The organism is Rhizorhabdus wittichii (assembly GCF_017607425.1).
Taxonomy (GTDB): Bacteria; Pseudomonadota; Alphaproteobacteria; order Sphingomonadales; family Sphingomonadaceae; genus Rhizorhabdus; species Rhizorhabdus wittichii.
In genome coordinates this window covers 1344081-1456199 of record NZ_CP059319.1, presented here as the reverse complement: position 1 = coordinate 1456199, position 112119 = coordinate 1344081, and the positions used below count along the sequence as shown (strand labels likewise).

Here is a 112119-nt window from a genome sequence, read left to right as displayed (position 1 = left end):
GCAGCACCGACGCCTGCCGGTCGGCCTTCAGGTCGACGCGCGCGACCAGCCGGTCGCCGAGCAGGAAGGGCAGGACATAATAGCCGTAGCGGCGCTTCTCGGCGGGGGTGTAGATCTCGATCCGGTAGTGGAAGCCGAACAGCCGTTCGGTGCGGTCGCGCTCCCAGATCAGCGGATCGAACGGAACGAGCAGCGCGCGGGCGTCCACCCGGCGCGGATGGCGGGCGTCGCGGTGCAGCCAGGCGGGCCGGCGCCAGCCCGCGACCGAGGCGGGCAGCAACACCCCTTCCTCTGCCAGCTCGGCGATCGCGGCCCTGGTGTCGGCGACGCCGGTCCGGAAATAATCGCGCAGGTCGGTCTCGGTGGCGATGCCGAGCGCGGCGGCCGCGCGGGCGATCAGCGCGCGATGCGCCGCCGCCTTGTCCGGGGTGGGCAAAGCGAGGATGGCGGGCGGGATCACCCGCTCGGTCAGGTCGTAGACCCGCTCGAACCCGCCGCGCCGCGTGGCAGTGGTGATATGCCCGGCCCAGAACAGCCATTCGAGCTTGCGCTTGCTGTCGCCCCATTCCCACCAGCCGCTGCGGCTCTTGCCGTCGTCGAAGTCGGAGACGGCGAGGGGGCCTTCGGCGCGGATGCGGTCGAGCACCGCGTCGACCTCGCCGCGCTTCTCCCGCGCATAGACGCGCAGCGACGACCAGCCGCGCTCGCCGCGATCGGCCTCGGCCATGCGCCAGCGCAGCAGCGGGTGGAGGTCGAGCGGCAGCAGCGACGCCTCATGCGCCCAATATTCGAACATGCGCCGCTTCGATCGCCGGCCCCAGGCCGCCTCGTCGAGCGCGGCGCGGTCATAATGGCCGAGCCGCGAGAAGGCGGGGAGGTAATGGGCGCGCGACAGGACGTTGACGCTGTCGATCTGGTGGAGCCCCAGCCGGTCGAGCGTGCGGCGCAGATGGAGGGTGCCGGGCGCCGGCGGCCGGGCCGCGCCGAACCCTTGCGCGGCGAGCGCGATGCGGCGCGCCTGGGCGGGCGACAGCGTCGCGGTCAACGCCGCTCCATCCGCCGCGCCGCCCAGGCATAGTCCTCGGCGGCCTTGCGATCCCTGGCGTCCTTGAAGGCGACCTCGGGATCGGGCGCGGCGCCAAGCGCATGGAGCAGGATCCACAGCGCGAAGCGCCGGCCGGACTCGCGTTCGGTGCCGAACGCGATCGCGACCCGCTGGCGGCCGTCCTCGATCGCCGCCTCGTCGAGCGCGTCGAGGTCGTCGGTGCCGAAATAGTGGAGGAGGAGCGCGTCGAGATCCATGCGCCGAGCGATGCCGTGGGGCCTGCGCGAAGGCAAGCCCTCGATCGCCATTCGTATATCCCCCCATTGACCTTCCGGCCCCGAAGGCGGTGAGATCGGATTTGCGCCGCTGGAACGATTTTCGCGGATCGGCAATTCGTCTGGCGCATTATGCTCCGAAAGGAGGGAGCGCGACCGATGCTTGAACATCTTCCCCGCTGGCTGGGAGCCATGCTGCGCAATGTCCGCGCGGGCCATTCGAAGCTGGTGATCGCCCAGCCCGAGCTGGAGATCGGCGATACGGTGATCGACCTGAGCAGCCCGGCCTTCGCGTCGGGCGCGCGGCTGCCGGTGCGCTTCACCGCGGACGGCGAGGGCGTGTCGCCGCCGCTGCTGTGGGGAGAGGTTCCGCCGGGCACCGCCAGCCTCGCGCTGATCGTCGAGGATCCCGACGCCCCGGCGCTCCAGCCGCTGGTCCATGCGCTCGTCTGGAACATCCCGCCCGACGAACGGCACCTGCCCGAGGGAGCGATCGTCGCCGACGGCGACGGCGCATCCGCAGGGCCCGACGTCGGCCGCAACAGCCTGTTCGAAGGCTGGCTGCCGCCTGATCCGCCGAGCGGACATGGCAGCCACGACTATGTCTTCCAGCTCTTCGCGCTCAGCGAAACGATCGAGGTCGGTCCCAATCCCGGCCGGTCGGGGCTGGTGCGCGGGTTGCAGGGGCGGGTGCTCGGCGCCGGCATGCTGGTCGGCACCTATTCGCGCGGCGAGGAGGCTCCGCTCGGCGGGCCGGGCGTCGCGGGCGCGTCGCCGGCCTGAAGGTTCAACCCGCCGCCGCCTGTGTGGATGGATCGCGATGGCGATAGGAGCGTTCGCGGGTGGCGTAATAGAGGTTGAGCTTCTCCCACGCCTCCTCCGCCGTTTCGACGAAGCGGAACAGGTTGAGGTCGTTCTCGCCGATCACGCCTTCCTCGACCAGCGCCTCGAAATCGAGGACCCGGCGCCAGAAGTCCTGGCCGAACAGGAAGATCGGCAATTGCGCCATCTTGCCGGTCTGGACCAGGGTGAGCAGCTCGAACAGCTCGTCGAACGTGCCGAAGCCGCCGGGGAAGGCGGCGACCGCGCGGGCGCGCAGCAGGAAGTGCATCTTCCTCAGCGCGAAATAATGGAACTGGAAGCTCAGATGCGGCGTCACATAGGCGTTCGGCGTCTGCTCGAACGGCAGGACGATGTTGAGGCCGATCGATTCCGCGCCGACGTCGTGCGCGCCGCGATTGGCGGCTTCCATGATCGACGGGCCGCCGCCCGAGCAGACGACGAACTGGCGCTTGCCGTCGGCGTCGAGCGGGCACTGGCTGGCGGTCTGGGCCAGCTTGCGCGCCTCGTCATAATAGCGGCTCTTGGCCTGCAGCCGCTCGGCGATCCGCCGCTGCTTGGGGGTGACCGCCGACTTGACCAGCGCCTCGGCCTTGCCCGGCTCGGGGATGCGGGCCGAACCGTACATCACGAAGGTCGATCCGATGTTCGCTTCCTCGAGCAGCAGCTCGGGTTTCAGCAGCTCCAGCTGGAAGCGCACCGGGCGCAGGTCGTCGCGCAGCAGGAAGTCGGTGTCCTGGAAGGCGAGCTTATACGCGCTGTCGGTGGTCTGCGGGGTTTCGGTGGCGGTCTTGGCGACCGCCGCATCCTCCTTGGCCCGGGGGAAGACGCGCTTGGGTACTTTTCTGTGTGCCATATCTCTCTGTTACAGATAGTCGGCTTTCGCCGATATTACAGGGGCGGGCAGGCGCGGATGTCTATCGGCAATAGGGACCGCTGCCCATATCGAAATGGAAATGGTCGTGGTGGAGCGCGTTGGCGTCGGGCCCGAGCACGACCGAGAAGCGCCCGCACGCGGCCTTGTGGAGCGCGCGGAGGAATCCGCGTATCTGCTGGTCGTCGCCGTTCCAGCCGTCCTTGACGCTGATCCGCCGACCGTCGCGGAGGCGGAAGGCGGCGATGTCGATGGCATTGGCGCGGCCATGTTCGGACAGGCGGTTGCCGGCCTGGTTGTTGACCGGCCGGCAGGCGAAGCTGCCGAAGCTCTCGATCCGGACGACGTCGGAACCCAGCCAGCGCTGCGCCAGGGTCGGCACGTCCTGTCGCACCCAGCGGACGAAGGGCAGGGCGGCTCCGCATTTGACCGCGCCGAGATTGGTCACCGGAATGCCGACCGCGACCAGCTTGATCGCGGAGGTGGCCGAACAGCCATTGTCGAAGCGGCGGTCGGGCAGCGCCTCGACCTGCGCGCCCTCGGCCCGCAGCGCCGCGACGCACTGGCGGAAACGCTCGGGCGTCTCGACCGGTGGCGTCCAGCCGCGGCGCGGCGCGCGCGGCGAGGGGATGCACCCGGCCAGCGCGACCAGGACGACGAGAAGGCCGGGCAGGAGCCGGTGGCGGCGAAGGGGGGAGCGGCGGCGATGGCCGGCGGGGACGAAGGACGACACACCGCCACCATAGTCAGCCGCGTTCATATTTCCAGTTGAGACGCTTGCCCTCCTCGAGCTGGGCGATCGTCGTGTCGAGTCGCTTCCGGCGCGTCTCCTCGCGCTTCGCCCCGGTGATCCACTCGACATATTCGCGCCGCTGTCCCGGTGGAAAGCCTTCGAAGGTCGCGGCGGCGCGCGGCGAGGCGCCGAGCGCGGCGATCAGGTCGGCGGGCGGCTCGACCGGCGGCCTGGCATGCTTGAGCGGGCGGGGCGCCTTCTCGCCGCTTTCGATCAGCCGGGCCGCCCGCGCGATCATGTCGCCGAGCAGGGCGGGATCGGGCAGGTCGGCGATGGCGGCGATCCGCCCGAACTGGCCCATGGCGTCCTTCTCCGGCGCCTGCTCGCCGGTCACGCGCCGGTTCTGCCAGAAGCCGAAGGCGACATGCGCCTTGAAGGCGGCCATGCTGCAAAGAATGGCGCCGTCGAGCACGAAATGGGGGAAGCCCCATTTGATCGTCTCCTCGGCTTCGGGGCAGCTTTTTCCAACCAGATCACGGAGATGGGCAAGAACCGGCCGGGCAAAGGGCGCGGCTCGATCAATATAGGCGTCGATGCGGGGATCGCTCTTCATCGATCGATGCTGTCCCAAGCTGGTCCGAAATCGAGACGAAACAGTCCGAAAGTCGGAAGAGTTTACGTTTCAACCCTTTCCCTTGGAATACATATCGCGCACAGTGCGACGCTGAAAGGGCGCCTGTGGCGTCTGATCGGGGTGGGAATATGAATGGATTTTCCGGCGGGCTGGGCCTTGGGCTCGGCGCCGCCCTGATGCTGTTGTCCACAACCGCCGATGCCGCGGACCCGCCGTCGCGGGCGAACGCGATCGCGGCGGCCGATGCGGCGGCGGGGCTGCCCGCCGCGCAGGACCCCGGCGTGCCGGTCTGCGCGACGCCGCCGGAATCGGGTCGCAAGCTGGCCGGCGACATGGAGCTCGGCTCCGAAGGGCACAGCATCGAGCTGCAGAACAGCGGGATGCGTGACGCGCTCGTCAAGATCCGCCACGCCGATAGCGGCCGGCTCGCCGCCAGCTTCTTCCTGCGGCGGCAGGAGGCGATGTCGATCGAGGGCGTGCCCGACGGTCGCTACCTGATCCAATATGCGTTCGGCCCGGCGCTTGCGCCCGATTGCAAGTCCTTCACCCGGATCCTCAAGGCCAACCAGATGCCCGAGGCCGACGACATGATCACGCAGGTGATCGACGACGACGAGCATACCGAGGTGAAGCGGTCGAGCGTCTCCTACGACATCTCGGTCAGCGAGAGCGCCAATGTGAAGCCGGTCGCGATCGACGCGGCGGCGTTCAACGCGGAATGAACATGCAGGGCCCGATCGGCTATCCGCCGCCCACATTGGTGCGGAAGCGGTCGGGCCTGCGCATGCGCCTGGCGGTGGTGCTGGCGACGGTCGCGCTGGCCGCGGGCGGCTATGGCGTCGCCCGGTTGTTCCTGTCCGCGCCGAAGGCCGCGCCCGCGCCGTCGGAGGCGAGGCCCGCCGCGGTGACGGCGTCGGCCGACACGCCCGCCGCCGCGATGCCCGACGCGGCGGCGGCGGTCGTCGTCGAGGCGCCGGCCGATGCCCCGGCCGTCGACACGCCGGTCGATGCCCGCCGTGCCAACGCCTGGTATTATGTCTCCCGGCTGGGCGATGGCCCCGGCGCGATCTACAGCCGGACGGGCGGGCAGTGGAGCTATGCGCTCGCCTGCACCAGCGCCACGCGGACGATCGAGATCATCGCCATCGGCACCGGATCGCCCGGCGGTTTCGACCGGCAGGCGATCAGCGTCGGCAAGGTCACGCTGATGATGGATGCCAGCTATTCGCTCGACGGCGGCGGCACGATCAGCACCACGTTGCCGGCAAGCCATGCCTTTTTCGATGCGCTCGACGGATCGGCGCCGATGACGATCCAGCTCCACGCGACCCGCAAGGCGGTGGTGCCGGTCGGCCCCGCCGTCGTTCGTCTGATCCGCGACTGCCGCGGTCGCAGATAGGACAAAAGCGAGGCCGCCCAGGGGTTTCCTTCGCCGTCCCGATCCGCCATGGACGGGGGATGGCTTTCCGATCGACCGATATCCGACCGTTCGCCCTGCTGGTCCTGCTGGCGCTCGGCGGCTGTGCCGCGACCACCTCCGCGCCGCCCGCGCCGGTGCCGCCCCCCGCGCCGCCGGCCGCTCCCGCGCCCGTCGCGCATGCCGGCGACTGGCGCGACTGGCCGATCGCGCCGGGGACATGGCGCTATGTTCCGGGCACGCCGGTGTCGGCGGCGCGCTATGGCGACGGACAGGCGTCGCAGCTCGTCGTGCAGTGCGACGCGGCGAAGCGGCAGGTGACGATCATGCGCGCGGGGACCAGCGCGCAGATCGAGATCCTCGCCTCGACCCGCAGCGCGCGCTTCCCCGCCGGCCACGTCACCGATCGCGGCGCGGCGATGAGCGCGGTCATCCTGAGCGCGAACGATGCTTTCCTGGACGTGATGGCGTTCAGCCGGGGGCGGATCGCGGTGCGCTCGCCGGGGCTTCCCGACCTGGCGGTCCCGGCCTGGGCCGAACCGGCGCGAGCCATCGAGGATTGCCGAAAATAGAAGATATTACAAGGCTTGTTCGCAGCGCGGCGATGACCCATGTTCGAGTCCTCGGCAACATTGCGAAAGGAGGTGATCCGATGTCTCATGGTTCAGCATGGAGGTCGGTTCTGTCCGTTCGGGGAACGCGTTTCTAAGAGGCGCCATGGTTCTCCGGGCCGGCACTCCGGCCGCTGACCATGTTAGGGGTTGCCGGGGCTTCGGCCTCGGCAACTCTTTTCATTTCCGGGTTTCGCGCGTCGCCCGGGCCGCGATCCGCGCCTGCCACAGGATCAGCAGCGGCACGACCACCAGTTCCATGACCAGCCCCAGCCGGTGCGGCAGGCTCGGCGCACCGACCGCCGCCCAGCTCAGCAGGCGCGCGAGCCCGCCCATCACCACCATCGCGCCGAGCAGGCGGAAGCGCGGCCCCTGGCGCTCGATCGCCGGGATGGTCGAGACGAACGCCATGCCCAGCATCAGGAAGAGGCCCGAGAGATAGCGGAAATGGCTGTCGAGATCGGCCGTCACCACGCCGGGCCGCAGCATCGCCGCGCCGCGCAGGACGCCGTCGATCCCCGTCAGGATCGGCACCAGGCAGGCGACCGCGACGACGCCTTGCAACAGGGTGCGTTCGCGGATCATTCGCGCTCCAGCAGCTCGTCCTGGACGCGGGTGGCGTGGACCGCGATGCGGATCTCGTAGAGGAACATGCCGAGGCCGGCGATCAGCAGCAGCATCGCCAGCACGAAGATGATCGCGATCGGCTGCGCCAGCGCCAGGTCGAACAGCACTGCCGTGAACAGCCCGGCGATGACGATGCAGATCAGCACCGCGCTGATCGTGCAGAGGATCAGCGCGCGGTTGGCGTAGCGCATCCGCTCGTCGATCCAGCGGAGCTGCTGCACCTGATAGGGGTGGCTGGGATCGTTCTTCGCCGTGAAGTGCTGCTCGATCCAGCGCGACCGGTCGACGACGCGGGCGAGCCGCCCGGTCAGCATGTTGAGCATCGCGCCGATCGCGGTGAGCAGGAAGCAGGGGGCCATCGCGAGCTGGATGGTGTGCGCGATGTCGTTGAGTGCGAAGCTGTCTCCCATCGGCGATGGATGGGTCAAGCGCCGGTCGCGGTCAAACGGAAAAGGGAGGCGGTGGCCGCCTCCCTTCCCTTGTCGTGCGACGATGGCGCGGCGGGGTCAGCCGGCGGTCTTGGAACCGACGTTGACGCCCATCGACTGGAGGTAACGCTTCACGTTGCGCGCCGCCTGCCGGATGCGCTGCTCGTTCTCGACCATCGCGATGCGGACATAGCCTTCGCCGTCCTCGCCATAGCCGACGCCCGGCGCGACCGCGACGCCGGCATGGGTGAGGAGCTGCTTCGAGAATTCGAGACTGCCGAGATGCGCGACCGCCGGCGGCAGCGGCGCCCAGCAGAACATCGACGCGCGCGACGGCGGGATGTCCCATCCGGCGCGGGCGAAGCTCTCGACCAGCACGTCGCGGCGCTTCTTGTAGAGCTCGCGGTTCTTCTCGACGATGTCCTGCGGCCCGTTGATCGCCGCGACCGCCGCCGCCTGGATCGGCGTGAAGGCACCATAATCGAGATAGGACTTCACCCGGGTCAGCGCAGAGATGAGCTGCTTGTTGCCCACCGCGAAGCCCATCCGCCAGCCGGCCATGCTGTAGGTCTTCGACATCGAGGTGAACTCGACGGCGACGTCCTTGCCGCCCGGCACCTGCAGGATCGAAGGCGTCGGAACGCCGTCATAATAGAGTTCCGAATAGGCGAGGTCGGACAGCACCCAGATATTGTGCTCCTTCGCCCAGGCGACGAGCCGTTCGTAGAAGGCGAGGTCGACCACCTCGGCGGTCGGGTTCGACGGATAGCCGACGACCAGCACCGACGGCTTCGGCACGGTGAACTTCACCGCGCGGTCGAGCGCCTCCCAATAGCGCTCGTCGGGCGTCGTCGGCACCGAGCGGATCGTGGCCCCGGCGATGATGAAGCCGAAGGTGTGGATCGGATAGCTCGGGTTCGGCGCCAGCACGACGTCGCCGGGCGCGGTGATCGCCTGGGCGAGGTTGGCCAGGCCCTCCTTCGAGCCGAGCGTCACGACGACCTCGCTCTCGGGATCGAGATCGACCCCGAAGCGGCGCTGATAATAGCCGGCCTGCGCCTTGCGGAGCCCCGGAATGCCCTTCGACGCCGAATAGCCGTGGGCGTCGGGCTTGCGGGCGACCTCGCACAGCTTGTCGATGACGTGCGGCGGCGGCGGCAGGTCGGGATTGCCCATGCCCAGGTCGATGATGTCCTCGCCCCGCGCTCGCGCCGCTGCCCGCATCGCGTTGACTTCGGCGATGACATAAGGCGGCAGGCGCTTGATGCGGTAAAATTCCTCGGACATTTGACTTCCTTTGGGTTTCGGACTTGGCGAGCGGGGATCGATCCCCCATGGTCGCCGACGCGACCTATACAGATTCTGCGCGCCGATTGCAGGCGCATCGTGAAAAAAGCTTGGGCAGGAGCTTGGCATGGCGGACATGGGCGAAGAGCGCGGCGCACCCGGAGACGGGGAGGCGTTCGAGTTGCCGTCGTTGGAAGAGGTCCAGCACTGGACCGGGGTGATCGGCCAGGCGCAGCAGATGCTGATGGAGCATATGGCCGAGGCGATGGCCCAGGCCCCCGCAGACCTGTCGCTGCCGCCGCTGCCGTCGATTCCGGCGCCGGTCTTCCCCGATCCCGAGAAGCTGGCCGACCAGCAGAGCGAGCTGATGAAGGCCAGCCTCGGCCTGTTCGGCCAGTTGATGGAGGAAGGGGCGGGGAAGGAGGCCGCGCGCGACCGGCGCTTCAAGGCGGCGCAGTGGCGCGAGACGCCGCTGTTCGGGGTCATCGCCGACGCCTATCTGCTGCTGTGCGATGCCTGGCTGAAGGGCGTCGATGCGCTCGAAGGATTGCCGCCCAAGCAGCGCGAGCAGCTCAAATTCGCCACCCGCATCGTTGCCGACGCGATGTCGCCGGCCAATTTCGCGCTGACCAACCCGCAGGTGCTGGAGCGCATCTTCGAGACGCGCGGCGAGAACCTGCTGCGTGGGCTCGATCATATGCTGGCCGACATCGGCAAGGGCAAGCTGACCCACAGCGACACCGAGGCGTTCGAGCTCGGCCGCAACATCGCCGCGACGCCGGGCAAGGTGATCCATGAGACGCCGCTCTACCAGCTCATCCACTACGCGCCCGTCACCGACACGGTGATGGAGGTGCCGCTGCTGATCTTCCCGCCGTGGATCAACCGCTTCTACATCCTCGACCTCAATCCCAAGAACAGCTTCATCCGCTGGGCGGTCGCCCAGGGCTTCTCGGTGTTCGTCGTCTCGTGGAAGTCGGCCGACGAGAGCATGGCCGACGTGACGATGGACGACTATGTCGTGCGCGGGCAGGTCGACGCGATCGATACGGTCCGCGCGCTGCTGGGCGTCGATCATGTCCACACCGTCGGCTATTGCGTCGCGGGGACGGCGCTGGCGATGACGCTCGCCTATCTCGCCGCGCGGGGCGAGGCGGACAAGGTGAGGAGCGCGACCTTCTTCACCGCGCAGGTCGATTTCAGCGAGGCGGGCGAGCTCAACCTGTTCGTCGACGACGATCAGCTCAAGCTGATCGATGCGCTGACCCAGGGGAGCGGGGTGCTGGACGGCCGCTTCATGGCGGCGACCTTCAACCTGCTGCGCGGACGTGACCTGATCTGGCACTATGTCGTGCAGAATTATCTGCTGGGCGAGGACTATCCCGCCTTCGACCTGCTCTACTGGAACGGCGACGTCACCAACCTGCCCGGCAAGTGGCACCGCGCCTATCTGGAGAATCTCTACCGCGACAATCTGCTGGTCCAGCCGGGCGCGCTGTCGGTCGACGGCGTGCCGATCGACCTGCGGCGGATCGAGACGCCGGCCTATGTCCAGGCCGGGCGCGAGGACCATATCGCCCCGTCGCGCAGCGTGTGGAAGATCACCGGGCAAGTGGCCGGGCCGCTGCGGTTCGTGCTGGCGGGGTCCGGGCACATCGCCGGGGTGGTCAACCCGCCCGAGGCTGGCAAATATCAATATTGGACCTGCGACGTGCCGGTCGAGACGCTCGAAGCGTTCCAGGCTGCGGCGAGCGAGACCAAGGGAAGCTGGTGGCCCGACTGGCAGGCCTGGGCGCGCGCGCTGGCGCCGGCCGAGGTCGCGGCGGAGGGTGCGCGGCGGCCCGGCGAGGGCTCCTTGCCGGCGATCGAGGATGCTCCGGGCCGCTACGTGCGGACGCCCTGATTCGCATCTGCGAAATATTTTGACGTCATTCTGGAACCGTCCGGGCATCCGGACGTTGGCTGGGCGCGTCTGGAATCCCGGATTTCAGCCAGAAAATTGCAGTGCTGTTACGATTATGTTGCACTGCACAATACATCTTGCATCAGCTCAAAAAATGCGTATTGTGCATCGCAACATCAAAGACGGAATTCGATTCGATGGCGGACAAGCTTCCCGGCAAGGACAAAGCGGCATCGGCGGCCAAGGCGGATGCCAAGGCGCCCATGCAGGCCAAGCCCGTCGTGGCGAAGGCCGCGGCCCCCAAGCCGGCTGATCCCAAGCCTGCTCCCGTGGCGGCCGAGGTCGTCGCCAAGCCGGCGCCGGTCGCTCCGGCCGCCAAGGTCGAACCCGTCGCGGTGAAGGCGCAGCCGGCGAAGGCCGTCGCGCCGGAAAAGCCGGCGGTGGCTCCCGTCGCAAAGACTGTTTCGCCGTCGGTCGTCAAGGTTGCGACGCCCGCGGTCAAGCCCGCCCCGGCAGCGTCACAGCCGGAAACGAAGGGAGTGCGCGTCATGGCCACCACCGTTCCACCCCAGCCCAAGGCTGCTGCTGAAAAGGTCAATATCATGATTTCCGATTTCAACGATCGTGCGAAGGCTGCGTTCGAGAAGACTGCCAAGGCCGGCGAAGAGCTGGGCGAGTTCACCAAGGGCAATTTCGAGGCGTTCGCGACCTCGGCGAAGACCGCCGCCAAGGGTGCCGAGTCGCTCGGCCAGGAACTGGCCGACTATGGCAAGAAGAGCTTCGAGAGCGCTTCCGCCACGATCAAGAGCCTGGCCGCGGTGAAGACCCCGACCGAGCTGTTCCAGATCCAGAGCGACTATGCCAAGTCGGCGTTCGACAGCGCCGTCGCGGAAGCGTCGAAGCTGAGCGAAGCCTGGCTGAAGCTGGCCGGCGAGGTCGTCCAGCCGATCTCGAGCCGCTACGCGCTTGCCGCCGAGAAGTTCAAGTCCACGGCGCTCTGATTTCCCTTTCGTCGCGATTTGACGGCCGCTTCCCTCGGGAGGCGGCCGTTTTCGTTGCGGGTTGCATTGCGTCGCCGATCGGGCGAAGCGGTCGCCAGCCTCTTGCCGAAGAGGCCCGGCGTGCCATATTCTCTCCATGTCCCCCATTTGTGTGAGTCCCGCGCCGATCATGAGCCATTCCGCCTTCACCACTGCCCCGACCGGCATGGCCACGCGCAAGGATGGCGATGACAACGGCACCGGCCTTGGCCTCGCCACGCGCACCCGGACGCGGACCAAGAAGCCGTCGCCCTACAAGGTGCTGATGCTCAACGACGACTATACGCCGATGGAGTTCGTCGTCCTGTGCCTGCAGCGCTTCTTCCGGATGAACCTGGAGGATGCGACCCGGGTGATGCTCCACGTCCACCAGAAGGGCGTCGGCGTGTGCGGGGTGTTCAGCTACGAGGTCGCCGAGACCAAGGTGAGCCAGGTCGTCGACTTCGCCCGCCAGAACCAGCACCCGCTGCAATGCACGCTTGAAAAAGCGTAGGAGGACTCCCGCCTTCTCACTGACCGTCATTCCCGCTTTCGCGGGAATGACGGAAAAGGGATGGGCGTGAACGGCTCGACCTATTTTTCCACGACATCTGGGATGCGGCTGGCCACCAGTTCGCGGGCCTTGCGTTCGATCGACCAGAGCAGCCGCTTGTCCTTCGGGTCCCAGGCGATCGCCTGGCCGTTGGTCGGGATCGGGATGGTCGCGACGTGGCGCAGGATCGATCCGGCCTCGGGCAGCGCCACGACATAGAGTTCGGGCCGGTCGTGGCCGGTGACGTAGAGGCGGCCGTCCGCGCCCCAGGCGCCACCGGACGAACTGTAGGGCGCCATCCGGTCGAGCACTTCGGGCGGGAACAGCCAGGCGCCCTGCTCGGCGAAATTGCGGTCGAAGCGGACGAGGGTGGTCAGGCGGTGGTCGCGTCCCGGCTCGCCGCCCTTGCCGTCATAATTGGCGAAGCAGGCCCACCAGCTTCCCCCGTGCCAGTCGAGCCAGGTGAGCGAGCCCCGGCCGGGGCCGAGGCTGCGGCTGGCGACATGCTTCATCGCGCGGGTGTCGAACCATTCGATCGAGCTCGCCATCGGCACGTCGGGGTAGTTGGACGCCGCGCAGATGAGCCGGTCCTTCAGGGCGATGCAGGCGTTCATATGCTTGAACGCGGCCTTGTCGCCCTGCCAGCGGGCGATCATCCGTCCGCTCGCCGGATCGATCTTGCTGATCGCCGCATTGTCGACCGCATAGAGGTGGCGGCCGTCGGACACCGCGCCCTGGCGGGCGTCCTCGGCCGGCACCCGCCGCACTTCGGTCGCGGCCGGCAGGGCCAGCGCCGTTGCAAGGAGCACCGCCAGCATCAGGATGCCGCCGACGCGCCGTCTGGCGTGAGAAGCGGTTTGCCATCGGCCGATCGCGTCACGGAACATTCCCCTTCTTGCATCGGTGGCGGATGGAGTGATTTCGAGGCGGACCTTATCATCGGCGGGCCCGGAAATCACGGTGGACAAAGGGAAAACAGACCCGATCGGGTTCAACCTGAACCGGATCGGGGCTAGACCTTGATCGTTTCAGGCTGAATCAGCCTGAAACGTGAATCAAGGTCTCAACTATTTGAATAGAGCCTGATTCACGCCATCGGTGGAAGCGCAAAGCGCTTCCACCTCAGACGATCAGGCTCTAGGCGCGACGCATGACTCCACGGTTCCCATCGGGTGACGTTTTCATGGCGGCCATCCTGCCGCTTGAGGCGGAGCGGACTCCCCGATAAACGCGGTTCATGGATCGCATCACGATAAGGGGCGGCAACCGCCTCAAGGGCCGCCTGCCGATATCAGGGGCCAAGAACGCGGCGCTGACGCTGCTGCCCTGCTCGCTCCTCACGGCGGAGCGGCTGACTCTCACCAATCTGCCGCGTCTCGCCGACGTCGACAGCTTCGGCCATCTGCTCAACGAGCTGGGCGTCTCGACGACGATGAGCCGCGGCAATGGCGAGACCATCGGCCGAAAGCTCACCATGTCGGCGGGCACGATCGCCTCGACCGTCGCGCCCTACGACATCGTCCGCAAGATGCGCGCGTCGATCCTCGTGCTCGGCCCGCTGGTCGCGCGGGCAGGGGAGGCGACGGTCTCGCTGCCGGGCGGCTGCGCGATCGGCAACCGTCCGATCGACCTGCACCTCAAGGCGCTCGAGGCGCTGGGCGCGGAGATCGAGCTGGCGGCCGGCTATGTGAAGGCGATCGCCCCGTCGGGCGGGCTGCGCGGCGGACGGATCAGCTTCCCGGTCGTGTCGGTCGGGGCCACCGAGAACGCGCTGATGGCCGCCGTCCTCGCCCAGGGCGAGACGGTGATGGAGAATGCCGCGCGCGAGCCCGAGATCGTCGATCTCGCCCGCTGCCTCGTCGCGATGGGCGCCGAGATCGACGGCATCGGCACCGACCGCCTCGTCGTCCAGGGCAAGACGAGCCTGCACGGCGCCGAATATGAGGTGATGCCCGACCGGATCGAGGCGGGCAGCTATGCCTGCGCCGCGGCGATCACCGGCGGCGAGATCGATCTGGTCGGCGCCCGGACCGACGATATGGAGGCGATCCTGCAGGGCCTGCGCACCGCCGGTGTCGGGATCGAGCCGTTCGACGGCGGCATCCGCGTGACCGCGAACGGCAAGCTGCGCCCGCTGACGCTCTCGACCGCGCCGTTCCCGGCCTTCCCGACCGACATGCAGGCGCAGTTCATGGCGATGCTGGCGATGGCGGACGGAACCAGCGTGCTGACCGAGACGATCTTCGAGAACCGCTACATGCACGTTCCCGAACTGACCCGCATGGGCGCGGACATCCAGGTCCATGGCCGCACCGCGATCGTCAAGGGCGTCGACCGCATCGTCGGGGCCGACGTGATGGCGACCGACCTGCGCGCCTCGATGAGCCTGGTGCTCGCCGGCCTCGTCGCCGAGGGCGAGACGCGAGTCCACCGGGTCTATCATCTCGATCGCGGCTATGAGCGGCTCGAGGAGAAGCTGTCGGCGGTGGGCGCGGACATCGAGCGCGAAAGCGACGGCTGAGGAACAGGACCCGTCAGGCGCGCTCGACCTCGTCGGGCTGCGCCTCGCAGGTCTTGCCGGTCTCGCCGGTCGCCATGATCTGGTTGTAGAGCTCGGCCTGGCGCGACCGGAGCTTCCCGCCCAGCGCGTCGAGGTCGATCCTGCCTTTCTCACCGGCCGCGCGGGCGTCCTCGAACAGATCCTCGTCTTCCTCGTCGATATGGTGGACGGTCTCCTCGCCCAGGACGTGGACCTTCGAGGCGAACAGCTCTTCGGTGCCGTCGAGCTGCTCCAGTTCGGCGATGATGCGCTTGCCTGACTGATGCTCGACGATGCCCTCGTTGACTTCGTCGTCGCCGATCACGGGCTTGAGCGCGGGGTAGAGGATCTCCTCCTCGATCGCCATGTGCACGGTCAGCCGCATGCACAGTTCGCGCGCGATGGCGACGAGGCGGTCGGGACGGGCCTTCTCCGCCTCGTCGAACAGGGTGCGGAAGACGTGATGCTCCTCCTTGAGCAGGCTGATCGCCAGCGGATCGTCCTTGGCGATCCGGTGCTTCCCCTGTGCGTTGCGCGAACCATATTTGCCCGGCACGGTCGGCCTCCTTTGCGAAGAAATTCCATTGCGGATCAACGGGCCGGGGCCGTTCGATGTTCCCGCCGACATGGTTAATCCATAACGGACCAATCGCCTGCTGACAGCCATGGGAGGGGCGCTAGTTCTAGCTGGACATGGCACGCGGGGGCGAGCGTACGGGTTGAAGCGGCGTGCTGGAGGGCGCGAATGGCATATTGGGGCTCGGCTCCGATCATCTTGGTTTCCGCCGATACGGAGGAGGGGATGGCGGCGGCGTCGAGAAGCGTGGAGGCCGCCGGCGGGCGGATCGCGGCATCGGTCGATATCGATACGGCGACGGACCGGCTCGACAGCCAGGTCGCGATCGACCTCGTCTGGGTCGACGTCGCCGTCGATCATGGTCCGGCCCTCGACCGGCTGCTCGAGCGGCTGGCCGTCGGCGCGGCGCGCGGCGACTTCGCGGCGATGGTCGTGATCCCGTCGGAGCTGGTCGACATCGTCGCCTCGCAGATCGGCGGCAGCGCCGTCAGCATCCTGGTCGGCCGCAACGCACGCGCGCTGGATGCGGCGCTGGCCGATCGGCTGGCCCGCGCGGCGCCGCAACTTCGCGAGGATGGCGGCGACGAGGCAATCCGGCGCCACGACTTTCCGATGGAGAGCTTCGACCAGCCGCACCGGCCCATCCCGCTGCTGCGCGAAGGCGGCGATGACGGGGAGGGGCGCGGCTATGAGCCGCCGCCGCGTCCGGCCGTCGTCGATGCCGGCATGATCCGCGACATCATCCGCGGGCGCCGCCTGCGCGACGAGCTGTTCGGCGCGGGCCTGTTCGCCGATCCGGCCTGAGACATGTTGCTCGACCTGATGGCGGCGCGGATCGAGCGGCGCCCGGTCGCGGTATCGAGCCTGTGCATCGCCGCGGCGGTGCCGGCGACGACGGCGCTGCGCTGGATCAAGCAGCTCACCGAAGCCGATCTGCTCCGCCGGGTCGCCGATCCCGACGACGGCCGGCGCGTGTTCATCGAGCTGACCGACCATGCCGCGGCGGCGATGGAGGCCTATTTCGCGGCGATGCCGGCCGGCGCGCGAGGCTGACCGGCCGGCCCGGAGGGATCAGCCGATCGCGCGAAGCGCCTGTTCGAAATCGGCGATCAGGTCGTCCGGGTCCTCGATGCCGATCGAGATGCGGACGAGGTTGTCGCCGATGTCGAGCGCGCGCTTGCGCTCCTCGGGCACCGACAGGTGGGTCATGCCGGCGGGATGGCTGGCCAGCGTCTCGGTCCCGCCCAGGCTGACCGCCAGCTTGGCGATCCTGAGCGCGTCGAGGAAGGCGAAGGCCTCCCGCTCGCCGCCCTTCAGGTAGAGCGAGAAGGTCGATCCCGCGCCGTCGCAATGCCGCTGGTAGATGTCGGCCTGGCGCGATCCGGGCTGGAGGAAGCCGAGATAGCCGACCCGGTCGACCTGCGGCTGGCCGCGCAGCCATTCGCAGACCTTGGCGGCGTTCTCGCCCGCGCGGCTCATCCGGAGTTCGAGCGTCTCCAGCGAGCGCAGCAGCATCCAGGCGGTGTTGGGATCGGTGATCGTGCCGATCGTGTTGCGCATCGCGCGGACCGGATCGAGCAGCGCCTTGGCGCCGACCACGCCGCCGGCGACCAGGTCGCTGTGCCCGCCGGCATATTTGGTCAGCGAATAGACCACCAGTTCGGCGCCGTGGCGCAGCGGCTTCGACCAGAGCGGGCCGAGGAAGGTGTTGTCGATCGCGATCGGCGGCTTCTCGTCCTCGCCGGCGAACAGCCGGTCGCGCACGTCGCGGACCGCCTGCACGTCGACCAGCGCGTTGGTCGGATTGGCGGGGCTTTCCAGATAGATCAGCGCGACCCGCCCCTTCGCCTTGGCCGCCGCGATCACCGTCTCGATCTCCTCCGGCGTCGCGCCGGCCGGGAAGTCGAGCCACGACACGCCGAACCGGCCGAGGATGCGGGCGATCAGCGTCTCGGTGGCGGCATAGAGCGGCGCCGAATGGACGATCACGTCGCCGGGGCGGACCAGGCTGAGCAGCAGCGTCGCGATCGCCGACATGCCGCTGGAGAAGCTCAGCGCGTCCTCCGCATCCTCCCAGATGCCGAGCCGGTCCTCCAATATCTCCTGGTCCGGGCCGTTGAAGCGCGAATAGACCAGGCCCTCGGCCCCGCCCGGCCGCTTGCCGGTGACGCCCTCGAAATGGCGCTTGCCGGCGGCGGCGTTCTCGAAGACGAAGGTCGAGGTCAGGAAGATCGGCGGCTTGAGCGCGCCTTCCGAAAGCATCGGGTCATAGCCGTGGCCCATCATCAGGGTCGAAGGCTTGAGCTTGTGGCCGCCGATCTCGAGGACCTCGGGCTTGGGGCGCCGGCGCGGCGTCGTGCCGCTCAGCGTATGTTCGGTGTTTTTGGGCATGGATGTCCTGCGCATATCTTTTCGTGATGGCAGGAGGATGCGCCTTGCCCGCTCCGCTGACAAGCGGGAGGGGCCTGGGGCGAGGCGGGGTCAGGCGAGCGGCCGGAGCAACTGGATGGCGACCGCCAGCCACGGCGCATCGATGATCTGCTGGCGCGATCCCTGGCCCGGGGGCAGGATCTGCAGGCGGTGGCCGTCATGGTCGATCAGCCGGCCGAAGACGAAGCGCCCGCCCGCGCGCGGCGCCAGCACGTCGCGGTTGAGCGCCTGGCCGAACGAGCGCGGGTCGAGCCGCTCCAGCCAGATCATGTCGCCGGTGCGATATTCGCCGACGCTGGTTTCGACGAGCATGGTCAGCCCGCTGTAGGACGGCCGGGGCAGGGCGGCGATCTGCGGCTGGCGCGGCGCGGCGGCGCCGTCGGGACCGAGCAGGGCGAGGATGTCGAGCGTGGCCTGTTCGGGAACGCGGACCAGTTCGGCGGCCTCGACGCCGAGCGCTGCGGCGATGCGGTTGAGCCAGCGGATCGAGACGGTCCGCACCCCGGTTTCGAGCCGGCCGATCGTCTGCGCCGTCGTCGGCGGGACACAGCGGTCCGCCACGTCCTGCAGCGTCATTCCCTTGGCGCGCCGTACTTCGCGGATGCAGCTCTTCATCGGCTCCCTGACCAACCGGGCTGGTTAAGCGGTGGCTGCATAGCGAAGCGCGCCGACCCGGTACAGCGGCGGGCCGGAAGAAAGCCGAAGAAAGTCGAAGAAACTGGCAATTCGCGGGAGGCCCGCCTATTTCCCCCGCCTGTTTCCGGCGCGAACGGAGGATCGATGGCGAAGATCGGTTGGGGCAAGATATTGGCGGGCGTGGCCACCGCCGCCGCGGCCGGCGCGGCCTATGTCTATTTCAAGCAGCGCGCGGCGCGGGCGCCGATATACGAGACGCTGGCGAGCGAGGGCGGGTTCGAGATCCGCCGCTATCCGGCCCTGCTCGTCCTCGAAACCGCCCAATATGGCACGCGCGACCGCGCGCTCGGCAATGGCTTCGGCCTGCTCGCCGACTATATGTTCGGCGAAGGCCGCGACGGCGAGGAGATACCGATCGCCATGCCGGTGCTGGCGGAGGCGCTGCCCGGCGACGCCTGGCGCATCCGCTTCCTGCTGCCGCAGGGCATCGACCGCGACGGGCTCGATCTGCCGGGGCCGGGGATATCGATCGCCGAGATCCCGGCGCGCGAGGTCGCCGTCATCGCGGTCCCCGGCAAGCCGACCGACCGCTTGTTCGCGGCGAAGGCGGGCGAACTCGGCCGCTGGATCGCGGCGCAGGGGCGGAAGCCGGCGGGCGAGGTCGAGCATGCCTATTATAATTCGCCGCTCAAGCCGGGCACGACTCTGCCCAACGAGCTGTTCGTTCCGCTCGCAGCCTAGGCAGAATGGCATCGGACTGTGGCGGAAAAGCCACAGGCGCGAACAGTCGTGAAAATTTTTCCGTTGATCGCAACCCTTTCAACCAAAGCTCGTTTAGCGGCTGTCTGGGGGATCCGATGCGGTTCCGGAATGGAATGGATACCGTTTCCGGATCGGTTCGTCGCAGAAACGGATGCGCTTGCGCGTATCCGGGTGATTGGGTTAGGTGAACGCAGTTCCATTGGGAACCTGTTGGAAAGGGGAATGATATGCGCAAGCTTGCCATCCTGGCGGCCCTAGCATCTACCGCGCTCGCAGCGCCGTCCTTTGCTCGTGACAACGCCTGGTACGTTGGTGTCGAAGGCGGTGGTCTGTTGCAGGAGGACATGAAGTTCGACGTCGGTCCGTCGACGCTGTCGCCGGGCGGCCGTGCAACGGTCGACTCCAAGACCGGTTTCGACGTCGACGGCATCGTCGGCTATGATTTCGGCATGTTCCGCCTTGAAGGCGAAGTCGGTTACAAGCGTGACCGCGTGAACAGCTTCACGACCAGCGCGTCGCGCACCCCCGCCGCCGTCGGTGGCGCCGGTGCTCCGGCCGGGACCTATCCGGACGCTTCGGGCAAGAACAGCGCCCTCAGCTTCATGGTCAACGGCCTGCTCGACTTCGGTGGCGAGGAAGGCTTCTCGGGTTACATCGGCGGTGGTGCCGGTATCGCCCGCGTCAAGTTCGCCGGCTACAACGTGTCGGGCGACGACTTCCTGAATGACTCGGACTCGAAGTTCGCCTGGCAGGCGATCGCCGGCGTCCGTTATCCGGTGTCGACCAACGTCGACGTCGGCCTGAAGTATCGCTACTTCAACGTCAAGGACGCGAAGGTATTCGACCGCCTCGGCGCCGAATATGAGGGCACGTGGCGTTCGCACAGCCTGCTGCTGAGCCCGTCTACAACTTCGGTGAGCCGGCTGCTCCGCCGCCGCCGCCTCCGCCCCGCCGCCGCCTCTCCGCCCCCGCCCGCCTCCGCCGCCGCCTCCGCCGGTGGTCAGAGACTCCGGGTCCGTTCATCGTGTTCTTCGACTGGGATAAGTCGGACATCACCGCGGAAGCCGCGTCGATCCTCGACAATGCGGCCAATGCCTATGCGACGACCGGCCAGGCGCGGGTCCAGCTTGCCGGCCACGCCGACAAGTCGGGTAGCGACCAGTACAATGTCGGCCTCTCGCAGCGTCGTGCCGACGCGGTGAAGGCTTACCTCGCTGGCAAGGGCGTGCCGGACTCGGCGATCACGACCGAAGCGTTCGGTGAGAGCCGTCCGCTCGTCGACACCGCCGATGGCGTCCGCGAGCCGCAGAACCGTCGCGTCGAAATCACCTTCGGCGCCGGCATGTAAGCGGCAGTGTCATCGATCCGTCGATGACGCGCAGAATTGGGGTCGGCCTTCGGGCCGGCCCTTTTTCTTTGTCCTCAACACTTTATTCGCTGGCGGGGATGCGGCATTGTCGGCATCCGTTGGGGGCTGCCGATGAAGGAGATATACATGTCCCGCACTCGTTCGCTTTCGATGGGCCTTCTCGCCGCCCTGCCGATCCTGCTCGCCGCGCCCGCCGCGGCGCTGGCGCATGATCATGGCCATGGCGGCGGCGGAGCGATGGCCGACCTGATCGACGGCCAGGGCCAGACCAAGGGCAAGGCGACGATCCGCCAGGGCAAGGACGGCATCGAGGTCGACGTCAAGGCGGTCGGCCTGCCGGCCGGCGTCCACGCCGTCCACGTCCACACCACCGGCACCTGCACCGGCCCCGACTTCACCAGCGCGGGCGGGCATTGGAACCCTGGCAAGAAGCAGCACGGCCATGACAATCCGGCCGGCGCGCATATGGGCGACATGCCGAACATGACGGTCGGCGCCGACGGCACCGGCGAACTCCGGACCGTGATCAAGGGCGGGATGCTGACCGGCGGCGCCGCGCCGCTGCTCGACGCGGACGGCGCCGCCGTCGTCGTCCATGCCGCGGCCGACGACTATAAGACCGATCCGACCGGCAATGCCGGCGGTCGTCTCGCCTGCGGCGTGATCAAGGCCGAATGATCGAGAGCCGGCCGCCGCGCATCCTGTTCGTCTGTCTGGGGAACATCTGTCGCTCCCCCCTGGCGGAGGCGGCGATGCGCGCGGCGGCCGAGCGCGAGGACATCCCGGTCGAGGTCGATTCCGCCGGCACCGGCGACTGGCATGTCGGCAAGGCGCCCGATCGCCGCGCGATCGCGACCGCGCGGCGCCATGGCCTCGACATTAGCGGGTTGCGCGCCCGCCAGGTCGGCGTCGACGACTTCCGCGCCTTCGACCGGCTGGTCGCGCTCGACCGCAGCAACCTCGACGCGCTCCGCGCTCTAGCCCCCGATGACGGACGGGCGGAGCTGTCGCTGTTGCTCGACCATGTCGCGGGCCGCGAGGGAGAGGATGTCGCCGATCCCTATTTCGGCGAGGACGAGGGCTTCGAACAGGCCTGGCGCGACATCGGCGCCGGGGTCGACGGCTTGCTTGCCGAGATCGGCTGTCAGCCGAGCCTGTAGCGCGCGATCGCCGAATAGCTGGCGCCCGAAGCGCCGAGATGGCTCTCATAGAGCAGGAAATGATCGAAGCGCCCCTCGACAGGGGCCGGCCAGAGGCTGTCCATCGGCAGCGTCCCCGAGGGGGCCTGGCCGCGCGCGAAGCGGGCGAGGGTGATGTGCGGCACGAACGCCCGCTCCTCGGGTGCGATCCCCGCCCGGACGAGCGCTGCCGTCACCGCCGCATGGAGCGATTTCACCGGCTGGTGCGGGGTCACGCCCGCCCAGATATTGTCGATCCGGCCGCGCCGGTCGAAGCAGCCGACCCCGTCGAGCCGCAGCGCGAAGGCCGGGTGCGACACCGCGCCGAGCGCCGCGGCGATGTCCTCCGCGACATGGCGGTCGACCTCGCCGACGAAGCGGAGGGTGAGGTGGAGCTGCGCGTCGTCCTGCCAGCGCGCGCCGGGGATGTCGCCCATCGCGGCGAGCAGCGCCTCGCGCATCGGAAGCGGCGGACGCAGGGCTATGAACAGGCGGTGCATGCCCCCGATTGTCGCTCCATGTGACGGTAACGCAAGACCGTTCAGGCCGCTTTAAGGCGCGATATGCTTGAAAAACCAAGTCGTTCCGCCGATATTGCGCGGAGCGCGGCATTTCGCCGCATCATTGGAGAGTGTTCACACCATGGCAAACTGGTCCGACCCCCGGGTAAATGCCGCGCCCGCCGCGACACGAGCGGGTGTGGCTGACGCAGCCTTTGACGCCGGTCTGCGGTCCTACATGCTCTCGATCTACAATTACATGGCGTCGGGCGTCCTGCTGACGGGCATCGTCGCGCTGCTCTTCGCCGAATCCGGCCTGGCCGCGCAGCTTTTCGTCACGCCGCTCCGCTGGCTGATCGTCCTCGCGCCGCTGGCCTTCATCATGGTGCTGAGCTTCGGCATCAACAAGCTGTCGACCACGGCGGCGCAGGGCCTGTTCTGGGCCTTCGCGGCGGTGATGGGCCTGTCGATGTCGTCGCTGTTCCTGGCCTATACCGGCTCGTCGATCGCGATCACCTTCTTCGCGACCGCGACCGCCTTCGCCGCGCTCAGCCTGTGGGGCTACACCACCAAGAAGGACCTGTCGGGCTTCGGCACCTTCCTGATCATGGGCGTCGTCGGCCTGCTGGTGGCCTCGCTGCTCAACATCTTCTTCAAGTCGCCGGCGCTGAACCTGGCGATCAGCGCCATTGGCGTGCTGCTGTTCGCGGGCCTGACCGCCTATGACACGCAGAAGATCAAGAGCATGTACTTCTACGTCGCCGGCACCGATTTCGCCGGCAAGGCGGTGGTGATGGGTGCGCTCACCCTCTACCTCGACTTCGTCAACATGTTCACCTTCCTGCTGCAGTTCATGGGCGATCGCCGCTGATCCTGACGCAGGTCGGATGACCGAAAGGCCCGGTGGCGACACCGGGCCTTTTTCTTTGCCCGCTTCGCGTTATGGTCCCGGCGATTGGGGGGACGGATGGACTATCTCGGCCTGCGCTTCGACCAGCTCGACGAGGACGCGGTGGTCGCCCGGCTGCGGGCGCGGATGGCGGATGCGCCCTTCGCCTATCTCGTCACCCCCAATGTCGACCATGTCGTGCGGCTGTCGCGGCTGCCCGACGATGCCGGGGAATGGCGCGCCTATCGGCGGGCCGGCTGGCTGCTGTGCGACAGCCGCATCCTGGCGCTGCTCGCCTCCTTCCGAGGCGTCCGCCTGTCGGTTGTGCCCGGCAGCGACCTGACCGCCCGGCTGTTCCGCGACCTTGCCGCGCCGGGGGACCGGATCGCCCTGATCGGCGGGCGGGAGGGCGACCTCGCGCTGCTGGCGCGGCTGCGTCCCGATATCGCCTTCGTCCAGCACGTTCCGCCGATGGGCCTGCGCGACGATCCCGCCGCGCGCGCCGCTGCCGCTCGCTTCGCCATCGACAGCGGCGCGCGCTTCATCCTGATCGCGACCGGATCGCCGCAGCAAGAGCTGATCGCCGCCGAGATGCTCGACCAACCCGATGCGCAGGGCACCGCGCTCTGCATCGGCGCGTCGATCGACTTCCTGGTCGGGCGTGAGAAGCGCGCGCCGCGCTGGATGCGGCGGCTGGCGCTCGAATGGCTCCATCGGCTGCTGTCCGATCCGGCCCGGTTGTGGCGCCGCTACCTGGTCGAAGGACCGCGCATCCTGTGGCTCGCCTGGCGGTTCAGGCGCCCGTCGTCTTCCGATAGGCGGGACGGTCCCTGATCCGCTCGACATAGGCGGCGATGCGGGGATGGTCGGCGATGCCGGGCGCTCCGAACATCGACGCCCAGGCGAGCTCCGCGCCGACATAGACGTCGGCGGCGCTGAACCGATCGCCCAATATCCAGGGACCGGGATCGAGCATCGTGTCGAGCGCGCCCAGCACGTCGGCATAGCTGCCATAGCCCGCGGTCGAGCGCGGCGCCTCGGGCCGCTTCAACATCGTGTCGAGCAGTGCCGGCTCGAACGCCCCGGCAGCGAAGAACAGCCAGCGCAGCCAGGTGCCGCGGCGCGGATCGTCGATGGCGGGCGCCAGCCCCTTCTCGGGAAAGGCATCGGCCAGATAGGCGATGATCGCGCCGGTCTCGGTCACCGTCACGCCGCGATGGACGATCGCCGGCACCTTGCCCATCGGATTGATCGCGAGATAGTCGGCCTGCCGGTTCTCGCCCTTCTCGAAGTCGACGACCGCCAGGCGATAGGGGACGCCGAGCTCCTCCAGCATGAAATGGACCATCTGCGCGCGCGAGCGCGGGTTGCCGTAGAGGACCAGCTCGTCGTTCATGCCAGCTTCTCCCGCAGGAAGGTGATGGTCCGGTCCCAGGCGAGCGTTGCGGCCGCCTCATCGTAGCGCGCCGCCGACGTGTCGTTGTGGAAGGCATGCTGGGTGCCGGGATAGTCGAACCGGCGGACGTCGACATGCGCGGCCTGGAGCGCCTGCACCCAGGGCGCGGCGCCCGCGTTCACCCGGTCGTCGCTGCCCGCATAGTGGAGCAGCATGGCGGCCTTCACCTTCGCGGCGTCGGCGGGCGGCGGGGGCGGGCCGTAGAAGGCGACGGCGGCCTTCAGCGCGGGGCCTGCGGCGACCGCCAGCCGATCGGCCATCGCGCCGCCCCAGCAGAAGCCGACCACCCCGACCTTGCCGCTCAGCAGCTTGTGCGCGGCGAGCCAGTCGATCGTCGCCACCCCGTCGGCGGTGGCGGCGGGAATGTCGAGCGCGGCGATCATCGCGCGCGCCTTGTCCTCGTCGGCGGGGGTGCCGCCCTGCGGCGACAGGAAGTCGAGCGCGACGCCGACGAAGCCGGCGACCGCCAGCCGCCGGGCGACGTCCCTGGTATAGGGCTGCAACCCGCGATTCTCATGGACGACGAGGACGGCGGGCGGCTTCTTCGCATGCTTCTTCGGGATCGCCATATAGCCGAACAGCTGATGGCCGTTGGCGCCCGGCCAATGGACCATCCGCGCGGTCAGCCGCTTATCGTCCTCGGCGATGATCGCGGCGGCGGCGGGATCGGCGGCGATCGTGGCGACCAGCACCTGCGCGGCGGCGGCACCGCCGGCCAGGCGGGTCATGTCGGCCATGAAGGCGCGGCGATCCTGCGCGCCATGGGTGAAGCGGTCGTAGAGCGCGATCGCGCGGGCCTTCAGATCCTCGTCGTCCATGCTGTCGGCCCTTTCATCCTATTGTCCGGCCGGCGGCGTGGCCGGCGGCGGGGGAGGGGTGACCACCGGTGGCGGCACCGCGACGGTGGGCGCCGCGACCGGCACGGCCGGGGCTTCCCTGGCCGCTTCAACGGCCGGGCGGGCTTCCGGTTTCGGCGCGTGGACCACGGCGCCGCCATCCTTGGGCATGCCGGCCGCGTCGCCGGTCGTCGCGTCGATCGCGGTGATCTGGTCGGATCGGTCGACGGGCAGGGCGACGTCGTCGATGCTGGTGGCGATCTGCGGGCCGCCGCTGTCCTCCTCGACCACGGGAGGCTTGTCCTTCCCGCAGCCGGGCAGCGCGATCAGCAGCGCGGCGATCAGAAGCGGACGGCGCATCGGTTCATATCCCATGATAGTCGCGAAACCAGTCGACGAAGCGGGGAACGCCGTCGCTGATGTCGGTGGTCGGGCGGAAGCCCAGGTCGCGCTCGATCGCGCCGATGTCGGCGAAGGTCTCGCGCACGTCGCCGGGCTGCATCGGCTTCATCTCGCGGATCGCCGGGCGGCCGCACGCCGCCTCGATCAGGTCGATCAGCCGGGTCAGCTCCTCCGACCGATGATTGCCGATATTGTAGACGGCGTGGGGCGAGACGCTGCCGCCCGCCTTGGCCTGCCCGTCGTCGGCCGGCGGATGGTCGAGCGCCGCGACGACGCCGGTGACGATGTCGTCGATATAGGTGAAGTCGCGCCGCATCTCGCCGCCGTTGAACACCTGGATCGGCCGCCCCCGCAGGATCGCGTCGGTGAACAGCCACAGCGCCATGTCGGGACGTCCCCAGGGGCCATAGACGGTGAAGAAGCGCAGGCCGGTCTGCGGCAGGCGATAGAGATGGGCGTAGGTCTCGCTCATCAGTTCGTCCGCCTTCTTGGTGGCGGCGTAGAGTGACAGCGGGTGATCGACCCGGTCCTCGACCCGGAAGGGCAGCGTCTCGTTGCCGCCATAGACCGAGGAGGAGGAGGCGTAGACGAGATGCCCGGCCCGGCACTCGCGCGCCAGCTCGAGGATGTTGAGGTGGCCGACGAGGTTGCTCTGCGCATAGGCGCGCGGATTCTCGATCGAGTAGCGGACCCCGGCCTGCGCGCCGAGATGGATGATCCGGTCGATCTCCAGCCCCGCGAGCGCCGCCTCCAGCGCCGCATGATCGGCGAAGTCGCACGGGATGAAGCGATAGCGGTCGCCGCCCTCGGTCGCGACCCTGGCGACCCGGTCGCGCTTGAGCTGGACCGGGTAATAATCGTTGAGATTGTCGATCCCGACGACGCTGTCCCCGCGGGCGAGCAGGCGCAGCGAACAATGCATGCCGATGAAGCCGGCGGCGCCGGTTATGAGAATCGCCATGCCCCGACCTTAAGGCTTCGATAGCGGCAGGAAAACCGATCTTCGAGGCTTCCCATTGCCGCATCGATCCCTATAAGGACGCCTCGCCGGCCATGCTGGGGCGTCGCCAAGTGGTAAGGCAGCGGCTTTTGGTGCCGCCATTCGCAGGTTCGAATCCTGCCGCCCCAGCCAGCGCTTCCTTCCGCCTCGAAACCGCCTCAGCGCGCCGCCGGAGGCGTCAGGGCCGGCAGGACGAAGGTCTCGATCAGTTCGCGCTGGCGAGCGCGGTCGAGGTCAGGCCGTTCGAGTAATATATACTGCACGTATATCAGCCATTCGAGGATGTCGTCATCGCTGAGCTCGGGCCGCAATTCGCCGGTCTCGCGGCCGTGATCGAACACCGGTTTCCACAGGCCGAGCGCGAGCGCATGCTGCGGCCGGCTTCGGTCGAGCCACAAATGCGTCAGGTTGGTTATCGAACTGGCGTCGAGCAGGTCGGCGAGCAGCTCGTTCGAGCGGGTGATCTCGATGGCGGCCAGCGAGCCCTCGATGAACGCCTCGGCAAAGCTGGCGTCGCGGGGGATGCGGGCCCGGTTCGCCTCGACGAAACGAGGAATCTCGTCGTCGATCAGAGCTTCGATCAGGCCGGCCCGCCCTTCGAAGTGGAGATAGAGCAGCGGCCGGCTGATCCCGGCCGCGGCGGCGACATCCTCGACCCTGGTGCGGGCGACGCCATAGCGCTGGAAGCAGGTGCGGGCGGCGTCGAGCACGTTTCGGCGGACATTGGCATTGCGGTTCTTCGCGGCGCTTTTGCTCATGGTCTGCGCTTAACACCCCGATCCTGCATCGTCACGCGCTTCCCATGAAGCGGCAGGCGCTGGGCGGCCGGCATCCAGCATCTCCCGTCCCCTCGACACGACGGCCGAACGGGAACTGACCCCCAGCTTGCGGTAGAGGGTCTTGCGATAGCCCGATATCGTCCCCGGCGAGAGGTCCATTTCCGAAGCGATCTCCCGGCTCGACAGGCCGCCGACGATATGGCGCAGCACCTCCTGCTCGCGCGGCGCCAGCGTCGGAAGCCGGGGCCCGCCGGTCGTCCGGCAAGGCGCGATGCTCCTGCGGGGCGGGATCGCCATGCCACAGTGCCCGATATCCCGACGTCGGGTTTCCAGCGCCCTGATGTCGCGGACCAGGCTGGCGAGCTGGGCCGCGCCCGCGTCGGTGAGCGCGGGCAGAGGTGTAGCGTGGTCGCATGCCAGCCCGTGCCGGACCGACGTCACCAGCGCGGGACAGCCGCCGGTCCCCGCGAGCAGCATATCGACGGCCGGTTCGGACAGTCCGCCGCCGAACAGCTCGCCGATCTCGACGACGGTGAAGGCGAGGTCGTCGGCGTGATGGATGATGCCGTGCCCGCCGAGCATCGCCGTCCATCGGGGCGGCACGGCGCGCGCCGCGACGATCATCCTTGCCCGCATGCCGAGATGCTTGCCGATGGCGCAGGAAAGCCCGAGCAACTCGTCCATGTCCTCGGCCGCGACTTCGTCGACATAGAGCGAGATCGATCCCGCGCGCCGGCAGATCGCGTCGATCGCCGTCAACAAGGCGTCCAGGCCGAAAGCGCGCCGGACCAGCAGTGCGTGCTCTTCCCCGTCGCGCCGGTCGGCCAGCGCGACGCCGAGATAGCTGGCGAGCCCGTCGCTGGCGGCGCGATGATAGAGGTTCAGCCAATAGGCCTGCCGTCCCTCTTCGCGGGCAAGTCCGAAGGCCTGAGCCATCAGGGTCGATTTCCCGAACCCCCGGGATGCGGCAAGCAGCGTCAGCGGACGGGTGGATCGGGACAGCCGCGCCGCCCTGTGGCGCATGATGGCGTTGCGCGGCGGCAGCGGGGGCGTGAGCCTGTAGCGGGATAGGCTGTCCATCTTCTCCAGTCCGTCGTCTCCGTTGCGGTGCGCTGGCCGTGTGGCGAGCGAACGCTTGACATCTGACACAAAGATAAATTATGTCAAATGTCATAAGAAAAAGGAGGGGTGCTTTGATCGGATTCGATCTCGCTGCACGCGACGGCCATGTCGCCGACGGGCCGGATTTCAGGATGCTGATCGGCGGGGAGCTGGTCGCGGGCGTCGGCGTCGTCGACGTGATCGATCCCGCCGACGAGAGCATCGTGGCGCAATGCCCGATCGCGAGCGAGGCCCAGTTCGACCAGGCGGTGGCGGCGGCCCAGGCGGCATTCGGCGAATGGCGGCACGTCCCGCCGGTCGAGCGGGCGCGGATGTTGCGGGCGCTCGGCGCCGCGGTGGCGGCGCGGGGCGAGGAACTGGCGCGGCTGCTGACCCGCGAGCAGGGCAAGACGCTGGCCCAGGCCCGCGACGAGGTTCGCTTCGCATGCGCCTTCGTCGATTATTTCGCCGACAACACCGAGCTGCCGGTGGAGATCCGTCGCGACGACGACGGCCAGCGGATCGAGATCCGCCGCCGGCCGCTCGGGGTGATCGCGGCGATCTGCCCCTGGAACTTCCCGCTGCTGATCACCCTCTACAAGCTGGCGCCTGCGGTGGCGGTGGGCAACACCGTCATCATCAAGCCGGCCCCGACCACGCCGCTCACCTCGCTCCGCATCGGCGAGATCGCGCGCGACGTCTTCCCGGCGGGAGTCGTCAACATCATCGCCGACGACAATCGGCTGGGCCCCGCGATCACGGCGCATCCGGGCATCGCCAAGCTGTCCTTCACCGGCTCGACGCCGACCGGCAAGGCGATCATGGCGAGCGCTGCGGGCACCCTCAAGCGGCTCACCCTCGAACTGGGCGGCAACGACGCGGCGATCGTGCTGGACGACGTCGACCCCGCCGCGATTGCCGAGGCGATCTTCGGTGCGGCATTCGTCAACAGCGGCCAGGTGTGCATCGCGCTCAAGCGGCTCTACGTCCATGCGAGCATCTATGACGAGATGTGCGACCGGATCGCCGCGCTGGCGCGCGCGGCGGTCGTCGGACCGGGGAATGCCGAGACGAGCCAGTTCGGCCCCGTGCAGAACCGCCGGCAATATGACAAGGTCCGAGGCTATATCGACGACGCGCGGCGGCACGGCCGCATCGTCGCGGGCGGCGTTCTTCCGGAAGGCCCCGGCTTCCATGTGCCGCTGACCGTGGTCCGCGACATCGCCGACGGCTGCGCCGTGGTCGACGAGGAGCCGTTCGGGCCGGTGCTGCCGATCATTAGCTACACGGACCTCGACGACGTCGTCGCCCGCGCCAATGCCTCGCCCTACGGCCTCGGCGCGTCGGTCTGGTCGAGCGACGCCGCGCGCGGGGCCGCCGTCGCGCGCCGCATCGAAAGCGGCACGGTCTGGGTGAACCAGCATTGCGCCTTCGGGCCGGACATTCCCTTTCCGCCCGCCAAGGAATCGGGCCTGGGGGTGGAGTGGGGGCGCGACGGCCTGCTCGAATATACCGCGATGCAGGTCATCAACATCAACAAGAGCTGAGCACCTTCGGGCCGGCAAGCCGTCCACGCCGGCTGATCGGCGACCATACCCGAATTATACATATGACATTATTTGATATTTGTTGAAAACCGGAAGGAGAGGCACTTTGCCTGAGTTCGATCTCATCATTCGCGGTGGGATGCTGGTCGATGGAACCAACAGGCCCATGCGTCGCGCCGATGTGGGCATCCGCGGGAATCTGGTCGCCGCGGTCGGTTCGCTGGATGGCCGGACGGCGGTTCGGGAGATCGATGCGGACGGGCGGACCGTCGCGCCCGGCTTCGTCGATCAGCATACCCATTATGACGCCCAGCTTTTCTGGGATCCCTATTGCTCCAATTCGGGCGAGCATGCGACGACGACGGCGGTGACCTCGAACTGCGGGTTCGGGATCGCCCCGTGTCGCGCGGCCGACCGCGAGCGGGTCATGGCGATGCTGGAGAATACCGAGGAGATCCGGGTCGAGCATCTCCGCAGCGCATTGCCCTGGGATTGGGAGACTTGGCCCGAGCTCAAGCGCTCGATGGAGCGGACTCCGAAGGGCATCAACATCACCTCCCTGGTGCCGATGAACCCGCTCATGCTGTGGGCGATGGGCGACGACGCGATCAAGGCCCGCCGGCCGAACGCCGCCGAGATCGACCAGATGCGGGCCATCCTCGGCGAGGCCCTCGATGCCGGCGCGGCGGGCCTGTCGGTATCGCTGATGGGCGACGAGAATACGCATCGCGACAGCGACGGCTCGCCGATGCCGTCCGACGTGATGGAGATCGACGACCTCGCCGCCGTGTGCCGGGCGATGACGGATCGCGGCCGGGGCATGATCCAGACGATGGCGCAGGCCGGCCCGACCGGAGACAGGACCCGCAGCGAGAGGATCGCCCGCGCGACCCGCCGCCCGGTCGTCCACAATTTCTTCATGGCCGGGCCGCAGGGCGACGCCGGATATCGCGAGGATATCGACTGGCTCGACGGGCTCGCCGACGAGGGGCTCGAGATGTGGGCCCATGCGATGGTCTATCCGGCATGGGTGGAAAGCTCGCTGCAGGAATTCAATGCGGCTTTCGGCTCCCATCCCCAGGTCAACCAGATGGCGTTGTGCGCTGGCCCGGAAGAGATCTGCGCGCTGATCGCCCAGCCCGGATATCGCGAGGCGTTCCGGGACAGCTATGATCCGCGGTCCTTCAGCTTTCCCGGCGGCTTCAACGGGATCACCATCCTCGCCGACGACGTGCGCGGTGCCGCCGACGCTTATGCCGGCCGCACCTTGAGCGACATCGCCCGCGACCGGGGCACGTCGGTGGTCGATGCGCTGCTCGACGTCATCCTCGCCGGAAACGGCCGGCTGAACTACCGGACGCAGCCGCTCGTCGGCGGAGATCCCGAACTCTCGCTCAAATATCTCCGCCATCCCCGCGTCCTGGCGGGTGCTTCCGACGGGGGCGCGCATCTCAAGTCGGTCAGCATGGGCTGCTGGACGACGTGGCTGCTGATCGAGTTCGTCCGCAATCGCGGGGCGATGTCGATCGAGGAGATGCACTATCAGCTCAGCTTCAAGCCGGCGCGCGCGCTCGGCTTCACCGACCGGGGCGAGATCGCGGTCGGGAAGGCGGCCGACATCGTCATCTACGACCTCGACGACCTCTATTTCGACGCGGCCCAATATGACCGCGTCTTCGACATGCCCGACGGCGACTGGCGGAAACTCGCTCGCGCCGGCGGCTATTCCTGCATCATAGTGAACGGGGAGATCACCCATGAGAAGGACAAATCCACGGGGGCAACGCCTGGCCGGTACGTCATTCCGGCATGACCGGCGCGGGACCGGGGGAGGCGGCGTGACGCCGGCGTCCCCGGTGCTGGCGAGAACGATCGCCGGGGCCTGCGCGGCACTGCTGGCGACAACCGGCATCGCCTCCACGGCCTTCGCCCAGACCGGCGAGGCCGGCGCCAGCCGGACGATCGAGGAGATCGTCGTCACCGCGCGCAAGCGCGAGGAGAGCCTGCAGACCGTTCCCGTGGCGGTGAGCGCCTTTGGCGCGGCGCAGCTCCAGCGGTACAACATCTCCGACCTGACCAAGCTGGGACAGATGACTCCGCAGCTCTTCGTGTCGGAATCCGCCACCGGCAACAACGGTTCGCTCAGCATCCGCGGGATCGGTTCTAGCAGCACCTCGTCGGGTTTCGACCAGGCGGTGTCGATCGTTCTCGACGGGCTGCAGTATGACAAGGGCGACATCCTCGCGCAGGGCTATTTCGACCTTGCCCGGGTCGAGGTGCTGAAAGGCCCTCAGGCGCTGTTCTTCGGGAAGAACAACAGCGCCGGCGTGGTCTCGCTGACGTCGGCCGATCCCACCTCGAAGACCGAGCTGATCGGCCGCTACGGCCATGAGTTCAAGGCGAACGAGAACTGGTATGAGGGGATCGTCTCGGGACCGATCACCGACACGCTGCTCGGCCGGCTGGCGCTGCGCTACAACACGTTGAGGGGCTTCATCCGGAACACTGCCGGCGCGACGATCGAACCGACGACGGGCGAGACGGTTCCGCCGCCGCGCCGTCGCAACTGGCCGGACAAGAAGGAGTTCCTCGGCAGGCTGACCCTGAAATATGCGCCCAGCGACGCCCTGGCGCTCAAGCTCAAGGTCGGCGGCGCGCATAGCGACACCGCGGGCGGATCGCAGGGCCTCGAACCCTTCTCCTGCGCGGCGCTCGGCCGGTCGCAGGTCGATCCCGGCGAGGATTGCCGCGCCGACTGGAGAATCCGCCAGAACGACGTCCCGCCGTCGATCGCGGCGGTCGAGCCGACCCTGAACGAGGAGGGCGGCCGGCTGTTCAACAAATATCGCGCGGTCAATGCGGTCCTGACGACGACATATGACATGCAGGCGCTCGGTATTCCGGCCCAGCTCACCTCGGTCACCGGCTATGCGAAGTTCAAGCGCCGCGCGCTCTACGATCCCGATTTCACTCAGGCTTCGCTGTTCTTCGGGACCGAGGACGTGAAGAACCGCTCGATCTCGCAGGAACTGCGGATACTCACCGCGCTGGACGGACCGTTGAATGCCATGGTCGGCGGCTTCTATCAGGACACCCATTATTCCTACAGTTCGCCCGACCTGCGGCTGGTGCCGCTGCCGGCCGACCCGGTCACCGGCCGCTACGCCACGATCGCGCGGAGCAGCGTCACCGACGGCTACACCGCCTCCGCGTTCGGCCAGCTCATCTGGAAGCTCACGGACACGGTCGAGTTCACCGGCGGCGCGCGCTATTCGCACGTCGTCAAGGACTCCTACCTGGTCAACGACTATTTCCATTCCTTCACCGCCCCCCTCTGGCGCCCAGTCGGCGACAAGCTGGTCGGGGATTTCAGCGACGACGACATTTCGCCCGAGGCGACCCTGACATGGCGGCCGAAATGGCGGGACGATGCCGATCTCGCGATCTACGGCGCCTATAAGGAAGGCTTCAAGGCAGGCGGTTTCTCCAACAACGGCCTCGCCAGCGCCTCTCAGACCGCGGCCGGCCTGTTGTTCGACAGCGAACGGGTGTCCGGCTTCGAGGTCGGCATCAAGTCGACCTGGCTCGACCGGACCTTGCGGATGAACGCCGTCGCCTACAGCTACAAGTTCCGGGATCTCCAGGTGAACTTCTTCGATTCGGCGACCCTGGCCTATAATCTGCAGAACGCCGCGGAAGCCACGACCAAGGGGGCCGAGCTGGAGGTCGAATGGTTGCCTCCGATCGAGGGGCTCAACCTCCATGGCACGCTGTCGTACAACCGGGCGCGCTACGGCAATTTCATCTCCTATTGCTATACGGGCCAGAGCCTGGCGGCGGGCTGTAACCTGGGCGACGACGGCAAGCCGACGGCGGGCGTCGGCACTCGCCAGGACCTTTCGGGCACGCCGACCCCGCTGGCGCCGCGCTGGACCGCCTCGGGCGGGTTCAACTATGAACAGGGGATCGGCGGCGGCCTGCGCTTTGCCCTGAGCGCGGACGCCAACTACACCGACCATTATCTGTTCAGCCAGTTCGGACGTCCGGACATCGTCCAGAAGAGCTTCTGGCGGCTCGATGCCGGCCTTCGGCTGTTCGAGGAAGGGAGCTGGTGGGAGCTCAAGCTGATCGGGCGGAACCTCACCAACAAATATTTCTACTCGATCACCAGCGTCGATTCGCCGCAGACCGGCAGCGGCACCGGCACGGCGAACGCCGTGCTGGCCGATCAGGTCGGAGTGGCGAACCGGCCGCGCGAGATCGCGATCGAAGTCGTCGCCCGGTTCTGAAGCGATTTTCGATGGTCGGCGGGCCGGGTTGGAAGCAACCCGGCCCGTTCGATTGTCCGGGAATGTCGGGCGGAACCCGTTGGAAGCGGATCAGGCGGTGATCGCCTGCTCGCGCAATTCCCGCTTGAGGATCTTGCCGGCGGCGTTGCGCGGCAGTTCGGGGACGAAGCAGATCCGCTTGGGCCGCTTGAAGCCGGCGAGGCGGCCGGCGCAATGGGCCTGGATGTCCTCCACCGACAGGCTGGAGCCGGCGCGCGGGACGATGAAGGCGGTCACCGCCTCGATCCAGCGGGGATCGGGCAGCCCGATCACCGCGACCTCCGACACCTGCGGGTGGGCGTAGATCGCCTCCTCGACCTCGCGCGAGGAGACGTTCTCGCCGCCGCTCTTGATCATGTCCTTCTTGCGGTCGACGACGGTGATGAAGCCTTCCGCGTCGATCGTCGCGAGGTCGCCGCTGTGGAACCAGCCGCCCGCGAAGGCGGCTTCGCCGAGCTCCGGCTGCCGCCAATAGCCCGACAGCAATTGGGGCGAGCGGTGGACGATCTCGCCGATCTCGCCGGGGGCGACGTCGCGCATCTCCTCGTCGACCACGCGGGTCTGGACGTGGAGCGTCGCGCGGCCGGCCGAGGTCGGCCTGGCCGCATGCTCCTCGGGGCGGAGCACCGTCGCGACCGGGGCGATCTCGGTCTGGCCGTAGAGGTTCCAGAGCCTCAGGCCCGGCAGGCGGGCCTCCATCTCCTCGATCACCGCCGCCGGCATGATCGCGGCGCCGTAGAAGCCGCGCGTCAGCGACGAAAGGTCGTGCGTCTCGAACAGCGGCGATCGCAGCAGCGCGATCCACACGGTCGGCGGCGCGAAGAAGGAGGATATGCGGTGGCGCTCGATCAGCGGAATGACCAGCTCGGGCGCGGGCGATGCCGCGACGACGCTGGTCGCGCCGGCCATCAGCGCGGGGCCGGCCATCGCGTCGAGCGCGGCGCAGTGGAACAGCGGCAGCGCGTGGAGGGCGATGACGTCGGGCGACCAGTCGCAATCGAACAGGCAACTCTGATATTGCCACAGCACGGCGGAATGGCTGAGCATCGCGCCCTTGGGCCGGCTCTCGGTGCCGCTGGTGTAGATGATCTGGAGCAGGTCTGCGCCGTCGGCGCGGTCGCCGGGGGCCGCGCCGGGGACGAGCAGCGCGCGCCAGCCGCGGCATCCGTCGTCGTCGTCCCGGCCGGTGAGGATCAGCATCTCCTCGACCGTGGCGGGCGCGGCCTCGCGGGCGAGCGGGAGCAGCGCGGCGTCGGCGAACAGCAGTCGCGCGCCCGAATGGTCGAGGACATAGGCGACCTCGGCCGGGCCGAGCATCGCGTTGACCGGGACCAGCACCGCCGCGATCCGCGCGACGGCGAAGCGCAGCGCGAGGAAGGCATGGCTGTTGCGCGCGAGGATCGCGACCCGGTCGCCGGCCTCGATGCCGAGCCGCAGCAGGCCTTCGCCCAGTTCGTCGGCCAGCCGATCGAGCTCGGCATAGCTCCAGGCCTCGTCTTCGAAGACCAGCGCCGTCTTGTCGCCATGGCGCGAGGCGGACCGCCGCAGCATCAGCGACAGGGACTGGCTTTGCGGAGGGGCGGCGGGATACATGCTCTCAGCGTCCTTCGATCGAGGCCGCCAACGCCCGGCGCAGCAGCACGAGCACCATTTCGCGGCGATAGCGGTAGGAATGGAACGGGTCCTCGAGCGGCCGATGATGGCGCTCGATCTCGCTCAGGCTGCGGTCGAGCGAAGCGACCGGCGCCGTCGCGGTCACCGGCCGGTCGAGCAGCCCGGCGATCGCGAAGTCGATCGCGTCGCCGGCCGGCCGGACCGCGACCGACACCACCGCCTTGCCCGCGCTGTGGCGGTCGAGCAGTTCGGCGAAGCGGATCGCGACGGGATCGGGGTGGCGCGGCACGGCCACGCCGAGGATGACCTCGTCGCGCGCCAGCCGGGTCTTGAACGGGCCGACCGGCAGCGCCGCCATCGGGATGGCGCGGCGATCGGTCTGCACCGTCGCGCCGTGGAGCATCAGCACCATCGGCGCCTCGGCGCGCGGATCGGCCCAGGCGAGGCTCCCGCCCAGCGTGGCGCGGTTGCGGATGGTGGTCGTGCCGACATGGCGCAATGCCTCGGCGAAGGCGGGCAGCAGCGCGGCGACCGGGCCGCGCAGCAGGTCGGAGAAGCAGTTGCCCGCGCCGATGAAGATCTCGTCTTCACCGATCTCGATCGCGCGCAGCCGCTCGACATTGCGGACGTCGACGAGGTGCGTCGCGGCGACGTCGCCGGCCAGCAGCGGCAACAACAGGCTCTGGCCGCCGGCAATCAGCGTCGCGTCGCGATCATCGGCGAGCAGCGCGACCAGTTCCTCGACGGTCGCGGGCGCCGAATAGCGCAGGGGCGTCGCGCCGTCGCCGGCGGGGTCGGTCATGGCTGGACCTGGAGCGGCATGATGCCGCCCAGGCTTGGGCCGCGCCTTCCAGAAAGCAAGCCTCAATTATACGATCTCGGCCAGGACGGCACCGACCTCGTAGGTCTCGCCGACGGCGGCGATGATCCGCAGCCGGCCGCTCGCGGGCGCCTCGACCTCCTGCGTCGATTTCTCGCTTTCGAGCGCGTAGAGCGGCTGGCCCTCGGTGACCATCGCCCCGTCGGGCACCAGCCATTCGCTCAGCTCGCCCTCGCTCATCGAAAAGCCCAGCTTGGGCAGAAGCACCTGTGTCGTCATCGTCCGGTTCCGATCCTCTTCGTCAGGAAAGCAGCGCGGCCGCCGCGGCGCCGATGCTCTCGGCATTGGGGGCGAAGGCCTGTTCGAGCGGCTTGCTGAACGGCACCGGGCAATAGGCGGCGCCGAGCCGCTGGACCGGCGCCACGAGCCGGCCGAACAGCGCCTCGCCGATCACCGAGGCGATCTCGGCACCGACGCCATATTCCTTGACCGCCTCATGGACGATCAGCGCGCGGCCCGTCTTGGCGACGCTCGCCAGCACCGTCTCCCGGTCCCAGGGGGAAACGGTCCGGAGGTCGATCACCTCGACCGACTTGCCCTGCTTGGCGAGTTCGGTCGCGACGGTCAGGCTGTGCGACACCATCTGCCCATAGGCGATGATCGTCAGGTCGCTGCCTTCGCGGCACACGCGGGCCTTGCCGATCGGAATCCGTTCGAAGCTCACTTCGCCCTGCGCCCAGTAGATCGGCAGAGTCTCGACGAAGATCACCGGATCGGCGTCGTCGATCGCGGAGCGGAGCAGGCCATAGGCGTCGTTGGCGCTCGACGGGATCACCACCTTCATGCCGGCGGTATGCGCGAACCAGGCCTCGACGAAATCGCTATGCTGCCCGCCGAGCGAGAGGCCGCTGCCGGTCATCGTGCGCACCGTGATCGGCACGCTCGTCTGGCCGCCCGACATGAAGCGCAGCTTGGCGGCGTGGTTGACCAGCATGTCCATCGCGACGGTCATGAAGTTCATCAGCATGACCTCGGCGACCGGGCGATAGCCGACCAGCGAGGCGCCGATCGCGGCGCCGACGATCGCCTGTTCGGAGATCGGCGTCGATTTGACCCGGTCCTCGCCGAACCTGGTCGAAAGCCCCCTGGTCGCGCCGAAGACGCCGCCGTCCTCGGGATCGGCGACGTCCTCGCCGAGCAGCAATATCTTCCCATTCTCCTCCATCGCGTCGTGGAGGGCGCGGTTGATCGCGTCGATCATCGTCATCTTGACGGGTTCGGTCATGGTCGTGTCTCCGCTCAGGCGATCGCGTCGACGAGCACGTCGACCTTCAGTTCGGAAGGATCGGGATAGTCGGCGGCGTAGGCCGCCTGGACCGCCGCATCGATCTCGGCGCGGATCGAGGCGTCGAGCGCGTCGAGCTCCCCGGCGGCGGCGATTCCCTGGTCGACGAGACGGCGGCGCAGGATCGGCATCGGATCGCGGGTCTGCGACGCGGCGTAGAGCTCCTTGTCCATATAGCCGCCGGCTTCGCCGATCAGGTGGCCGTTGAAGCGGAAGGTGGTCGCCTCGATGAAGGTCGGCCCCTCGCCGGCGCGGGCGCGGTCGATCGCCCAGCGCGCCGCGCCGTACATCTCGTCGGGATCGTTGCCGTCGACCCGGATGCCCTCCATCGCATAGCCGGCGGCGCGCTTGGCGTAGCTGTCCACCCGGGTCGACCGCGCCATCGAGGTATGCTCGGCATAGGCGTTGTTCTGGCAGACGAAGATCACCGGCAGCTGCCACAGCGCGGCCATGTTCATCGCCTCGTGGACCGCGCCGATATTGGCGGCGCCGTCCCCGAAATTGGCGATGGTGACGCGGCTCTTGCCTTCGAGCTTGGCCGCCCAGGCGAGCCCGTTGGCGATCGGGGCGGTGCTGCCGACGATGCCGGTCGTCACCATGATCCCCTTGGCGGGATAGGTCAGGTGCATCGGGCCGCCCTTGCCCTTGCAGGCGCCGGTCACGCGGCCGGCGATCTCGGCCCAATAGTCGGGGAGCGGGAAGCCCTTGGCGATCTGGTCGTGGCCGCCGCGATAGATGGTGTTCACATAGTCGTCGTCGGTGAGCGACACCGAGATCGCCGCCGGTATGATCTCCTGGCCGCGGGTGCTGTAGAAGGGCATCACCAGCTTGCCGGCCTTGATCTCCTTGATCACCCGCTCGTCGTTGAACTGGATGCGGGCGGCTTTCTCGTAGATGGCCCGCAGGGTGGGGCCGTCGGGCTTCGGATAGTTCGACATCTCTCCGTCTCTCCAGGGTCCGGGCCGAGGTCCGGCATTGTTCTATGAACGGCATGGCGGCGGGAGGTCCGCGCCCACTGTCCCGCGATCCATGGCGCGATCGCCGGACGAGGGCAGCCCCGAAAAAAATGGGGTAGGGGCAGCCGGGCAGGGAGCTGGCGAACCGTCGCGGAACCGGGCGTTTCCGGACCGACCCCCATGAATCGGGTGGGGTTGGAGGTGGGAGGGCCGAGCGGACCGGCCGGGTGGCCGTCCAGATTTATGGGCTATCGCGAAGTGGGGGTTCGCCGGGATTATCCGAGCCTCGTTGGCTTCAATGACTCAATAAAAGAGGGGATCGAACCATGGCCAATTCCACCATTGCCCGGCTGCTTGCGGCCAGTTGCCTGACGGTCGTCGCGAGCCAGGGGCTGACCACCCCGCTCCACGCGGCCGAAGCGTCGTCCGGGGTCGCGGACGACCCGGCCGAGATCATCGTCACCGCCAACAAGCGCGAGGAAAGCGCGCGGACCGTGCCGATGTCGCTGACCATCGCCAGCGGCGACAAGCTGCTCAGCGCCGGCGTCCGCTCGCCCGAGGACCTGGTCAAGATCGTGCCCGGCCTCACCGTCCAGCCGTCGCCGTTCAACACGCCGGTCTACACGATGCGCGGCATCGGCTTCTACGAGACCAGCCTGTCGGCCGCGCCCACCGTCGCGGTCTATGTCGACGAGGTGCCGCTACCGTTCAGCGCGACGACCAAGCTCGCGGTGCTCGACCTGCAGCGGGTCGAGGTGCTCAAGGGGCCGCAGGGGACGCTGTTCGGCCAGAACACGACCGGCGGCGCGATCAACTATATCGCCGCGCAGCCGACCTCCACGCTCGCGGCGGGCGCCGATCTCACGCTGTCGCGCTTCTCCACCTATGACGCGCAGGGTTTCGTCAGCGGCCCGCTGAGCGACAAGGTCTCGGCCCGCGTCGCGGCGCGCGTCGTCCAGGGTGGCGCCTGGCAGAAGAGCATTACCCGCAACGACGATCTCGGCAAGGTCAAGCAGCTCCAGGGCCGGGCCATCGTCACCTGGGACGCCGGGCCCGACTTCACCGTCCGCGCGATGGTGAGCGCCTGGCAGGACCGGGGCGACACCCAGGCGCCCCAGCTGCTGGTCGACAGCTGCGGGGCGTCGACCGCCGGCACCTGCGGCAACCCGGAGGCCGCGGCGTTCCGCGCCTATCCGCGACCGCCGCACGACAATCGCTCGGCCGACTGGGGGGCGGGCGTCTACGGCCGCGCGAACAAGCGCGACGACAGCTTCGTCCAGGGATCGCTGCGCCTCGAAAAGGGGCTGACCGACAATCTCAAGCTGATCTCGATCACCTCCTACTCGCGCTACAAGACCGATTCGGTGCAGGACTTCGACGGCACCACGCTCAACTCGGCCGACAACAACACGACCGGCTATATCCACGCCTTCTCGCAGGAGCTGCGGCTCAACGCCGACTTCGACAAGGTCCGGATCACCTCGGGCCTCAACTATGACCGGTTCAACGTCTACGACCGGATCTTCTACAATATCGGCCAGTCGGTCTCGGCCGACCCGCTCTATTTCGTGCCCGGCCATCTGCTGCCCGAATATACCTACAGCTTCACCCATCAGATCTCGAAGACCTATGCCGCCTTCCTCAACGGCGAGGTCCGGCTCTCCGACCGGGTGAAGGTGACCGCCGGCGCGCGCTATACCAATGTGAAGCGTTCGTTCAGCGGCTGCTCCTTCGTGCTCGGCGTCACCGCCGACTGGTTCAACCAGATCTTCGGGACCAGCCTCGTCGACGGGCAATGCTCGGTGTTCACGCCGAACTTCCCGCAGACCTACGATCCGCTGCTGTTCGACAAGCTCAACGAGGACAATCTCTCGTGGAACGCGGTCGTCGACTATAAGCTCAGCGACAAGGCGATGGTCTATGGCCGCATCGCCAAGGGCTACAAGGCGGGCAGCTTCCCGACCGCTTCGGTGGTCAGCTATACCGGCCTGCTGCCGGTCCACCAGGAATCGGTGCTCACCTACGAACTGGGCCTCAAGGCGTCGCTGCCCGACCGGCTCGGCGAGCTGACGATCGCGGGCTTCTACAACGACTACAAGAACAAGCAGCTCCGCAGCCGCAAGCCCGATCCGCTGTTCGGCACGCTCGACGGCCTGGTCCAGATCCCGAGCAGCTGGAGCAAGGGCATCGAGGCGTCGCTGACCCTGCGTCCGGTCGAGGGGCTGACGCTCAGCGCGGGCGGCACCTATCTCGAAACGCGGGTGACCAAATATGACGGTTTCGACGCCTTCGGGACGCCGACCAACTTCAAGGGGCAGCGCTTCCCCTATGCGCCCAAATGGTCGCTGGTCGGCGATGCCGAATATCGCTTCCCGCTCGGCACCGGGCATGAAGGCTATGCCGGCGTCTCGGCGGTCTACAACAGCGCGACCTCCTCGGTGCTGTCGAACCGCGACACCGCCTTCACCGCCGCCGATACGCGACAGGTGATCAAGGCCTATACGCTGATCGACGTGCGCGCGGGCGTCTCCTTCGGCGAGAACAAGGTGAAGGTCGGCGCCTTCGTCCGCAACCTCACCAACAAATATTACTGGACCAACGTTCTCGACAGCCTGTCGTCGATCGTCCGCTTCACCGGCATGCCCCGGACCTACGGGCTGCAGGCGAGCTGGCGCTACTGACGGACGCGGGGCCGGAAGGCGGCGGCGTCGGCCGCCGTCCTTCCGGCGCCCGGCCCGCGAGACGGCGAACCCCCAACCCAGACGATATGGAGAATCCTGCCATGACCGGCCAGCCGCAGCAGAACCATGACGAGGAGGTCGACATCCCGGTCCGGCACCTCGCCGCGCCCATCCCGGCCGAGGGGGAGAACGGCGTCTTCACGCAGACCTGGTGGCCGATCTGCCTGAGCGACGAGCTGGAGGCCGGCCGGGTGATCAGCCGGGAATTCCTCGGCGGGCGGGTGATCGCCTATCGCGACACCGACGGGACGGCGCATGTGATGAGCGCCTACTGCCCGCATGTCGGCGCCGATATCGGCATCGGCGCGGTGATCGGCGACAATGTCCAATGCCCGTTCCACCACTGGCAGTTCAATTCGGCGGGGCAATGCGTGAAGACCGCGATCGGCGATCATCCGCCGCGCACCGCGCGCCTCTTCAAATTCCCGACGATCGAGCGGCTCGGGCTGGTCATGGCGTTCAACGGCGTCAAGCCGCTGTTCGACTTTCCCGACTTCTTCGAGAAGCCGGAGGCCGATCTGAACCTCAGCACCTTCCGCGCGGCGGTGATGGACTGCGACGGCTGGGTTTTTGCCGCCAACACCCCGGACATGCAGCATCTCAAGGTACTCCACGGCGTCACCTTCGGCCATGACGACCCGCACAAGCTGGTCCGCTGGCACGAATGGGGCTTCGACTATAATTTCGCGGGCGGCACCGGCGAGGGAAACCAGAAGGGCGAGGCCGAACTGGCCTGGCGGCTGGGCATCCACGGCTCGAACATCTTCTTCCAGGAAGGCACGCACAATGGGCGCTGGTATGGTGGCTTCGCGATCTTCAGCTGCATCCGCCCCAACAAGTCCGAGATCTTCGGCGGGATCGTGACCGCCAGGTCGAAGGACGACGGCAATGCCGCCGGCCTCGCCCTGCTCAAGGAGATGATGGCGTTCGAGGGCAAGGTCGTGAACGAGGACCTGGCCGTGCTGAACACGATCAAATACCGGCCCGGCACGCTCACCAAGTCCGACAAGACGCTCGGGCGGTTCCTCGATTATCTGAGGACCTATCCGCGCGCCCATCCGAGCGCTCCGTTCATTCACTAGCCGTTTTGGGGAGGATGCCGGCGGGCCCGCCTGCATCCTCCATTTTCACGAAGGAGTATGATCATGGTGGATATCGACAAGGCTTTTCGCCTGCGGCCGATCGAGGACGACTATGGCTTTTCGCAGGCGGTCCGCGCCGGCGATTTCCTGTTCATCTCGGGTAGCGTGAGCTGGGACAATGACGGCACCCCGACCAATGTCGGCGACATGGGCGCGCAGATGCGTTCGATCTACGTCGATATCGGCAAGACGCTGAAGCATCACGGTCTCGACCCGACCGACATCGTCAAGGAGACGATCTACGTCACCGACATGGACAAGTTCTTCGAAGGCGCGCAGGCGCGGGCGGACTTCTATCAGGGCGTCGTCCCGCCGGCCGCGACCGGGGTCGAGATCAACCGGCTCGTCAACACCGATTTCATGATCGAGATCGAGGCGATCGCCTATTTCAACCGCTGATCTCGCGGGGACGGCCGGGGCCGGGTGCGTGCGCGCGCCCGGCCTTTCGTTTCTGGAGTTCAGCCGGCGGCGCGCATCGCTTCCCAGACGCGCTCGGCCGACAGCGGCAGGGTGGTCAGCGTCGTCTCCGGGCCGATCGCGTGCTGGACGGCGTTCATGATCGCCGCCGGCACCGCGATGGTGCCGCTTTCCCCGACGCCCTTCACCCCATGGGGATAGAGAGGGGAGGGGATTTCGAGATGGACGAGGTCGATCGGCGGCATGTCGGCGGCGAGCGGCAGCATATAGTCCATCAGCGAGGTGGAGAGCGGGCGGCCTTCCTCGTCGTAGCGCGCGGCCTCGTAGAGGGTCGCGCCGATCGCCTGGGCCACCGCGCCGCTGATCTGGCCTTCGACGATCGCGGGGTTGATCACCCGGCCGCAATCATGGCCGAAGGTCATCCGTTCGATCGTGACCTTGCCGGTTTCGGCGTCGACCGCGACCTCGACCGCCACCGTGCCATAGGAGATGGCGAAGCCCGGCGGATCATAGCCGACCGAAGCCTCCAGCCCCGGATCGACCCCGTCCGGCGCGGCGTAGAAGAAATAGGCGGCGCGGGCGATCTCGGAGACGGCGACCTGGCGGCCGGGATCGGCCTTGTCGCGGACCACGGCGCGCGGACGGCCTTCTTCGCCGAGGGATGGGGCGCTGGCCAGCTCGACCGCCGCAGCGTCGAGCTGGAGCAGGTGCGCGCCCCACAGCAGCAGCTTGTCGCGCAGCTTGGCGGCGCCCTTGATTGCCGCCGCGCCGCCGACCCCGGCCCCCGCGCTGCCGGCGGTGCCGTAGGAGGTGAAGGCCGGGAGGGCTGTGTCGCCATGCGCGACGACGACGTCCTCCGCCGGCATCATCAGCTCGTCGGCGCAGAGCTGCGCGAGGGTGGTGGAGATGCCCTGTCCCAGCTCGGTCTGGCCGGTATCGACGCGGACATGGCCGGTCGGCTCCATCCGGATCGTCAGCAGGTCGAAGCTGCCGGAGCGGATGCCGAGATAGGCGGCCCCCGCCGAGGGCGCCATGTTGCTCGTCTCGATATAGCAGGCGATGCCGACGCCGCGTCGCACCGATGACGCCGCCGTCGCGGCGCAGCGGGCGCGGGCCTGCTCATAGCCGAAGCGTTCCAGCGTCATGTCGAGCAGGCGGGGATAGTCGCCGCTGTCGAGCGTCACGCCGGTCGCGATCATGTGTGGCATTTGCGCCGGGGCGATGAAGTTGCGCCGCCGGATGTCGGCCGGACTGATGCCGAGCCGCGTCGCCGCGATGTCGAGCGTCCGTTCGAGCGCGAGATTGGCCTCGGGCTGCCCATAGCCGCGATAGGCGCCGGTCTGCGGCGTGTTGGTGACGATCGCGCGGGCGACGATGCGGACCGTTGGGATGGCGTAGCCGCCGGGGAGGAAGGCCGCGCCGACCCAGGCCGTGCCGATCGACGACTGGCCGATCAGCGCGCCCTTGTCGAGCGTGACCACCCCGTCGAGCGCGAGGATGCGTCCGGTCGCGTCGAAGCCGACGCGCAGGTCGACCCGCTGGTCGCGTCCCATCACCGAGCTGACGAAGGATTCGCGACGCCCCTCGATCCAGCGCACCGGCCGGTCGAGGTCCAAGGCGAGGCGGGCGAGCAGCGCCTCCTCGGCATAGGGATAGGCCTTCATGCCGAAGCCGCCGCCGACATTGGGCACGATCACCCGCAGCCGGTGCTCGGGCAGGCCGAGCGCCAATGCGACCGCCATCCTCACCTGATGCGGGGCCTGGGTCGACACCCACAAGGTCACGCCGCCTTCGCCATCGGGCGCGGCGACGATGCCGCGCGTCTCCAGGCTGAGCGGGTGGACCCGCTGGCTGGTGAAGTTCTCCTCGACGATCAGTGCGGCGCCGTCCAGCGCGGCGTCGGGATCGCCGACCAGCCATTCGAAGCGGGCCGCCTCATTGTCGGGCCAGTCGGGATAGAGGCGGGGGGCGTCCGGCTCCAGCGCCGCGTCGACCGACAATATGGCGGGCAGCGGCTCCAGGTCGATCTCGACCAGCGCCGCGGCGCGCTCGGCGGTGGCGCGGTCGTTGGCCACGACCACCGCGAAGGCCTGGCCGACATGGCGCAGCCGGTCGGTCGCGAGCGCATGTTCGGGGCAGCGGCGCTGGCCGGCCACGTCCCAGGTCGATTGCAGGCTGCCGAGATGGGGCAGGTCGCGCATCGTGCGGACCGCGACGACGCCCGGCAGAGCGGCGGCCCGCCCGGCATCGATCGAACGGATATGGGCGTGGGCGACGGAACTGCGCGCGAAGGCGATGTCGACCGTGCCGGGCAGATGCTGGTCGGGGACATAGGCGGCCTTGCCCGCGACGATCCGCGCCAGCCCGCGCCGCTGGACCGAGCTTCCGGTCGAACGGCAACCGGGGGCCGTCGGCGCGTCCATCTCAGCGCTCCCCGGCGAGGCCGGCGACGAGCCGGACGATCTGCCGATAGCCGGTGCAGCGACATGCGACCGCGTTCAGCGCGGACCGGATCGCCGCCGGGTCGCCATGGTCCGCGACCGATCCGTCCGCCAGATATTCGGCGACGGCGGCCATCATGCCGGACGTGCAGAAGCCGCATTGCGCGCCGAACCCCTCGACGAAGGCGGCCTGCACCGCCGCGAGGTCCGGCTGGGCGGCATAGCCCTCCACCGTCGTGATCGACGCGCCGTCGGCCTGGGCGGCGAGCATCAGGCAGGAGCGCATGCTGCGCCCGTCGACCAGCACCGAGCAGCTTCCGCACACCCCTTCGCCGCATCCGAGCCGGACGCTCTTCATGCCGAGCCGATCGCGCAGCAGCGCCGCGAGCAGGGTCGACGGATGGACCTGCTCGCTGACGGCGGCGCCGTTGAGATCGAAGGAGACGGAGGCCGGGATGGGCTGCATCTGATGACCCGTTAGCGTGGCGATGTTGCCCCCGGAGGCAAGCAGTCGGGCCGGTCCGGCGCAATCCCCTAATATGGGAGGGAGAGGGGAGGAGGAAGGGGGGCGCCCGGCGTCAGCTTGTCGGGTCCTGCCCCCTCATGGTACAATTTCCGGCCGGATCGCGAAAACGCGGAAAGCGGGACGACCAGGCACGAAGCCGCATTGGGAGAGCTGGCCGACCCATGGACATTGTTTCTCGATATCGCTTCACGCCGCCGATCCCGCAACGCAGCTTCATCCCTCGCGCCATCGCTTCGCGGATATCGCGGTCGCCCTATCCGCTGACCTTCCTCGCCTCGCCCAGCGGTTTCGGGAAGTCGACGCTGATGGCGCAGGCCTTCGATCTCGCCCGCTCGGAAGGCGAAAGCGCCCGCTGGCTGAATCTCTATCATCGCGCCGCCGGGGCGGAGGGCTTTTCGCACTATCTCTGTCTTTCGCTGAAGGACGACGGCGAAGCGCAGGACATCGCCCCCGGCGCGGGGCCGTTCGTGATCGACGACCTGCTCGCCGAGGTGGACGCGACCTGTCGGCGGGACGGATCGGTATCGCTCTATCTCGACGAGGTGGCGCCCGGCGATCTCGACACCGTGCTCGGCCTCTCCCAGATGATCGGCAAGCATTTCGGCGACAAGGCGAAGCTGGTCGTCTCCTCGCGGGTCGCGCCGCGGCTGGCCGGCGTGCTGGGCGACGGCGGGATCATGTACACCCCGGCCGAACTCGCCTTCTCGCCCGCCGAGGTGGCGGAGCTGTTCGACGGCGGCCTGCCCGACCGCGACGTCGCCGCGCTGGTCGCGACCACCGGCGGCTGGCCCGCGCTGATCGCGTCGGTGCGGCATGGGACGGGACATTCGCCGGCCGATCACAGCCTCGGCACGGGCGGCGAGGCGGGCGACATGATCGCCGATTTCGTCCGCGACCTGATGGACGTCGCGCCGTCGTCGCGCGACATCGAGGTGCTGGCGGCGGCCTTCGCCTTCGGCAACGCCACCGCGCCGATCTTCGAGCATGACGATTTCGCGAGCGCGGGCGAGATCGTCACCCGCCTCGCCCGCGACGGGCTGGTCAAGGTCCGGTCGGAAGGGACGCGGCTGGTCTATGAACCCCACGCCGCGGTGCGCTTTGCGGTCGATCGGCTCGGCCGCCGTTCCTCGCAGAAGCGCATGCTGGACATCCACCGATCGCTGTCGACGTCGCTGGTCGCCAGCGGCGACCGGGTCGGGGCGATCCGCCATGCGCTGGAGACCGGCGACCTCGACCTGCTCTGCGACCTGATCGAGGCGGGCGGCGGCTGGCTGCTGATCCTGCAATGGGGCGCGCCGATCCTCGATGCCGTCAACGCGATCCCGATCGGTCGGCTCGGCGGCCGGCCGGCGATGCTGCTGACCAAGGTCTATGTGCTGATGCAGGCGCGCGCGATCGGCGAGGCGCGCCAGCTCCTCGACGAGATCTCGACAGACCTGGAGCCCGCCAGCTTCCCCGACGACGAAGCGTTCCACAGCTTCCAGATCGGCTATGGCCTGATCGACGGCGTGTTGCGGTCCTATGAGATGCGGCCGATCGACTTTCCCGCGCTCGAACGGCTTCGCGACCATGGGCCGGCCGACATCCGCAACATCGCCGACGCGATGATCCTCAACCTCAAGGGCGGCTACCAGCTTCGCGACGGGCTGCTCGTCGAAGCCGAGGCGACCGGCCGCGAGGCGACGCTCAAATGCCAGGCGGCCAAGGCGACCTTCGTCGAGGCCTATGTCCAGCTCTGGCTGGGCCATGCGCATCTCCAGAGCGGCAACACCCGCGACGCGAGCCGGCGCTTCGCGGCGGTGCTCGATATCGCCGAGAACTGCTTCGGCGCCGATTCCAACCAGATGATCGCCGCCAAGGTCTTTCTGGCGGAACTCGAATTCGAACGCGGCGAGGCCGAGCGGGCCTATGCGATCATCGAGGCGGTGTTCGACCGGATCGAGGAACTCGACCCCTGGTATGAGATGCTCCGGCCCTTCTACCGGATCGCCTCGATCCGGGTGCAGAATCGGGAAGGCACCGAGCGGGCGATCAGCTTCCTCGACACGGCGCTGGACCGGATGGAGAACCGCAATCTCGGCCTGCTGTCGCGCTATCTGCGGTCGCTTCGCGCCGAGATGCTGGTGCAGAGCGAGCGCGACATCCAGGCGATCGAACGCGGGGTGGGGGAGCTTCAGCACGTCGAGCCGATCGAGAGCGCCTTCCTCAACGTCCGGGTCGGGCTCAAGCGCGGCGACGTGCCCGCCGCGCTGGCCGGCGTCGATGCGCTGCTCGACCAGCCCGCGGTCCGCGAATGCGCGCGCCGGATGATCACCGTCACGGTGCTGAAGGCGGCCTGCCACGCGGCGCGCGGGGAGGTCCGCGCCGCCGGCGATCTCGTCGCCGAGGCGCAGAGGCTGGCGGCGCAGAGCGATCTGCGCGGCCATTTCGAACATGAGGTCGCCTCCAGCGAAGGCGCGGCGGGCGGGGCTCCGCTGCTCCGGCCCGATCCGGGGCGGCAGGCGATGGCGCGCCTGCCGGCGCCGCGCGGGGAGCTGATCGAGGTCGATGACCGCAGCCTGCCCCGCCTCGGCCCGCGCGAGCGCGAGGTGCTGGACTGCATCGTCGAAGGGCTGTCGAGCAAGGAGATAGCCTGGCGGATGTCGCTCTCGGTCGGGACGGTGCTGGGCTATCGCAAGAGCCTCTACCGCAAGATCGGCGTCAATTGCCGCTCGGCGGCGATCTCCTATGCGCGGCAGTCGAACATCGCGGCCTATGCCGATGCCGTGGAGGTCGAAAGCCTGCAATAGGGCCGCGGTCGCAGCCGCAAATTCTTATAAGTCTAAAATAACTTGCCCTCGGCCGATGAATTCGGCCACAAAAGGCCGGCGCTTTCGGCTCCTGCCACGAGGGGAAGACCATGCTGACCTTACCGCGCTTCAAGGCTGCGGCCGTCCAGGCGGCGCCCGCCTTCCTCGATCCGGCCGCGACGGTCGCCAAGGCGGCGGCGCTGATCCGGGAAGCCGCGCGCAACGGCGCCGAACTCGTCGCCTTTCCCGAGGTCTTCGTCGCGGGCTATCCCTATTGGAACTGGATCACCGATCCGGTGACGGGCGGCGCCTGGTTCGACAGGCTGCTGCGGGCCTCCATCCTCGTTCCCGGACCCGAGATCGACGCGCTGTGCGACGTGGCCCGCGAGACGGGCGTCCACCTCGTCATCGGCGTCAACGAACGCAGCCCGGTCTCGCTCGGGACGATCTTCAACACGCTGGTCTTCATCGGTCCGGACGGTCGCGTCCTCGGCCGGCATCGCAAGCTGGTGCCGACCTGGGCCGAGAAGCTGAGCTGGGCGCCGGGCGACGGTTCCAGCCTCATCGTCTACGACACCGCGATCGGTCCGCTGGGCGGGCTGGCCTGCGGGGAGAACACCAATACGCTGGCGCGGTTCGCGCTGCTCGCCCAGGGCGAACTCGTCCATGTCGCCAGCTATATTGCGTTGCCCGTGGCGCCGCCCGATTACGACATGGCCGAAGCCATCAAGGTGCGCGCCATGGCGCATTGCTTCGAAGGCAAGCTGTTCACCGTCGTGTCCTGTTCGACCGTCTCCGAGGAGATCATCGAGGCGATGGAAAGCATCGTCCCGGACGCCCGCGCCCGGTTGCAGCGCAGGAACAGTGCCTTTTCGGGGATCATCGGCCCGGACGGTCGCGTGATCGGCGATCCGCTCATCGACGAGGAGGGGATCGTCTATGCCGAGATCGACCTCGGCAAGTGCATCCAGCCCAAGCAGATGCACGACATCGTCGGCCATTATAACCGGTTCGACATCTTCGACCTGAGGGTCGATCGGACGCCGCGCTCCCCGGTGAGCTTCACCGATGCGCCGCGCGACGACCCCGAGACGGGCCCGATCGATCCGGCCTGATCGCCCCGCCAGGAGACCATCATGAACGCCCGTACCTATCGCATCGGACAGATCGTGCCGTCGTCGAACACGACGATGGAAACCGAAATCCCCGCCATGCTGCGCGCCCGCGAGGGCATATTGCCGGAGCGCTTCACCTTCCATTCCAGCCGCATGCGGATGAAGAAGGTGGTGAAGGAGGAACTCGAGGCGATGGACCGCGACAGCGACCGCTGCGCGACCGAGCTGTCCGACGCCCGCGTCGACGTGCTCGGCTATGCCTGCCTGGTCGCGATCATGAGCATGGGCCACGGCTATCACCGCGTCTCCGAAAAGCGCCTCCACGAGCGGACGGTCGAAAACGACGCGCCCGCCCCGGTGGTGACGAGCGCGGGCGCGCTGGTCGACGGGCTGCGGCGGATCGGCGCGAAGAAGATTTCGGTGATCTGCCCTTATATGAAGCCGCTGACCCGGCTGGTCGTCGACTATATCGAGAATGAGGGGATCACGGTCCACGACTTCGCGGCGCTCGAAATCCCCGACAATATCGAGGTCGGCCGCCATGATCCCGAGCGGCTGCTCGACATCTACCAGCGGGTCGACCGCAGCGGCATCGACGCCTTCGTGGCTTCGGCCTGCGTCCAGATGCCGTCGCTGCCGATCATCGATCGCCTGGAGCGCGAGGTCGGCGTTCCGGTGGTCTCGGCCGCCGTCTGCACCACCCACCAGATGCTCGACCGGCTCGGGCTCGAACGCCGGGTGCCGGGCGCCGGCGCCTTGCTTGGCGGCGGCTACTAAGCCGGGTATATCGTTGAAGCTTGCAACATTGCTCCGAAATGTGGACAGGAGAGTCCGCCCGAAGGCAGTGGAGGGACTATGGCGACGGCGCCGATCCGCGAGAAACATGATGGCGCGCTGGCCGGCCAGATGGACGTGCGCGTCTGGCTGCGCCTGCTGAGTTGCGTCACCGTCATCGAGAAGCGCCTGCGCCGCCGCTTCGTCGCCCAATATGATACGACGCTGCCGCGGTTCGACGTGATGGCGACGCTCGAACGCTTTCCCGACGGCGTGTCGATGGGCGAGCTGTCGCGCGCGCTGCTGGTCTCCAACGGCAACGTCACCGCGCTGGTGAAGCAGCTCGAGTCGGACGGCTATGCGTCGAGCCGCCCCGCGCCGGACGACCGGCGATCGTCGATCGTGGCGCTGACCGACCTGGGCCGCCGCCATTTCGCCGAACTGGCGGCCGCGCATCGCACCTGGATCCAGGGCATGTTCGCCGAGCTGTCGGACAATGACCATATCGAGCTCTACAAGCTGCTGGCGGTCCTGAAGCACTCGATCGGGGCCGACGACGAGAAATAGCGCCGCCCCGCGATCGCGCGGGACGGCGGCGAAAGGCGGGCCGAAGGAAACGCAAAAGGACTTGACGGCGCCCTATTATTATATGTTTAAAATATTTCGGGCGGCCGACGCCCGGAATGGCAACCGCTGGAGAGGCTGATTCCGTGCAGAGCTACAACGCCGCCGCCGACCTCATCGACCGCAACCTGATCGATCGCGCCGACAAGATCGCCGTGATCGACGATCTCGGGCGGTACAGCTACCGCGAGATCGCCGAGCGCGTCGACCGCTTCGCCGGCTATCTGGCCGGCCTCGGCGTCCCGGTGGAGAGCCGCATCCTCCTCTGCCTGCAGGACTCGGTCAATTTCCCGGTGGCGGCGCTCGGCGCGATCAAGGCCGGCCTCATCCCCGTCATGGTCAACCCGCTGCTGCCGAGCAGCGATCTCGACTATATGCTGCGCGACAGCCGGGCCCGCCTGCTGGTCGCCTCGGCGGGCGCATGGCCCTCGCTCGATCCGGTCATGGTCGGGCAGCCCTATCTCCAGACGATCCTGGTCGCCGACGGCGACGCTCCGGCCGGCACGATCGCCTTCGCCGACGCCGTTGCCGGCGCGCAGCCGATCGCCGAAGCGGCCGCCACCCGCGCCGACGAGCCGTGCCTGTGGCAATATTCCTCGGGCACCACCGGCCGGCCCAAGGGAACCGTCCATTCGCACGCCAATGTGCAGCGGCTGATGGGCCTCTATCCCCGCCAGATCCTCGGCCTGGACGAGAATGACGTCACCTATTCGGCAGCGAAGCTGTTCTTCGGCTATGGCTTCGGCAACGGGCTGGTCTTCCCCTTCTCGGTCGGCGCCACCGCCATCCTGATGGCCGGCCGGCCGACCGCCGAGGCCGTGTGGCGGCGCCTGATCGATCATCGGCCGACGATCTTCTTCGGCGTTCCGACCCTCTATGCCTCGCTGCTCGCCGCGCCCGAGGCGCCCGAGCGCGACCGGCTGGCGCTGCGCCTGTGCACCTCCGCCGGGGAGGCGCTGCCCCGGCCGATCGGCGAGCAGTGGCGCGCGCGCTACGGCACCGACATCCTCGACGGGATCGGCTCGACCGAGATGTTCCACATCTTCCTGTCCAACCGGCCCGGCGACGTCGCCTATGGCACCACCGGCCTGCCGGTCGACGGTTATGAGCTGCGCCTCGTCGATGAAGCGGGCCAGCCGGTTGCCGACGGCGACGTCGGCGAACTCCATGTGAAGGGGCCCACCAGCGCGCTCGGCTATTGGTGCAACCGGGAAAAGACCCAGGCGACCTTCGTGGGGGAATGGACCCGGACGGGCGACAAATTCCTGCGCAGCGCCGAGGGCCGCTACGTCTATTGCGGCCGGTCCGACGACATGCTGAAGGTCAGCGGCATCTATGTGTCGCCGTTCGAGGTGGAGACGGCGCTGCTGTCGCACGAGGCGGTGCGCGAGGCCGCCGTGGTGGGCTGGGCCGACGAACAGGGCCTGATCAAGCCCAAGGCGTTCGTCGTGCTGGGTGACGGCCAGGCCCCGTCGGACGCCATCGAGGCGGCGCTGAAGGCCCATGTGAAGCAGTTGCTGGCCCCCTATAAATATCCGCGCTGGATCGAGTTCCTCGATGCGCTGCCCAAGACGGCGACCGGCAAGGTCGAACGCTACAAGCTCCGGCAGCCGCCCGCCGCCTGACGTCGCCCGCCAAAGCACAAGGAGATTCCATGACCGTTTCCGCAACGTTGCGGGGGGCGATCCTCGAGATCATGGTCGACAACCCGCCGGTCAACGCGCTCGGCCATGCGGTCCGCAAGGGCCTGCTGGAAGCCCTGGAAGCGGGAGCCCGGCAGCCGGAGGTCGAGGCGATCGTCATCGCCTGCGCGGGCCGGACCTTCTTCGCCGGGGCGGACATCTCCGAGTTCGGCAAGCCGCCGCTCGATCCCATCCTCCCCGACCTATGCAACGCGATCGAGGCGCTCGCGAAGCCCGTGGTCGCCGCGATCCACGGCACCGCGCTTGGCGGCGGGCTCGAAGTGGCGCTCGCCTGCCACTATCGGGTGGCGGTGCCGTCCGCCCGGCTCGGCCTGCCCGAGGTGAAGCTGGGCCTGATCCCCGGTGCCGGCGGCACGCAGCGGCTGCCCCGGCTGGTCGGCGTCGCCGAGGCCACCGACATGATCGTCTCCGGCGATCCGATCCCGGCGGGCAAGGCGGCGGAACTCGGCCTGGTCGATCATGTCGGCGCCGAGGGATCGCTGATCGAGGAGGCGCATCGCTGGGCGCAGGTCATTGCCGGCCGGCGGCCTCTTCCCCGAACGGGGGAGCGGCCGGTCGCGGGGGATGCCGCCGCGATCGATCGATACGCCGAGGCCCATGCGCGCAAGCTGCGCGGCCAGACGGCGCCGCAGGCCTGTTTCGAGGCGCTTCGCGCCGCGATCGACCTGCCATTGGCGGAGGGGCTCGCCGTCGAGCGGGGGCTGTTCCGCCAACTCGTCGCGGGCGACCAGTCCGCCGCGCTGCGCCACTATTTCTTCGCCGAGCGGAGGGCCGCCCGGATCGACGGGCTGGACGCCTCGATCGAGCCGCTTCCCATCGAGACGGTCGGCGTCATCGGCGCCGGCACGATGGGCGCCGGGATCGCGATGGCCTTCCTGTCGAAGGGGCTGCGGGTCGTCCTTCTCGAAACCGGCGCCGACGCGCTGGACCGGGGCCTCGCCAATATCCGGCGGACCTACGAAGCCAGCGTCGCCAAGGGCCGGATGACCCAGGAGGCCGGCGACCAGGCGCTGGCCCGGCTGTCCACCACCCTCGACTATGCCGCGCTCGGCGGTTGCGACCTGATCATCGAGGCCGTGTTCGAACTGATGGCGGTGAAGCGCGAGGTGTTCGCCCGGATCGACGCGGTCGCGCGGCCGGGCGCGATCCTCGCCACCAACACCAGCTATCTGGACATCGACGAGATCGCCGCGGCGACCGGCCGGCCCGATCATGTCGTCGGCCTCCATTTCTTCTCGCCCGCCAACATCATGAAGCTGCTGGAGGTCGTTCGCGGCGCCCGGACCTCGCCCCGGGTGCTGGCGACGGCGATGGCGCTCGCCAAGCGGATCGGCAAGATCGCGGTCGTCGCCGGGAACGGCTATGGCTTCATCGGCAACCGGCTGCTCGCGCGGCGCCGCAGCGAGGCGTTCGAGCTGCTGCTCGAAGGCGTCGCGCCCTGGGACATCGACGAGGCGCATGTCGGCTTCGGCATGCCGATGGGCCCGTTCCGGATGTCCGATCTCGCCGGTGTCGACATCGGCTGGCACCGCGATCCCGCCCGGGTCGAGAATGTCCGCGACGCGCTGTGCGCGGCCGGTCGCCTCGGCCAGAAGGCCGGCAAAGGCTATTATGATTATGACGAGGCGCGGCAGGCGACGCCGTCGGCCGAGGCGCTGGCGATCATCGACGCCTTCGCCAGGGGGCAGGGCAGGGCGCGCCGGGACGTCCCGCGCGACGATATCCTGGAACGCACCCTCTACGCGATGGTCGACGAGGGCGCCCGGCTTCTCGCCGAGGGCATCGCGCAGCGCGCGTCGGACATCGATGTCGTGTGGGTCAACGGCTATGGCTGGCCGTCCTATCTCGGCGGGCCGATGCACTGGGCGGAACGGACGGGCCTCGCGCGCATCGTCGAGCGGCTCCGGGCGCATGGCATGCCGGTCGCCCCGCTGCTCGCCGAAAAGGCCGCGCGGGGCGAGCGTTTCGACGATCCGCAGCCGGCATGACCAGCGAATCTATTTTATACTTGAAATAAATTCGGGGGAGGCATAGGCCTGTTCCCAACGGCAGATATGGAGAGCCTTGCATGAAGGTGGCATGCGTCGGTGGCGGCCCCGCCGGGCTATATTTCGCGATCTCGATGAAGCTTCGCGATCCGTCGCACGACATCACGATCTACGAGCGCAACCGGGCCGGGGACACCTTCGGCTGGGGCGTCGTCTTCTCCGACCAGACGATGGAGCATCTGCAGGCCAACGACCCGCAGAGCGCGCGGACGATGATCGACGAGCTCGCCCATTGGGACGATATCGAGGTCCATATCGAGGACGGCGACCGCACGGTCAGCACCCGATCGGGCGGCCACGGCTTCATCGGCATCGGCCGCAAGCGCCTGCTCAACATCCTCCAGGACCGGGCGGCCGAGCTCGGCGTCAAGATCGAGTATCAGGTCGAGGTCGAGCCCGACAGCGACTTCCTGGCGGGCCATGACCTGGTGATCGCGGCCGACGGCCTGAACAGCAAGCTGCGCCGCCGCTACGAGGACAGCTTCCAGACCGACATCGACGTCAAGCGCAACAAGTTCGTCTGGCTCGGCACCCACCAGCGCTTCGACGCCTTCAACTTCATCTTCAAGAACACGCGCTTCGGCTGGATCTGGGCGCATGCCTATCAGTTCGATGCCAACACCGCGACGTTCATCGTCGAATGTTCGCCCGAGACCTATGAGCGCGCCGGCTTCGGCGAGATGAGCCAGGCGGACACCTGCCGCCTGTGCGAGGAGATCTTCGCGGACCATCTCGGCGGCCACGAGCTGATGACCAACGCCTCCCATATCCGGGGATCGGCGTGGATCAACTTCCCGCGGATCATCTGCCGCCAGTGGAGCCACGAGAACATCATCCTGCTCGGCGACGCCGCGCACACCGCCCATTTCTCGATCGGTTCGGGCACCAAGCTGGCGCTGGAAGACGCCATCAAGCTCGCCGAGGTGCTCAACCGGCCGGGCACGACGACCGGCCCGCTCGCCGGGGCGCTCTCCGAATATCAGGAGGAGCGCCAGCTCGAAGTGGTCAAGCTCCAGAACGCGGCGCGCAACTCGACCGAATGGTTCGAGCATCTCGACCGCTATCTGAAGATGGACCCGATGCAGTTCACCTATACGCTGCTGACGCGCAGCCAGCGGGTGAGCCACGAGAATCTGCGGATGCGCGATCCCGCCTGGCTGGCCGAGCTGGAGAAGAACCTCGCCGAGGCCGCGTTCGGGCAGCCGATCACGGGGCCCGTGCCGCCGATGTTCATGCCGTTCAGGATGCGCGACATGACCATGCGCAACCGCATCGTCATGTCGCCGATGGCGATGTATTCGGCGATCGACGGCGTGCCCGACGATTTCCACCTCGTCCATTACGGCGCGCGCGCGCTGGGCGGCGCCGGCCTGATCGTCACCGAGATGACCTGCGTCTCGCCCGAGGGACGGATCACGCCCGGCTGCACCGGCATCTGGAACGACGCGCAGGTCGAGGGCTGGCGACGGATCACCGATTTCGTCCACCGCACCCCCGGCGCCCGGATCTGCATGCAGATCGGCCATAGCGGATCGAAGGGCTCGACCCGCGTCGCCTGGGAGGGGATCGACAAGCCGCTCGAGGTCGGCAACTGGCCTGTCGTCGCCCCGTCGGACGTCGCCTATTCGCCCGAGAACCAGGTGCCGGTCGCGCTCGACCGCGCCGCCATGGACGCCATTCGCGACCAGTTCGTCGACGCCACGCGGCGGGCCGAAGCCGCCGGGTTCGACATGGTCGAGTTCCATTGCGGCCATGGCTACCTGCTGTCGGGCTTCATCAGCCCGACCCAGAACAAGCGGACCGACGACTATGGCGGCAGTCTGGAGAACCGGCTGCGCTACCCGCTCGAAATATTCCGCGCGATGCGGGCGGCATGGCCCGCCGAAAAGCCGATGTCGGTACGCATCTCGGCGCATGACTGGGTCGGCGACGACGGCGTCACCCCCGACGAGGCGGTCGAGATCGCCCGCGCCTTCAAGGAGGCCGGCGTCGACCTGGTCGACGTCTCCTCGGGGCAGGTCGCCAAGGCCGAGAAGCCGGTCTACGGTCGCATGTTCCAGGTGCCCTTCTCCGACCAGATCCGCAACGAGCTCGGCGTCGCGACGATGGCGGTCGGCAACATCTGGGAGATCGACCATGTCAACTCGATCATCGCCGCCGGCCGCGCCGATCTCTGCGCGATGGGACGCCCGCACCAGATGGACCCGAACTGGACGATCCACGCGGCGGCGGCCCAGCAGATCGACGACGCTCCCGTCCCGGTCCAGTACAAGAGCGGCTATTTCCAGGCGAAGCTGAACGCGAGCCGCGCCGGCCAGATGGCGGTCGTCAAGTGACGACCGGCCGCCGGCATGCACTGGTGACGGGCGGCGGCAGCGGCATCGGCCGGGCGGTGGCGCTCGGCCTGGCCGACGCCGGCTGGCAGGTCACGATCCTCGGCCGGAACGAGGCGCGTCTCGCGGCGGTCGCCCGAGGCGAGGACGGCATGCTCGCGCTCGGCTGCGACGTCGGCGACGAGGCGGCGGTCACGGCCGCCGTGGAGCAGGCGATCGAGCGCCACGGCCCGGTCGGCCTGCTGGTGAACGGCGCCGGGATCGTCGAGACGGCGCCCTTCGGGAAAAGCCCGGACGCGGTGTGGGACAGGCTGTGGCGGACCAATGTGATGGGGGCCGTCCACACCAGCCGGGCGGTGCTTCCGGCCATGCGCGCCTTGCCCGCCGCGCGGATCGTCAACATCGCGTCGACCGCGTCGCTCAAGGGCTATGCCTATGTCAGCGCCTATACCGCGACCAAGCATGCGCTGCTGGGGATGACGCGGGCGCTGGCCCTGGAACTGGTCGGCACCGCGATCACCGTCAACGCGGTCTGCCCCGGCTATGCCGACACCGACATCGTCCACGACGCCGTCGCCAATATCGTCGCCAGGACGGGCCGGAGCGAGGCCGACGCGATGGCGACGTTCACCGGCGCCAATCCGCAAGGCCGGCTGATCGATCCGGCCGAGATCCTCGGCACCGTGCTCTGGCTGTCGTCAGACGCGGCGCGATCAGTGACCGGACAGGCGATCGTCGTCGCCGGCGGCGAGATCATGTGAAGAAGGACCATGTCGATGTTTGATCCCGGCAGCTTCGCGCCGAAGCATTTCGCCTTCGCTTTCGCCGACAAGGTCGCCACGGTGACGCTGAACCGGCCCGAGCGGAAGAATCCGCTGACCTTCGAGTCCTATGCCGAGCTGCGCGACATGTTCCGCGACCTCGTCTACGCGCCCGACGTCAAGGCGGTGGTGATCACCGGCGCGGGGGGCAATTTCTGCTCGGGCGGCGACGTGCACGAGATCATCGGCCCGCTGACCGGGATGGACATGACCGGCCTGCTCGCCTTCACCCGGATGACGGGCGATCTCGTCAAGGCGATGCGCAACTGCCCGCAGCCGATCATCGCGGCGGTCGACGGCGTGTGCGCGGGCGCAGGCGCGATCCTTGCCATGGCCTCCGACATCCGTTTCGGCACGCCGGCCGCCAAGACGGCCTTCCTGTTCACCCGCGTCGGCCTCGCCGGTGCGGACATGGGGGCCTGCGCCATCCTGCCGCGGATCATCGGCCATGGCCGCGCCGCCGACCTGCTGTTCAGCGGCCGTTCCTTCTCGGCCGAGGAAGGGGAGCGCTGGGGTTTCTTCAACCGGGTGGTCGACGCCGACGCCCTCCAGGGCGAGGCCGCCGCCTATGCCGCGATGCTGGCGAACGGGCCGACCTTCGCCCATGGCATGACCAAGAACCAGCTCGACATGGAATGGGCGATGCCGATCGAGACCGCGATCGAAGCCGAAGCCCAGGCCCAGGCGATCTGCATGCAGACCCGCGATTTCGAGCGCGCCTACCACGCCTTCGTCGCCAAGCAGCGGCCGACCTTCGCGGGAGACTGACATGGCCGACCAGACCTATTTGTCATGGCCGTTCTTCGAGCGTCGGCACCGCGGCTATGCCGCCGACCTCGAAGCCTGGTGCCAGGCCCATGCCGATGAGCTTCACGCCGAGGGGGCCGATGTCGACGCCGACTGCCGGCATCTCGTCCGGCTGCTCGGCCAGGCGGATTTCCTGCGCGCGACGGTTCCCAGCAACTATGGCGGGCTCAACAGCCCGGTCGACGTCCGCACGCTGTGCCTGTCGCGGCAGATCCTCGCCTATCATTCGGGTCTCGCCGACTTCGTCTTCGCGATGCAGGGGCTGGGCACCGGCGCGATCAGCCTGTTCGGGGCGGAGGCGATAAAGCAGGCCTATCTTCCGAAGGTCGCGGCCGGCGAGATGATCGCGGGCTTCGCCCTGTCGGAGAAGGAAGCGGGCTCGGACGTCGCGGCGATGACGACCAGCGCCCGCCGCGTCGAGGGCGGCTGGATCATCAACGGCGAGAAGACCTGGATCTCGAACGGGACGATCGCCGACCTGCTGACCGTCTTCGCCCGCAGCGGCGAGGCTCCCGGCGCGCGCGGCATCTCGGCCTTCGCCTTTCCGACGGCCACCAAGGGGTTCTCGATCACCGAGCGGATCGACGTGATCGCGCCGCACCCGCTCGCCACCATCCGCTTCGACGAGTGCTTCGTCCCCGACGACCATCTCCTCGGCGAGGCGGGGCAGGGGTTCAAGGTCGCGATGGCGACGCTCGACATGCTGCGCTCGACGGTCGGCGCGGCGGCGCTCGGCTTCGCGCGGCGCGCGACCGACGAGGCGCTCGGCCGCGCCACCTCGCGGGAGCTGTTCGGCGCGCCGCTGTCCGACCTGCAGCTCACCCAGGCGGCGCTGGCCGACATGGCGCTCGGCAACGACAGCAGCGCGCTGCTCATCTATCGCGCGGCCTGGGCCAAGGACCAGGGCCAGCCGCGCATCACCCGCGAGGCCGCCATGGCCAAGCTCCACGCCACCGACACCGCGCAGCTCACCATCGACAAGGCGGTCCAGCTGTTCGGCGGCGCCGGCGTGGTGCGCGGCAACATGGTCGAGCGGCTCTATCGAGAGATCCGGGCGCTGCGCATCTACGAGGGCGCCAGCGAAGTTCAGAAAGTCGTGATCGCGCGCGCGGCGATAGCCGAAGCGCAGGGGGGAAAAGCATGAGGATATTGCAACCCGAAGGTTGGCCGCGCCCCAAGGGATATGCCAACGCGATCGAGGTGCGTGGACGGACGATCTATGTCGCCGGCCTGATCGGTTGGAACGAGGAGGAGAGGTTCGTCGCCAAGGACCTTCCGGGCCAGTTCGAACAGATATTGCGCAACCTCGTCGCGCTGCTCGCCGAAGGCGGCGCCGGGCCCGAACATGTCGTCCGGATGACCTGGTACGTCACCGACAAGCAGGACTATCTGCGCGAGTTGCGCCGGATCGGTGAAATCTATCGCTCGATCATGGGCAAGGTCTTTCCTACCATGGCGGTCGTCCAGGTGGTCGCGCTGATGGAAGACGAGGCACTGATCGAGATCGAGACCACCGCCGTCGTTCCCGACTGACGATATATTCCGAGGATTGAGCAATGAGCCAGATGAGCCGTTTCGACTGGGCCGATCCGTTCCAGCTCGACGACCAGTTGACCGACGACGAGCGGATGATCCGCGACGCCGCCCATGCCTATGCGCAGGAACGGCTGCAGCCGCGCGTGATCAAGGCCTATGCCGACGAGCATACTGATCCCGATATCTTCCGGGAGATGGGCGCGCAGGGCCTGCTCGGCGTGACCGTTCCCGACGAGTTCGGCGGGGCCGGAGCTTCCTATGTCGCCTATGGCCTGGTCGCGCGCGAGGTCGAGCGGGTGGACTCGGGCTATCGCTCGATGATGTCGGTGCAGTCGAGCCTCGTGATGTACCCGATCTACGCCTATGGCTCGGAGGAGCAGAAGCGCCGCTACCTTCCGAAGCTCGCATCGGGCGAATGGATCGGCTGCTTCGGGCTGACCGAGCCCGACGCCGGCTCCGATCCGGGCGGCATGCGCACCCGCGCCGTCAAGACCGAGGGCGGCTATCGCCTCAGCGGCAACAAGACCTGGATATCGAACGCCCCGATCGCCGACGTGTTCGTCGTCTGGGCGAAGTCGGACGCGCATGACGGCCAGATTCGCGGCTTCGTCCTCGAAAAGGGCGCGAAGGGCCTGTCGGCGCCGAAGATCGAGGGCAAGCTGTCGCTGCGCGCGTCGATCACCGGCATGATCAATCTCGACGATGTCGAGGTGGGGGAGGACGCGCTCCTGCCCAACGTCCAGGGCCTCAAGGGTCCGTTCGGCTGCCTCAACCGCGCTCGCTACGGCATCAGCTGGGGCGCGCTCGGCGCGGCCGAGTTCTGCTTCCACGCCGCGCGCCAATATGGCCTCGACCGCAAGCAGTTCGGCCGTCCGCTCGCCGCGACCCAGCTCTACCAGAAGAAGCTCGCCGACATGCTCACCGACATCTCGCTCGGCTTGCAGGCGTCGCTGCGCGTGGGCCGGCTGATGGATGAGGGCCGCTTCGCGCCGGAGATGGTCTCGATCGTCAAGCGCAACAATGTCGGCAAGGCGCTCGATATCGCCCGCCAGGCGCGCGACATGCACGGCGGCAACGGCATTTCCGAGGAATATCAGGTGATCCGCCACATGATGAACCTCGAAACCGTCAACACCTATGAAGGCGCCCACGACGTCCACGCCCTGATCCTGGGGCGCGCGATCACCGATATCGCCGCCTTCTGAGCCTTTCGCGGTCCTCCCCTCGGGACAGGAGCGGCCCCGCCTTCCGACAGGGATGCGGGGCCCTTTTGCCGGAAGGGCCATGCGTCATGAGGAGGAAAGATTGACCTTCGTCTCTCGGCAACAGGTGCGCTTCGCGCATGTCGACGCCGCCGGCATCGTCTTCTATCCGCGCTATTTCGAGATGCTCAACGCGGCGGTCGAGGATTATTTCGCCGAGGTCGTCGGCGTCGGCTTCGCCGAGATGCACGGCCAGCGGCGCCTCGGCGTGCCGACCGTCCGCCTCGAAACGGACTTCGCCGCGCCGAGCCGGCTCGGCGATCTGCTCGACTTCGAGCTTCGGGTCACGGCGGTCGGCCGCAGCTCGCTGGGGCTTTCGGTCGCGGTGCGCTGCGGAGCCGATGTCCGCATCTCGATGAGCGTCACCCTGGTCTGCATGGACCTGGACGCGGGCAGGGCGCTTCCCTGGCCCGACGACATGCGGTCGGCCATCGCGGCCTGAACCGGGGCGCTCGCCTCAGCCCGCGACGATTGGATGCCGAAGCCTGCCGATGCCGACGACCTCGGCCTCGATGACGTCGCCCGGCCACACCCATTCCTGCGGATCGCGGCCGGCGCCGACGCCCGCCGGGGTTCCGGTCGCGATGATGTCGCCCGGTTCGAGCGTGATGCCCTGGCTGATGTCGGAGATCAGGTCATCGACCTTGAAGAGCATGTGCTTCGTGTTCGAACGCTGCTTCTCGACGCCGTTGACGGTCAGCCACAGGTCGAGGGTCTGAGGATCGGGTATCTCGTCGGCGGTGACGATGCAGGGGCCCAGCGGCGCATAGCTGTCCTGCCCCTTGGAATAGATCCACTGGCCGGCGCGGCGGTTGTCGCGCGCGCTCATGTCGATGCAGACGGTGTAGCCGAACACATGGTTCAGCGCCTCCTCGGTCGGCACGCGGCGCGCGGTGCGGCCGATCACGCAGGCGAGCTCGACCTCCCAGTCGAGCTGCCGGGTGATGTCGCCGCGATGGACGACGGGATCACCCGGTCCGATGACCGTGGTCGGCGGCTTGGAGAAGATGACCGGCTGCTTCGGCAGGTCCTGCGAGGTGTCGAGCGACCGGGCGCTCTCGGCGACATGCTCGACATAGTTCAGGCCGATGCCGAAGATGTTCTTGCGCGGCCGCGGAATGGGCGCCAGCAGCGTCACGTTCGACAGCGGCAGCGCGCCGCCGACCGGCCAGCGGCCCTTCGCCTCCTCGATCAGCAGCCCGAGCTCGGCCAGCGCGACGGGGCCGAGATCGATGAAGTCGAGCATCCGCGACGGCATCGGCACCTGGGCGCGGGCACCGAGGGCGGCCACGTCGACGACGAGGTCGCCGACCAGCACGCCGAGCCGGGCTTCGCTTTCGATCGAGGCGCGATAGGTGACGAGACGCATGGCAATCCTTTCCGGGGGCCGATCAGGCGGCGATGAGCGGCTGATAGCCGTCGTTGATGGTCAATCCCTCGACGCGATAGAGGCCGAGCGCCCGCATCACGGGCAGGTCGTGGAAGGAGAAGAGGCAGGCATCCTCGCGGTCGGAGCCGTTGACATGCTCGTGCCACATCCAGGACGGGACCACGAAGATGTCGCGCTCCTTCCAGTCGAGCCGCTGTCCGCCGACGATCGAATGGCCGCTGCCCTTGGCGCATTGATAGACGAAGGAGCCGACCTCCCGATGCGCCTTGGTGTGCTGGCCGGGACGCAGCATCTGCATCGACGCGCCCATCGTCGTCATCGGCGGACCGCCCGTATGGGGGTTCACATAGTCCATGTGGAGGCCGTCATAGGGTGAGCCCTCGGTGACGCGGGCATAGCGGCACAGCGCCTCGTAGGTCGGCTCCCATTCATATTTCAGCAGCGGCGAATAGCGCTTCGACCATGTCTCGCCGGCCGGTCTCAGCGCGGCATTGCCCCAGGTCGCGGTGGAATCGTCGATCGGGAAGCCGACCTTCTGCTGAAGCTCCGGGTGCACCTCGTAGAAATTGGCGTCGAGCGCGTTCATCAGCGGGATGTCGAGGCCGTCCTGCCAGGTGCAGACGGTGCCGTCCTCCGACACGCCATGCTCGTGCCAGGTCCCGTTCGGCGTCAGCACGAAATCGTTGCGGCCGAGGGTCATCTTGTGCCCGTCGACATTGGTGAAGGCGCCCGAGCCTTCCATGATGAAGCGCAGCGCCGAGGCCGAGTGGCGGTGGCTGGACGCCACCTCGCCAGGCCCCATCACCTGGATGCCCGAATAGAGCCAGCCGACCGCCGCCGTCACGTCCCGCCGGCCGGGATTGGCCAGGTAGACGACCCGGCGGCCCGCCTGTTCGGGCGTGACGAGGTCGAGCGCGCGCAGGACGTGGCCGCGCAGCCGATCATAGCGCCAGACGATCGGCACCGACTCGGTGGCGGGCTCCCATGGCTCGATCTTGTTGGCGACGGTCCACAGCGCGCCGGCGTGCTGCGCCTCCAGATCATGGTAGAAATCAACGAGTTCGGCGGTGTCGGCGACATTGGCGCGGCCGATCACCTCCTCGCGATACCGATCGTAGCCGTCCGTCCCCATCTCTCGATCTCGCCTATTTGTTATAGACCTAAAATATTGACGGCTCGACTGTCAACTCGGGGAGAGACCGGCGGCGCTGGCTCGCTTGTCAGCAGATTCCTGAAAGACAATCCGCCGCCCCGCCGGCCAGCTAGGCGAGGGGAGGACGAGTCGACGACGGGCATTTTCTCGATCGAGAGACCCGGCAACGCGATCGACGGCCCCCCTTGCGGAATGCAGAAGATGGAGAAGGGGAAGCTTTGATGAAGGTGATGGAAAGAGCGTCGCTCTTCGCGTTGGCGGCGGCCCTCGGCTCCGGCCAGCTCTGGGCCGGGCAGGCCGGCGACATGCCGTCGGGCGGGAGCGTCGCGGCGGCCGACGGCGCGTCCGAAGGACTCGCCGAGATCGTCGTCACCGCGCAGCGCAAATCGGAGAATCTCCAGAAGGCGGCGATCGCGATCGCCTCGGTCGGCGGCGACACCCTTCGGAGCGCGGGCGTGGTCAATCCCGCGCAGCTCACGGCGCTGGTGCCGTCGCTCCAGGTTTCGAACGGCAACGGCGCCTATGCCAATTTCTACATTCGCGGCGTCGGCAACTTCACCGGCAACGCGCTGACCGAGTCGGCGATCGCCTTCAACTATGACGGCGTCTATGTCGCGCGCCCGTCCTCGACCTCGGGCTTCTTCTACGACCTCGAACGCGTCGAGGTGCTGAAGGGGCCGCAGGGAACGCTCTACGGACGCAATGCCACCGGCGGCGCGATCAACGTCCTGCCCCGTCAGCCCCAGTTCGAATGGGGCGGCCATGCCAATGCCAGCTACGGCAATTACGATGCCGTCAACCTCGAAGGGGCGATCAACGCGCCGCTGGCGCCCGACCTCGCCGTCCGCCTGACCGGGATCTACAACCGCCACGACGGCTATATGAAGGACGGCACCGACGACCAGAAGGAATATGGCGGCCGCCTCCAGCTACGCTACGAGCCGACGTCCGAACTCAGCATCCTGATCGGCACCGACTATTTCCACCAGGGCGGCAAGGGGCCGGGCGGCACGCTCGTCCCGACCGGCATCGACAAGCGCTACGGCAATTTCTCGCCGCAGGCCGACGCCTATTATGCGGGCCTGCAACATGTGGTGGGCGGAACGACCTTCAGCCCGCTGCCGAACATCCAGTACCAGGACAACACATATTGGGGCGTCAACGCCCGGATCAACTACGCGACCGATTTCGGTACCTTCACGATCATCCCGGCCTATCGCAGCTCGAAGCTCGATTACGTCACCGGCAATATCGGCTTCTTCATCCTCCAGAAGGAGAAGTTCCGCCAGCAGACGCTCGAGGCGCGCTATGCGTCGCCCGACAGCCTGCCGGTCCAGGCCCTGGTCGGCGGCTATTATTTCCGCGAGCGGGGCAGGGACCCGTACAACATCATCAACAACCAGTTCGGCTTCGTCGACCAGTTCGACCAGCGCTACGGCACGACCAGCGCGGCGGCGTTCGGGCGGCTGACCTATGCGGTCACGCCCGACGTCCACCTGACCGGCGGGCTGCGCTACACCCATGAGCGCAAGAAATATTCGGGCCAGACGCTCGCGCTCACCCGGGTCTGCCTCGCCGGCTTCGCCCAGTGCCAGGGGCAGGCCGTCCCCTTCCCGAACACGATCGTGCCGCCCACGGTGACCGTCCTTCCCGACACGAGCGTCGTGCCGGACTTCACCTCCTTCGGTGCCTTCCCGTTCCAGGTCGGCCAGTTCGGCACGCTGGTCGCGCAAGACAAGTCGAAGAGCTTCAACAAGGTCACCTGGCGCGCCGGCGCCGACTGGACCGTGACGCCGGGCAGCCTGCTCTATGTGAGCTATGAGACGGGGTACAAGTCGGGCGGCTTCTACGCCACGCGCGACGCCGGCATCTATCGGCCCGAGACGATCCGCGCCTGGACGATCGGCTCGAAGAACCGCTTCTTCGGCAACCGCCTCCAGGTCAATCTCGAAGCCTTCTACTGGAAGTACAAGGACCAGCAGATCAGCCATCTCGGCGTGGACTCGGCCAATGCGCTGATCTTCCCGACCGAGAATATCGGCCGGTCGACGTTGAAGGGCGTCGAGGCCGACATCCAGTACCTGCTCACGCCGACGACGCTGCTCAACGCCGACATCCAGTATCTGTCGGCGAAATATGATCGGTTCGTCTACACCACCCCGGCGGCGGGCGGCACGCCCCAGACCGGCTGCGCGGTGTCGCCGATCGCCACCGGCTTCTCGGTCGATTGTTCGGGCTTCCGGCCGCCGCAGTCGCCGGCCTGGTCGATCAACTTGGGCCTGACCCAGACCTTCGAGCTGGGCAGCGGGGCGAAGATCGTCTTCGACGGTCGCGCGCATTATCAGAGCCGCACCCTGACCTCGCTCGAATTCCTCGATCAGGAATATCAGGACGGCTATCTGCTCGGCGACCTTCAACTCACCTATCACGACCCGTCGGACCGGTTCACCGTCGCCGGCTTCGTCAACAATGTCGGCGACAAGACGGTGAAGGGCCAGACCTATCTCGTCACCTATGCCGCGGTCCCGACAGCCTCCGCGATCCTGCGCCCGCCGCGCACCTATGGCGTCCGCCTGGGCTATAATTTCTGACCCGGAGGAGAGGGTAATGGGCGAGACCGAAGGGGCAGGGGAGGTCGACCTCCTGATCACGGCCGGCTGCATCGTCACCGTCGATGCGGAGCGAAGGATCATCCACGATGGCGCGATCGCCGTCAGGGGCGGCGACATCGTCGCGGTCGGGCCCCGCGACGCGATCCTGCGAGGGCATCGGGCCGGGCGGACCATCGACGCGCCGGACGGGCTGGTCACGCCGGGCCTGATCGATGCGCACAACCATCCGGTCGACTATCTGATCAAGGGGCTGTGCGACGACACGCCCCAGATGGTCCGCCTGCGCGACCGGGTGATCCCCTATGAGGACGGGCTGACCGAGGAGGAGGCTTATGCCTCCTCGCTCGGGACCTTCGTCGAGATGATCCGGCTCGGCACCACCTGTTTCGTCGATGCGGCCGGGCCGCGCCCCTCGGCGATCGCGCGCGCCGCCCTCGACCTCGGCCTGCGTGGCATCGTCACCCGCAAGATGGCGGACGTTCCCGGCCCGTTCGGCGGCGTCACCGAAGACAGCGAACGCGCGATGAACCTCGCCGAAGAGACCGTCGAGCGCTTCCATGGCGCCGGCGGCGGCCTGCTGCGCGCCGGTTACGATATCGATCTGCCGCCCGTCGTCAGCGATCGCGCCGCCGCCTTCGTGCGCGATCGCGCGGCGGCGCGGGACACGACGATCGTCTCGCACCTCATCGGCCGGCGGGCACCCCCGGGCGAGCCCGAGGCGGCGCGCAATGCCGATGTCGAGCGTCTCGAACGGCTCGGCCTGCTGGGGCCGCGGATGATCCTCGCCCATATCGGCTGGTTGCCCGAGGGCGATGTCGAGCTGCTCGCCCGTTCGGGCACCAACATCGCCCATTGCCCGGCCGCGAGCCTGGTCGGGGGCAATGGCTGGGCGGTTCACGGGGTGATCGCGGACCTGGCCGCGGCCGGGGCCAATGTCGTGCTGGGGACCGACGCCGCGGCGATCAGCCGCTTCATGGACATGGTGCGGATCATGCAGCTCACCGCCGGCATCCACAAGGAAAGCCGCCGCGATCCGCTGATCATGAACCCGCACCGGGTCTTCGAGATGGCGACGATCTCGGCCGCCAGGGCGATCGGCTGGCAGGACCGGATCGGCTCGATCGAGGCCGGCAAGGCCGCCGACCTCGTCATCTTCGACACGGGCAACCCGCACTGGTGGCCCGAGCCGTTCGGCAATCCGGTGCCCGACCTCGTCTATGGCGGCAGCGGCCGGGACGCCCGGACGGTGCTCGTCAACGGCCATGTCGTCATGGAGGACGGCGTCATCGCCGGCGCCGATCTTCGCGACATCGGCGGGATGGTGCGGCGAGCGGCCGCGAGCTGCCGGGCGCGGCTCGGCATGGCGCCGAGCGGGCGATGGCCGGACTGACGTCCTTCCCGCGCGTCAGGCCATGCCGTGCGGCCCGGCGAAGGCGAGGCTGGTCGCGCTTCTCCCCGGCATCAGCATCTCCGCCGCGCGGCGCAACTGCGCGGGCGTCACCCCCATGCGTCGGCTGAAGGCCTCGGTCATGTGCGCCTGGCTGGAGAAGCCGACCGCATAGGCGATCCCGGCGATGTCGCCCTGGGTTTCGATCAGCAAGGTCCTGGCGCGGTGCAGCTTGTGTTCGAGCACATATTGGTGCGGCGCCTGCCCCAACGACGACCGGAACACATGGGCGAAGTGGAAGGCGCTGATGCCGCCGACCGCGGCGGCGATCTCCTCGACCGAGATCTTCTTCGAATAATGGCGGCCGATATAGTCGAGCGCGCGCTTGAGCCGCAGCGAGGAGATGCGGACCCGCTCCGAACCCGCGCCGATGTCGCCGGGCCCGCGCCGCAGGACGTCGATGACGGTGCGGACGAGTTCCTGGACGGAATCGTCCGCCGCGCCGTCGCGCAGCAGGTCCCGCCGGAAGCGGAAGGCGGCGTCGCTGATCCGGTCGTCGATGACATTCTCCAGCATCCCGAACGCTTCGAGCTCGGGCAGCAGCGAGGCGCTGCGTTCGGGATCGAGGGTGATCAGGACATATTCGCACGCATTCTCCTTGCGCACCTCGATCGTCGAGCCGGCAGGGACGAAGTAGAAGGAGCGCGACTTGACGATCCGGTCGAGCGACAGCCCCGAGCCGAGCTGGACGCGCACCACGCCCGGCTCATATTCGATGCCGATCAGGTGGTGCCGCAGCTCGATGCGCGCCTGCGCGAAATAGGTGGGATAGTAGAAGATGTAGCCGAGATCATGCGCCCGCCCCCAGGGCGCGGCGCTGAGGTTGGGCGCGCATCCGTGGCGGCCCTGGGCGAAGGTCAGCGGAAGTTCCGAAAAGGCTTCAGAGTGAAACAGGTCGAACAAACGGTCGGCCTCCATCTCCGGCGGCGGGGGAAAGACCGGCCCGTGCGACAGGCTTCGCTTTCCCGCCCCGCTCGGATCATTATGTGTCTAAAATAAACATGGCCTGTCAACGCTTTTCGGGGCGCTTCCCCCGCGCTCAGGCCTTGTCCGCCGCAGCGCGCAGGCCGGCGGCTTCGAGGCGCGGCAGCACTCCTTGCGCCAGGCGCGCCAGGCCGTCCTCATAATCGAGCCAGGTCATCAGGATGCCGTCGACGCCCGCCGTCGAAAGCGCCTCGATCCGCCCCGCGATATCCTCGGCCGTTCCGACCAGCGGATAGCCGCCATATCCGGCCTTGAAGGCATAGGACATATGGGCGATCGCGCCGTCGGGCATGGCCTGGGCGTTGGGGATGTTCTCCCGGATCAGATGCTCGACCGCCGGGTCGTCGCCCTGCTCGACGATATAGGCATGCGCATAGTCCTGCGCCTCGGCGGCGGTATCGCGCTGCACGACATAGGCCGACATCCAGACCTGGATCTCGCGCCCATATTTCTCCCGCGCCATGCTGCGATACTGGTCGACCTGCGTCTTGACGAAGGCGGGGTCCGGGTTCTGCGGGATGATGAACGCCACGTCGCAATTCTGGCCCGCGAACGCCTGGCCGCGCGGCGAGCCGCCGGCGTTCATGAAGAAGGGGCGCGGCTGCACCGGACGCGGCTGGTTGATGCCGCCCCTGATCCGGAAATAATCCCCGTCGAAATCGAAGCTCTCGGTCCCGGTCCACAGCCGGTTGAAGATGTCGACCCATTCGTCGGCCAGCGCATAGCGATCGGCATGCTGCTTCAGCTGCACTCCGAACAGGTCCATCTCGGCGGGATACCAGCCGCAGACGAGGTTGAGCCCGGCGCGGCCGCCCGAGATCAGGTCGACCGAGGCGGCCGCCTTGGCGGCGAACACGGGATGGACCAGCGTCACGTGCAGGGTGCTGATCACGCTGATCCGCTCGGTGACGGCCGCGATGCCGCCCGCCCAGGAGAAGGTCTCCATCAGGTCGCCGGAATAATGGCCGTCCCCGCCGAACGCCTTCCAGCGCGCCGCGGAGACGAAGGCTTCCAGCCCGAGCCTGTCGGCCGTCCGGGCCAGCCGGACATTGGCGTCCCAGCTGCACCGGAACCGATCGGGATGGTGGGTGAAGGCCGCGCCGTTCCCGTTGGTGCCGAAAACGCCCAGCTTCAGGCGATTGGCGTTGCGTAGCTGATTTGGTTTGGCCGGCTCGTTGTTCGACATCGCTCTCTCGGACTCCCATCACCTTCGCCGGCTCTCTCGGTCGCTGCGGGACATGGCCGCGAAGTCCCCTTCGATTAGGGCGCCCCGGCGGAGAGGGATTCTATGTTCCTGCGAAAATGATCGGGCCGCTCAACGGCCCATCCACCACGGCACCACGGTCACGCCATTCTGCCGCATCCGCTCCGCCATCGGCGCCGGCAGGTCGCCGAGGATGCGCGTCTGGACCGGCCGCGCGCACGCCCAGGCCTTTTGCAGGAGCGGGAAGCTCCGCTCGAAATGGGCGCCCAGCGCCCCGGCGTCGGCATGGCTCTCCAGCGCGAAGATACGCTCGGGCTCGGCCGGGTCCCGAAAGAAATCATAGGTGAAATCGCTGCCGGCCTGCCGGTTCAGGTCGACGATCTCCCGGAAGATGCTTTCGAACGCGCCGACGTCGCCGGTCAGTTCGAATTCGATGAAGATGCTGATCCTTCCCGCCACCTGGAACTCCCTCGCTCGGTTGCGTCAGTCTGTCCCGGCTGCGCGACGCCGGCTTTCGAAATCCTGCGGCGGCGAGCCGATCTTTTCGCAGGATCCCGATAGAAGCGCGGCCTCCGGCGCGGATAAGGCCACGGCGGCGCTCCCGATCACTTTTCGACGAGGTTCCGATGCCGTTTCCGACCGACAGCGTTCAGGCCGTGCTGGGATATGCAGTGGCGTTCGTCATGGCCACCGGCGTCGCCGTCAACCTGGCCGGTCCCGCCGGCATCCGCGCGGCCTATGCGCGCTGGGGCTATCCCGCCGGCTTCCGGTTCGTGACGGCGCTGCTCGAAGCGCTTTCGGCCATCCTCATCCCGATCGAGGCGACCCGCCCATGGGGCCTGATGCTGGCGGCCGCGATCATGCTGGCGGCGATCGCGACGCTGGTTCGCGCGCGCGAACATCTCCATGCGCTGCCGGCGATCGCCATCGGCCTCGCCGCGGTCGCCGCGCTCGCCTGACCGTGGCGAGCCCGACGGTCCCCGCGATATTCTGATGATGGCGCCGCAAATCTGAAAGCGTCCGCGCCGCCCATCGCGAACATGGCTGCCCAGGGAAAACAAAGGGAGGCAGCAATGGCTGACAGGAGCAACCGCGTCGCGATCATCGCGCTGGCGCTAAGCGGCGCGGCGTTCTTCGGGGGGATGCCGGCGGTCGCGGCGACGGCCGATGCCGGGGTTCAGGCAGAGCCCGAAGGCGCCGACATCATCGTCACGGCGCGGCGGCGCGAGGAAACGCTGCAAAGCGTGCCGATCGCCGTCTCTGCGGTATCCGCCGCCACGCTCGAACGCCGGCAGATCGATTCCGTCGCGCAGGTTGGCGAAGCCATTCCCAACATGACCTACCAGACCGGCGCGCCGACCGGCACCGGGGCGTCGACGCCGTCGGTGTTCATCCGCGGCATCGGCTCGGCCGAAACCAGCCTCGGCACCGAACCCGGCGTCGGCCTCTATGTCGACGATGTCTATATCGCGCGCAGCGTCGGCAGCGTGCTCGACCTGGTGTCGGTGGATTCGGTGCAGGTGCTGCGCGGTCCGCAGGGAACCTTGTTCGGCCGGAACAGCCTGGGCGGCGCGATCCTGATCCGCAGCCGCCGGCCGGCCGATCGCCTCTCGGGCTCGGTCGAGCTGAAGACCGGGCGCTACGACCGCGCCGACATCCGGGCGTCGCTCGACGTCCCGCTGTCGGACACGCTGCGCACGAGCCTGTCCGGCATGCGCGAGCGCCGGGACGGCTATGTCCGGAATCTCGACGGTGACAAGGCGAACGGCAACATCCATCGCGAGGCCGCGCGGTTCGTCGCCGAATGGCAGGCGAGCGACATGCTGAAGATCGACGTCAACGCCGACATGACGCGCATCCGCGAGAGTGCGCCGCCCTCGGTGCTGCTCGGCCTGGTGCCGACCATTCCGGGCACGCCGGTGCCAAGCTCGATCCAGGAGATATCGAACCTCCAGGCGGGCTGCTTCGGCGGAAGCGTGCTCGCCGACAGCGGCAATCCGCGCTGCATCGACCAGGGCGCCATCCTCGGCCCGTTCCGGACGCTCGGCGGCTATTCGACCGACAACGCGATCTTCGACAGCCAGGGCAGCCGCCCGTTCGGCAACGCTTCCCGGATCGACATCCGGGGCGTGAGCGGCCGTCTCGAATGGACCCTGAGCCCCGAGCTCAGCTTCAAGTCGATCACCGCCTATCGCACGCTCGACGCCTTCTGGACGAGCAACAGCGATCATACGCCCAATCCGGGCATCGAAACCAAGAACGACCAGGACCAGAAGCAGTTCACGCAGGAATTCCAGCTGCTGGGCAAGACCGGCTCGCTCGATTGGGTGCTCGGCGCCTTCTACATGCACGAGACCGGGGACGCGCTGAACGTCGTCGCCTTTCCGCAGGTGATCTTCCGGTCGGGTGGCGGCTTCAAGACCGATGCGATCGCCGGTTTCGCGCAGGGAACCTACCGGATCACGCCGGCGCTCAACCTGACCCTCGGCCTGCGCTACACCGACGAACGCAAGAAGTACGACACGCTCGCCAACCAGCAGATCATCGGCGTCATCGCCGATCCGGTGTCGCGGACCTTCGTCGACCTGCGCGCGACGCCGATCCCGTTCGTGACCGGCAGCACCCCGAACCTCGCGTTCACCGAGTTCACGCCGCACGCCAACCTGTCCTACGACTGGTCGTCCGACCTGATGACCTATGTCTCCTATTCGCGCGGGTACAAGAGCGGCGGCTACGAACAGCGACTGGCGCCGGGAACGCCGACCATTCCCTCCTTCCGGCCCGAATATGTCGATTCCTACGAGGCCGGGCTGAAGGCCACCGCCTTCGACCGCAGCCTGACGATCAGCGCCGCCGCCTTCCATGCCAAATATAAGGACCTGCAGATCTCGGTGGTCGACGGCCCCGCGCCGACGCTCACCAACGGCGGCGACGCCACCCTGAACGGCGCCGAGCTCGAACTGGGCTGGCGCCCGGTCCGCGGCGTCACGCTCACCGGCTTCGCCAGCTATCTCGACGCCGGCTACGACCGGCTGACCCCGCGCGCGATCGTCTCGGGCATCCGCCTCGGCAGCCGGTTGCCCAGCACCTCGCGTTGGCAATTCGGCGGTTCGGCCGGCTTCGACGTTCCGCTGACCGGCAGCCTGTCGCTGCGGCCCAATGTCGACTGGTCCTATCGCTCGGCCCAATATCTCGATAGCGCCAACGAACGCCTGCTGCGGCAAAAGGGCTATACGCTGGTGAACGGCGCGCTGACGCTGGCGTCGACGGCCGGCTGGTCGGTCTCGCTGTCCGGCCGCAACCTGCTCGACAGGACCTATCTCGTCTCGGGGCTCGCCCAATACAACATCGGCGAGATCGAGGGCCAATATGCCCGGCCGCGCGAATGGGCGCTGGGCTTCAAATATCAGTTCTGACGCATGGGCGAGGAGACGGTGATGACATCGAGTGGCGGCGCGACGGTTCATTGCGACGAACTGCCCTGGCTCCCCCTGGCGCAGGGAGTCGACATAAGGGTGATCAGGACGGTGCCCGAAACCGGCGCGTTCAGCGTCATGGTCCGCTCGGCGCCGGGCGGGCTGCTGCCCCGGCACCGGCATATCGAGAGCGCCGAGATCTACATCGTCAAGGGGCGCGGCGTGCACAATCAGACCGGCGCCTTCCGCGAGGGCGACTATATCGCCGAGCACAAGGGGGCGCTGCACGACGAGCTGCTGTTTCCCGAGGGCGTCGAGCTGCTGATGGTCTGCGCGGGGCCTTCGGAGTTCCTGGGCCCCGACGACGATGTCGTCGCGGTCATGGACGTCGCGATGCTCGAAGGACTCTCGAAGCGCTTCGGTTGATGGCCGTTACGACCGGAAGGTGGCGCGCCAGGCACTGGGCGGCATCCCCACCAGCTGCTTGAACCGGCTGGAGAAATGCGCCGACGACGAGAAGCCGAGGTCGAGGGCGATCTCGGTCAGCGGCTGATCGGTCTGGCGCAGCAGCTTCTTGGCTTCCTCGATCCGCAGGCTGCTCAGCCATTGGTGCGGCGTCTGCCCCATCGTCGTCGAGAAGGCCTTGACGAAATGGTCCGCCGACAGCCCGGTGCTGCTCGCCAGCTCCTCGATCGACAGGTCGAGCCCGGGCCGCTCGGCGACGAGCGAGCGGACCTTCTTCATCCGCCAGGCGGGCAGGCCCGATCCGCCGCGGGACGGCGACGCCGGCCGGTCCTCGACATGCCCGCCCAGCAGCACGGTCAGCATCGTCGCCACGGCGTGATCGACGAAGCGCTCGCCGAGCGGCGCCGGCTGTTCGAGCACCGACCAGATCCGCGACGCCAGCTCGCTGACCAGGCGATCGTAGAGCGGCGCGTTGAGATGGCCGGCGCCGGCATCGGACAGGCTCGAATCCCAATCCAGCCCCAGCGCTTCGAGCCGTTCGCGGGCGATGCTGAAGTGCAGGACGAGCGGATTGCCGCCGAAGGTCCAGTAGGATTTGCAGCCGGGCGGCGTGACGAGGATGCAGCCGGGCGCCTCGACGAAGCTGCTGCGGCCCCATCCGATGTCGCGCACGACGTCCGAATGGCAGGATTGCATGACGATGCTGATCACCAGATCGTCGATCGGCCGAAACCATCCTCCTTCGACCGGCGAATGGGTGACCAGCGTCGCGAGGACGCTGCCGTCGCGCGCGGCCCGCGTATCGGCCTGGTCGCTCGGAAGGGAATGGGTTTCGAGATAGTCCGTGAAACGGGTGCCCGATGCGTCCGGCAGGCCGATCGCCGTCATCGCTCGACCGCCGGACAGGAACGGGGACGGCCGCCGCGGAGCATTGCTTCGATGTCCATTGCCCCGTCGTTCGTTATCCACGGAACCATCGTCTCGCCCCGTCCTCTTCAACGCCGCGAGGCTAGTTGCTTTAACCCTGAAGATCAACGCGGCCGAGGTGCCGGGCAGGGCGTTAAAACAATGATCTGGAGCAACTGATCCGGTGGGACTGGATCGTGAACCGTTCTGGCCGGTTTCGCGGAGCCGGCCGGCGCGGTTCCCCGCGGCCGGCCGGATGTCCCGTCTTACGCCTTGGCGGCGATGATGATGATCTCGACCTTATAGTCGGGGGTCGCGAGCTTGGCCTCGCCGGTGGCGCGGGCGGGGGCCGGGGCGTCGGCGATCCAGGCGTCCCAGACGGCGTTCATCTCGGCGAAGTCGGCCATGTCGGCCAGCCAGATCGTCGCGTTCAGCAGGTGGTTCTTGCTGCTCCCGGTGCGCGCGAGCAGGCTTTCGACCTGGGCCAGCACCGTCCTGGTCTGCTCGGTCACGCTCGCGCCCGGCGCGCCGACCTGGCCGGCCAGGTAGACGGTGTCGCCATGGACCACGGCCTGGCTCATGCGGGGGCCCTGGTCGATGCGTTCGATGGTCATTCTCATTCTCCTTCGTTGGTCTCTGTCAGTAGCGGTCGATCGCGAGATCGCCGGTCTCGATCGCCGGCCGCTTGCCGCCGATGATGTCGGCGATGACGTGGCCGGAGCCGCATGCCATCGTCCAGCCCAATGTGCCATGGCCTGTGTTGAGGAAGAGGTTGCGATAGCCGGTCGCGCCGATGACCGGGGTGCCGTCCGGCGTCATCGGCCGCAGACCCGTCCAGAAGCTCGCCTGCGACAGGTCGCCGGCATCGGGAAAGAGCGATCCCACGCAATGGTCGAGCGTGGCGCGCCGCGCGGGCGGCAGGTCGTTCGAATAGCCCGAGATCTCGGCCATGCCGCCGACCCGGATGCGGTCCCCCAGCCGGGTGATCGCGACCTTGAAGCTTTCGTCGAGCAGGGTCGACACCGGTGCCCGCGCCGGATCGACGATCGGCACGGTGATCGAATAGCCCTTGACCGGATAGACCGGCAGCCGGATTCCGAGCGGCGACAGCAGCAGCGGCGAATGGCTGCCCAGCGCGACCAGATAGGCGTCGCCGCTGATGTCGCCCCGGTCGGTCCGGACATGGGCGATCCGGTTCTCCGACGCCACGATCGCGTCGATCCGTCGCCCGAGGACGAAGCGGACGCCCTCCGCCTTGGCCAGCTCGGCGAGGGCATTGGTGAACTTGAAGCAATCGCCGGTCTCGTCGTTCGGCAGCCGCAGCCCGCCCGCGATCGGCGAGGCGCTGTTGGCGAGGCCGGGTTCGGCGGCGATGCAGCCCGCCGCGTCGAGCAGCTCGAAGGGAACCCCGTCGGCCTTCAGCACCTCGATGTCCTTGGCGACGCCCGCCAGGTCCTTCTCGCGCCGGAAGAGCTGGAGCGTCCCCTGGCTGCGTTCGTCGTAGCGGATGCCGGTCTCCTGGCGCAGCTCGATCAGCCGGTCGCGGCTGAACTCGGCGAGCCGGACCATGCGGCCCTTGTTCACGCGATAGGCGCGGGCGGTGCAGTTGCCGAGCATGGCCACCAGCCAGCGCACCATCGCCGGGTCGAAGCCCGGGCGGACGATCAGCGGCGCGTGGCGCATGAACAGCCAGCGTAGCGCCTTGGCCGGAATCCCCGGCGCGGCCCATGGCGACGCATAGCCGGGCGAGATCTCGCCCGCATTGGCGAAGCTGGTTTCGAGCGCGGGGCCGTCCTGCCGGTCGACGACGACGACCTCATGCCCCGCGCGGGCCAGATACCATGCCGAGGTGACGCCGATCACCCCGGCGCCGAGGATGACGACCTTCATGCCTGCGCTGCCTTTCGCTGATGGAGGGAAGGAGAGGGGAGGTAGCTCCGCGCATAGCGATGGCCGAGCTGGGTCAATATCTCGTAGGAGATGGTCCCGGCGTCGCGCGCGACGTCGTCGATCGACTGATGGGGGCCGATCAGCTCGATCAGGCTCCCCGGAAGGAGGAGCTCCTCTGGAATGTCGGACACGTCGATCGTCAGGCTGTCCATCGAGATGCGACCGACGATCGGGGCGCGATGGCCCGCGACATAGGCCGCGCCCCGGTTGCCGAGCGAACGCGGCCAGCCATCGGCATAGCCAACCGACAGCGTGGCGAGCCGCGCCGGCCGGTCGAACCGATGCGTCAGGCCATAGCCGACCGCCGTTCCCGGCTCGACCGTGCGGAGCTGGATGACGCGGGCGTCGAGCGTGACGACCGGGCGCATCGGGTTCGGACCGGTCTGGGGCGCGCCGCCGTAGAGCGCGATGCCGGCCCGGACGACGTCATAATGATGGGCGCGCGGCAGCAGCGCGCCGCCGCTATTGTCGAGCGACCGGGGGATGCCGGGAAACCGCGCGCAGAAGGCGTCGAACGCCTGCGCCTGATGCTGGTTGGATGCTCGTTCGGGCTCGTCGGCGCAGGCCAGGTGGCTCATGATAAGACGGATGTCGAGGCCGTCGAGCCGCTCGGGCCGGTCGATCAATGCCCGGACCTCGCCGGGTGAGAGACCGAGCCGCGACATGCCGGTGTCGCATTGGATCATGCACGGCAGGCGGGCGCCCGACGCGCGCGCCAGTGCCGCCCAGCGCTCGATCTGGTCGAGCGCGTTGAGCACCGGCACCGCGCCCAGTTCGGCGCAGGCCGTCTCGGCGCCGGGCTGGAGGCCGTTGAGGACGACGATCTCGACGCCGTCGCCGATCGCCTCGCGCAGCCGGGCCGCCTCGACGAGATGGGCGACGAAGAACCGCCGGCAGCCGGCGTCCCGCAACGCCGCCGCGACCCGCGCCGCGCCCAGTCCATAGGCGTCGGCCTTGACCACGGCGGCGACCTCGGCGGGCGCCGCCCGTTGCTGGATCAGGCGGTAATTGTCGATGATCGCATCGAGGTCGATCCGAAGGATCGCACCGGCGGCTGCATCGTTCGCGGTCATGGCCTCTCCTTGTGTCGGGAGGGAGTATAACCGCATGATCGCCGGAATATTTCTCCGATATTGATCGATTGTTCGTTTTCTGATTTTAAATTGAACATATCTTCGATCGATATCGAAGATCGGGGAATCTGATGGACGGCATCGATCGTGAGATAATCCGCCTGCTGAAGCAGGACGCGCGCCGGCCCAACGCGCAGATCGCCGAGGTGGTCGGCCTGTCGCCGTCGGCCTGCCATCGGCGGATCAAGCTGCTCGAACAGAGCGGGGCGATCCGCGGCTACACCGTGCTGGTGGGCGCCGCCGAGGGCGAGGACGGGCTCGCCAATTTCCTGATCCAGGTCACGCTCGATCGCCAGACCGAGGATTATCTCTCCCGCTTCGAACATGCCGTCCGCGAGGTGCCGGGAATCCGCGAATGCTTCCTGATGACGGGCGGCGCCGACTATTGGCTTCGCGTCGAGACCGAGGGGGCGGCGGGCTATGAGGAGATACACGGCCTCCTGTCGCGCCTTCCCGGCGTCGCCCGGATCAATTCGAGCTTCGCGATGCGCGACGCGCTGCGCCCCCGGCCGTCGCGCCGCTGATCGATCCGGGCAGCGCGCGGCCGGCCGCCGGTGTGCGCCAGCGGCCGTCCGGTCCTATTTGTTCTCGACGCAGACGCCGGTCAGCACATATTCGCTGCCCTGCTTGGCATAGATGCCCAGGAACTGGCTGACCTTCGAGGTGGTGCTCGCTGCGCCGGCGGCCTGGTAGAGGGCATTGTTGGTGTTGGGCATGACCTTGAGGGTCAGGCTCTTGGCCTTCTGGTGGTTGCTGGTGTCGCAATAGGCGCCGCTCCATATCTTCGTGCCGTTATGGTTGTAGACGCCGTTCAGGCATTCGCTCGACTTGCGCGGACGGACCTGGACGTTGAGGCTGGTGCTGGTGGTCTTCTCGGCGCCGAACTTGATGTTGACGAACGCGTTGTAGTCGCTGCTCGAGACGCTGTCGGGCACGCCCTTGAAGGTGTCCTTCACCGTCATCTTGTATTTCGTGCCGTCGTTGGTGACCTCTTTCCCGTCGATCGCCTTGGCATAATCCTGGTTGACGTTGCAGTGCATGTCCTTCGCGAAGGCCGGGGTAGCGGCGAGCATGGCGGCGATCACGCCGACGGAGATGAACCTGGACATCTTGAACCTCCTGTTTCCTGGCCCCGGTGCTGCCGGGACGGGGCCAGTTGCGCGCCGCGACGCCGGATTGACCATCCCATGACCATGGTCCCCTATTCATGGGGGTGGTGGTCGCTCGCCCTGTTCCGCTACGGATGGCGGGATGCAGGATTCTGATCTGGACGGGGGCAGGCCGCCGCACCGCGTGCTGCTGATCGAGGACGACCCTCCGATCCGCGAGCGCCTGGCGAGGGCGCTGGCCGCGCATGGCGATTGTCGGGTCGCGTCCGCCGGAACCCTCGCCGAGGCGCGCGCGCGGCTGGCCGAAGGGGAACAGGACCTGATCGTTTCGGATCTCAGGCTTCCCGACGGCCTCGCGATCGACCTTCTCGCCGAGGCGCGGGAACGCCATCCCGGGATCGAGATACTGGTGATCTCGGTGCTCGGCGACGAGACGACGATCCTGGCCGCGATCGCCGCCGGGGCGTCGGGCTATCTGCTCAAGGACGCCCTGCCGGAGGACATCCATGCCACGGCGATGGAGGTGTTGTCCGGCGGTTCGCCGATCTCGCCGTCGATCGCGCGCTTCATCGTGCGGCGCGCGCGGCAGGAGAGCGCCGGGGTCCCCGCCGCCGCCGGACCCGGCGAGGATGCCCCGCGGCTCACCCCGCGGGAACTCGATATCCTGTGGGGGATCGCCAAGGGGCTGACCTATAACGAGATCGCCGACCAGCTCGACCTGTCCCGCCACACCGTTCCCGGCCATATCAAGGCGATCTACCGGAAATTGCAGGTCCAGACGCGCGGCGAGGCCGTGTACGAGGCCATCCAATGCGGCCTCATCAGGCTCTGACCCTCCTGTCGAGGGCGGACGCGCGCTGGCGGTCCGTCGTCGGGCTGGCCCTGCTCGTCGCGGCGCTCGTCGGGCTCAGCCTGGCGTCCTCGCGCGCGGCGTTCCAGGAACCGAACTACAGCATGGCGATCGATCGTGCGCGATGCTCGCGGGCGGGGCCGGACGGCGCGGTCGCGATGGCGGAGCGGTGGGAATATCTGCCGTTTGCCGCGCCTTGGGCCGAGCGCTATGCGCGCACCGTCACGCATTGCCGCTTCGACCTCGATCTCACCGCCGACGAGATCGGCAATGCCGCCCTGCTCATCCCGTCCTTCACCGACGCGCTGACGATCACGGTGAACGGCCAGCGTGTCGCCGTCGCCGAACTCTATGTGATGCGCAACCTGCGGTTCACGACGATGCCGGCCTTCGTGCCGTTGTCGGGGAGCGTGCTGGCAAAGGGCCGGAACCGTTTCACCGTGACGCTGTCGGCCCTGCCGGGTCGCGCGGCGGCGCTCGACCGCATCTTCGTCGGCGCGGCGAGCGAATTGCGACCCTATTATCACAGCCGCTGGTTCGCGGCGGCGGTCCTGCCCACGCTGGTGGTCGGGGGAGAGGTCGCGCTCGCGATCATCTTCGCGCTGATCTGGGCGGCGCGCCCGCGCAAGGCGGAATTCGGCTGGCTGGCGGTCACGCTCGCGCTCGGCGCGGCGCGCGGGTCGGTGATCATGCCCGATTTCGGCGTCGCGGGATCGGGCCATCCGTTCTGGAACATGCTCGTCGTCTGGGAAATCGCCGCGGCGCTGATGTTCTGCCGCGCGCTGGTGGGCGCACCGGTCACGCGGCGGACATGGCTTTTCGCCGGACCGCCGCTGCTGTTGACGATGATCTATGTGTTGGGGCCCAACAGGGACGTCCCCAGCGGCGTGCTCCTGGCGGTGATGCTGCTGTTCTTCGTCTATATGGGCATCGCCATCTGGGGGCTCGCGCGGGCGGCGCTGCACGGCAGCGGCGAGGCGCTCGTGGTGATGTTCGGCATCCTGGTCCTCGTCATATTCTCGGCGCGCGACACGCTTTCGATCCTCGGCCCCGACCCCTCCCGCGTCTTTCTGGCGAGGAGCGTCTATGGCGGTTTCCTGCTGGCGACCGCCACGCTGATGACCGCGCGCTTCGTCCGCGCGATGCGCGAGCAGGACAATATCGCGGAGACGCTGCGCGACCGCGTCGCGACGGTGGAGCGCGAATTGCGCGACACCTATGAGGAGTTGCGCGCGCGCCGCGAGGCGGAGGCGGTGGACCGCGAGCGCAGGCGGCTCATGCGCGACCTGCACGACGGCCTCGGCGGCGAGCTCGCCTCGATGCTCGCCCTCGCCGACGCCCCCCGGCCGCACACGCAGGAGATCGCCCGGCACGCCCGCGCCGCCCTGGCCGACATGCGGCTGATCATCGGCTCGCTCGATGACTATGGCGGCGATCTCCTGCTCGCGCTCGGCACCTGGCGAGAGCGCGTCGAGCCCCAACTCCGCGCTTCGGGCCTGCGGCTGATCTGGGATGTTCGCGACCTGCCGCCGCTGGACGGGCTCGGCCCGGCCCAGGTGCTCGACATCCTGCGCATCCTGCAGGAGGCGGTGACCAACGTGATCAAGCATGCCGGGGCCATGCGCGTCACGCTCGCGGCGTTCGAGGATGGCGATGCCGTGGTCCTCGCGATCAGCGACGACGGCGCGGGCTTCGACCCGCAGGCGGGCGGCAGCGGCATCCGCAACATGCGCATGCGCGCCGGCCGGTTGAACGCGACGCTGGCCATCGGTCGCGACGGGCAGGCGACCCAGGTGCGGCTGCGGCTCCCGCGCTCCTTCGCCGCGCTGTCCTGACCGCCGCGCGGCGGACCCCATGAACATGGGATATCCGCCCGACGGTCTCCGGGCCTATCGCCGTTTCGAGCCTGCTCGGGGGGAGACATCATGGTCCGGTTCGATCATCACCGCGCGAGGCTGCGGCGGCTTTGCCTCATCCTGCCGCTGGTGCCGGCGGCGCTGCTCGGCGGATGCGCGGCGGGAGGCCTCGGCCGGGCCGTCGAGCTGACCGGGGTGAGCGCACCGCCGGAAGGTTTCGAGACCGCCCGGCGCGAGCCGCTCAATGCCCGCGCGCATATCGAGACGGGCCTCCAGTTGCTCGCGCGCGGCCAGCGCACCAGCGCCGACATCGCGCTCGCCAAGAGCGGCTTCCAGACGGCCGCGCGGCTCGCGCCCGATCTTTGGGAACCCCTGATCGGCCTGGCGGCGGCTCATTATCGGCTCGGCGAATATCGCGATGCGCTCGCGGCCTTCTCGGCGGCGGTGGAGCGGTGCGGGGCGATAGGCGACTTCGCGCTTCCCTACGCGCTGGTCGCCTATCGCGCTCAGGAACCGGAACTGGCGCGGTTGGCCTTCGCCGCCGCTCCCCCCGGCGAGAATGCCGACTTTCTCCGCCGCGCCTTCACAGGCCCCGCTGCCTGGCGTCCGTCAGGGGCGACGGCGGCATCGCCGCCCAAGGCGAGCGGCCAGGACGGGAATATCCTGATCGAGGCCTTCCTGATCCGCGATACCCGTAGCGCGGGACTCAGCGATGGGATCAACCTGCTCGACAGCCTCGCGCTCCAGTTCGGCGGAACGCTGGTGAACTACAGCTATGACAGTGCCGGCCACGAAACCCGGGGCGACGTGTCGGTGACGTTGCCCGGCATCAGCTATTCGCTCAATCTCGCGGCCCGCGACCTGTCGCGGGTATCGCTGGAGGCGAGTCCGCTGGTGCTGGCGCGGCAGGGCAAGACATCGAAATTCCTGGAGGGCGGATCGGTGCTGATCGTGCCGCTCGCCGACGACAGCGATCCGGTCGAGCGCGATGTCGGCATTACCGTCGAAGTCACTCCCGAGCAGATCGGCGAGGACTATGTCGATCTCGCCGTGGTGCTGGAACTTTCGAACATCACGGGCCAGAGCCTCAGCGATGCCGGTCGCGGCGCCAGCCTGCTCCAGACCGACAAGACCCGGGTCGAGGCGGCGGCGCGCGTGCCCTTTCGCAAGGCGGTGCTCGTCGGATCGACGGGATCGCTCACGCGCCGCAAGAGCGGCAACCGGTCGCTCGTCGCGGCGCCGCTGCCCGGCCTGTCGACGAACGGGTCTTCGGCATCGCGGCGTGATGTGCTTGCCCTGATCTCCGTCCGCCGCGCCGACGACCAGGTGACTCCGCCGCTCGATGCGGATGCACTGGCCAAAAGGCTGTTCGATACCGCGCTGCCCGCCCCGGCGTCCTATGGCGAGCGGCCTTCGGACACGCCTGACCCCGGGTTGGAGCTGTTGCTGACGCGTTCCCGCCGCTGATCCTGATCAGAGCGACTTCACGCCGCGCCCGATCTCCTCGCGGTCGGCCGATTTGGGCTGTCGCGTCCGCTGCCGCACGCGCAGGAATTTCAGCGCCGAGGCGACCGCGAGCAGGGCCAGCGTCGACAGGATGAGCAGCTTCGATCCCGACATCAGGATCAGGCCCAGCCCGACCAGCAGCAGGATGCCGATCAGGGCCAGGTCCGATGTCGACGGCGGCCAGCATTGCTCGCAATGACAACCACGGTGGTGACGCATTCCTGATCTCCTTGTCCGGCACCCGGTCTAGGTCCGGGGCTGCCGGAATGCGCGTGAGGTGCATCACGCGGCCGACAAGCGCCCGCCGAAAATATTTCGTGATCTTCCAATGGAGTGATCGCCGTCACGCGTAATCGACGAAGCCGCCGATTATCCCACAGGCTGAGAAGATCGTCACAGGGCCGTTCATGATTTCAACTGTCGGGCACTTTGCTCGACAGGCGGGCTGTCATCGTCCGCGGGAACGGCGGTTTCGAACGATATTCTTCGAAGGACTGCAATGGGGGGCCATTGTTTCTGACGAAGGAGGTTATCGTGACTGAAGCAATCGGACCGATTTTCGCCGCGGGTTTCCAGACCGTCACCAAGGACGGCTATCCCCTGCTGTTCCTTCCCGACGCCAACAACGACGCGCTCCAGCGCGAGGGCAAGCCGCCGGTCTACCATTGGCTGCCGAACAGCGTCCGCCTCGCGCGGAAGGACAATGGCGACTATAAATTCTCGTTCCTCCAGTTCGTCGGCGTCCAGAGCGAGGACAGCAATGTCGGCGTCGAGGGCACTCAGGAGGTCGCCGGCGCGCTGTGCGGCTTCTCGACCACCAGCTCGCCGCCGCCCGAGGTGCTGAAGCAGGCCGGCGACGAGCTGGTCGACCGTTTCCGCGGCAGCGACGATTATTATTGGGGCTGGCGCTCGCCCGCGACGCCGATGATCCGCCCCGCGCCGATCGTCTCGAACACCATGTCGATCACCAGCCTGTCGCCCAACGCCGACGGCTCGATGCCGTCGGTCGCCTCGGGCGGCGGCGCCGCGCCGAGCCCCGCGCCGGCGGGGCCCGCCCCGGCCGGACCGGCGGCGCCGGGCGGCCCGCCCAGCCGCTCGCTGATCGCCGCGCCCGAGCTGCGCGGGCTGACCCGTCCGCCGCTGCTCACCGAGCTGCCGCGCACCATGACCCTCGACCGGGCGATGCGCGCCTCGAACCTCGACGCCTGGTACGCCAATCTGGCGGGCAGCGGCCCTGGCTCGGTCACGCCCTTCGCCGAGAACGCCTTTTCCGGCCTGCTCGGCAGCTATCCGGCGGCGATGGTCTACAGCACCTTCCACGGCGGCCAGTCGGCGATCACCGTCTGGCAGATCCTCCAGCTCAAGGTCTGGAGCCCGATCTGCGAAATCCGCATCCGGGGCGACTGGAGCCGTATCCAGGATCATTTCTCGGCGGCGGCGCATGCCGGCGGCTGGTTCTGGTCGGCGGACATCAAGGCCGAGTTCAACTCGATGCGCCAGAACGGCACGATCGAGAGCGAGATCCTCGTCGACTCGACCCTGCCCAATGCCGAGAAGATCCAGGAGATGATGGAGAAGCGCTCCGATCTCGTCTTCCAGAAATTCCTCGACCAGGCGAACAAGGTGATCTTCGAGCCGGCGCCCTATGACGAGAAGGCGGCCGAGGCGAGCGGCGGCTTCCTGGGGCTGGGCGGCGGCGGCGCGGTCAAGCTGCGGCGCGATCGCGTCGATCTGCAGCTGGAGTTCCACGAGAAGCGGCAGATGGCCTATCTGCAACCCAACCCGATCAGCGGCCAGCTCGAAGGGCTGTACGACGAGATCAAGGCCAATCCCGACGCCGAGAAGAAATATTTCCAGAAGATCTTCCTCGACGACTGGAACCGCTCGGTCACGCGCGTCTTCAAGCCGGTCGTCAACTGGCCCGATCCCGCCAAGAAATGGGTCGGCCAGCCGGTCGCCTTCCTGTCCGCGCAGGTCGGCTATCCCGATACCGAGGGCAACCTCCAATGGACCGGCCACATGTTCCAGGCGAGCGACAAGCCCGACGAGAACTGGCGCGTCAAGATGACGATGAAGCGGAAGGACGAGGTCGAGAATCCGCCCGCCGGCTGGGAGCCCGACAAGACCTTCATCAAGCGCCAGGTCCATTTCGGCGAGCCGCCGAACGAGACCGAGAACCCGTTCGTCCGCGTGTCGATCGAGAAGAACGTCGTCGATCTCGATCCGGGCGACGCCGGCGTCCCGCTCAACCTCGTCAACAACGAGATCCGCGTCGACAATGTCGGCGGGATCAACTGCGGCCCGATCTTCCTGGGCGTCGACCTGGAGAACGACAAGCAGATCGTCGAGGTGACCTTCCAGGCGGAGGGCAAGACCGAGGACGGCAAGGATCGCGTCCCCGTCACCTTCTCGTGGCGCTTCGGCGACCAGACCGAGCCGCGCTACTGGATGGTCTATACCGGCGATCCCGATTACCTGCCCAAGTTCAAGTACCAGGTGCGGGTGCTGGTCAAGGGCAGCATCTTCACCAAGGGCCAGGAATGGATCGGCACCTGGCAGGAGGCCAGCGGCAACGGCCCGATCATGCTGACCGTGCCGACCCCGCAGGACGAGGGCGTCGTCACCCGCGAGCTGAAGATCCCGATGGTCGGATCGAAGAGCAAGCCCGTGGCGCCGGCCGTCGTCGCGCCGCCGGCATCGGGGCAGGGGAGCCGTCCGCCCGCGTCGGGCAATGGCGCCCATCCTCCCGCAACGCCCTCGGCACCGCCGTCGCGCGGCGTGACGGCCAAGCCGAAGACGGTCGCCGGCTATGATCTGGGGCCCGCGTCGAAGGCGGTGCGCGGCAAGGGCGCGACGCCTCCGGGCAAGAGCGCTGGCCAGGATCGCGATCGCGAACTGGCGGCCCGGGAAGCGAGCGAACGCACGGCATCGAAGCGGCGGCGCAAGGCTTCCGAGGAGATGTTCAGCCCGGTGCCGAGCGAGAGCGAAGCCGCCGCCCAGGCGCGGGCGCTCCACCTGAACGGCGCGGCCTGACGGCTGGCCGAGCGAAAGGACGGGATCATGTCCGGTCCGAACGAGAAGCGGGGGGCTCCGGGCCCCGGCCAGCCGGAACCGGCGCCCCCCGCACCTCCCTCGCCCGACGCGGATCGGGGGCTGGTCCTGGCCCTCGACCCGGCGGGGCGGGCGAAGGCGGCGATCACCATCGTGCTCGATCGCCGCCCGCCCGCCAGCGACGGGTCTATCGAGCCCTATGTCTCGCACGCGATGCTCGGCTTCACCGGGCAGGTCGATGCGCCGGCCTTTGCCCGCTCCGCCCGCTTCGTCCTGCGCGACGGCGACACCGCCCTGCAACAGGTCGATGCGATGGGCGAGCGGCCGACGGCGGCCCTCTCGCTGACCGTGCAGCGGGATGCGGCGCTTCGCCTGCTCGCCGCGCTGCGCGGCGAGGCGAGCGGCATGGCGCTCGCCTGCGATGTCGAGCGGCACGGGGCGGCGTCCGAGCCGCTGATCGTCCGGGCGCGGCTCGCCGACGTGGCGGCGGCGCTCGATCCGGCCGGGCTGCTCGATCGCGCCATGATCGGCGGGATCGCGGCGGCGATGCTGGACGCCGGCCGCCTGTCGGTATCGCCCGCCGGAACGCCCGATCGCGAGACGCTGGTCGATGGCTTCCTGGCGATGGCGCGGCCGATCCTGCGCCCCGTCACCACCGAGGCGGGGCGGCGCTGGCGGGTGTTGCCGGTCACGCCCAATCCGATGCTGCTGTCCGGCCGGATCGACCAGCCCGGCGCGGCCACGACCGATCGGCGGAGCTATGCGCGGCCGCTCGAGACCCTGCTGGCCCCGGTCGCCGAAGCGGACGACCTCGATCGCTACGTCCGGATCGTCGCGCCCGACGGGAATGGCGGCTTCGGGCCGGTGCCGCGCCTCGTCGCGCAGCCCCGCGCGCGAGACGCGTCGCCGATGATCAAGCTCGCCCGGTTCGACCGGACCAACATGGTCCAGCTCCAGGCCGCCGCGCAGCCCACCGTCGCCAGGATCGACGCCCATGCGCTGATCGCGACCGCGAACGTCCAGCCGGTGACGGCGCTCAAGCCGTCCTTCGTCGCGATCGCCGATCTCCAGATCATGCCGGTGCAGGCCGCCGCCACCGAGGAGGCGCTGCCGGAGGTCGACGAGAAGACCGCGCCGCTGTGGCGCGACAAGGTCGATCCGAACCGTTTCTGGTATGCGCCGGCCTTCACCCTGGCGGCCCCCGCCGCCACCGACGACCCGGACGAGGCGCCGTTCGGAATGCTGTTCCATGCCGAGGGACATCGCGCCGACGGGACGCCGGGCCTGAGCGGTACCGTGCATGTCCGGCTCGACCGGGGGATGAGCGCCGAGACCCTGGCCGCCTGGAATGCAGCGGGCCAGCCCGCCGCCGCGCCGGTCCCGACCGGCGGTCTCTCGGTGCAGCTCCTCATCCCCTTTCGCGACGAGGCCGGCGAGACGCGCACCCAGGCCTTTCCCGCCGACCTGCGCGAGGAGGGCGATGCGGTCCATGCCGAGGTCGCGCTGATCGACGATTGGGTGCGGCTGGCCTATGGCAGTCTTGCCTATCCCGATTTCCAGAGCCGCGCGCCCGAGCTGTCGGTCGCCTATAGCTTCCGCGGCTATGTGCCGATCAGCGAGGGCAATCTCCAGCTCCTGTTCGATCGCAAGGCGGCGCTGGTCGCGCTCGGCACGGGCCGCCGCGCGCGGTCGCTGGGCACCGGCTATCTCGACACCGAGATGCTGAGCTGGTCCGACGGCGCGGCGACGGTGAAGCTCGGCCGGGAGCCGGTCGGGAGATCGAGGGCGACGATGGCGGCGCGTCCGGCGGCGGTGGCGACGCTGGCGGTCAAGCCCAACCTGCTCCAGGCCGCGACGATCGCCGAGCTGCTCCGCAAGCGCCGATACGGCATCCGCAGCATCGCGCGGGCACAGGCACTGCCCGCGACCTTCCCCTGCAAGGATTTCGGCGCCTTCTACCGCGAGGAGCGGGACGGCGGGATCGTCGCGATCGGTTGCCAGGACGCCTTCCGCCTCGGCCAGACCGTCTATCGCCAGTTCGAGCGTCTCGACGATCTCAGCGATGCCACCGCCAGCGTCTGGCGTTCGCTGCAACAGCCCGGCCGTTTCCTGGTCGTGCCAGCGCGCTGGTCGATCGGCCGGTTCGATGCCCAGGCGCCGGCCGGGCGCGCCTGGCGGCCGAGCATCTTCCTCTATTCGAGCGTCGATCCCGACGATGCCGCCAAGAACCGCTGCGCGCTGCTCGCTTCGCTGGTCCCCGACATCGATCCGGCCCGCACCCTGGCGATCCGGCGGGGACTGGCCGGGCTGGCGGCGACGCCGCTGCTGCTGTCGCTCGACGATATCGAGGCGCAGCTCGGCTTCCGCTGGACGGTGCCCGCCCTGTCGGGCCTCACCGTCGCGGCGGTCAAGCTCGGGGCCTGCATCCAGGTCACCGCCGAATGCCCGCTCGACACGACCCCGCTGCTGGTCTCGATGCTGGAGACGAGCGGGCTGGCCGGCGCGGTCGACTTCACCCTGCCCGACGGGACGGTGATCGCCTGCGACCTCGGGATCGACCTCGCCCGCGTCGTCGGGCCGGTTCCTGATGGCCCCGTCGCGGTCGAGCGCGGGCAGGGAGTGATCCGGCTCGCCAATCCGATCGAGCGGCCGGTCGACGTCGGCGAGATCGTCGTCGAGCCGCCGGAGGGCGAGCCGGTGACGATCGCCGTCGATCGCCGCATCGAGCCGGGCGCGGCGATCGAGGTCGCCGCCGATCCGCCGGCCGGGGCGCTGACCGTGCTGTGCGCGCCGGTCGACGACGGCGCCGCGACGCTGACCGAGATCCGCAGCTTCGTCGAGGACGTCCACACCAACATCGCCTTCGTGAACCTGGTCAACTACGCCAATCACGGGCTCGCGGCGCTCTCCGCCGAAGTCCGCATCCGCGACGTCGAAGGCAGCCAGCGGCTCGTGCTGGAGGAGACCCAGCCGGTCTCCTCGCTCGACTTCGTGCTGCCGCTCACCCGCTACCTGGCGAAGCCGGTCGTCGAGTTCGCCGTCACCAAGAGCTTCGCCGACGGCACCGTCGCGACCACCGCCTGGCTCGAATGGCATCTGGCCGAGGACGGCAACGTCATCAGCCTTTCATGGGAAACTATTGCGTGACCGCCGGAATGGTCCGGCATTTCTGAGGAGAATGATGATGGCTATGGGAATGTCTATCCACATCGGGCTCAACAACCTCGATGTCTCATCCTATGGCGAGCAGACCGTGCTCGCCGGTTGCATCAACGATGCCGATTCGATGCAGAGCCTGGCCGCGGGCCAGGGTTTCCAGACCCGGCGGATGGTCGACGAGGAGGCGACCGCCGATGCGGTGATCGAGGCGATCTCGGACGCGGCCAACACGCTGCGCTCGGGCGACATGCTGTTCCTCACCTATTCCGGCCATGGCAGCCAGGTGAGCGACGTCGACGGCGACGAGGCGGACGGCCTCGACGAGACCTGGTGCCTCTACGACCGGATGCTGATCGACGACGAACTCAGCCAGCTCTGGTCGCGGTTCGAGGCCGGGGTGCGGATATTGATGCTGTCCGACAGCTGCCACAGCGGCACGGTCGCCAAGCTGATCAAGGAGCGCAAGCTCGCCGCGTCGCCGCAGCTTCGCGACATGTTCAGCCCGACGGCGATCAAGCCGCCCAAGGTGACGACGCGCGCGCTGGCCGTGCGCGGCGGCGGGACCCCGCCGCCGGCCGTCGCGACCGCCGCCCGGCCTGCTCCGCTCGCGCCGGTCGCCGCCGACGCGCAGCGCATCCCGCCGGCGGCGGCGGGCGAGGTGACGTTCCGCTGGCTCGATCCTTCGGCCCGGCGCCGCAGCATCGAGAAGAATGGCGGCCTCTACGGCACGCTCCAGCGGCTGATCGGCCGCGACGTCGACGACGGCGTCCAGGCATCGGTGATCCTGATCTCCGGTTGCCAGGACAACCAGCTCTCCGCCGATGGCGACGGCAACGGCCTGTTCACCGAAACCCTGCTCAAGGTCTGGAACGACGGCGGCTTCTCGGGCGACTATCGCGCCTTCCACAAGGCGATTCTCGACCTGATGCCGTCGACCCAGTCGCCCAACTACTTCACCACCGGGGCGTCCAATCCGACCTTCGAGGCACAGCATCCCTTCACCCTGACGACCGACGCGACCAATGAGCCGGTCGCCTCCTCGCTGTGGGTGACGGGTCCGGAGACGATGGACCGTTCGGACGCGCCGCCGACCTTCCGCGTCAATGGCGGTCCCAATCCCTATTTCATCTTCGAGATCACCAGCGAGGCGCGGCTGTTCGACACCGGGAATGTCGGCGACGGGGAGCGGACCGACGATAATTTCTACGGGTCGTGGAGCGACTCCGCCCATCATAGCGGCACCGAATATAGCTTGCCGCAGGCGGTGTGGGACCGGCTGAAGCAGGCCGACACGCTCTATTACCGGATCGGTTCAACCGAGGCGTCGACCGGCTGGGGCAACTATATGGTCTCGACCCCCGACCAGCAATATGACCTGGCGCCGTCGATCTCGCTGAGCGGCGACGCCGTGTCGGGCGAGGAGGAGCAGCCGGTCGACGACGGCGCGGCGAGCGGCCTGCCGTCGATCAGCGGGCCCGACAGCATGGCGGCGGACGATCCCGCCCCCAGCTTCACCATCGATCGCGCCGGCGCGCCCTATGCCGTGGTCGAGGTGGCGACCGACGGCGCGCTGTTCGCCGACGACACCAGCCGCACCGACGACAATTTCTACGCGACCTGGCAGGACAGCGACCTGCTGACCGGCGACCAGTGGGACATGCCCGACACGGTGTGGAGCCGGCTCGCGCCCGCCGGTGCGATCTACTATCGCGTGGGAACGACGACCAGCGAGACCGGCTGGGACAATTACACGGTCTCGACCGAGGATGGCGACGGCGACCAGGCGCCGATGATCTCGGTCGGCGCGACGCGCAGCCGCACGAAGAACAGGCCGAGGGCGCTCGCGCCCGCCATGGCCTGACGGGGGACTGCCCGGCGCGACCGCAAGGATGCGCCGGGCAGCGCCATATGGATGGCTATCTGCGCCGAAACGATGGCTAATCCAGATTATCGCCGTCACGAAATTGGGTTATGCGGGTGGACAGCGCCGATGGCTATCGATGCAGGGGACGTTGCCGTTGGAAGTCGATGAGCGAATTGTCGCTGTTCAGGCGATCCTCCGATGTGATGAACCGACGGCGCGGCGGCTCGACGCCGAGCTGACCTATCAGCATGTCCCGGCCAAGCAGGTGATCGCCGTGCAGGGGGACCGCTCGGCGCATTGCTGGTTCGTGGTCGACGGCGCGGTCCGCGTCCATAGCTTCGGGATCGACGGGCAGCGCCAGCAATTGGCCCAGCACGGCCCCGGCGAACTGTTCGGCGCCTATCCCGAGCCGACCATCCATCGCGCCGAGATATTGGCGCTCGCCGCCACCCATCTGCTGCGCGCCGAGGCCCGCACGCTCGCCGCGCTCGCCGCCGAGCATGCCCAGATCGGCTCGGCCATGGCGATATTGCTCGCGCGGCAGCTCGACATGGCGCTCGACCGGATGGTGGCGCGCACCACCTACAGCGCCGCCGGCCGCGTCTATGCCCAGCTTGCCCAGCTCGCCGGCGACGCCAACCGCATCGCGCCGCCGCCGATCGTGACGACGCTCGCGCTGAGCGCCAACACCACGCGCGAGACGGCGTCGCGGGCGCTGGCCGCGCTGATCCGGCGCGGCATCGTGCGCCGCACCGACGAGGAACTGACCATCCTCGCCCCGCGCATGTTGCAGGAACTCATCTACTGATGATGACCGGCCGGCGCATAATCCGGCCAGCCTCTTGCGTCATCCCGGCGAAAGCCGGGATCTCACTGCCTTTCCGTGCCTTGGAGGAGGAGAGGCGAAGAGAAGTGAGATCCCGGCTTTCGCCGGGATGACGGAAAGAGTGGGTAAAGCGGCAAGCTCCGATCGAAGCCCGAAACGCCTCAGCCCGCCGCCGCCAATGGGAACATGCTGACCGGGATGTCGCCGAGCGGCGTGACGATCTCGCCTGCCGATTCGAAGATGCGATCGGCGGCGTGCAGTTCGATCGCGAGTGCGCCGGGGCAGGCGGCGAAGATGCTCGACGGCGGTGCGGCGCGGGCGAGCAGCATCGCCAGTTCGGCCGCTTCCCCGGGGATGTCGGCACCGGGGCCGGCGACGCGATAGTCGAGCCCGATCCGGTTGCCGGGGCTGGCGCGCAATATCTCCAGCGCCAGCGCCACCGCCGGGGCGAGCGCGTCGACGCAGAGGATCGTCTGTCCGGCCACGGTGCGCGGGGTGCAGCCCGGCGGCAGGGGCAGGCCGGCGGGGAAGGGGGCCGCGGGCGCGAGGATCGCGCAGCGGCTCCGTTCGGCCAGCGGGTGATCGCGGCGCGCCTCGGAGCGGGGGACGACGATGTCGTGATGGGCGAGACCGCGATCGCGCCACACCCGTTCGGAGACCGACGCCGGATCGGTCGACCGGCGCACGCGCAGCGCGACCGCTTCGCTTGCCAGCGATCGCGCCCGGCGCAGGGCCAGGCCCATCGATATCTCTTCGCCCAGCACGATCGCGGCTTCGGAGAGCGGGCCGACGTCGGGCAGCGTATCGATCGCCTCGGCGGCCTCGATCAGCCGGTCGAAGCGGTTCGCCCAGTGCGCGCCGAAGGCGACGACCGATTCCTCGCGGAACAGGTCGATCGGCGTGGGCAGCACGACGTGGAGCTGCGCGCCGCGCGCCACCGCCAGCTCGGCGACGACGATGTCGGCCCCGGCGGCGAGCGCGCCGAACACGAAGCCGGGCCGGATCTCGTCGAGCGCCGCGCCGATCGCCGCCCGGACCTCCTCGTCCTCGGCCGGCAGTCCGATCAGGCCGCTGAAATGCAGGCTGGCGGGGGGACGGAGATGGTCGAGGATGTCGGTCGGCTCGCCCATGCGATCGAGCACGAAACGGAGCTGCCGGAGCGTCGCCGCATGATCCTCCCAGGCGGCCGGCGTGCCCGCCACCGCCTGTTCGAGCGCCGCCTTGCCGGCGTCGACCCGGCCCAGCAGCAGCTCGGCCTCGGCGCGGGTCGCGCCCAGCCAGTAGCTCGTCTCCGGCTCATGGTCGCCGCTGTCGAGCAGCGCGATCGTCCGTTCCGCCAGTTCGCGGGCCCGGTCGGGCTTGCCGTTGAGGAAGGCGATCGTCGCCGCGTTGATCAGCGGATAGGTCGCGCGCCGCTCGCCGGCCGCTTCCAGATAGGCGGCTTCCGCCTGGTCGAACAGCACGGCCCGTTCCGCGCCGCCGCTCTTGAGCGCGCGATCCTTGAGCAGGCGGCCCCGCAGGCTCAACGCATCCTCCTGCGTCGAATCGAGCAGGCCGGCTGCTTCGAACATGCGCCATGCGCGCAGCGTGTCCCCGGCGCGGGCCGCCTGCCTGATCAGTGCGAGGCTCGAGAGAGTCACGTCGTCACCTCCGGTCGATAGCCGTTTCGTCCATTGTCGGTCAGGTGCGCATCGGGGGCGGGTTCTTGATGTCGGGATCGATCGTCAGGACGATCCATTTCGGCTTGCCCCCGCAATGCTGCTGCAGGAAGTCGACGTTGATGTTGAACGGATGGGTGGTGTCGTACTTGCCGCCCTTGTTGTGCTTCGCCACGAAGCGGGCGACGCGGTAATGGTCGAGCTTCTCGTCATAGCCGTCATATTCGAGGGCGCCGTAGAAGCCGTCCAGCTCCTCCTTGGTGGTGATCGCGTCGAGCTCCTTCGAGAAGAAGATCTGGTCGCCATGGAGGTGGATCTCGACGACCGCGTCCTCCTCGATCGCGATATATTCCTGTTCGACCGGGTCGTGCCCGTCAGCCTTCTCCTGATGGTAGCGCAGGGCGATGCGCCCATCCTCGACACCCATCAGGACATGGAAGCGGATCGTCCTGGCCGGCTTGATGCCATGCGGCGCCAGCCGGCCGAGCGGTTGCTGGATATAGGTTGGGCGACAGGTGCGCATGACGGACATCTCCTATTGCGGATCGGGTTGATTGAGCTTCTCGCGCCAGACGCGCCAGTCCTCATTCTCGGGATCGGAGGCGATCAGGCCGTCGATCACCCGCCGGGACTCGGCGATCATCGCGTCCGCCTCGGCCGGCTTGCCGAGCGCGCGGAGCAGTTCCGAGGTCGAGTAGCGCGACAATATCCAGTCCTGGCGATAGCTGGCATTCTTGGGATCGGCGGCGAGCAGCCGGTCGATGATCGCCCGCTGCCTGTCGCGGTGCGCCATCGCCTCCTCGTCGTGGCCGGTCAGGCGCAGCGCATCGGCCATCCAGGCGTGGCGGTTGGCGAGGTCGCTCTGGATGCCGGGATCGCCGGGCGACGACCGCGCGATATGCTCCATCGTCGCCAGCGCGGCGGCGCAGGCGTCGAGATCGGCGGGCGGACCCTTGCGGGCCACCGCGATCGTGCAGAGATTGCCCTCCGCATAGCCGAGCTCGCGGCGATATTTCAGGTCTTCGGGGCTGATCGCGACCAGCCGGCGGGCGAGGTCGCGATAGGCGACGAAGCGCGGCAGCGCGCGCGCGTAGCGGAAGCGCACGAAGTCGACATAGCCCAGCCAGAACTCGCTTTGGGCATGGGCGAAGATGCGCAAGGGGTCGCCGGGCTTCGCCGCGAGCAGCGTCGCCGTCACCCGGTGCGCCTCGCGGAAGGTGGCGAGGGCGGCGGCATAGTCGCCGCGCTTATGGTCGTCCTCGCCCATCGCATGGAGCACCCGCGCGCGCCGTTCGAGCGATTCCGCCGGCAGCCGGTTCAGGTCCGACTGCTCGCCATAATAAGCGAGGGCGCGTGCGTTCACCGATTGGAGGATCTCCAGTCTGCCTACCCCCTGCAATCTGGTCCTGAGGTCGGTGAGCATAAATTCGATCAGGCCTTCCGCTTGCCGGCGCTGATGTTCGGCCTCCCTTCGCGCGAGGATCGCGAAGATGAGCAGCATCGCCATGATTAGGGCGAAAGCCAGCGAGGCGACCGTGACGGCGATCACACGTCGAAGCTGCCTTTGTGCTTCACGCTGGATCAGTTCGTCGAGCGCGAGGCCGGTCAGGCCGGCGACGATCTTCAGGCGCGCCAGCTTCGCGCCGTCATGGCTGCGGCGGAAATCGGCGGCGACCGGTTCGTCGGCAATGCCCGCCGCATCGGGCTCCAGCAGCGCCTCGGGGAAGGCGTCGGCGGGTTCGCCGGTCAGCAGCGCGGCGATGATCGGGCGATCGGGATGCAGCCGCCGGAACAGCCTGATCTCGGCATTGACCCACAGCGAGGCGCGCGCGGCCGGCGAGCAGAGCACCAGCAGCGCGTCCGACATGGCGAGCGCTTCCTCGATCGCCGCGTTGAGGCTGGAGGCCGCCGGGAATTCGAGGCGGTCGCGGAAGATCGGCGCCAGCCGCCGGGGCACCTCGCCCCGCGCCGTGCCCTGTCCGACGAGCCGCCGGGGAATGCGATAGGATTCGAGCCAGCGGTGCAGCCGCCGCGCGGCCGCCTCGTCGCTGTGGCTATAGCTGATGAACGCGCGATAGCGGCGTTCGCCGGGCGCTCCGCCGGTCTTCACGATCGCCTGTCGCGCATCGGCATCGCCATGAAGACCGGTCCCCATCCGCCCCGAACGCCGCCCGTCCGGGTCCCGGCATGATCGGTCGCGCGGGCGCGGGCGGTCAAGCCTCGAATGCGGGGCGCGGCAATCGGGGCGGGCGGGAGGCGCGAAACCTTCGCTCGGCGTCGAGGACGCCGTCGCGGTCGCGATCGCGGACCTTGCGGGCGGGGGTGCCGGCGTTGACGGTCCAGGCCGCGAGCGAGCCCTTGACCAGCGAGAGCGAGCCGACCGTCGCGCCTTCCTCGATCGTCGATCCCGGCAGCACCAGCCCGCCGGCGCCGATCACGGCGTGGCGCGCCAGCCGCACCGGCCGGGCGTCGACCGTCCGGAAGGCGTCGGGGATGGTCGGCCCGATCAGCGATCCGCCGACGAAATCATCGGAGGCGGAGAGGATCTTAACGCCGTGCGAGAGCCCGGCGAAATCGCCGAGCGCGATCGCGGCCGACCCCATCAGCACGCATTGCGCGGCGATGTGGACATGGTCGCCGATCTCCAGGCTGCTGCCCGGCGACAGCACGCAGAAAGGATCGATCCGCACGCCGTCGCCGATCGACATGCGCTGGCAGTTGACCAGCACGCAGGTCGAATGGATCAGGACGTCCTTGCCCAGATGGGCGAAGTCGAGTTCCGCCAGCTCGTCGGGCGACAGGAACGCCGCGTTGCGATGGGTGGCCATGGCGCCCGTCAGGCCGCCCTGCGGAGCGGGACGCGCCCGATGCCGTCGAGGGCGTCGCAGACGCGGACGACGTCCGCCTCGGCCATGTCCACGAAACAGGGCAGGCCGATCGTCTCGCGCGCCAGCCGCTCGGTCACGGCCAGCGGCAGGCGGGGGAGGTCGGCGAAGGCGGTCTGGTCGTGGACGCCGCCGCCCCACCAGGCGCGGCTGTCGATCCCCGCCGCATCCAGCCGCGCGGCGATCCGGTCGCGATCCTCCCCGGCGAACCGCGCGACGCAGGTGCTGCCGCACCACTCGACGCCGTAGCCCGGCTGCCATCCGACATCCGCCCGCCCGGCAAGGCGATCGCGATAGCCGGTCGCCACCGCCCGGAAGCGGCCGATGTCGGCGGCATAGGCGTCCATCGACGCGAGGCCGACCGCGGCATGATATTCGCTCATCTTGGCGTTGCAGGCCGCGACCTCGGCGTTGCGCGCGCCGTAGAAGCCGAAATTGCTGCGCTTCCTGATCTCGATCGCCAGTTCGGGCCGGCGGCAGGCGACATAGCCGCCTTCGCCCGCGCCGAGGATCTTGGTGGCGTGGAGGCTGATCACGCAGGGCGTATCGCCGGCACGCACCGCGTCATGGCCGGCGGCGGCGTCGATCACCACTGGAATCCCGGTCAGCGCGGTGAAGCGGTCCCAGCCGGCGATGTCGAGCGGCGCGCCGAACGGCGCCACCGGCATGATCGCGGCGACCGGCCCGTCGATCCGCGCCACCGCGTCGAGCGCGATCGCCGGGGTCAGCGCCCAGTTCGCCTCGTCAACGTCGACGAGGAACGGCGCGAAGCCCGCCGCCGTGACCGCATGGGCGGTGGCGACGAAGGTCCAGGATGGGATCAGGCAGACGCCGGACCTGCCTTCGGCCACCGACCGCAGCGCCAGCGTCAGCCCGGCGGTGGCATTGGCGACGGTGGCGACGCAGGCGGGATCGAGGCCGACCCGGTCCGCCAGCCGCGCCTCCAGTTCCGCCACCAGCGGGCCGAAATTGGTGTAGCAGCGCTGGGCGTCGATCCGCCGGAGATAGGGGAGCAGCGCCTCGGCGGCCGGCATGCGCGGTCGCGCGACGGGAAGCCGGGTCATGCCGCCATCCTCCCGTCCCGCCGCGCCCGCGCCCAGGCGGCGGCGATATGCGCCTCGACCAGCTCGGCCTGCTCGCGCATGTCGCCGAAGCGTCGGGCGATGCCGATCGCGGTCTCGCCGAACGCGGCCCAGGCCGCCGGGTCCGCCGCTTGAAGAGCCAGCTCGACATAATGGTCCGCATCGTGCGCCTTCAGCGTGGGATCGCGCTGGTCGCCGATGATCAACTGCTCGCTGCCCGGCGGCGGCGCCATCCAGACCACCGGCACGCCGCGCGCCTGTACCTCGATGCATGACATGCCGCCGGGGAAGGGGAAGCTGTCGAGGAAGACGTCGATGCATTCGCCGATGACATGGCCGTCGATGAAGTCGTTGTAGATCACCATGCGGTCGCCCGCCGGCGAGGCCCGCTTGCGGTCCATGATCGGGGAGATGCGGCCGGTGCCGCCGGCGAAGAAGATCGCCCGCGGATCGCGCAGCAATATCGCCTCGACCTGCGCCATATAGTCAGCGGTGATCTTCGCCATGCGGCCATAGACGCCGTAGACCACGCTCGGCGTCGCCACGCCCGATTCCGCGCAGAGCACGCCGCGCACCGCCGCGATGCTCGCCTCCGGCCGCTCGATCCTCTGGAAGACGAAGGCTGTGTTGCGTGGGGTCCGCACCATCTCGACGCCCGGCGCGAACAGCTCGGGCGACGGGCGGGTGATGCCCATGAAGGCGAGGTCGAGCTCGGGGATGGCCCAGGTCGCGAAGCCGTTCTCGTGGAACGCCTGCACGGGTACGGGCCGCCGTTGCAGCACCATCGTCGCGACCGCGCAATTGCTGTCGGCGATCAGCACGTCGATCCCATCGGCCGCGAGTTGCGCCATGATCGCCTCCGCCGTCCGCGACGGGGTTTCGCGCGCCATGTCGCGGATGTGCAGCCCGAACGCCTCGGCGAAGGCCCACAGCTCGGGGGCGGGGCGGTTGATGCAATAGAGGATCGGCCGTTCGGCCTCGTCGCGCAGCTCGTGCTGGCCGAGCATCAGCGAGACGGTGATGCGCGCGACCGCGTTGGCGCCGAACAGGTCGCTCGTCTCCGACAGATAGGCGATGCGGGGCACCCGCCGGTCCGACGCGGGCGGCGCCCTTCGGGGGAAATGCCGCGCGAGATAGTCGACGAAGGGCCGTACCACATCGGCGTTGAACACCGTCAGCTCGGACAGGATCTGGGTGCGCCGCCACAGCATGATGTGGAGCAGCGTGTAGAGATCGGCGGCGCGGTCGACGTCGTCGCGGTCGACGAGCAGCCGAGGGAAGATCGCGGCGAAGTCGCGGTAGAGACGTTCGAGCGGGGCGAACTCGCCCGCATGGACCGCCGCCCAGCCGAGGTTCTTCATCGCATCGCACAGCCTGCCGCGCAGCGCGCCCGGCCACGGCTCGGCGGGCAGTTCCTCGTCGAGCCAGCCGAACCGCATCGGCGGAAGCGCGGCTCCGCCCGGGGTCGCGCCATTCGCACCGGTTTCGTCGGCCATGCCTTCACCTTTTCCGCCGTCCAACGCGGAACCGGTAAACGGAAATGGCTAATAATCGGTTAGGGAACGACGGCGTAGCACGTTCCTGTGACTGCCGCCGCCGGCCGCCACAACTAGGTTTCCGCCTCGACGGGAGAGAGGAAAGGGCGGCGGCGCTGATGCAGGATTCGGTCTATGTCGCCGGGGTCGGGATGACCCGCTTCGCCCTGCTTCCCGGGCGCACCGTCAAGCAGCTCGTGCGCGAGGCGGTGTCCGCCTGCCTCGACGATGCCGGCGCCCGCGTGGCCGATGTCGAGGCCGCCTTCTTCGCCAATGTCGGGCAGGGCCTGCTCGAAGGGCAGACCGGCACGCCGGGGCAGATGGCGCTGCGTCCGCTCGGCTTCCAGGCGATCCCGATCGTCAATGTCGAGAATGCCTGCGCTTCGGGCATGACCGCGCTGCACCTCGGCATGGCGCAGGTCCGCGCCGGCATGGCGGACATCGTGCTGGCGATCGGGGCGGAGAAGCTGTCGGTCGAGGATGTGGCGAAGCGCGACGCGCTGTTCGCGGGCGGGATGGACGTCCATGATCGCGACGCCGCGATGGCGCGGCTGGCCGCGCTCGGGGCGGGGACATCCGTTCCGCTGGCGGAGGGCGAGCGGTCGGTGTTCATGGACATGTACGGCTGCTGGGCACGCGCGCACATGGCCGATTTCGGCACCACCCGGCGCCAGCTCGCCGCCATCGCCGCGAAGAACCACGGCCATTCGGTCGACAATCCCTATTGCCAGTTCCGCCGGGCCTTCACCGTCGACGAGGTGCTGGCCGCGCGGTCGCTGTCCTATCCGCTGACCGTGCCGATGTGCTCGCCCTATTCGGACGGCGCTGCGGCTGCGCTGCTCTGCTCCGCCGAAGGGCTTCGCAGGCTGGGCGATGCCGCCCGCGCCGGGGCGGTTCGGATCGCCGCCAGCGTGCTCCAGACCGGCAGCGACCGCGACGACCGCGATTGGGACCGGCACGTCACCCGGCTCGCCGCCGACCGCGCCTATGACCAGGCCGGGATCGGGCCCGACGCGATCGACCTTGCCGAGGTCCATGACGCGACCGCCTTCGGCGAGCTGCTGAACGTGGAGAATCTGCGGCTCGCGGCGCGGGGCGAGGGCGGGCCGGCGGCCGAGCGCGGCGATTTCACCCTGGGCGGGCGCGTGCCGGTCAACGTCTCGGGCGGCCTGGAATCGCGCGGCCATCCGCTCGCCGCGACCGGGCTCGCCCAGGTCCACGAGCTCGTCACCCAGCTTCGCGGTCGCGCAGGGCCCCGGCAGGTGGCGGGCGCGCGACACGCCATGCTGGAGAATGGCGGCGGCCTCTACGGCGTCGAGGATGCCGCCGCCGCCGTCGCCATTCTCGCCGCGCCGGGAGCCTGACCATGTTCTTCGCCCGCTTCCTCGACCAGGGCGCGCGGATCGATCCGGAGGGAACGGTCCTGCTGCAAGGCGATCGCCGCTGGCGCTATGCCGAGGTGCAGGCGTTCACCCGTCGTTTCGCCCGGCGCGCGCGGGATGCGGGCTTCGCGCCCGGTAGCCGCGGCGCCGTGCTGTCGCTGAACGACGCCGTCGCCTTCCAATGCGCCTTCGGCCTCCATCGCGCCGGCATGAGCTGGATTCCGATGAACCCGAAGAACGGCGAGGACGACGCCCGCTACACGCTGGACATGTTCGAATGCGACCTGCTCGTCTTCCACAGCCGCTTCGCCGACATGGTCCGGGCGATCCGCCCGCAACTGCCCCGCATCGCCGCCTATGTCTGCCTCGACCGGCGGATCGACGACATCCCGTCGCTCGACGAATGGCTGTCGGGCGTGCCCGACGACTGGACCGATCTTCCGCTCGACAATGACGCGCTGGCGATCATCATGCCGACCGGGGGCACCACCGGCCGGCCGAAGGGCGTCATGCTCACCGAGCGCAATCTCGCCGCGATGGTCGCCACCTATCTGTTCAGCTTCGTCTATCGCGCCGGCGAGCGTCCGGTGGCGATGGTCGCGGCGCCGCTGACCCATGCGGCCGGGCCGCTCGCCGTTCCGGCGATCGCACGGGGCGGCGCCGTCGCGATCCTGCCCGCGCCCGATATCGATACGATGCTCGACACGATCGAGACCCATCAGGTGACCGAGTTCTTCCTGCCGCCGACGCTGATCTACCGGATGCTCGACCATCCCGGCGTCGGCGACCGGAACCTGCGGTCGGTCCGCTATTTCGGCTATGGCTCGGCGCCGATGTCGGTCGAGAAGCTGAAGCGCGCGATCCGGCTGTTCGGGCCGTGCCTGACGCAGTTCTACGGCCAGTCCGAGGCCCCCGCGCTCTGCACCTTCCTGGCGCCCGAGGAGCATGTGGACGGCGACGGCGAGCCCGCCTCCGATCGGGTCCTGTCCAGTTGCGGACGGCCGACCGCGCTGATCGAGCTGCGCATCCTCGACGCCGACGACCGCGAGGTCCCGGCGGGCGAGATGGGGGAGGTGTGCGTGCGGGGCGATCTCGTCACCCCCGGCTATTACCGCCAGCCCGAGCTGACCGCCGCGGCGATCGTCGACGGATGGCTGCACACCGGCGACATCGGCTTCCTCGACGGCGAGGGCCGCCTGCACGTCTGCGATCGCAAGAAGGACATGATCATATCGGGCGGCCTCAACATCTACCCGCAAGAGATCGAGCAGGTCATCTGGTCGCATCCGGCGGTCGCCGATTGCGCGGTCATCGGCGTGCCCGACGAGGAATGGGGCGAACTCGTCACCGCCGTCGTCGAGACGATCGAGGGGCAGGATATCTCGGCGGACGCGGTTCTGGGCCTGTGCCGGCAGCGCCTGGGGAGCGTCAAATGCCCGAAGCGCGTCGATTTCGTCGACGCGCTACCGCGCAGCCCGAACGGCAAGGTGTTGAAGCGCGTCCTGCGCGACCGTTACTGGGCCGCCGTCGGGCGCCGGATCTGAGCCATTCGGGTCATGGGGCGCGGCGGCGCGCTGGGCGGCGAGGGCCGCGTCATAGGCGATCGTCGCCGCGACGACCGACTGCATCAGCTTCATGCGCTCCGCCAGCGGACGGCCGGTGCGGCCGATCATCACCGCCACCGCATAGCTGCGGCCCTCGGGCGAGGTCAGGATGCCGACGTCGTTATAGCCGGCCTGCTCGCCCTGATAGACCTGACCGGTGCCGGTCTTGTGCGCGAGCCGCCAGCCGGGCTTCAGCCCCGCCTTGAGGCGCAGCGCGCCGGTGCGCGTCTCCTCCATGATCGCGGTCATCTTCGCGGTCGATGCGGGCGACAGCAGGTCGCCGCGCCGCAGCCGGGCGAGCGTGTCGACCATCGCGATCGGCGTCGCCCCGTCGATCGGATCGGCGAGATACTCGTCGAACGCGGCCCGGCGGGTCCTGGCGGGCAATGCGTCGCGTGCGGTATAGAAGCCGGTCCCGCCGGCCCAGTCGGGCTGCCAGTCGAGCCCGGCGATGGTCGCCTGGAGCCGGGGCTCGCCCGGGCCGAAGCGTATCCCCGCTATCGCCTTGCCGCGCAGCGTCGCGCGCACCGCGTCGGGGCCGCCGACCTGATGCAGCAGCCGGTCGTTGGCGCTGTTGTCGCTCTGGGTCAGCGCCCGGACCATCAGGTCGTCGCCGGTCGTCTGGAAGCCGCCGGGGCGCAGCGCCAGCGCGCGGATCGGCTGGTGGAACAGGGTGAGGTCCTTCGCCGTCACCGTCAGCGCCCGCGACAGATCGAGCCGGCCGCTATCGACCTCATCGAGCGCGGTCAGCGACACCCATAATTTGGAGACGCTCTGCTGCGGGAAATAGTCGAGCCCGCGATGATGCGAGGTCCATCCGGTCTGGACGTCGCGCACGGCGAGGCCGACATCGCCGGGGAAGCGGCGGCCGAGCCGGTCGATCGCGGCGTCGAGCGCGAGCGCGGCGCTGGGCACCGGCGGCGCGAGCGTCACCACCACCGGTTCCTGGCGGACGGCGGGCGCGGACGGAGCGAGGGCGGCTATTCGGGCAGGTGCGGGCGCCTGTGCTTCGCGGCCGAGCGTCTCGGTGCGCTGGCAGCCGGTCGTGAGCAGGACGGCGGCGAGCAGCGCCAGCGGGATGGGACGGATATGGACCTTGCCTCGACGCGCCGTCACCGGATCGCCTCTCTCTCCTTCGTGGTTTCCCGAGCATCATGAGGCAAGCGGTCTTGCTGGAGCCTGAATGCGCGGACCCGTGCGAGGATATCGGGAACCTGATGCTCCGGCTCCGGTTGCTGCTATGGTGGGAATGGAAGGCGGTCGGAGGGCGATGATCAGCTTCGACCATGTCGGCAAGCATTATGCCGGGCGCCACGTCCTCGACGACGTCTCGCTGACGATCGAGCGCGGCAGCTTCGTCGCGCTGGTCGGTGCGTCGGGCGCGGGCAAGACGACGCTGCTCAAGGCGATCAACCGGCTGGTCGAGATCGACACGGGCACGATCGCGATCGAGGGGCGCGACGTCGCCGCGCAGCCGGTCGCCGAACTGCGCCGCCGGATCGGCTATGTCTTCCAGGGGATCGGCCTGTTCCCGCATATGAGCGTCGCCGAGAACGTCGCTTTGGTGCCGCGCTTGCAGGGCATGCCGCGCGAAGAGCGGGCGGCGCGGGTCGCCGAGCTGCTCGACCTGGTGGCGCTCCCCGCCGATTTCGCGGAACGGCGCCCCGCGCAGCTGTCCGGCGGGCAGGCGCAGCGGGTCGGCTTCGCCCGCGCGCTCGCCGCCCGGCCGGCGATCATGCTGATGGACGAGCCGTTCGGTGCGCTCGATCCGGTGACGCGCGACGAGCTGGGCGCGGCCTATCGGGCGCTGCACGGGGCGATGGGGCTCACCAGCCTGATCGTCACCCACGACATGGCCGAGGCGCTGCTGCTCGCTGACCGGGTGATCGTGATCGGGGAGGGGCGGATATTGGCCGACCAGCCGCCGCGCGCGCTGATCCACGGCGCCGGCGATTCCCGCATCGAAGCGATGATCGCCGTGGCGCGCCGGTCCGCCGCCCGTCTCGACGCGATGGCGGCCGGCCGGTGATCGGCGGCAGCACCGGCTGGGGCGAGCTGGCGGGGCTCGCCCAGGCGCATCTGCTGCTCAGCGGCTGCGCCGTCATCCTCGCCGTCGCGGCGGGCGTTCCGCTCGCGATCGTCGCGGCGCATGGCCGGCGGGTCAGGGGGCCGCTGCTCGCCGTCGTCGGGCTGATGCAGACCATACCCGGCCTGGCGCTGCTCGCGCTCTTCTATCCGCTGCTGCTGGTGCTCGGGCGGGCGAGCGGGCTGGCGATCCCGGCGCTCGGCTTCCTGCCCGCGCTGCTGGCGCTGTGCGTCTATGCGCTGTTGCCGATCCTGCGCAACGGGGTGGCGGCGATCGACGGCATCGATCCGGCCCTGAAGGAAGCGGCCGATGGCGTCGGCATGACCCGCCGGCAGAAATTGTGGCTGGTCGAACTTCCGCTCGGCGCGCCGGTGATCCTCGCCGGCATCCGCACCGCCGCGGTCTGGACGATCGGCACGGCGACGCTGGCGACGACGATCGGCCAGCCGAGCCTCGGCGACCTGATCTTCTCGGGGTTGCAGACCGAGGACTGGCAGCGGGTGCTGATCGGCTGCTTCGCGGCGGCGGCGCTGGCGCTGCTGGTCGACGCCGTCCTCGCGCTCGTCGAGAGCGGCCTCGAGGCCCGCTCGCGCCCGCGCCTGATCGCCGGCCTCGCCGTGCTCCTGCTTGCCGTCGCGGCGGCCTTCGCGCCGCTGCCGAGGGGCGACGCCGCGCGGACCGGCGATGTCGTCGTCATCGGCGCCAAGAATTTCTCCGAGCAATATATCCTCGCCGAGGCGATCGAGCAGCGGCTCCGGGCGGCGGGCTATCGCACCGCGCGGCGCGACAATCTCGGTTCGGCGATCGCCTATCGCGCGCTCGCCGCCGGGGACATCGCCGTCTATGTCGACTATTCGGGCACGCTCTGGAGCAACGTCCTCGGCCGCACCGACACGCCGCCGGCCGACGTCATGCTGCGCCGGCTGGAGCGCGATCTGGCGGCGCGCGACGGCGTCCGGCTGCTCGGCGCGCTCGGTTTCGAAAATGCCTATACATTTGCGATGAAGCGCGATCGGGCGCGGGCGCTCGGCATCGCCACGCTCGACGACCTCGCCCGCGCGGCGCCCCGGCTGCGGCTGGCGAGCGACCTCGAATTCCTCAGCCGTCCCGAATGGCGGGCGGTGCAGGCGCGCTACCATCCCACCTTCGCCGACCAGCGCTCCTACAGCCCGACCTTCATGTACCGGGCGCTGGCGGACGGATCGGCCGACGTGATCTCGGCCTTCTCGTCGGACGGGCGGATCGCGGCGATGGACCTGGTGACGATCGCCGATCCGCGCGCCGCGCTGCCGCACTATGACGCGGTGCTGCTGCTCTCGCGCCGAGCCGCCGCCGACCCCGGGCTGGTAGCGGTGCCACGCCCGCTGGTCGGCGCGATCGATATCGGCCGGATGCGGACGGCGAACGGGATGGTCGACCGCGACGCCGCCAAGCGCAGCCCCGCGCAGGCCGCGCGCTGGCTGCTCGACACGAAAAGGACGAGGGGCCCGTAACTTAATCGTCCCTCATGAGTTCTATCAGGGATTCTTGAGCGAACCGGCCTTTCCCGCGATCCGCTCGAAGAGGGAGGGGTTCCGGCTTGGCCACCATCACCGACCCGATCCGGCGACCGGCCGGACCGTCCCCGGAAGCGCTGGCGCAACGCTATGCGCGGATTCGGGCCCTGAGCGAGGCGCTCGCCGCGCCCTTGTCGGACGCCGACGCGACCGCGCAGTCGATGCCCGACGCGTCGCCGGCCAAATGGCATCTGGCGCATGTCAGCTGGTTCTTCGAGAGTTTCGTGCTGCGCGACCATCTGCCCGGCTATCGCCTGTTCGACGATCGCTGGCCCTATCTGTTCAACAGCTATTATGAGGCGGAGGGGCCGCGCCACGCCCGCCCGCAGCGCGGGCTGCTCACCCGGCCGTCGCTCGACGAGGTGCTCGCCTATCGCGCCGCCGTCGACGCGGCGATGCTCGATGCGATGCCGATGCTGGCGGAGCGCTGCGGCGAGCTGATCGAGCTCGGCCTCAACCATGAGCAGCAGCATCAGGAACTGCTGCTCACCGACCTCAAGCATCTCCTGTCCTGCAACCCGCTCGGCCCCGCCGTCTGGCCGGCCGGGCCCGCCTTGCGCGCCTGTGCGGATGAAGCTCCGCCGGTCGGCTGGCGGGAAGGACCGGCGGGGCTGGTCGAGATCGGCGACCGGGGCGGGGACTTCGCCTTCGACAATGAGCGGCCCGTCCACAAGGTCCACCTGACCCCCTTCGCGCTGGCCGACCGGCTCGTCACCAATGGCGACTGGCTGCGCTTCATCGCCGATGGCGGCTATGCGACCGCCGGCCTCTGGTTGTCGGACGGCTGGGCCTGGGTGCGGCAGGAAGGCATAGCCAGCCCGCTGCACTGGCGCCGCGCCGGCGACGGCTGGGAGCAATTCTCGCTGTCCGGCTGGCAGCCGCTCGACCTCGCCGCGCCGGTCGCGCACATCAGCTTCTACGAGGCGGACGCCTTCGCGGGCTGGGCCGGCGCGCGGCTGCCGACCGAGCAGGAATGGGAGGCCGTCGCCCGGTCGCAGGACCCTTCGGGCGGCGTCCAGCTCGACGAGGCCGGTCCGGTCGCGCCCCAGGCCGAAGCGCCGGGGGAGGGATCGCCGCTGTTCGGCAATGTCTGGCAATGGACGGGCTCCGCCTATCGCCCCTATCCGCGCTTCCGCGTGGCGCCGGGCGCGGTCGGCGAATATAACGGCAAGTTCATGAGCGGGCAGTTCGTCCTCAAGGGCGGAAGCTGCGCCACGCCGCGCGGCCATGCCCGCGCCTCCTACCGCAACTTCTTCTACCCGCAGCAGCGCTGGCAGTTCACCGGCCTGCGCCTGGCAAAGGATCTGTGACATGGGCGTCCATGCCGACATCAAGCTGGTCGACCGGGACGGCGAGGGCGTCGATCCCGCCTTCCGCGCCGACGTGCTCAACGGGCTCGCCCAGCGGCAGAAGGCGGTTCCGGCGCGCTGGTTCTACGACCGCGCCGGATCGGAACTGTTCGAGCGGATCACGACCCTGCCCGAATATTATCCGACCCGCACCGAGACCGCCCTGCTGAAGGCGCACGCCGCCGAGGCGGCGGCGCTGGTCGGGCCGGGGAGGGCGGTGGTCGAATTCGGATCGGGCAGCTCGGTCAAGACGCCGCTGCTGCTCGCGCGGATGGACGCCGCCGCCTATGTGCCGATCGACATCTCCGGCGACTTCCTGCGCCAGTCGAGCGTCGAGCTGGCCGCGAAATTCCCCGATCTGCCGGTGATTCCGATCGAGGCCGACTTCATGAAGCCGGTGACCCTGCCGGCGTCGGTCCGCGATCGCGCCATGCTCGGCTTCTTCCCCGGATCGACGATCGGCAACATGGTGCCGCGCACCGCGATCGACCTGCTGCGGTCGATGCGGGCGACGCTCGGCGATCGGTCGCACCTGCTGATCGGCGTCGACCGGATCAAGGATATCGGCCGCCTCATCGCCGCCTATGACGATGCCGAAGGGGTGACGGCGCGCTTCAACCTCAACCTGCTGATACGGATCAACCGCGAGCTGGACGGCACCATTCCGGTCGACCGCTTCCGCCACGTCGCGCGTTGGAACGCCGACTGGAACCGGATCGAGATGCATCTGGAGGCGATCGAGGACGTCGCCTTCGAGGTTTCCGGCCGCCCGGCGACGATGCGCCGTGGCGAGACGATCCACACCGAGAACAGCCACAAATATACCCCCGACCAGGCGCGGCTGATGTTGCAGGCGAGCGGCTGGAGCCCGTGCGCGCAATGGAGCGATGCCGAGGACAATTTCCTCATCCTGCTGGCGGAGGCGACCGAATATCGCTCGGCGCCCTGAGCGAAGCGGTCGGATCGGCTGGCGGAGCGGTCGGATCGGCTGAGCGGAGCGGTCAGATCGGCAGGTCGGTGGTCAGCTTCACCGTGTTGAGCGCGAAGTGCGAGTTGACCGAGGCGACGCCGGGCAGGTGGAGCACGATCTTCTTCAGGAAGTCGTGATAGGCCTCGATGTTCGCGACGACGATGCGGAGCTGATAGTCGCTGTCGCCGCTCATCGAGAAGCATTCGACGATCTGCGGGAGGTTGCGGATCGCGGTTTCGAACGCGTCCAGCGTCTCCTCGTCATGCTGCTTCAGCCGGATGCTGGCGAACACCACCGCCTCCAGGCCGAGCCGCTTGGGGTTGAGGATCACCGCGTTGCGCTCGATCACGCCGCTCGCCTGGAGGCGCTTTAGCCGCCGCCAGCAGGGCGTGTGCGACAGCCCGACGCGCTCGGCCAGTTCCGCCACCGCGAGGTCGGGATGCTTCTGGATCGTGCGGAGGATCCGGCCGTCCATCTCGTCCATCGGCACTTTCTCCAGATTAGGATAAACGTCCTAATAAAGTAATTTTCATACAAGGATCATCCTCTAAATTATCGAATCCTGAGCCATCTTCGCAAGGATTTTCTCGGCGCCTTCTGCCAATCTCCACGCATAACGACCGCGAGGAGAGTCCGCGCCCATGTCCAACCTGCCGAGCCTGCGGCTCCACATCCCGGTCCCGCCCGCGCGGCCCGGCGACGCGCCCTCCTTCGATCATCTGCGCCTCTCGGAGGCCGGAGCGGTGCGCCGTCCCGACAGCGCCGCGCCCGAGGCGGAGATGCGCGACCTGCCCTATGACCTGGTCCGCGTGCTCGACGGCGAAGGGCGGGCGGTGGGCCCCTGGGACCCGAAGCTGTCGCCCGACATGCTGCGGCGCGGGCTGCGCGCGATGCTGGCGACCCGGCTGTTCGACGACCGGATGTTCCGCCTCCACCGCCAGGGCAAGACCAGCTTCTACATGAAGTCGCTGGGCGAGGAGGCGATCGGCGTCGCCCAGTCGCTGGCGCTGGGCGAGCGCGACATGTCCTTCCCGACCTACCGGATGCTGGGCTGGCTGATGGCGCGCGACTATCCGCTGATCCACCTCGTCAACGAGATCTTCTCGAACGCGGAGGACCCGCTCAAGGGCAAGCAGCTGCCGATCCTCTATTCGGCGCGCGATTACGGCTTCTACTCGCTATCGGGCAATGTCGGCAGCCGCTTCGGCCATGCCGTCGGCTGGGCGATGGCGTCGGCCTACAAGGGCGACGACGGCATCGCGATCGGCTATATCGGCGAGGGCACGACCGCCGAGGGCGACTTCCACGAGGCGCTGACCTTCGCCTCGGTCTACCGCGCGCCGGTCATCCTGTGCGTCACCAACAACCAATATGCGATCTCGTCCTTCTCGGGCATCGCCGGCGCGGAGGCGACGACCTTCGCGGCGAAGGCGATCGCCTATGGCCTGCCCGGCCTGCGCGTCGACGGCAACGACTTCCTTGCGGTCTGGGCGGCGACGACATGGGCGGCGGAACGGGCGCGCACCAACCATGGCGCGACCCTGATCGAGCTGTTCACCTATCGCGCCGCCGGCCATTCGACCAGCGACGACCCGACCAAATACCGCCCCGCCGACGAGGCCGAGCACTGGCCGCTCGGCGATCCCGTCGACCGGCTGAAGCAGCACCTGATCGCGATCGGCGAATGGGACGAGGAGCGCCATGCCGCGCTGGTCGCCGAGCTGACCGAGACGATCCGCGCGGCGGTCAAGCAGGGCGAGGCGGTCGGCACGCTCGGCCAGTCCAAGCCCAGCGTCCGCGAGATGTTCGAGGGCGTGTTCAAGGAACCCGACTGGCGCCTGATCGAGCAGCGCCGTGAGCTGGGAGTCTGACCCATGGCCCAGATGAACATGATCCAGGCGCTCAACTCGGCGCTCGACGTGATGTTAGGTAATGACCCCAATGTATTGATATTCGGGGAGGATGTCGGCTATTTCGGCGGTGTCTTCCGCGTCACCGACGGGCTCCAGAAGAAACATGGGCTGACCCGCTGCTTCGACGCGCCGATCTCCGAAGGCGGGATCATCGCCACCGCGATCGGCATGGGCGCCTATGGGCTGCGGCCGGTGCCGGAGATCCAGTTCGCCGACTATATCCTGCCTGCCTATGACCAGCTGGTGTCGGAGGCGGCGCGGCTCCGCTATCGGTCGGGCGGCGAATTCTCCGCGCCGATCACGGTGCGATCGCCCTATGGCGGCGGCATCTTCGGCGGCCAGACCCACAGCCAGAGCCCCGAGGCGGTGTTCGCGCACATCACCGGGTTGAAGACGGTGATCCCGTCCAACCCCCATGACGCCAAGGGCCTGCTGATCGCGTCGATCGAATGCGACGATCCGGTCATCTTCCTGGAGCCCAAGCGCCTCTACAACGGCCCGTTCGACGGCCGCCACGACCGGCAGCTCCGGACCTGGGCCGGCCATGCAGCGGGCGAGGTGCCCGAGGGCCATTACACCGTGCCGCTCGGCAAGGCGGCGACGGTGCGCGAGGGCAAGGACGTCACCGTCATCGCTTACGGCACGATGGTCCATGTCGCGCTGGGCGCGATCGAGGAGAGCGGGATCGACGCCGAGCTGATCGACCTCCGCTCGATCGTCCCGCTCGACATCGACGCGATCGTCGCCTCGGTCGAGCGCACGGGCCGCTGCGTGATCGTCCATGAGGCGTCGCGCTTCGGCGGCTTCGGCGGCGAGCTGTCGGCGCTGG

100 protein-coding genes, 1 tRNA gene and 1 pseudogene (2 of these 102 running past the window's edge) are annotated in these 112119 nt (G+C 68.5%); 57 read left to right on the top strand and 45 right to left on the bottom strand.

Annotation, left to right across the window (positions count from 1 at the left end; genetic code table 11):
* Together HRJ34_RS06970 and HRJ34_RS29165 are read right to left on the bottom strand one after the other, a co-directional pair.
* Nucleotides 1–1045, bottom strand: the 5' portion of a protein-coding gene (locus HRJ34_RS06970; protein ID WP_226949079.1) for a winged helix-turn-helix domain-containing protein. It extends 116 nt beyond the left edge of the window; the window shows 1045 of its 1161 coding nt (coding positions 1–1045); the start codon lies at nucleotides 1043–1045; its stop codon lies off the left edge, out of view.
* Nucleotides 1042–1302 (bottom strand): hypothetical protein, encoded by a 261-nt coding sequence (locus HRJ34_RS29165; protein ID WP_226949078.1) that lies wholly within the window; start codon nucleotides 1300–1302, stop codon nucleotides 1042–1044. The genes HRJ34_RS06970 and HRJ34_RS29165 overlap by 4 nt, the downstream gene beginning before the upstream one ends.
* A 177-nt stretch (nucleotides 1303–1479) precedes the next feature.
* On the opposite strand from HRJ34_RS29165, the gene HRJ34_RS06965 reads away from it, so the two are divergent.
* Nucleotides 1480–2103, top strand: coding sequence for a YbhB/YbcL family Raf kinase inhibitor-like protein (locus tag HRJ34_RS06965; protein WP_208633691.1), 624 nt, complete (start codon nucleotides 1480–1482; stop codon nucleotides 2101–2103).
* 4 nt (nucleotides 2104–2107) lie between these two features.
* Here the strand turns inward: HRJ34_RS06965 and HRJ34_RS06960 are convergent, their stop codons facing one another.
* From HRJ34_RS06960 to HRJ34_RS06950, 3 genes are all read right to left on the bottom strand, one after another.
* Nucleotides 2108–3016 (bottom strand): LOG family protein, encoded by a 909-nt coding sequence (locus HRJ34_RS06960; RefSeq protein WP_208633690.1) that lies wholly within the window; start codon nucleotides 3014–3016, stop codon nucleotides 2108–2110.
* Between the two features lie 61 nt (nucleotides 3017–3077).
* On the bottom strand, nucleotides 3078–3794 hold the full coding sequence (locus HRJ34_RS06955) for an extensin family protein (RefSeq protein WP_208633689.1): 717 nt from the start codon (nucleotides 3792–3794) through the stop codon (nucleotides 3078–3080).
* Entirely contained in the window at nucleotides 3781–4380 is a 600-nt protein-coding gene (locus tag HRJ34_RS06950; protein ID WP_208633688.1) for a YdeI/OmpD-associated family protein, read from the bottom strand. The genes HRJ34_RS06955 and HRJ34_RS06950 overlap by 14 nt, the downstream gene beginning before the upstream one ends.
* A 149-nt stretch (nucleotides 4381–4529) precedes the next feature.
* Here HRJ34_RS06950 and HRJ34_RS06945 point away from each other — a divergent pair, with 149 nt between their 5' ends.
* The 3 genes from HRJ34_RS06945 to HRJ34_RS06935 are packed head-to-tail and all read left to right on the top strand — an operon-like array spanning nucleotide 4530 to nucleotide 6390.
* The gene (locus tag HRJ34_RS06945; RefSeq protein ID WP_011951716.1) at nucleotides 4530–5123 is read left to right on the top strand and encodes a hypothetical protein; all 594 of its coding nucleotides are present in this window, start codon (nucleotides 4530–4532) and stop codon (nucleotides 5121–5123) included.
* The gene (locus HRJ34_RS06940) at nucleotides 5120–5800 is read left to right on the top strand and encodes a hypothetical protein (RefSeq protein ID WP_208633687.1); all 681 of its coding nucleotides are present in this window, start codon (nucleotides 5120–5122) and stop codon (nucleotides 5798–5800) included. The genes HRJ34_RS06945 and HRJ34_RS06940 overlap by 4 nt, the downstream gene beginning before the upstream one ends.
* Before the next feature lie 59 nt (nucleotides 5801–5859).
* On the top strand, nucleotides 5860–6390 hold the full coding sequence (locus HRJ34_RS06935; RefSeq protein WP_208633686.1) for a hypothetical protein: 531 nt from the start codon (nucleotides 5860–5862) through the stop codon (nucleotides 6388–6390).
* A 219-nt stretch (nucleotides 6391–6609) separates the two neighbouring features.
* On the opposite strand, the gene HRJ34_RS06930 is transcribed toward HRJ34_RS06935, so the two are convergent.
* The 3 genes from HRJ34_RS06930 to HRJ34_RS06920 all read right to left on the bottom strand — a co-directional run bounded on the left by HRJ34_RS06930 (nucleotide 6610) and on the right by HRJ34_RS06920 (nucleotide 8771).
* Entirely contained in the window at nucleotides 6610–7014 is a 405-nt protein-coding gene (locus HRJ34_RS06930; protein ID WP_208633685.1) for a DUF4345 domain-containing protein, read from the bottom strand.
* Complete coding sequence (locus HRJ34_RS06925) at nucleotides 7011–7466, bottom strand: DUF2721 domain-containing protein (protein ID WP_011951712.1); 456 nt, start codon at nucleotides 7464–7466, stop codon at nucleotides 7011–7013. The genes HRJ34_RS06930 and HRJ34_RS06925 overlap by 4 nt, the downstream gene beginning before the upstream one ends.
* Nucleotides 7467–7562: 96 nt before the next feature.
* Nucleotides 7563–8771, bottom strand: coding sequence for an LL-diaminopimelate aminotransferase (locus HRJ34_RS06920; protein ID WP_011951711.1), 1209 nt, complete (start codon nucleotides 8769–8771; stop codon nucleotides 7563–7565).
* Nucleotides 8772–8898: 127 nt separating this feature from the next.
* Between HRJ34_RS06920 and HRJ34_RS06915 the strand changes: the two genes are divergently transcribed.
* The 3 genes from HRJ34_RS06915 to clpS all read left to right on the top strand — a co-directional run bounded on the left by HRJ34_RS06915 (nucleotide 8899) and on the right by clpS (nucleotide 12207).
* Nucleotides 8899–10674, top strand: a complete 1776-nt coding sequence (locus HRJ34_RS06915) for a PHA/PHB synthase family protein (RefSeq protein ID WP_208633684.1) — start codon at nucleotides 8899–8901, stop codon at nucleotides 10672–10674.
* A 197-nt stretch (nucleotides 10675–10871) separates the two neighbouring features.
* Complete coding sequence (locus HRJ34_RS06910; protein ID WP_016745384.1) at nucleotides 10872–11675, top strand: phasin family protein; 804 nt, start codon at nucleotides 10872–10874, stop codon at nucleotides 11673–11675.
* Nucleotides 11676–11880: 205 nt separating this feature from the next.
* Nucleotides 11881–12207 carry an ATP-dependent Clp protease adapter ClpS gene (gene clpS / locus HRJ34_RS06905; RefSeq protein WP_029548701.1) on the top strand — a complete coding sequence of 109 codons (327 nt, stop codon included), beginning with the start codon at nucleotides 11881–11883 and terminating at the stop codon, nucleotides 12205–12207.
* 80 nt (nucleotides 12208–12287) lie between these two features.
* Here clpS and HRJ34_RS06900 read toward each other — a convergent pair whose 3' ends face one another.
* Nucleotides 12288–13064 (bottom strand): hypothetical protein, encoded by a 777-nt coding sequence (locus HRJ34_RS06900; protein ID WP_226949077.1) that lies wholly within the window; start codon nucleotides 13062–13064, stop codon nucleotides 12288–12290.
* A gap of 419 nt (nucleotides 13065–13483) precedes the next feature.
* Here HRJ34_RS06900 and murA point away from each other — a divergent pair, with 419 nt between their 5' ends.
* Nucleotides 13484–14767, top strand: coding sequence for a UDP-N-acetylglucosamine 1-carboxyvinyltransferase (murA, locus tag HRJ34_RS06895; protein ID WP_011951706.1), 1284 nt, complete (start codon nucleotides 13484–13486; stop codon nucleotides 14765–14767).
* 13 nt (nucleotides 14768–14780) lie between these two features.
* On the opposite strand, the gene HRJ34_RS06890 is transcribed toward murA, so the two are convergent.
* Nucleotides 14781–15341: a hemerythrin domain-containing protein gene (locus tag HRJ34_RS06890; protein ID WP_208633682.1), complete on the bottom strand. Its 561-nt coding sequence runs from the start codon at nucleotides 15339–15341 to the stop codon at nucleotides 14781–14783.
* A 189-nt stretch (nucleotides 15342–15530) separates the two neighbouring features.
* Between HRJ34_RS06890 and HRJ34_RS06885 the strand changes: the two genes are divergently transcribed.
* Nucleotides 15531–16166: a MarR family transcriptional regulator gene (locus HRJ34_RS06885; RefSeq protein ID WP_226949076.1), complete on the top strand. Its 636-nt coding sequence runs from the start codon at nucleotides 15531–15533 to the stop codon at nucleotides 16164–16166.
* A gap of 3 nt (nucleotides 16167–16169) precedes the next feature.
* A complete protein-coding gene (locus tag HRJ34_RS29160) occupies nucleotides 16170–16415 on the top strand; it encodes a winged helix DNA-binding protein (protein ID WP_226949075.1) in 246 nt (81 codons plus the stop codon).
* Nucleotides 16416–16433: 18 nt separating this feature from the next.
* On the opposite strand, the gene HRJ34_RS06880 is transcribed toward HRJ34_RS29160, so the two are convergent.
* Both HRJ34_RS06880 and HRJ34_RS06875 read right to left on the bottom strand, forming a co-directional pair.
* Complete coding sequence (locus HRJ34_RS06880; protein WP_011951703.1) at nucleotides 16434–17753, bottom strand: cystathionine gamma-synthase family protein; 1320 nt, start codon at nucleotides 17751–17753, stop codon at nucleotides 16434–16436.
* Between the two features lie 90 nt (nucleotides 17754–17843).
* Complete coding sequence (locus HRJ34_RS06875; RefSeq protein ID WP_011951702.1) at nucleotides 17844–18407, bottom strand: helix-turn-helix domain-containing protein; 564 nt, start codon at nucleotides 18405–18407, stop codon at nucleotides 17844–17846.
* Between the two features lie 165 nt (nucleotides 18408–18572).
* Here HRJ34_RS06875 and HRJ34_RS06870 point away from each other — a divergent pair, with 165 nt between their 5' ends.
* From HRJ34_RS06870 to HRJ34_RS06855, 4 genes and pseudogenes are all read left to right on the top strand, one after another.
* Nucleotides 18573–19169 carry an SOUL family heme-binding protein gene (locus tag HRJ34_RS06870; RefSeq protein ID WP_208633681.1) on the top strand — a complete coding sequence of 199 codons (597 nt, stop codon included), beginning with the start codon at nucleotides 18573–18575 and terminating at the stop codon, nucleotides 19167–19169.
* A gap of 248 nt (nucleotides 19170–19417) precedes the next feature.
* Nucleotides 19418–20538 (top strand): annotated as a pseudogene (locus HRJ34_RS06865) (OmpA family protein).
* A 147-nt stretch (nucleotides 20539–20685) separates the two neighbouring features.
* A complete protein-coding gene (locus HRJ34_RS06860) occupies nucleotides 20686–21237 on the top strand; it encodes a superoxide dismutase family protein (RefSeq protein ID WP_011951699.1) in 552 nt (183 codons plus the stop codon).
* Complete coding sequence (locus HRJ34_RS06855) at nucleotides 21234–21719, top strand: low molecular weight protein-tyrosine-phosphatase (protein ID WP_011951698.1); 486 nt, start codon at nucleotides 21234–21236, stop codon at nucleotides 21717–21719. Before HRJ34_RS06860 ends, HRJ34_RS06855 begins: the two co-directional genes overlap by 4 nt.
* Here the strand turns inward: HRJ34_RS06855 and thpR are convergent.
* Nucleotides 21704–22237, bottom strand: coding sequence for an RNA 2',3'-cyclic phosphodiesterase (gene thpR, locus HRJ34_RS06850; RefSeq protein WP_011951697.1), 534 nt, complete (start codon nucleotides 22235–22237; stop codon nucleotides 21704–21706). The two genes, HRJ34_RS06855 and thpR, sit on opposite strands and share 16 nt — an antisense overlap.
* 142 nt (nucleotides 22238–22379) lie before the next feature.
* Here thpR and HRJ34_RS06845 point away from each other — a divergent pair, with 142 nt between their 5' ends.
* The gene (locus tag HRJ34_RS06845) at nucleotides 22380–23108 is read left to right on the top strand and encodes a Bax inhibitor-1/YccA family protein (RefSeq protein WP_011951696.1); all 729 of its coding nucleotides are present in this window, start codon (nucleotides 22380–22382) and stop codon (nucleotides 23106–23108) included.
* Between the two features lie 96 nt (nucleotides 23109–23204).
* Complete coding sequence (locus HRJ34_RS06840; protein WP_208633680.1) at nucleotides 23205–23960, top strand: WecB/TagA/CpsF family glycosyltransferase; 756 nt, start codon at nucleotides 23205–23207, stop codon at nucleotides 23958–23960.
* On the opposite strand, the gene HRJ34_RS06835 is transcribed toward HRJ34_RS06840, so the two are convergent.
* Genes HRJ34_RS06835 through HRJ34_RS06820 form a run of 4 tightly spaced genes read right to left on the bottom strand, consistent with a single transcriptional unit; the run spans nucleotide 23920 to nucleotide 26781 of the window.
* Nucleotides 23920–24522, bottom strand: a complete 603-nt coding sequence (locus HRJ34_RS06835; RefSeq protein WP_208633679.1) for a glutathione S-transferase family protein — start codon at nucleotides 24520–24522, stop codon at nucleotides 23920–23922. The two genes, HRJ34_RS06840 and HRJ34_RS06835, sit on opposite strands and share 41 nt — an antisense overlap.
* Nucleotides 24519–25400 (bottom strand): dienelactone hydrolase family protein, encoded by an 882-nt coding sequence (locus tag HRJ34_RS06830; RefSeq protein ID WP_208633678.1) that lies wholly within the window; start codon nucleotides 25398–25400, stop codon nucleotides 24519–24521. Before HRJ34_RS06830 ends, HRJ34_RS06835 begins: the two co-directional genes overlap by 4 nt.
* A gap of 18 nt (nucleotides 25401–25418) precedes the next feature.
* The gene (locus HRJ34_RS06825) at nucleotides 25419–25778 is read right to left on the bottom strand and encodes a hypothetical protein (RefSeq protein WP_029994641.1); all 360 of its coding nucleotides are present in this window, start codon (nucleotides 25776–25778) and stop codon (nucleotides 25419–25421) included.
* A 4-nt stretch (nucleotides 25779–25782) separates the two neighbouring features.
* On the bottom strand, nucleotides 25783–26781 hold the full coding sequence (locus HRJ34_RS06820; protein ID WP_208633677.1) for an NAD-dependent epimerase/dehydratase family protein: 999 nt from the start codon (nucleotides 26779–26781) through the stop codon (nucleotides 25783–25785).
* Between the two features lie 96 nt (nucleotides 26782–26877).
* On the opposite strand from HRJ34_RS06820, the gene HRJ34_RS06815 reads away from it, so the two are divergent.
* Nucleotides 26878–26952: transfer RNA gene (locus HRJ34_RS06815), tRNA-Gln, on the top strand.
* 26 nt (nucleotides 26953–26978) lie between these two features.
* On the opposite strand, the gene HRJ34_RS06810 is transcribed toward HRJ34_RS06815, so the two are convergent.
* Both HRJ34_RS06810 and HRJ34_RS06805 read right to left on the bottom strand, forming a co-directional pair.
* Nucleotides 26979–27578, bottom strand: coding sequence for a TetR/AcrR family transcriptional regulator (locus HRJ34_RS06810; RefSeq protein WP_208633676.1), 600 nt, complete (start codon nucleotides 27576–27578; stop codon nucleotides 26979–26981).
* Nucleotides 27579–27587: 9 nt separating this feature from the next.
* Nucleotides 27588–28535 carry a helix-turn-helix transcriptional regulator gene (locus HRJ34_RS06805; protein ID WP_208633675.1) on the bottom strand — a complete coding sequence of 316 codons (948 nt, stop codon included), beginning with the start codon at nucleotides 28533–28535 and terminating at the stop codon, nucleotides 27588–27590.
* A gap of 257 nt (nucleotides 28536–28792) precedes the next feature.
* Here HRJ34_RS06805 and HRJ34_RS06800 point away from each other — a divergent pair, with 257 nt between their 5' ends.
* The 3 genes from HRJ34_RS06800 (at nucleotide 28793) to HRJ34_RS06790 (ending at nucleotide 34536) form a co-directional block, all read left to right on the top strand.
* Complete coding sequence (locus HRJ34_RS06800) at nucleotides 28793–30247, top strand: aldehyde dehydrogenase family protein (RefSeq protein WP_226949074.1); 1455 nt, start codon at nucleotides 28793–28795, stop codon at nucleotides 30245–30247.
* Between the two features lie 166 nt (nucleotides 30248–30413).
* Complete coding sequence (locus HRJ34_RS06795; RefSeq protein WP_208633673.1) at nucleotides 30414–32060, top strand: N-acyl-D-amino-acid deacylase family protein; 1647 nt, start codon at nucleotides 30414–30416, stop codon at nucleotides 32058–32060.
* A 25-nt stretch (nucleotides 32061–32085) separates the two neighbouring features.
* Nucleotides 32086–34536 (top strand): TonB-dependent receptor, encoded by a 2451-nt coding sequence (locus tag HRJ34_RS06790; RefSeq protein WP_208633672.1) that lies wholly within the window; start codon nucleotides 32086–32088, stop codon nucleotides 34534–34536.
* Nucleotides 34537–34626: 90 nt separating this feature from the next.
* Here HRJ34_RS06790 and HRJ34_RS06785 read toward each other — a convergent pair whose 3' ends face one another.
* The 5 genes from HRJ34_RS06785 to HRJ34_RS06765 form a co-directional block, all read right to left on the bottom strand.
* Nucleotides 34627–36168 carry an acyl-CoA synthetase gene (locus HRJ34_RS06785; protein ID WP_208633671.1) on the bottom strand — a complete coding sequence of 514 codons (1542 nt, stop codon included), beginning with the start codon at nucleotides 36166–36168 and terminating at the stop codon, nucleotides 34627–34629.
* Between the two features lie 4 nt (nucleotides 36169–36172).
* Nucleotides 36173–36991 carry an FAD binding domain-containing protein gene (locus HRJ34_RS06780; RefSeq protein ID WP_208633670.1) on the bottom strand — a complete coding sequence of 273 codons (819 nt, stop codon included), beginning with the start codon at nucleotides 36989–36991 and terminating at the stop codon, nucleotides 36173–36175.
* Between the two features lie 66 nt (nucleotides 36992–37057).
* Nucleotides 37058–37288, bottom strand: a complete 231-nt coding sequence (locus HRJ34_RS06775; RefSeq protein ID WP_011951688.1) for a biotin/lipoyl-containing protein — start codon at nucleotides 37286–37288, stop codon at nucleotides 37058–37060.
* 22 nt (nucleotides 37289–37310) lie between these two features.
* On the bottom strand, nucleotides 37311–38294 hold the full coding sequence (locus HRJ34_RS06770) for an alpha-ketoacid dehydrogenase subunit beta (protein ID WP_011951687.1): 984 nt from the start codon (nucleotides 38292–38294) through the stop codon (nucleotides 37311–37313).
* A gap of 14 nt (nucleotides 38295–38308) precedes the next feature.
* Nucleotides 38309–39292, bottom strand: a complete 984-nt coding sequence (locus HRJ34_RS06765; RefSeq protein ID WP_208633669.1) for a thiamine pyrophosphate-dependent dehydrogenase E1 component subunit alpha — start codon at nucleotides 39290–39292, stop codon at nucleotides 38309–38311.
* A 344-nt stretch (nucleotides 39293–39636) separates the two neighbouring features.
* Here HRJ34_RS06765 and HRJ34_RS06760 point away from each other — a divergent pair, with 344 nt between their 5' ends.
* The 3 genes from HRJ34_RS06760 (at nucleotide 39637) to HRJ34_RS06750 (ending at nucleotide 43592) form a co-directional block, all read left to right on the top strand.
* Nucleotides 39637–41991, top strand: a complete 2355-nt coding sequence (locus tag HRJ34_RS06760) for a TonB-dependent receptor (RefSeq protein ID WP_208633668.1) — start codon at nucleotides 39637–39639, stop codon at nucleotides 41989–41991.
* A 101-nt stretch (nucleotides 41992–42092) separates the two neighbouring features.
* A complete protein-coding gene (locus HRJ34_RS06755) occupies nucleotides 42093–43133 on the top strand; it encodes a Rieske 2Fe-2S domain-containing protein (RefSeq protein WP_011951684.1) in 1041 nt (346 codons plus the stop codon).
* A gap of 63 nt (nucleotides 43134–43196) precedes the next feature.
* Nucleotides 43197–43592: a RidA family protein gene (locus HRJ34_RS06750; protein WP_011951683.1), complete on the top strand. Its 396-nt coding sequence runs from the start codon at nucleotides 43197–43199 to the stop codon at nucleotides 43590–43592.
* Between the two features lie 59 nt (nucleotides 43593–43651).
* Here the strand turns inward: HRJ34_RS06750 and HRJ34_RS06745 are convergent, their stop codons facing one another.
* Together HRJ34_RS06745 and HRJ34_RS06740 are read right to left on the bottom strand one after the other, a co-directional pair.
* Nucleotides 43652–46033 (bottom strand): xanthine dehydrogenase family protein molybdopterin-binding subunit, encoded by a 2382-nt coding sequence (locus tag HRJ34_RS06745; RefSeq protein ID WP_208633667.1) that lies wholly within the window; start codon nucleotides 46031–46033, stop codon nucleotides 43652–43654.
* A gap of 1 nt (nucleotide 46034) precedes the next feature.
* Entirely contained in the window at nucleotides 46035–46517 is a 483-nt protein-coding gene (locus HRJ34_RS06740) for a (2Fe-2S)-binding protein (protein WP_011951681.1), read from the bottom strand.
* A gap of 221 nt (nucleotides 46518–46738) precedes the next feature.
* Between HRJ34_RS06740 and HRJ34_RS06735 the strand changes: the two genes are divergently transcribed.
* The 13 genes from HRJ34_RS06735 to HRJ34_RS06675 all read left to right on the top strand — a co-directional run bounded on the left by HRJ34_RS06735 (nucleotide 46739) and on the right by HRJ34_RS06675 (nucleotide 62831).
* Nucleotides 46739–49366, top strand: a complete 2628-nt coding sequence (locus HRJ34_RS06735; RefSeq protein ID WP_208633666.1) for a LuxR C-terminal-related transcriptional regulator — start codon at nucleotides 46739–46741, stop codon at nucleotides 49364–49366.
* Nucleotides 49367–49476: 110 nt separating this feature from the next.
* Nucleotides 49477–50481: a carbon-nitrogen hydrolase family protein gene (locus HRJ34_RS06730; protein WP_011951679.1), complete on the top strand. Its 1005-nt coding sequence runs from the start codon at nucleotides 49477–49479 to the stop codon at nucleotides 50479–50481.
* Nucleotides 50482–50502: 21 nt separating this feature from the next.
* Nucleotides 50503–51258, top strand: coding sequence for a maleate cis-trans isomerase family protein (locus HRJ34_RS06725; RefSeq protein ID WP_029994652.1), 756 nt, complete (start codon nucleotides 50503–50505; stop codon nucleotides 51256–51258).
* A gap of 78 nt (nucleotides 51259–51336) precedes the next feature.
* The gene (locus HRJ34_RS06720; RefSeq protein ID WP_011951677.1) at nucleotides 51337–51822 is read left to right on the top strand and encodes a MarR family winged helix-turn-helix transcriptional regulator; all 486 of its coding nucleotides are present in this window, start codon (nucleotides 51337–51339) and stop codon (nucleotides 51820–51822) included.
* Between the two features lie 143 nt (nucleotides 51823–51965).
* Nucleotides 51966–53504, top strand: coding sequence for a benzoate-CoA ligase family protein (locus tag HRJ34_RS06715; protein ID WP_226949073.1), 1539 nt, complete (start codon nucleotides 51966–51968; stop codon nucleotides 53502–53504).
* 29 nt (nucleotides 53505–53533) lie between these two features.
* Entirely contained in the window at nucleotides 53534–55570 is a 2037-nt protein-coding gene (locus HRJ34_RS06710; protein WP_208633664.1) for a 3-hydroxyacyl-CoA dehydrogenase NAD-binding domain-containing protein, read from the top strand.
* A gap of 80 nt (nucleotides 55571–55650) precedes the next feature.
* A complete protein-coding gene (locus tag HRJ34_RS06705; protein WP_208633663.1) occupies nucleotides 55651–57966 on the top strand; it encodes a bifunctional salicylyl-CoA 5-hydroxylase/oxidoreductase in 2316 nt (771 codons plus the stop codon).
* A complete protein-coding gene (locus tag HRJ34_RS06700) occupies nucleotides 57963–58724 on the top strand; it encodes an SDR family NAD(P)-dependent oxidoreductase (RefSeq protein WP_208633662.1) in 762 nt (253 codons plus the stop codon). The genes HRJ34_RS06705 and HRJ34_RS06700 overlap by 4 nt, the downstream gene beginning before the upstream one ends.
* A gap of 9 nt (nucleotides 58725–58733) precedes the next feature.
* Nucleotides 58734–59552, top strand: a complete 819-nt coding sequence (locus HRJ34_RS06695; RefSeq protein WP_016744894.1) for an enoyl-CoA hydratase family protein — start codon at nucleotides 58734–58736, stop codon at nucleotides 59550–59552.
* A gap of 1 nt (nucleotide 59553) precedes the next feature.
* The gene (locus tag HRJ34_RS06690) at nucleotides 59554–60735 is read left to right on the top strand and encodes an acyl-CoA dehydrogenase family protein (RefSeq protein WP_016744895.1); all 1182 of its coding nucleotides are present in this window, start codon (nucleotides 59554–59556) and stop codon (nucleotides 60733–60735) included.
* Entirely contained in the window at nucleotides 60732–61124 is a 393-nt protein-coding gene (locus HRJ34_RS06685) for a RidA family protein (protein ID WP_011951670.1), read from the top strand. Before HRJ34_RS06690 ends, HRJ34_RS06685 begins: the two co-directional genes overlap by 4 nt.
* Nucleotides 61125–61147: 23 nt before the next feature.
* Nucleotides 61148–62332 carry an acyl-CoA dehydrogenase gene (locus HRJ34_RS06680; protein ID WP_011951669.1) on the top strand — a complete coding sequence of 395 codons (1185 nt, stop codon included), beginning with the start codon at nucleotides 61148–61150 and terminating at the stop codon, nucleotides 62330–62332.
* Between the two features lie 100 nt (nucleotides 62333–62432).
* Entirely contained in the window at nucleotides 62433–62831 is a 399-nt protein-coding gene (locus HRJ34_RS06675; RefSeq protein ID WP_011951668.1) for an acyl-CoA thioesterase, read from the top strand.
* Between the two features lie 15 nt (nucleotides 62832–62846).
* Here HRJ34_RS06675 and HRJ34_RS06670 read toward each other — a convergent pair whose 3' ends face one another.
* Entirely contained in the window at nucleotides 62847–63758 is a 912-nt protein-coding gene (locus tag HRJ34_RS06670) for a fumarylacetoacetate hydrolase family protein (protein WP_011951667.1), read from the bottom strand.
* Nucleotides 63759–63780: 22 nt separating this feature from the next.
* The gene (locus HRJ34_RS06665) at nucleotides 63781–64911 is read right to left on the bottom strand and encodes a cupin domain-containing protein (RefSeq protein WP_011951666.1); all 1131 of its coding nucleotides are present in this window, start codon (nucleotides 64909–64911) and stop codon (nucleotides 63781–63783) included.
* 242 nt (nucleotides 64912–65153) lie between these two features.
* Here HRJ34_RS06665 and HRJ34_RS06660 point away from each other — a divergent pair, with 242 nt between their 5' ends.
* Both HRJ34_RS06660 and HRJ34_RS06655 read left to right on the top strand, forming a co-directional pair.
* Complete coding sequence (locus tag HRJ34_RS06660; protein ID WP_208633661.1) at nucleotides 65154–67523, top strand: TonB-dependent receptor; 2370 nt, start codon at nucleotides 65154–65156, stop codon at nucleotides 67521–67523.
* A gap of 16 nt (nucleotides 67524–67539) precedes the next feature.
* On the top strand, nucleotides 67540–68934 hold the full coding sequence (locus tag HRJ34_RS06655; protein WP_011951664.1) for an amidohydrolase family protein: 1395 nt from the start codon (nucleotides 67540–67542) through the stop codon (nucleotides 68932–68934).
* A gap of 15 nt (nucleotides 68935–68949) precedes the next feature.
* Here HRJ34_RS06655 and HRJ34_RS06650 read toward each other — a convergent pair whose 3' ends face one another.
* The 3 genes from HRJ34_RS06650 to HRJ34_RS06640 form a co-directional block, all read right to left on the bottom strand.
* On the bottom strand, nucleotides 68950–69909 hold the full coding sequence (locus tag HRJ34_RS06650) for an AraC family transcriptional regulator (RefSeq protein WP_011951663.1): 960 nt from the start codon (nucleotides 69907–69909) through the stop codon (nucleotides 68950–68952).
* Between the two features lie 121 nt (nucleotides 69910–70030).
* Complete coding sequence (locus HRJ34_RS06645) at nucleotides 70031–71161, bottom strand: LLM class flavin-dependent oxidoreductase (protein ID WP_011951662.1); 1131 nt, start codon at nucleotides 71159–71161, stop codon at nucleotides 70031–70033.
* Between the two features lie 129 nt (nucleotides 71162–71290).
* Nucleotides 71291–71638, bottom strand: coding sequence for a putative quinol monooxygenase (locus HRJ34_RS06640; RefSeq protein ID WP_029994661.1), 348 nt, complete (start codon nucleotides 71636–71638; stop codon nucleotides 71291–71293).
* A gap of 167 nt (nucleotides 71639–71805) precedes the next feature.
* Here HRJ34_RS06640 and HRJ34_RS06635 point away from each other — a divergent pair, with 167 nt between their 5' ends.
* The 3 genes from HRJ34_RS06635 (at nucleotide 71806) to HRJ34_RS06625 (ending at nucleotide 75021) form a co-directional block, all read left to right on the top strand.
* Complete coding sequence (locus tag HRJ34_RS06635) at nucleotides 71806–72138, top strand: DoxX family protein (protein WP_030089732.1); 333 nt, start codon at nucleotides 71806–71808, stop codon at nucleotides 72136–72138.
* A 114-nt stretch (nucleotides 72139–72252) separates the two neighbouring features.
* A complete protein-coding gene (locus HRJ34_RS06630; RefSeq protein WP_208633660.1) occupies nucleotides 72253–74595 on the top strand; it encodes a TonB-dependent receptor in 2343 nt (780 codons plus the stop codon).
* A gap of 21 nt (nucleotides 74596–74616) precedes the next feature.
* On the top strand, nucleotides 74617–75021 hold the full coding sequence (locus HRJ34_RS06625; RefSeq protein WP_011951658.1) for a cupin domain-containing protein: 405 nt from the start codon (nucleotides 74617–74619) through the stop codon (nucleotides 75019–75021).
* A 6-nt stretch (nucleotides 75022–75027) separates the two neighbouring features.
* On the opposite strand, the gene HRJ34_RS06620 is transcribed toward HRJ34_RS06625, so the two are convergent.
* From HRJ34_RS06620 to alr, 4 genes are all read right to left on the bottom strand, one after another.
* Nucleotides 75028–75948: a helix-turn-helix domain-containing protein gene (locus HRJ34_RS06620; RefSeq protein ID WP_208633659.1), complete on the bottom strand. Its 921-nt coding sequence runs from the start codon at nucleotides 75946–75948 to the stop codon at nucleotides 75028–75030.
* A 284-nt stretch (nucleotides 75949–76232) separates the two neighbouring features.
* Nucleotides 76233–76580: a RidA family protein gene (locus HRJ34_RS06615; RefSeq protein WP_011951656.1), complete on the bottom strand. Its 348-nt coding sequence runs from the start codon at nucleotides 76578–76580 to the stop codon at nucleotides 76233–76235.
* Between the two features lie 25 nt (nucleotides 76581–76605).
* Nucleotides 76606–77856 carry a D-amino acid dehydrogenase gene (locus HRJ34_RS06610; protein ID WP_208633658.1) on the bottom strand — a complete coding sequence of 417 codons (1251 nt, stop codon included), beginning with the start codon at nucleotides 77854–77856 and terminating at the stop codon, nucleotides 76606–76608.
* On the bottom strand, nucleotides 77853–78989 hold the full coding sequence (alr, locus tag HRJ34_RS06605; protein WP_208633657.1) for an alanine racemase: 1137 nt from the start codon (nucleotides 78987–78989) through the stop codon (nucleotides 77853–77855). Before alr ends, HRJ34_RS06610 begins: the two co-directional genes overlap by 4 nt.
* Before the next feature lie 131 nt (nucleotides 78990–79120).
* On the opposite strand from alr, the gene HRJ34_RS06600 reads away from it, so the two are divergent.
* Nucleotides 79121–79573: an Lrp/AsnC family transcriptional regulator gene (locus HRJ34_RS06600; RefSeq protein WP_011951653.1), complete on the top strand. Its 453-nt coding sequence runs from the start codon at nucleotides 79121–79123 to the stop codon at nucleotides 79571–79573.
* Nucleotides 79574–79627: 54 nt separating this feature from the next.
* Here the strand turns inward: HRJ34_RS06600 and HRJ34_RS06595 are convergent, their stop codons facing one another.
* Complete coding sequence (locus tag HRJ34_RS06595) at nucleotides 79628–80158, bottom strand: hypothetical protein (protein WP_011951652.1); 531 nt, start codon at nucleotides 80156–80158, stop codon at nucleotides 79628–79630.
* Nucleotides 80159–80300: 142 nt separating this feature from the next.
* Between HRJ34_RS06595 and HRJ34_RS06590 the strand changes: the two genes are divergently transcribed.
* From HRJ34_RS06590 to HRJ34_RS06580, 3 genes are all read left to right on the top strand, one after another.
* Nucleotides 80301–80990, top strand: a complete 690-nt coding sequence (locus HRJ34_RS06590; RefSeq protein ID WP_208633656.1) for a response regulator — start codon at nucleotides 80301–80303, stop codon at nucleotides 80988–80990.
* Nucleotides 80969–82843 (top strand): two-component sensor histidine kinase, encoded by a 1875-nt coding sequence (locus tag HRJ34_RS06585; RefSeq protein WP_030089736.1) that lies wholly within the window; start codon nucleotides 80969–80971, stop codon nucleotides 82841–82843. The genes HRJ34_RS06590 and HRJ34_RS06585 overlap by 22 nt, the downstream gene beginning before the upstream one ends.
* A gap of 90 nt (nucleotides 82844–82933) precedes the next feature.
* Nucleotides 82934–84331, top strand: a complete 1398-nt coding sequence (locus HRJ34_RS06580; protein ID WP_208633655.1) for a hypothetical protein — start codon at nucleotides 82934–82936, stop codon at nucleotides 84329–84331.
* 6 nt (nucleotides 84332–84337) lie between these two features.
* On the opposite strand, the gene HRJ34_RS06575 is transcribed toward HRJ34_RS06580, so the two are convergent.
* Nucleotides 84338–84589, bottom strand: coding sequence for a hypothetical protein (locus HRJ34_RS06575; protein ID WP_016744911.1), 252 nt, complete (start codon nucleotides 84587–84589; stop codon nucleotides 84338–84340).
* Between the two features lie 315 nt (nucleotides 84590–84904).
* Here HRJ34_RS06575 and HRJ34_RS06570 point away from each other — a divergent pair, with 315 nt between their 5' ends.
* The 4 genes from HRJ34_RS06570 (at nucleotide 84905) to HRJ34_RS06555 (ending at nucleotide 93252) form a co-directional block, all read left to right on the top strand.
* Nucleotides 84905–87403 carry a hypothetical protein gene (locus HRJ34_RS06570; RefSeq protein ID WP_208633654.1) on the top strand — a complete coding sequence of 833 codons (2499 nt, stop codon included), beginning with the start codon at nucleotides 84905–84907 and terminating at the stop codon, nucleotides 87401–87403.
* Nucleotides 87404–87430: 27 nt separating this feature from the next.
* Nucleotides 87431–90568 (top strand): hypothetical protein, encoded by a 3138-nt coding sequence (locus HRJ34_RS06565; RefSeq protein ID WP_208633653.1) that lies wholly within the window; start codon nucleotides 87431–87433, stop codon nucleotides 90566–90568.
* A gap of 49 nt (nucleotides 90569–90617) precedes the next feature.
* Nucleotides 90618–92441, top strand: coding sequence for a caspase family protein (locus HRJ34_RS06560; protein ID WP_208633652.1), 1824 nt, complete (start codon nucleotides 90618–90620; stop codon nucleotides 92439–92441).
* Nucleotides 92442–92598: 157 nt separating this feature from the next.
* On the top strand, nucleotides 92599–93252 hold the full coding sequence (locus tag HRJ34_RS06555; protein WP_208633651.1) for a Crp/Fnr family transcriptional regulator: 654 nt from the start codon (nucleotides 92599–92601) through the stop codon (nucleotides 93250–93252).
* Nucleotides 93253–93431: 179 nt separating this feature from the next.
* Here the strand turns inward: HRJ34_RS06555 and HRJ34_RS06550 are convergent, their stop codons facing one another.
* From HRJ34_RS06550 to HRJ34_RS06525, 6 genes are read right to left on the bottom strand one after another with little or no spacing between them, the layout of a single operon-like run.
* A complete protein-coding gene (locus tag HRJ34_RS06550; RefSeq protein ID WP_319025641.1) occupies nucleotides 93432–94988 on the bottom strand; it encodes a tetratricopeptide repeat-containing protein in 1557 nt (518 codons plus the stop codon).
* Nucleotides 94951–95451, bottom strand: coding sequence for a nucleotide synthetase (locus tag HRJ34_RS06545; protein WP_011951642.1), 501 nt, complete (start codon nucleotides 95449–95451; stop codon nucleotides 94951–94953). Before HRJ34_RS06545 ends, HRJ34_RS06550 begins: the two co-directional genes overlap by 38 nt.
* A 12-nt stretch (nucleotides 95452–95463) precedes the next feature.
* Nucleotides 95464–97083 (bottom strand): toll/interleukin-1 receptor domain-containing protein, encoded by a 1620-nt coding sequence (locus HRJ34_RS06540; RefSeq protein WP_016744802.1) that lies wholly within the window; start codon nucleotides 97081–97083, stop codon nucleotides 95464–95466.
* A 58-nt stretch (nucleotides 97084–97141) separates the two neighbouring features.
* Nucleotides 97142–97756, bottom strand: coding sequence for an acyltransferase (locus HRJ34_RS06535; protein ID WP_011951640.1), 615 nt, complete (start codon nucleotides 97754–97756; stop codon nucleotides 97142–97144).
* Nucleotides 97757–97764: 8 nt separating this feature from the next.
* A complete protein-coding gene (locus HRJ34_RS06530; protein ID WP_208633649.1) occupies nucleotides 97765–98877 on the bottom strand; it encodes a DegT/DnrJ/EryC1/StrS family aminotransferase in 1113 nt (370 codons plus the stop codon).
* Nucleotides 98874–100391, bottom strand: coding sequence for a tetratricopeptide repeat protein (locus HRJ34_RS06525; protein ID WP_208633648.1), 1518 nt, complete (start codon nucleotides 100389–100391; stop codon nucleotides 98874–98876). The genes HRJ34_RS06530 and HRJ34_RS06525 overlap by 4 nt, the downstream gene beginning before the upstream one ends.
* A 158-nt stretch (nucleotides 100392–100549) precedes the next feature.
* Here HRJ34_RS06525 and HRJ34_RS06520 point away from each other — a divergent pair, with 158 nt between their 5' ends.
* Both HRJ34_RS06520 and HRJ34_RS06515 read left to right on the top strand, forming a co-directional pair.
* Nucleotides 100550–101794 carry a thiolase family protein gene (locus HRJ34_RS06520; RefSeq protein WP_208633647.1) on the top strand — a complete coding sequence of 415 codons (1245 nt, stop codon included), beginning with the start codon at nucleotides 100550–100552 and terminating at the stop codon, nucleotides 101792–101794.
* A gap of 2 nt (nucleotides 101795–101796) precedes the next feature.
* Nucleotides 101797–103356, top strand: coding sequence for an AMP-binding protein (locus HRJ34_RS06515; RefSeq protein ID WP_208633646.1), 1560 nt, complete (start codon nucleotides 101797–101799; stop codon nucleotides 103354–103356).
* Here the strand turns inward: HRJ34_RS06515 and HRJ34_RS06510 are convergent.
* Nucleotides 103276–104532 carry a serine hydrolase gene (locus tag HRJ34_RS06510; protein WP_208633645.1) on the bottom strand — a complete coding sequence of 419 codons (1257 nt, stop codon included), beginning with the start codon at nucleotides 104530–104532 and terminating at the stop codon, nucleotides 103276–103278. The two genes, HRJ34_RS06515 and HRJ34_RS06510, sit on opposite strands and share 81 nt — an antisense overlap.
* 154 nt (nucleotides 104533–104686) lie before the next feature.
* Here HRJ34_RS06510 and HRJ34_RS06505 point away from each other — a divergent pair, with 154 nt between their 5' ends.
* From HRJ34_RS06505 to egtD, 4 genes are all read left to right on the top strand, one after another.
* Nucleotides 104687–105445, top strand: a complete 759-nt coding sequence (locus HRJ34_RS06505; protein WP_208633644.1) for an ATP-binding cassette domain-containing protein — start codon at nucleotides 104687–104689, stop codon at nucleotides 105443–105445.
* Nucleotides 105442–106995 (top strand): ABC transporter permease/substrate-binding protein, encoded by a 1554-nt coding sequence (locus HRJ34_RS06500; protein WP_208633643.1) that lies wholly within the window; start codon nucleotides 105442–105444, stop codon nucleotides 106993–106995. Before HRJ34_RS06505 ends, HRJ34_RS06500 begins: the two co-directional genes overlap by 4 nt.
* Nucleotides 106996–107081: 86 nt before the next feature.
* Complete coding sequence (gene egtB, locus HRJ34_RS06495) at nucleotides 107082–108368, top strand: ergothioneine biosynthesis protein EgtB (protein ID WP_208633642.1); 1287 nt, start codon at nucleotides 107082–107084, stop codon at nucleotides 108366–108368.
* A gap of 1 nt (nucleotide 108369) precedes the next feature.
* Nucleotides 108370–109356: an L-histidine N(alpha)-methyltransferase gene (egtD, locus tag HRJ34_RS06490; RefSeq protein ID WP_208633641.1), complete on the top strand. Its 987-nt coding sequence runs from the start codon at nucleotides 108370–108372 to the stop codon at nucleotides 109354–109356.
* A gap of 52 nt (nucleotides 109357–109408) precedes the next feature.
* Here egtD and HRJ34_RS06485 read toward each other — a convergent pair whose 3' ends face one another.
* The gene (locus HRJ34_RS06485) at nucleotides 109409–109861 is read right to left on the bottom strand and encodes an Lrp/AsnC family transcriptional regulator (RefSeq protein WP_011951630.1); all 453 of its coding nucleotides are present in this window, start codon (nucleotides 109859–109861) and stop codon (nucleotides 109409–109411) included.
* Nucleotides 109862–110018: 157 nt separating this feature from the next.
* Between HRJ34_RS06485 and HRJ34_RS06480 the strand changes: the two genes are divergently transcribed.
* Complete coding sequence (locus HRJ34_RS06480) at nucleotides 110019–111248, top strand: 3-methyl-2-oxobutanoate dehydrogenase (2-methylpropanoyl-transferring) subunit alpha (protein WP_011951629.1); 1230 nt, start codon at nucleotides 110019–110021, stop codon at nucleotides 111246–111248.
* A 3-nt stretch (nucleotides 111249–111251) separates the two neighbouring features.
* A protein-coding gene (locus tag HRJ34_RS06475) for an alpha-ketoacid dehydrogenase subunit beta (protein WP_208633640.1) crosses the window boundary here: on the top strand, nucleotides 111252–112119 show its 5' portion. 146 nt of this gene lie beyond the right edge of the window; the window shows 868 of its 1014 coding nt (coding positions 1–868); the start codon lies at nucleotides 111252–111254; the stop codon falls past the right edge of the window.

What these genes read in the sequence shown, in the direction of transcription:
- HRJ34_RS06635 (WP_030089732.1), top strand. Translation starts at nt 71,806, where the DNA reads ATGCCGTTTCCGACCGACAGCGTTCAGGCCGTGCTGGGATATGCAGTG.
- HRJ34_RS06900 (WP_226949077.1), bottom strand. Translation starts at nt 13,064, where the DNA reads ATGCTGGCGGTGCTCCTTGCAACGGCGCTGGCCCTGCCGGCCGCGACC.
- HRJ34_RS06705 (WP_208633663.1), top strand. Translation starts at nt 55,651, where the DNA reads ATGAAGGTGGCATGCGTCGGTGGCGGCCCCGCCGGGCTATATTTCGCG.
- HRJ34_RS06720 (WP_011951677.1), top strand. Translation starts at nt 51,337, where the DNA reads ATGGCGACGGCGCCGATCCGCGAGAAACATGATGGCGCGCTGGCCGGC.
- HRJ34_RS06915 (WP_208633684.1), top strand. Translation starts at nt 8,899, where the DNA reads ATGGCGGACATGGGCGAAGAGCGCGGCGCACCCGGAGACGGGGAGGCG.
- HRJ34_RS06610 (WP_208633658.1), bottom strand. Translation starts at nt 77,856, where the DNA reads ATGAAGGTCGTCATCCTCGGCGCCGGGGTGATCGGCGTCACCTCGGCA.
- HRJ34_RS06595 (WP_011951652.1), bottom strand. Translation starts at nt 80,158, where the DNA reads ATGTCCAGGTTCATCTCCGTCGGCGTGATCGCCGCCATGCTCGCCGCT.
- HRJ34_RS06525 (WP_208633648.1), bottom strand. Translation starts at nt 100,391, where the DNA reads ATGGCCGACGAAACCGGTGCGAATGGCGCGACCCCGGGCGGAGCCGCG.
- HRJ34_RS06920 (WP_011951711.1), bottom strand. Translation starts at nt 8,771, where the DNA reads ATGTCCGAGGAATTTTACCGCATCAAGCGCCTGCCGCCTTATGTCATC.
- HRJ34_RS06735 (WP_208633666.1), top strand. Translation starts at nt 46,739, where the DNA reads ATGGACATTGTTTCTCGATATCGCTTCACGCCGCCGATCCCGCAACGC.
- HRJ34_RS06765 (WP_208633669.1), bottom strand. Translation starts at nt 39,292, where the DNA reads ATGTCGAACTATCCGAAGCCCGACGGCCCCACCCTGCGGGCCATCTAC.
- HRJ34_RS06625 (WP_011951658.1), top strand. Translation starts at nt 74,617, where the DNA reads ATGACATCGAGTGGCGGCGCGACGGTTCATTGCGACGAACTGCCCTGG.
- HRJ34_RS29165 (WP_226949078.1), bottom strand. Translation starts at nt 1,302, where the DNA reads ATGGATCTCGACGCGCTCCTCCTCCACTATTTCGGCACCGACGACCTC.
- HRJ34_RS06945 (WP_011951716.1), top strand. Translation starts at nt 4,530, where the DNA reads ATGAATGGATTTTCCGGCGGGCTGGGCCTTGGGCTCGGCGCCGCCCTG.
- murA (WP_011951706.1), top strand. Translation starts at nt 13,484, where the DNA reads ATGGATCGCATCACGATAAGGGGCGGCAACCGCCTCAAGGGCCGCCTG.
- HRJ34_RS06535 (WP_011951640.1), bottom strand. Translation starts at nt 97,756, where the DNA reads ATGGCCACCCATCGCAACGCGGCGTTCCTGTCGCCCGACGAGCTGGCG.
- HRJ34_RS06965 (WP_208633691.1), top strand. Translation starts at nt 1,480, where the DNA reads ATGCTTGAACATCTTCCCCGCTGGCTGGGAGCCATGCTGCGCAATGTC.
- HRJ34_RS06575 (WP_016744911.1), bottom strand. Translation starts at nt 84,589, where the DNA reads ATGCGTCACCACCGTGGTTGTCATTGCGAGCAATGCTGGCCGCCGTCG.
- HRJ34_RS06810 (WP_208633676.1), bottom strand. Translation starts at nt 27,578, where the DNA reads ATGAGCAAAAGCGCCGCGAAGAACCGCAATGCCAATGTCCGCCGAAAC.
- HRJ34_RS06880 (WP_011951703.1), bottom strand. Translation starts at nt 17,753, where the DNA reads ATGCCCAAAAACACCGAACATACGCTGAGCGGCACGACGCCGCGCCGG.
- HRJ34_RS06730 (WP_011951679.1), top strand. Translation starts at nt 49,477, where the DNA reads ATGCTGACCTTACCGCGCTTCAAGGCTGCGGCCGTCCAGGCGGCGCCC.
- HRJ34_RS06725 (WP_029994652.1), top strand. Translation starts at nt 50,503, where the DNA reads ATGAACGCCCGTACCTATCGCATCGGACAGATCGTGCCGTCGTCGAAC.
- HRJ34_RS06505 (WP_208633644.1), top strand. Translation starts at nt 104,687, where the DNA reads ATGATCAGCTTCGACCATGTCGGCAAGCATTATGCCGGGCGCCACGTC.
- HRJ34_RS06840 (WP_208633680.1), top strand. Translation starts at nt 23,205, where the DNA reads ATGGACTATCTCGGCCTGCGCTTCGACCAGCTCGACGAGGACGCGGTG.
- HRJ34_RS06520 (WP_208633647.1), top strand. Translation starts at nt 100,550, where the DNA reads ATGCAGGATTCGGTCTATGTCGCCGGGGTCGGGATGACCCGCTTCGCC.
- HRJ34_RS06935 (WP_208633686.1), top strand. Translation starts at nt 5,860, where the DNA reads ATGGCTTTCCGATCGACCGATATCCGACCGTTCGCCCTGCTGGTCCTG.
- HRJ34_RS06870 (WP_208633681.1), top strand. Translation starts at nt 18,573, where the DNA reads ATGGCGAAGATCGGTTGGGGCAAGATATTGGCGGGCGTGGCCACCGCC.
- HRJ34_RS06860 (WP_011951699.1), top strand. Translation starts at nt 20,686, where the DNA reads ATGTCCCGCACTCGTTCGCTTTCGATGGGCCTTCTCGCCGCCCTGCCG.
- HRJ34_RS06485 (WP_011951630.1), bottom strand. Translation starts at nt 109,861, where the DNA reads ATGGACGAGATGGACGGCCGGATCCTCCGCACGATCCAGAAGCATCCC.
- HRJ34_RS06480 (WP_011951629.1), top strand. Translation starts at nt 110,019, where the DNA reads ATGTCCAACCTGCCGAGCCTGCGGCTCCACATCCCGGTCCCGCCCGCG.
- HRJ34_RS06615 (WP_011951656.1), bottom strand. Translation starts at nt 76,580, where the DNA reads ATGACCATCGAACGCATCGACCAGGGCCCCCGCATGAGCCAGGCCGTG.
- HRJ34_RS06620 (WP_208633659.1), bottom strand. Translation starts at nt 75,948, where the DNA reads ATGACGGCGATCGGCCTGCCGGACGCATCGGGCACCCGTTTCACGGAC.
- HRJ34_RS06540 (WP_016744802.1), bottom strand. Translation starts at nt 97,083, where the DNA reads ATGGGGACCGGTCTTCATGGCGATGCCGATGCGCGACAGGCGATCGTG.
- HRJ34_RS06655 (WP_011951664.1), top strand. Translation starts at nt 67,540, where the DNA reads ATGGGCGAGACCGAAGGGGCAGGGGAGGTCGACCTCCTGATCACGGCC.
- HRJ34_RS06830 (WP_208633678.1), bottom strand. Translation starts at nt 25,400, where the DNA reads ATGGACGACGAGGATCTGAAGGCCCGCGCGATCGCGCTCTACGACCGC.
- HRJ34_RS06775 (WP_011951688.1), bottom strand. Translation starts at nt 37,288, where the DNA reads ATGACGACACAGGTGCTTCTGCCCAAGCTGGGCTTTTCGATGAGCGAG.
- HRJ34_RS06695 (WP_016744894.1), top strand. Translation starts at nt 58,734, where the DNA reads ATGTCGATGTTTGATCCCGGCAGCTTCGCGCCGAAGCATTTCGCCTTC.
- HRJ34_RS06960 (WP_208633690.1), bottom strand. Translation starts at nt 3,016, where the DNA reads ATGGCACACAGAAAAGTACCCAAGCGCGTCTTCCCCCGGGCCAAGGAG.
- HRJ34_RS06590 (WP_208633656.1), top strand. Translation starts at nt 80,301, where the DNA reads ATGCAGGATTCTGATCTGGACGGGGGCAGGCCGCCGCACCGCGTGCTG.
- HRJ34_RS29160 (WP_226949075.1), top strand. Translation starts at nt 16,170, where the DNA reads ATGTTGCTCGACCTGATGGCGGCGCGGATCGAGCGGCGCCCGGTCGCG.
- HRJ34_RS06690 (WP_016744895.1), top strand. Translation starts at nt 59,554, where the DNA reads ATGGCCGACCAGACCTATTTGTCATGGCCGTTCTTCGAGCGTCGGCAC.
- HRJ34_RS06770 (WP_011951687.1), bottom strand. Translation starts at nt 38,294, where the DNA reads ATGACCGAACCCGTCAAGATGACGATGATCGACGCGATCAACCGCGCC.
- HRJ34_RS06820 (WP_208633677.1), bottom strand. Translation starts at nt 26,781, where the DNA reads ATGGCGATTCTCATAACCGGCGCCGCCGGCTTCATCGGCATGCATTGT.
- HRJ34_RS06585 (WP_030089736.1), top strand. Translation starts at nt 80,969, where the DNA reads ATGCGGCCTCATCAGGCTCTGACCCTCCTGTCGAGGGCGGACGCGCGC.
- HRJ34_RS06760 (WP_208633668.1), top strand. Translation starts at nt 39,637, where the DNA reads ATGGCCAATTCCACCATTGCCCGGCTGCTTGCGGCCAGTTGCCTGACG.
- HRJ34_RS06885 (WP_226949076.1), top strand. Translation starts at nt 15,531, where the DNA reads ATGGCATATTGGGGCTCGGCTCCGATCATCTTGGTTTCCGCCGATACG.
- HRJ34_RS06855 (WP_011951698.1), top strand. Translation starts at nt 21,234, where the DNA reads ATGATCGAGAGCCGGCCGCCGCGCATCCTGTTCGTCTGTCTGGGGAAC.
- HRJ34_RS06665 (WP_011951666.1), bottom strand. Translation starts at nt 64,911, where the DNA reads ATGGGGACGGACGGCTACGATCGGTATCGCGAGGAGGTGATCGGCCGC.
- HRJ34_RS06835 (WP_208633679.1), bottom strand. Translation starts at nt 24,522, where the DNA reads ATGAACGACGAGCTGGTCCTCTACGGCAACCCGCGCTCGCGCGCGCAG.
- HRJ34_RS06545 (WP_011951642.1), bottom strand. Translation starts at nt 95,451, where the DNA reads ATGCGCACCTGTCGCCCAACCTATATCCAGCAACCGCTCGGCCGGCTG.
- HRJ34_RS06685 (WP_011951670.1), top strand. Translation starts at nt 60,732, where the DNA reads ATGAGGATATTGCAACCCGAAGGTTGGCCGCGCCCCAAGGGATATGCC.
- thpR (WP_011951697.1), bottom strand. Translation starts at nt 22,237, where the DNA reads ATGCACCGCCTGTTCATAGCCCTGCGTCCGCCGCTTCCGATGCGCGAG.
- HRJ34_RS06925 (WP_011951712.1), bottom strand. Translation starts at nt 7,466, where the DNA reads ATGGGAGACAGCTTCGCACTCAACGACATCGCGCACACCATCCAGCTC.
- HRJ34_RS06530 (WP_208633649.1), bottom strand. Translation starts at nt 98,877, where the DNA reads ATGACCCGGCTTCCCGTCGCGCGACCGCGCATGCCGGCCGCCGAGGCG.
- HRJ34_RS06930 (WP_208633685.1), bottom strand. Translation starts at nt 7,014, where the DNA reads ATGATCCGCGAACGCACCCTGTTGCAAGGCGTCGTCGCGGTCGCCTGC.
- clpS (WP_029548701.1), top strand. Translation starts at nt 11,881, where the DNA reads ATGGCCACGCGCAAGGATGGCGATGACAACGGCACCGGCCTTGGCCTC.
- HRJ34_RS06780 (WP_208633670.1), bottom strand. Translation starts at nt 36,991, where the DNA reads ATGACCGACCCCGCCGGCGACGGCGCGACGCCCCTGCGCTATTCGGCG.
- HRJ34_RS06910 (WP_016745384.1), top strand. Translation starts at nt 10,872, where the DNA reads ATGGCGGACAAGCTTCCCGGCAAGGACAAAGCGGCATCGGCGGCCAAG.
- HRJ34_RS06955 (WP_208633689.1), bottom strand. Translation starts at nt 3,794, where the DNA reads ATGAACGCGGCTGACTATGGTGGCGGTGTGTCGTCCTTCGTCCCCGCC.
- HRJ34_RS06845 (WP_011951696.1), top strand. Translation starts at nt 22,380, where the DNA reads ATGGCAAACTGGTCCGACCCCCGGGTAAATGCCGCGCCCGCCGCGACA.
- HRJ34_RS06650 (WP_011951663.1), bottom strand. Translation starts at nt 69,909, where the DNA reads ATGGAGGCCGACCGTTTGTTCGACCTGTTTCACTCTGAAGCCTTTTCG.
- HRJ34_RS06515 (WP_208633646.1), top strand. Translation starts at nt 101,797, where the DNA reads ATGTTCTTCGCCCGCTTCCTCGACCAGGGCGCGCGGATCGATCCGGAG.
- HRJ34_RS06560 (WP_208633652.1), top strand. Translation starts at nt 90,618, where the DNA reads ATGTCTATCCACATCGGGCTCAACAACCTCGATGTCTCATCCTATGGC.
- HRJ34_RS06805 (WP_208633675.1), bottom strand. Translation starts at nt 28,535, where the DNA reads ATGGCTCAGGCCTTCGGACTTGCCCGCGAAGAGGGACGGCAGGCCTAT.
- alr (WP_208633657.1), bottom strand. Translation starts at nt 78,989, where the DNA reads ATGACCGCGAACGATGCAGCCGCCGGTGCGATCCTTCGGATCGACCTC.
- HRJ34_RS06580 (WP_208633655.1), top strand. Translation starts at nt 82,934, where the DNA reads ATGGTCCGGTTCGATCATCACCGCGCGAGGCTGCGGCGGCTTTGCCTC.
- HRJ34_RS06565 (WP_208633653.1), top strand. Translation starts at nt 87,431, where the DNA reads ATGTCCGGTCCGAACGAGAAGCGGGGGGCTCCGGGCCCCGGCCAGCCG.
- HRJ34_RS06600 (WP_011951653.1), top strand. Translation starts at nt 79,121, where the DNA reads ATGGACGGCATCGATCGTGAGATAATCCGCCTGCTGAAGCAGGACGCG.
- HRJ34_RS06670 (WP_011951667.1), bottom strand. Translation starts at nt 63,758, where the DNA reads ATGCGTCTCGTCACCTATCGCGCCTCGATCGAAAGCGAAGCCCGGCTC.
- HRJ34_RS06645 (WP_011951662.1), bottom strand. Translation starts at nt 71,161, where the DNA reads ATGTCGAACAACGAGCCGGCCAAACCAAATCAGCTACGCAACGCCAAT.
- HRJ34_RS06740 (WP_011951681.1), bottom strand. Translation starts at nt 46,517, where the DNA reads ATGCAGCCCATCCCGGCCTCCGTCTCCTTCGATCTCAACGGCGCCGCC.
- HRJ34_RS06785 (WP_208633671.1), bottom strand. Translation starts at nt 36,168, where the DNA reads ATGTATCCCGCCGCCCCTCCGCAAAGCCAGTCCCTGTCGCTGATGCTG.
- HRJ34_RS06940 (WP_208633687.1), top strand. Translation starts at nt 5,120, where the DNA reads ATGAACATGCAGGGCCCGATCGGCTATCCGCCGCCCACATTGGTGCGG.
- HRJ34_RS06745 (WP_208633667.1), bottom strand. Translation starts at nt 46,033, where the DNA reads ATGGACGCGCCGACGGCCCCCGGTTGCCGTTCGACCGGAAGCTCGGTC.
- HRJ34_RS06825 (WP_029994641.1), bottom strand. Translation starts at nt 25,778, where the DNA reads ATGCGCCGTCCGCTTCTGATCGCCGCGCTGCTGATCGCGCTGCCCGGC.
- HRJ34_RS06755 (WP_011951684.1), top strand. Translation starts at nt 42,093, where the DNA reads ATGACCGGCCAGCCGCAGCAGAACCATGACGAGGAGGTCGACATCCCG.
- HRJ34_RS06710 (WP_208633664.1), top strand. Translation starts at nt 53,534, where the DNA reads ATGACCGTTTCCGCAACGTTGCGGGGGGCGATCCTCGAGATCATGGTC.
- HRJ34_RS06750 (WP_011951683.1), top strand. Translation starts at nt 43,197, where the DNA reads ATGGTGGATATCGACAAGGCTTTTCGCCTGCGGCCGATCGAGGACGAC.
- HRJ34_RS06950 (WP_208633688.1), bottom strand. Translation starts at nt 4,380, where the DNA reads ATGAAGAGCGATCCCCGCATCGACGCCTATATTGATCGAGCCGCGCCC.
- HRJ34_RS06680 (WP_011951669.1), top strand. Translation starts at nt 61,148, where the DNA reads ATGAGCCAGATGAGCCGTTTCGACTGGGCCGATCCGTTCCAGCTCGAC.
- HRJ34_RS06660 (WP_208633661.1), top strand. Translation starts at nt 65,154, where the DNA reads ATGAAGGTGATGGAAAGAGCGTCGCTCTTCGCGTTGGCGGCGGCCCTC.
- HRJ34_RS06630 (WP_208633660.1), top strand. Translation starts at nt 72,253, where the DNA reads ATGGCTGACAGGAGCAACCGCGTCGCGATCATCGCGCTGGCGCTAAGC.
- egtD (WP_208633641.1), top strand. Translation starts at nt 108,370, where the DNA reads ATGGGCGTCCATGCCGACATCAAGCTGGTCGACCGGGACGGCGAGGGC.
- HRJ34_RS06795 (WP_208633673.1), top strand. Translation starts at nt 30,414, where the DNA reads ATGCGTCGCGCCGATGTGGGCATCCGCGGGAATCTGGTCGCCGCGGTC.
- HRJ34_RS06875 (WP_011951702.1), bottom strand. Translation starts at nt 18,407, where the DNA reads ATGAAGAGCTGCATCCGCGAAGTACGGCGCGCCAAGGGAATGACGCTG.